Source organism: Agrobacterium tumefaciens (genome assembly GCA_025560025.1).
Lineage (GTDB): Bacteria > Pseudomonadota > Alphaproteobacteria > Rhizobiales > Rhizobiaceae > Agrobacterium.
Map to the genome: position 1 here is coordinate 519,044 of CP048486.1, position 115,343 is coordinate 634,386.

103 protein-coding genes and 1 riboswitch (2 of these 104 running past the window's edge) are annotated in these 115,343 nt (G+C 60.2%); of the genes, 39 read left to right on the plus strand and 64 right to left on the minus strand.

Features of this window, described 5'->3' with window-relative positions; translation table 11 throughout:
* The 3 genes in view from FY152_16255 to FY152_16265 are tightly spaced (at most 4 nt apart) and all read right to left on the minus strand, a layout consistent with a single transcriptional unit that may run on beyond the window.
* Positions 1-1,599: the 5' portion of an ABC transporter ATP-binding protein gene (locus tag FY152_16255; protein UXS33723.1), read on the minus strand. The gene continues 48 nt to the left of window position 1, outside the view; only the first 1,599 of its 1,647 coding nucleotides appear in the window; the start codon lies at positions 1,597-1,599; its stop codon lies off the left edge, out of view.
* A gap of 4 nt (positions 1,600-1,603) precedes the next feature.
* Positions 1,604-2,485, minus strand: coding sequence for an ABC transporter permease (locus FY152_16260; GenBank protein UXS33724.1), 882 nt, complete (start codon positions 2,483-2,485; stop codon positions 1,604-1,606).
* Complete coding sequence (locus FY152_16265) at positions 2,485-3,513, minus strand: ABC transporter permease (GenBank protein ID UXS33725.1); 1,029 nt, start codon at positions 3,511-3,513, stop codon at positions 2,485-2,487. Before FY152_16265 ends, FY152_16260 begins: the two co-directional genes overlap by 1 nt.
* Before the next feature lie 136 nt (positions 3,514-3,649).
* Between FY152_16265 and FY152_16270 the strand changes: the two genes are divergently transcribed.
* On the plus strand, positions 3,650-6,001 hold the full coding sequence (locus FY152_16270) for a helix-turn-helix transcriptional regulator (protein UXS33726.1): 2,352 nt from the start codon (positions 3,650-3,652) through the stop codon (positions 5,999-6,001).
* Positions 6,002-6,004: 3 nt separating this feature from the next.
* Here the strand turns inward: FY152_16270 and FY152_16275 are convergent, their stop codons facing one another.
* Genes FY152_16275 through FY152_16295 form a run of 5 tightly spaced genes read right to left on the minus strand, consistent with a single transcriptional unit; the run spans position 6,005 to position 11,616 of the window.
* The gene (locus FY152_16275) at positions 6,005-6,715 is read right to left on the minus strand and encodes a ribonuclease activity regulator RraA (protein UXS33727.1); all 711 of its coding nucleotides are present in this window, start codon (positions 6,713-6,715) and stop codon (positions 6,005-6,007) included.
* A 37-nt stretch (positions 6,716-6,752) separates the two neighbouring features.
* Positions 6,753-8,477, minus strand: coding sequence for a dihydroxy-acid dehydratase (locus FY152_16280; GenBank protein ID UXS33728.1), 1,725 nt, complete (start codon positions 8,475-8,477; stop codon positions 6,753-6,755).
* 1 nt (position 8,478) lies between these two features.
* Entirely contained in the window at positions 8,479-9,558 is a 1,080-nt protein-coding gene (locus FY152_16285; protein UXS33729.1) for a Gfo/Idh/MocA family oxidoreductase, read from the minus strand.
* Positions 9,555-10,571 carry a Gfo/Idh/MocA family oxidoreductase gene (locus FY152_16290; protein UXS33730.1) on the minus strand — a complete coding sequence of 339 codons (1,017 nt, stop codon included), beginning with the start codon at positions 10,569-10,571 and terminating at the stop codon, positions 9,555-9,557. Before FY152_16290 ends, FY152_16285 begins: the two co-directional genes overlap by 4 nt.
* Complete coding sequence (locus tag FY152_16295; protein ID UXS33731.1) at positions 10,564-11,616, minus strand: Gfo/Idh/MocA family oxidoreductase; 1,053 nt, start codon at positions 11,614-11,616, stop codon at positions 10,564-10,566. Before FY152_16295 ends, FY152_16290 begins: the two co-directional genes overlap by 8 nt.
* A gap of 117 nt (positions 11,617-11,733) precedes the next feature.
* On the opposite strand from FY152_16295, the gene FY152_16300 reads away from it, so the two are divergent.
* Both FY152_16300 and FY152_16305 read left to right on the plus strand, forming a co-directional pair.
* Complete coding sequence (locus FY152_16300) at positions 11,734-12,447, plus strand: GntR family transcriptional regulator (protein UXS33732.1); 714 nt, start codon at positions 11,734-11,736, stop codon at positions 12,445-12,447.
* 56 nt (positions 12,448-12,503) lie between these two features.
* Entirely contained in the window at positions 12,504-13,400 is an 897-nt protein-coding gene (locus FY152_16305; protein ID UXS33733.1) for an SMP-30/gluconolactonase/LRE family protein, read from the plus strand.
* An 11-nt stretch (positions 13,401-13,411) separates the two neighbouring features.
* Here the strand turns inward: FY152_16305 and FY152_16310 are convergent, their stop codons facing one another.
* From FY152_16310 to FY152_16355, 10 genes are all read right to left on the minus strand, one after another.
* On the minus strand, positions 13,412-14,725 hold the full coding sequence (locus FY152_16310) for an HlyD family type I secretion periplasmic adaptor subunit (GenBank protein ID UXS33734.1): 1,314 nt from the start codon (positions 14,723-14,725) through the stop codon (positions 13,412-13,414).
* Positions 14,712-16,547 (minus strand): type I secretion system permease/ATPase, encoded by a 1,836-nt coding sequence (locus FY152_16315; GenBank protein ID UXS33735.1) that lies wholly within the window; start codon positions 16,545-16,547, stop codon positions 14,712-14,714. Before FY152_16315 ends, FY152_16310 begins: the two co-directional genes overlap by 14 nt.
* 14 nt (positions 16,548-16,561) lie before the next feature.
* Positions 16,562-17,317, minus strand: coding sequence for a hypothetical protein (locus FY152_16320; protein UXS33736.1), 756 nt, complete (start codon positions 17,315-17,317; stop codon positions 16,562-16,564).
* A gap of 105 nt (positions 17,318-17,422) precedes the next feature.
* Positions 17,423-20,200: a TonB-dependent hemoglobin/transferrin/lactoferrin family receptor gene (locus tag FY152_16325; protein UXS33737.1), complete on the minus strand. Its 2,778-nt coding sequence runs from the start codon at positions 20,198-20,200 to the stop codon at positions 17,423-17,425.
* 149 nt (positions 20,201-20,349) lie between these two features.
* Positions 20,350-21,345: a FecR family protein gene (locus FY152_16330; GenBank protein ID UXS33738.1), complete on the minus strand. Its 996-nt coding sequence runs from the start codon at positions 21,343-21,345 to the stop codon at positions 20,350-20,352.
* Between the two features lie 111 nt (positions 21,346-21,456).
* Entirely contained in the window at positions 21,457-21,957 is a 501-nt protein-coding gene (locus FY152_16335; protein ID UXS33739.1) for an RNA polymerase sigma factor, read from the minus strand.
* Between the two features lie 226 nt (positions 21,958-22,183).
* Positions 22,184-22,936 (minus strand): ABC transporter ATP-binding protein, encoded by a 753-nt coding sequence (locus FY152_16340; GenBank protein UXS33740.1) that lies wholly within the window; start codon positions 22,934-22,936, stop codon positions 22,184-22,186.
* Positions 22,930-23,997, minus strand: coding sequence for an iron ABC transporter permease (locus FY152_16345; GenBank protein ID UXS33741.1), 1,068 nt, complete (start codon positions 23,995-23,997; stop codon positions 22,930-22,932). Before FY152_16345 ends, FY152_16340 begins: the two co-directional genes overlap by 7 nt.
* On the minus strand, positions 23,994-25,133 hold the full coding sequence (locus FY152_16350; protein ID UXS33742.1) for an ABC transporter substrate-binding protein: 1,140 nt from the start codon (positions 25,131-25,133) through the stop codon (positions 23,994-23,996). Before FY152_16350 ends, FY152_16345 begins: the two co-directional genes overlap by 4 nt.
* Positions 25,134-25,227: 94 nt before the next feature.
* Positions 25,228-26,361, minus strand: coding sequence for an ABC transporter substrate-binding protein (locus tag FY152_16355; GenBank protein ID UXS33743.1), 1,134 nt, complete (start codon positions 26,359-26,361; stop codon positions 25,228-25,230).
* A gap of 113 nt (positions 26,362-26,474) precedes the next feature.
* On the opposite strand from FY152_16355, the gene FY152_16360 reads away from it, so the two are divergent.
* Complete coding sequence (locus FY152_16360) at positions 26,475-27,299, plus strand: class I SAM-dependent methyltransferase (GenBank protein UXS33744.1); 825 nt, start codon at positions 26,475-26,477, stop codon at positions 27,297-27,299.
* Between the two features lie 198 nt (positions 27,300-27,497).
* Here the strand turns inward: FY152_16360 and FY152_16365 are convergent, their stop codons facing one another.
* From FY152_16365 to FY152_16385, 5 genes are all read right to left on the minus strand, one after another.
* Positions 27,498-27,992: a pseudoazurin gene (locus tag FY152_16365; GenBank protein UXS33745.1), complete on the minus strand. Its 495-nt coding sequence runs from the start codon at positions 27,990-27,992 to the stop codon at positions 27,498-27,500.
* Positions 27,989-28,789 carry an ABC transporter ATP-binding protein gene (locus FY152_16370; protein ID UXS33746.1) on the minus strand — a complete coding sequence of 267 codons (801 nt, stop codon included), beginning with the start codon at positions 28,787-28,789 and terminating at the stop codon, positions 27,989-27,991. Before FY152_16370 ends, FY152_16365 begins: the two co-directional genes overlap by 4 nt.
* Complete coding sequence (locus tag FY152_16375; GenBank protein ID UXS33747.1) at positions 28,786-29,814, minus strand: iron ABC transporter permease; 1,029 nt, start codon at positions 29,812-29,814, stop codon at positions 28,786-28,788. The genes FY152_16370 and FY152_16375 overlap by 4 nt, the downstream gene beginning before the upstream one ends.
* A complete protein-coding gene (locus FY152_16380; GenBank protein UXS33748.1) occupies positions 29,811-30,839 on the minus strand; it encodes an ABC transporter substrate-binding protein in 1,029 nt (342 codons plus the stop codon). The genes FY152_16375 and FY152_16380 overlap by 4 nt, the downstream gene beginning before the upstream one ends.
* Positions 30,840-30,998: 159 nt before the next feature.
* Positions 30,999-31,234: riboswitch (cobalamin riboswitch) on the minus strand.
* A 119-nt stretch (positions 31,235-31,353) separates the two neighbouring features.
* A complete protein-coding gene (locus tag FY152_16385) occupies positions 31,354-32,232 on the minus strand; it encodes a GNAT family N-acetyltransferase (protein UXS33749.1) in 879 nt (292 codons plus the stop codon).
* 226 nt (positions 32,233-32,458) lie between these two features.
* On the opposite strand from FY152_16385, the gene argE reads away from it, so the two are divergent.
* The 6 genes from argE (at position 32,459) to FY152_16415 (ending at position 39,161) form a co-directional block, all read left to right on the plus strand.
* Complete coding sequence (gene argE, locus FY152_16390; GenBank protein ID UXS33750.1) at positions 32,459-33,583, plus strand: acetylornithine deacetylase; 1,125 nt, start codon at positions 32,459-32,461, stop codon at positions 33,581-33,583.
* 24 nt (positions 33,584-33,607) lie between these two features.
* On the plus strand, positions 33,608-34,531 hold the full coding sequence (locus FY152_16395) for a glyoxylate/hydroxypyruvate reductase A (protein ID UXS33751.1): 924 nt from the start codon (positions 33,608-33,610) through the stop codon (positions 34,529-34,531).
* Between the two features lie 26 nt (positions 34,532-34,557).
* Positions 34,558-34,914 (plus strand): cupin domain-containing protein, encoded by a 357-nt coding sequence (locus tag FY152_16400; protein ID UXS33752.1) that lies wholly within the window; start codon positions 34,558-34,560, stop codon positions 34,912-34,914.
* A gap of 253 nt (positions 34,915-35,167) precedes the next feature.
* Positions 35,168-36,631, plus strand: a complete 1,464-nt coding sequence (locus tag FY152_16405) for an aldehyde dehydrogenase family protein (GenBank protein ID UXS33753.1) — start codon at positions 35,168-35,170, stop codon at positions 36,629-36,631.
* Between the two features lie 13 nt (positions 36,632-36,644).
* Positions 36,645-37,688 carry a tartrate dehydrogenase gene (locus FY152_16410; GenBank protein ID UXS33754.1) on the plus strand — a complete coding sequence of 348 codons (1,044 nt, stop codon included), beginning with the start codon at positions 36,645-36,647 and terminating at the stop codon, positions 37,686-37,688.
* A gap of 15 nt (positions 37,689-37,703) precedes the next feature.
* Positions 37,704-39,161 carry an NAD-dependent succinate-semialdehyde dehydrogenase gene (locus FY152_16415; protein ID UXS33755.1) on the plus strand — a complete coding sequence of 486 codons (1,458 nt, stop codon included), beginning with the start codon at positions 37,704-37,706 and terminating at the stop codon, positions 39,159-39,161.
* Between the two features lie 224 nt (positions 39,162-39,385).
* On the opposite strand, the gene FY152_16420 is transcribed toward FY152_16415, so the two are convergent.
* Both FY152_16420 and FY152_16425 read right to left on the minus strand, forming a co-directional pair.
* Positions 39,386-40,660 carry an FAD-binding oxidoreductase gene (locus FY152_16420; GenBank protein UXS33756.1) on the minus strand — a complete coding sequence of 425 codons (1,275 nt, stop codon included), beginning with the start codon at positions 40,658-40,660 and terminating at the stop codon, positions 39,386-39,388.
* A gap of 15 nt (positions 40,661-40,675) precedes the next feature.
* A complete protein-coding gene (locus FY152_16425; protein ID UXS33757.1) occupies positions 40,676-41,344 on the minus strand; it encodes a haloacid dehalogenase type II in 669 nt (222 codons plus the stop codon).
* Between the two features lie 322 nt (positions 41,345-41,666).
* Here FY152_16425 and FY152_16430 point away from each other — a divergent pair, with 322 nt between their 5' ends.
* The 7 genes from FY152_16430 (at position 41,667) to FY152_16460 (ending at position 50,126) form a co-directional block, all read left to right on the plus strand.
* On the plus strand, positions 41,667-42,503 hold the full coding sequence (locus FY152_16430; protein ID UXS33758.1) for a GNAT family N-acetyltransferase: 837 nt from the start codon (positions 41,667-41,669) through the stop codon (positions 42,501-42,503).
* A 26-nt stretch (positions 42,504-42,529) separates the two neighbouring features.
* Positions 42,530-43,903, plus strand: coding sequence for an aspartate aminotransferase family protein (locus FY152_16435; GenBank protein UXS33759.1), 1,374 nt, complete (start codon positions 42,530-42,532; stop codon positions 43,901-43,903).
* Between the two features lie 255 nt (positions 43,904-44,158).
* Positions 44,159-44,872 (plus strand): HAD-IA family hydrolase, encoded by a 714-nt coding sequence (locus FY152_16440; GenBank protein UXS33760.1) that lies wholly within the window; start codon positions 44,159-44,161, stop codon positions 44,870-44,872.
* A gap of 94 nt (positions 44,873-44,966) precedes the next feature.
* Positions 44,967-46,577 carry an ABC transporter substrate-binding protein gene (locus FY152_16445; protein UXS33761.1) on the plus strand — a complete coding sequence of 537 codons (1,611 nt, stop codon included), beginning with the start codon at positions 44,967-44,969 and terminating at the stop codon, positions 46,575-46,577.
* Between the two features lie 92 nt (positions 46,578-46,669).
* A complete protein-coding gene (locus tag FY152_16450) occupies positions 46,670-47,620 on the plus strand; it encodes an ABC transporter permease (GenBank protein ID UXS33762.1) in 951 nt (316 codons plus the stop codon).
* Positions 47,620-48,471, plus strand: a complete 852-nt coding sequence (locus tag FY152_16455) for an ABC transporter permease (protein ID UXS33763.1) — start codon at positions 47,620-47,622, stop codon at positions 48,469-48,471. The genes FY152_16450 and FY152_16455 overlap by 1 nt, the downstream gene beginning before the upstream one ends.
* Complete coding sequence (locus FY152_16460) at positions 48,471-50,126, plus strand: ABC transporter ATP-binding protein (GenBank protein ID UXS33764.1); 1,656 nt, start codon at positions 48,471-48,473, stop codon at positions 50,124-50,126. The genes FY152_16455 and FY152_16460 overlap by 1 nt, the downstream gene beginning before the upstream one ends.
* 170 nt (positions 50,127-50,296) lie before the next feature.
* On the opposite strand, the gene FY152_16465 is transcribed toward FY152_16460, so the two are convergent.
* Positions 50,297-50,773: an Lrp/AsnC family transcriptional regulator gene (locus FY152_16465; protein ID UXS35085.1), complete on the minus strand. Its 477-nt coding sequence runs from the start codon at positions 50,771-50,773 to the stop codon at positions 50,297-50,299.
* Positions 50,774-51,002: 229 nt separating this feature from the next.
* On the opposite strand from FY152_16465, the gene FY152_16470 reads away from it, so the two are divergent.
* Positions 51,003-52,328, plus strand: a complete 1,326-nt coding sequence (locus FY152_16470) for an FAD-binding oxidoreductase (GenBank protein ID UXS33765.1) — start codon at positions 51,003-51,005, stop codon at positions 52,326-52,328.
* A gap of 88 nt (positions 52,329-52,416) precedes the next feature.
* Here FY152_16470 and FY152_16475 read toward each other — a convergent pair whose 3' ends face one another.
* From FY152_16475 to FY152_16505, 7 genes are all read right to left on the minus strand, one after another.
* Complete coding sequence (locus tag FY152_16475; GenBank protein ID UXS33766.1) at positions 52,417-53,352, minus strand: ABC transporter substrate-binding protein; 936 nt, start codon at positions 53,350-53,352, stop codon at positions 52,417-52,419.
* A 143-nt stretch (positions 53,353-53,495) separates the two neighbouring features.
* Positions 53,496-54,434: an ABC transporter substrate-binding protein gene (locus FY152_16480; GenBank protein ID UXS33767.1), complete on the minus strand. Its 939-nt coding sequence runs from the start codon at positions 54,432-54,434 to the stop codon at positions 53,496-53,498.
* A 24-nt stretch (positions 54,435-54,458) separates the two neighbouring features.
* A complete protein-coding gene (locus tag FY152_16485) occupies positions 54,459-56,264 on the minus strand; it encodes an amino acid ABC transporter permease/ATP-binding protein (GenBank protein ID UXS33768.1) in 1,806 nt (601 codons plus the stop codon).
* Positions 56,265-56,277: 13 nt separating this feature from the next.
* Positions 56,278-56,835 carry a GNAT family N-acetyltransferase gene (locus tag FY152_16490; protein ID UXS33769.1) on the minus strand — a complete coding sequence of 186 codons (558 nt, stop codon included), beginning with the start codon at positions 56,833-56,835 and terminating at the stop codon, positions 56,278-56,280.
* 23 nt (positions 56,836-56,858) lie between these two features.
* The gene (locus FY152_16495) at positions 56,859-58,046 is read right to left on the minus strand and encodes an amidohydrolase (protein UXS33770.1); all 1,188 of its coding nucleotides are present in this window, start codon (positions 58,044-58,046) and stop codon (positions 56,859-56,861) included.
* An 84-nt stretch (positions 58,047-58,130) separates the two neighbouring features.
* Positions 58,131-59,471, minus strand: coding sequence for an LLM class flavin-dependent oxidoreductase (locus tag FY152_16500; protein UXS33771.1), 1,341 nt, complete (start codon positions 59,469-59,471; stop codon positions 58,131-58,133).
* 23 nt (positions 59,472-59,494) lie between these two features.
* Complete coding sequence (locus FY152_16505) at positions 59,495-60,496, minus strand: LLM class flavin-dependent oxidoreductase (protein ID UXS35086.1); 1,002 nt, start codon at positions 60,494-60,496, stop codon at positions 59,495-59,497.
* A 308-nt stretch (positions 60,497-60,804) separates the two neighbouring features.
* Here FY152_16505 and FY152_16510 point away from each other — a divergent pair, with 308 nt between their 5' ends.
* The gene (locus tag FY152_16510) at positions 60,805-61,254 is read left to right on the plus strand and encodes an Rrf2 family transcriptional regulator (protein UXS33772.1); all 450 of its coding nucleotides are present in this window, start codon (positions 60,805-60,807) and stop codon (positions 61,252-61,254) included.
* Between the two features lie 7 nt (positions 61,255-61,261).
* On the opposite strand, the gene FY152_16515 is transcribed toward FY152_16510, so the two are convergent.
* The 7 genes from FY152_16515 to FY152_16545 form a co-directional block, all read right to left on the minus strand.
* Complete coding sequence (locus tag FY152_16515) at positions 61,262-62,206, minus strand: acyl-CoA dehydrogenase (protein ID UXS33773.1); 945 nt, start codon at positions 62,204-62,206, stop codon at positions 61,262-61,264.
* A 51-nt stretch (positions 62,207-62,257) separates the two neighbouring features.
* Positions 62,258-62,803, minus strand: a complete 546-nt coding sequence (locus FY152_16520; GenBank protein UXS33774.1) for a flavin reductase — start codon at positions 62,801-62,803, stop codon at positions 62,258-62,260.
* A gap of 202 nt (positions 62,804-63,005) precedes the next feature.
* Positions 63,006-64,175, minus strand: coding sequence for an FMNH2-dependent alkanesulfonate monooxygenase (gene ssuD, locus FY152_16525; GenBank protein UXS33775.1), 1,170 nt, complete (start codon positions 64,173-64,175; stop codon positions 63,006-63,008).
* 169 nt (positions 64,176-64,344) lie between these two features.
* Positions 64,345-64,542 (minus strand): hypothetical protein, encoded by a 198-nt coding sequence (locus FY152_16530; protein ID UXS33776.1) that lies wholly within the window; start codon positions 64,540-64,542, stop codon positions 64,345-64,347.
* A gap of 210 nt (positions 64,543-64,752) precedes the next feature.
* Positions 64,753-65,934 (minus strand): YeeE/YedE family protein, encoded by a 1,182-nt coding sequence (locus FY152_16535; protein UXS33777.1) that lies wholly within the window; start codon positions 65,932-65,934, stop codon positions 64,753-64,755.
* 78 nt (positions 65,935-66,012) lie between these two features.
* Positions 66,013-66,942, minus strand: coding sequence for a sulfurtransferase (locus FY152_16540; GenBank protein UXS33778.1), 930 nt, complete (start codon positions 66,940-66,942; stop codon positions 66,013-66,015).
* 230 nt (positions 66,943-67,172) lie between these two features.
* Positions 67,173-67,790: a serine hydrolase family protein gene (locus FY152_16545; GenBank protein UXS33779.1), complete on the minus strand. Its 618-nt coding sequence runs from the start codon at positions 67,788-67,790 to the stop codon at positions 67,173-67,175.
* 398 nt (positions 67,791-68,188) lie between these two features.
* On the opposite strand from FY152_16545, the gene FY152_16550 reads away from it, so the two are divergent.
* Positions 68,189-69,259: an LLM class flavin-dependent oxidoreductase gene (locus FY152_16550; protein ID UXS33780.1), complete on the plus strand. Its 1,071-nt coding sequence runs from the start codon at positions 68,189-68,191 to the stop codon at positions 69,257-69,259.
* 55 nt (positions 69,260-69,314) lie between these two features.
* On the opposite strand, the gene FY152_16555 is transcribed toward FY152_16550, so the two are convergent.
* The 3 genes from FY152_16555 to FY152_16565 all read right to left on the minus strand — a co-directional run bounded on the left by FY152_16555 (position 69,315) and on the right by FY152_16565 (position 73,193).
* On the minus strand, positions 69,315-70,490 hold the full coding sequence (locus tag FY152_16555) for an acyl-CoA dehydrogenase family protein (GenBank protein UXS33781.1): 1,176 nt from the start codon (positions 70,488-70,490) through the stop codon (positions 69,315-69,317).
* Complete coding sequence (locus tag FY152_16560; GenBank protein ID UXS33782.1) at positions 70,487-71,518, minus strand: ABC transporter substrate-binding protein; 1,032 nt, start codon at positions 71,516-71,518, stop codon at positions 70,487-70,489. The genes FY152_16555 and FY152_16560 overlap by 4 nt, the downstream gene beginning before the upstream one ends.
* A 67-nt stretch (positions 71,519-71,585) precedes the next feature.
* Positions 71,586-73,193 carry an ABC transporter substrate-binding protein gene (locus tag FY152_16565; GenBank protein ID UXS33783.1) on the minus strand — a complete coding sequence of 536 codons (1,608 nt, stop codon included), beginning with the start codon at positions 73,191-73,193 and terminating at the stop codon, positions 71,586-71,588.
* Positions 73,194-73,462: 269 nt separating this feature from the next.
* Between FY152_16565 and FY152_16570 the strand changes: the two genes are divergently transcribed.
* The 7 genes from FY152_16570 to FY152_16600 all read left to right on the plus strand — a co-directional run bounded on the left by FY152_16570 (position 73,463) and on the right by FY152_16600 (position 80,743).
* The gene (locus FY152_16570; GenBank protein UXS33784.1) at positions 73,463-74,452 is read left to right on the plus strand and encodes an ABC transporter permease; all 990 of its coding nucleotides are present in this window, start codon (positions 73,463-73,465) and stop codon (positions 74,450-74,452) included.
* Positions 74,449-75,444 carry an ABC transporter permease gene (locus FY152_16575; GenBank protein ID UXS33785.1) on the plus strand — a complete coding sequence of 332 codons (996 nt, stop codon included), beginning with the start codon at positions 74,449-74,451 and terminating at the stop codon, positions 75,442-75,444. Before FY152_16570 ends, FY152_16575 begins: the two co-directional genes overlap by 4 nt.
* Complete coding sequence (locus FY152_16580; GenBank protein UXS33786.1) at positions 75,441-76,439, plus strand: ABC transporter ATP-binding protein; 999 nt, start codon at positions 75,441-75,443, stop codon at positions 76,437-76,439. Before FY152_16575 ends, FY152_16580 begins: the two co-directional genes overlap by 4 nt.
* The gene (locus tag FY152_16585) at positions 76,417-77,352 is read left to right on the plus strand and encodes an ATP-binding cassette domain-containing protein (protein UXS33787.1); all 936 of its coding nucleotides are present in this window, start codon (positions 76,417-76,419) and stop codon (positions 77,350-77,352) included. The genes FY152_16580 and FY152_16585 overlap by 23 nt, the downstream gene beginning before the upstream one ends.
* A gap of 18 nt (positions 77,353-77,370) precedes the next feature.
* Positions 77,371-78,426: an aldo/keto reductase gene (locus tag FY152_16590; protein ID UXS33788.1), complete on the plus strand. Its 1,056-nt coding sequence runs from the start codon at positions 77,371-77,373 to the stop codon at positions 78,424-78,426.
* Between the two features lie 69 nt (positions 78,427-78,495).
* Entirely contained in the window at positions 78,496-79,734 is a 1,239-nt protein-coding gene (locus FY152_16595; GenBank protein UXS33789.1) for an acyl-CoA dehydrogenase, read from the plus strand.
* A gap of 37 nt (positions 79,735-79,771) precedes the next feature.
* The gene (locus FY152_16600; protein ID UXS33790.1) at positions 79,772-80,743 is read left to right on the plus strand and encodes a LysR family transcriptional regulator; all 972 of its coding nucleotides are present in this window, start codon (positions 79,772-79,774) and stop codon (positions 80,741-80,743) included.
* Positions 80,744-80,759: 16 nt separating this feature from the next.
* Here the strand turns inward: FY152_16600 and FY152_16605 are convergent, their stop codons facing one another.
* The 9 genes from FY152_16605 to FY152_16645 form a co-directional block, all read right to left on the minus strand.
* Entirely contained in the window at positions 80,760-82,112 is a 1,353-nt protein-coding gene (locus FY152_16605) for an LLM class flavin-dependent oxidoreductase (protein UXS33791.1), read from the minus strand.
* A 43-nt stretch (positions 82,113-82,155) separates the two neighbouring features.
* Entirely contained in the window at positions 82,156-83,751 is a 1,596-nt protein-coding gene (locus FY152_16610; GenBank protein UXS33792.1) for an ABC transporter substrate-binding protein, read from the minus strand.
* 39 nt (positions 83,752-83,790) lie between these two features.
* Positions 83,791-84,141, minus strand: a complete 351-nt coding sequence (locus FY152_16615; protein UXS33793.1) for a DUF3088 domain-containing protein — start codon at positions 84,139-84,141, stop codon at positions 83,791-83,793.
* Between the two features lie 93 nt (positions 84,142-84,234).
* On the minus strand, positions 84,235-84,576 hold the full coding sequence (locus FY152_16620) for a hypothetical protein (GenBank protein ID UXS33794.1): 342 nt from the start codon (positions 84,574-84,576) through the stop codon (positions 84,235-84,237).
* Complete coding sequence (locus FY152_16625; protein UXS33795.1) at positions 84,573-86,162, minus strand: ABC transporter substrate-binding protein; 1,590 nt, start codon at positions 86,160-86,162, stop codon at positions 84,573-84,575. The genes FY152_16620 and FY152_16625 overlap by 4 nt, the downstream gene beginning before the upstream one ends.
* A gap of 34 nt (positions 86,163-86,196) precedes the next feature.
* A complete protein-coding gene (locus FY152_16630) occupies positions 86,197-87,396 on the minus strand; it encodes an amidohydrolase (GenBank protein UXS33796.1) in 1,200 nt (399 codons plus the stop codon).
* A gap of 90 nt (positions 87,397-87,486) precedes the next feature.
* A complete protein-coding gene (locus FY152_16635; protein UXS33797.1) occupies positions 87,487-88,671 on the minus strand; it encodes an LLM class flavin-dependent oxidoreductase in 1,185 nt (394 codons plus the stop codon).
* Positions 88,662-89,552 (minus strand): NmrA family NAD(P)-binding protein, encoded by an 891-nt coding sequence (locus tag FY152_16640; GenBank protein UXS33798.1) that lies wholly within the window; start codon positions 89,550-89,552, stop codon positions 88,662-88,664. Before FY152_16640 ends, FY152_16635 begins: the two co-directional genes overlap by 10 nt.
* A gap of 7 nt (positions 89,553-89,559) precedes the next feature.
* Positions 89,560-90,627, minus strand: a complete 1,068-nt coding sequence (locus tag FY152_16645; GenBank protein UXS33799.1) for an ABC transporter substrate-binding protein — start codon at positions 90,625-90,627, stop codon at positions 89,560-89,562.
* 358 nt (positions 90,628-90,985) lie between these two features.
* Between FY152_16645 and FY152_16650 the strand changes: the two genes are divergently transcribed.
* Positions 90,986-92,293: an NtaA/DmoA family FMN-dependent monooxygenase gene (locus tag FY152_16650; GenBank protein ID UXS33800.1), complete on the plus strand. Its 1,308-nt coding sequence runs from the start codon at positions 90,986-90,988 to the stop codon at positions 92,291-92,293.
* Between the two features lie 74 nt (positions 92,294-92,367).
* Here the strand turns inward: FY152_16650 and FY152_16655 are convergent, their stop codons facing one another.
* On the minus strand, positions 92,368-93,396 hold the full coding sequence (locus FY152_16655) for an LLM class flavin-dependent oxidoreductase (GenBank protein UXS33801.1): 1,029 nt from the start codon (positions 93,394-93,396) through the stop codon (positions 92,368-92,370).
* 438 nt (positions 93,397-93,834) lie between these two features.
* On the opposite strand from FY152_16655, the gene FY152_16660 reads away from it, so the two are divergent.
* The 3 genes from FY152_16660 (at position 93,835) to FY152_16670 (ending at position 97,299) form a co-directional block, all read left to right on the plus strand.
* Entirely contained in the window at positions 93,835-94,983 is a 1,149-nt protein-coding gene (locus tag FY152_16660; protein UXS33802.1) for an enolase, read from the plus strand.
* A 6-nt stretch (positions 94,984-94,989) separates the two neighbouring features.
* Positions 94,990-95,619 carry an SGNH/GDSL hydrolase family protein gene (locus FY152_16665; protein ID UXS33803.1) on the plus strand — a complete coding sequence of 210 codons (630 nt, stop codon included), beginning with the start codon at positions 94,990-94,992 and terminating at the stop codon, positions 95,617-95,619.
* A gap of 81 nt (positions 95,620-95,700) precedes the next feature.
* A complete protein-coding gene (locus FY152_16670; protein ID UXS33804.1) occupies positions 95,701-97,299 on the plus strand; it encodes an ABC transporter substrate-binding protein in 1,599 nt (532 codons plus the stop codon).
* A gap of 359 nt (positions 97,300-97,658) precedes the next feature.
* Here the strand turns inward: FY152_16670 and FY152_16675 are convergent, their stop codons facing one another.
* The 4 genes from FY152_16675 to FY152_16690 are packed head-to-tail and all read right to left on the minus strand — an operon-like array spanning position 97,659 to position 101,167.
* Entirely contained in the window at positions 97,659-98,417 is a 759-nt protein-coding gene (locus tag FY152_16675; GenBank protein UXS33805.1) for an ABC transporter ATP-binding protein, read from the minus strand.
* Positions 98,417-99,253: an ABC transporter ATP-binding protein gene (locus FY152_16680; GenBank protein UXS33806.1), complete on the minus strand. Its 837-nt coding sequence runs from the start codon at positions 99,251-99,253 to the stop codon at positions 98,417-98,419. The genes FY152_16675 and FY152_16680 overlap by 1 nt, the downstream gene beginning before the upstream one ends.
* Positions 99,254-99,257: 4 nt before the next feature.
* Positions 99,258-100,145, minus strand: coding sequence for an ABC transporter permease (locus FY152_16685; GenBank protein UXS33807.1), 888 nt, complete (start codon positions 100,143-100,145; stop codon positions 99,258-99,260).
* Positions 100,145-101,167: an ABC transporter permease gene (locus tag FY152_16690; GenBank protein UXS33808.1), complete on the minus strand. Its 1,023-nt coding sequence runs from the start codon at positions 101,165-101,167 to the stop codon at positions 100,145-100,147. Before FY152_16690 ends, FY152_16685 begins: the two co-directional genes overlap by 1 nt.
* Before the next feature lie 310 nt (positions 101,168-101,477).
* On the opposite strand from FY152_16690, the gene FY152_16695 reads away from it, so the two are divergent.
* Positions 101,478-102,110, plus strand: coding sequence for a LysE family translocator (locus FY152_16695; protein ID UXS33809.1), 633 nt, complete (start codon positions 101,478-101,480; stop codon positions 102,108-102,110).
* Positions 102,111-102,135: 25 nt separating this feature from the next.
* Here the strand turns inward: FY152_16695 and FY152_16700 are convergent, their stop codons facing one another.
* Entirely contained in the window at positions 102,136-102,867 is a 732-nt protein-coding gene (locus FY152_16700; protein ID UXS33810.1) for a FadR family transcriptional regulator, read from the minus strand.
* 116 nt (positions 102,868-102,983) lie between these two features.
* A complete protein-coding gene (locus FY152_16705; protein UXS33811.1) occupies positions 102,984-103,970 on the minus strand; it encodes a GlxA family transcriptional regulator in 987 nt (328 codons plus the stop codon).
* A gap of 130 nt (positions 103,971-104,100) precedes the next feature.
* Between FY152_16705 and FY152_16710 the strand changes: the two genes are divergently transcribed.
* From FY152_16710 to FY152_16740, 7 genes are all read left to right on the plus strand, one after another.
* Positions 104,101-104,928 carry an alpha/beta hydrolase gene (locus FY152_16710; GenBank protein UXS33812.1) on the plus strand — a complete coding sequence of 276 codons (828 nt, stop codon included), beginning with the start codon at positions 104,101-104,103 and terminating at the stop codon, positions 104,926-104,928.
* A gap of 26 nt (positions 104,929-104,954) precedes the next feature.
* Positions 104,955-105,746, plus strand: coding sequence for an SDR family oxidoreductase (locus FY152_16715; GenBank protein UXS33813.1), 792 nt, complete (start codon positions 104,955-104,957; stop codon positions 105,744-105,746).
* A gap of 13 nt (positions 105,747-105,759) precedes the next feature.
* Positions 105,760-106,245, plus strand: coding sequence for a hypothetical protein (locus FY152_16720; GenBank protein ID UXS33814.1), 486 nt, complete (start codon positions 105,760-105,762; stop codon positions 106,243-106,245).
* Between the two features lie 168 nt (positions 106,246-106,413).
* Positions 106,414-107,709: a TIGR01244 family phosphatase gene (locus FY152_16725; protein UXS33815.1), complete on the plus strand. Its 1,296-nt coding sequence runs from the start codon at positions 106,414-106,416 to the stop codon at positions 107,707-107,709.
* Positions 107,703-108,056, plus strand: a complete 354-nt coding sequence (locus tag FY152_16730) for a helix-turn-helix transcriptional regulator (protein ID UXS33816.1) — start codon at positions 107,703-107,705, stop codon at positions 108,054-108,056. The genes FY152_16725 and FY152_16730 overlap by 7 nt, the downstream gene beginning before the upstream one ends.
* Positions 108,053-108,460 (plus strand): YeeE/YedE family protein, encoded by a 408-nt coding sequence (locus tag FY152_16735; protein UXS33817.1) that lies wholly within the window; start codon positions 108,053-108,055, stop codon positions 108,458-108,460. Before FY152_16730 ends, FY152_16735 begins: the two co-directional genes overlap by 4 nt.
* A complete protein-coding gene (locus FY152_16740) occupies positions 108,457-108,894 on the plus strand; it encodes a YeeE/YedE family protein (GenBank protein UXS33818.1) in 438 nt (145 codons plus the stop codon). Before FY152_16735 ends, FY152_16740 begins: the two co-directional genes overlap by 4 nt.
* A 68-nt stretch (positions 108,895-108,962) precedes the next feature.
* Here the strand turns inward: FY152_16740 and FY152_16745 are convergent, their stop codons facing one another.
* From FY152_16745 to FY152_16765, 5 genes are all read right to left on the minus strand, one after another.
* A complete protein-coding gene (locus FY152_16745) occupies positions 108,963-110,480 on the minus strand; it encodes a 2,3-bisphosphoglycerate-independent phosphoglycerate mutase (GenBank protein ID UXS33819.1) in 1,518 nt (505 codons plus the stop codon).
* Between the two features lie 251 nt (positions 110,481-110,731).
* Positions 110,732-111,979, minus strand: a complete 1,248-nt coding sequence (locus FY152_16750; GenBank protein UXS33820.1) for a 2-oxo acid dehydrogenase subunit E2 — start codon at positions 111,977-111,979, stop codon at positions 110,732-110,734.
* A gap of 2 nt (positions 111,980-111,981) precedes the next feature.
* Positions 111,982-112,995 carry an alpha-ketoacid dehydrogenase subunit beta gene (locus FY152_16755; protein ID UXS33821.1) on the minus strand — a complete coding sequence of 338 codons (1,014 nt, stop codon included), beginning with the start codon at positions 112,993-112,995 and terminating at the stop codon, positions 111,982-111,984.
* A 1-nt stretch (position 112,996) separates the two neighbouring features.
* Entirely contained in the window at positions 112,997-114,235 is a 1,239-nt protein-coding gene (locus FY152_16760) for a 3-methyl-2-oxobutanoate dehydrogenase (2-methylpropanoyl-transferring) subunit alpha (protein ID UXS33822.1), read from the minus strand.
* A gap of 44 nt (positions 114,236-114,279) precedes the next feature.
* Positions 114,280-115,343 carry the 3' portion of an acyl-CoA dehydrogenase gene (locus FY152_16765; protein ID UXS33823.1) on the minus strand. It continues 64 nt past the right edge of the window, so the window shows 1,064 of its 1,128 coding nt (coding positions 65-1,128); its start codon lies off the right edge, out of view — the gene reads right to left on this strand; the stop codon is at positions 114,280-114,282.

Here is a 115,343-nt window from a genome sequence, read left to right on the forward strand (position 1 = left end):
GGTGGGTTTGAGACGTTCTTCCTCGTCGGTGACGACGGGGATGGCCGCGATCAGGGCGCGGGTATAGGGATGAGCCGGCTCGGCAAAGACCGCCGACGTCACGCCCTCCTCGACAATCTCGCCGCGCAGCATGATGGCGATGCGCGAGCAGAAATTGCGCATCAGCGACAGGTCGTGCGAGATCATCAAATATGTGAGGCCAAGTTCCTCGCGCAGTTGCAGCAGAAGGTCGATCACCGTCTTCTGCACGGAGACATCGAGTGCCGCCGTCGGTTCATCGAGGATGAGGATTTTCGGTTCTGCCGCCAGCGCCCGGGCAATCGCCACGCGCTGCTTCTGGCCACCGGAAAGCTCATGCGGATATTTGCCGAGATAGGATTGCGGCAGCCGCACCAGCCCCATCAGTTCCTGCATCCGGCTTTCCCGCTCCTGGCCATCCATACCGATGGATTTCAACGGCAGGGCAAGTGTCTGTTTGACCGTGCGCTTCGGATTGAGCGAGGTGCCCGGATTTTGATAGACGATCTGCGTCAGCCGCTTGCCGCGCTCAGGCGCCGGGGCGTCAATGACAAGATTGCCGGAGGTGGGACGCGACAGGCCCATGATCATGCGCGCAACCGAGGTCTTGCCGGAGCCAGACTCACCCGCCAGGCCGAAAACCTCGCCCTGCTTGAGCGTCAGGTTCACGTCGCGCACGGCATGGTAGCCATTGCGCCTGCCGTAAATCTTGTTCAGGCCTTCGATGGTGATGATCGGCTGCCGCGTGCTTTGCGTGAGGTCCGTGACGCGTGGGCCATAGAGCGGCGGCACCGCATCCAGCAGCGAACGCGTATAGTCCTTGGCAGGGGTGTGCAGGATCTGTGTGCAGGGACCGGTCTCGATGATATCGCCATGGTGCATGACCACGACCCTGTCCGCCACCTTGCGCACGACGCCGAGATTGTGGGTGATCATCAGCAGCGCCATGTTTTCTTCGGCAACCAGCTGGTTGATGAGGTTGAGGATTTCATCCTGCGTCGTCACGTCGAGCGCCGTACCCGGCTCATCCGCAATCAGGAGCTTCGGCTGGTGCAGCAGGGCAAGCCCGATCAGCACGCGCTGGCGCATACCGCCCGAAAGCTCGGACGGATAGGCATTCATCACCCGTTCGGTATCCGCGAGCTGTACCCGGCGCAGCACCGCAGCGATGCGGTTGCGGCGCTCCGCCTTCGACGAGTTGACGCCGTCGCGCTTGTCGGCAAAACGCATGACATCATCGAGATGCGTGCCGATCTTGAAGACCGGGTTAAACGAGGAGAGCGGGTCCTGCATGATCAGCGAAAACGCCGTTCCTTTCAGGGCCTCGCGCTCCCTGCGCGGCAGGGCAAGCACATTCCGGCCATCGATGACGATCGCACCTGATGTGATCGCGGCATTCTTCGGCAAAGTGCCTATGATCGCCTTGGCGGTGACGGATTTTCCCGATCCGGTTTCGCCGATCAGCGCCACGCGCTCGCCGGCGGCAACGGTGAAGGCGACATCGCGCAGCACCTGCCGGGTGCGACCGTAATTGGTGAAGGTGACGTTGAGGTTTTCGACCTTAAGAAGCGGTTCAGTCATGGCCTTAGCTTTCCACGTCGAACATGTCACGCAGGCCGTCGCCCAGCAGATTGAAACCCAGCGTCACGTAAAGCACGGCTGCACCGGGGCAGAGCACTTCCCACCAGAAATCCGGCATGAACTGGCGCCCGTCGGCAACCATCGATCCGAGGTCGGGGGTCGGCGGTTTGACGCCGAAACCGAGGAAGCTCAGCGTCGCGCCAAACAGGATGACAAAGGCGGCATCCAGCGTCGTCTTGACTGAAATGACCGAGACGCAATTCGGCAGGATTTCGCGAAAGAGAATGTGCAGCGGGCCGGCACCGGCAAGACGCGCCGCCTCGATATAGTCTTCCGAGGCGATGGACTTCGACACCGAATAGATCAGCCGCGCATGCCAGGTCCACCATAGCAGCGTGATCGCGATCATGGCGTTCATCAGCGTCGGTTCCAGCAGGTTGGAGACCGCCAGCGCCATGACGAGCGGCGGCATGGCCAGCATCACATTCGTCAGGCCGCTAATGAGCTTTTCAGTCCAGCCACCGAAATAACCGGCGATGAGGCCAAGCACGGTTCCGACCGGCACCGAAATGCCGAGCACGCCGATGACGAGAAGCAGCGAGACCCGCAGCCCGAAGATGGTACGCGAAAAGATATCGCGGCCGGCCTTGTCGGTGCCGAACCAGTGCTCCAGATCCGGCGGCATATGCCGGGCGCGGAAATCGACGACCGCGCCGATATGTTTGGGATAGGGCGTGAGCCATGGCGCGAAGACCGCCAGCACCAGCACCGATAGCAGGATCAGCGAGCCGATGACCGCCGCCGGATTGCGGCTGAAGCGATACCACATCATGTAACCGGCGCTTAGGCCGCGATCGGTGGGTTCGAGCATTTTCATATCAGCCATCAGCGAGCCTCCTTGCGGCGCAGGCGCGGGTCGATGATCGAGATCAGGACATCCACGATCAGGTTCGCAACGATGAAGAACAAGCCGGCCACCAGCACCACGGCGGTCACGGCATTGAGGTCTTTCTGCAGGATGGCGTTCAACCCGTAGGAGGCGAAACCGCCCCAGGCGAAGACCATCTCGATCACGAAGGCATTGCCGATCAGGGACGCGAATTCGAGGCCCATGATCGTCAGCGGTGCAATGGAAGAGAGCTTCAGCAGATAACGGAAGATGATGACCCTCTCCGGCACGCCGAAGCTCTGCAGGGTCAGCACATGGTCCTTGCGCTGGTTCTCGATCATCGAGGAGCGGGTGATGCGGGTGATCTGGCCGATGCCTGCCATGGAAAGCGCAAATGCCGGCAGTGCAAGGTGTTTCAGCGCATCGAGCACCACATCGAACCGTCCGGCCAGCGTGCCGTCGATCAGGATGAAGCCCGTCGGACCGCCCTGCCAGCCAAGCCCGTGGTCGAGCCTGCCGATGATCGGCCAGCCGGAGAGAAACCGGGCGGCCAGCAATTGCAGTGTGATGGCGAAAAGAAAGCTCGGGATCGTGACCCCGGTGAGCGACAGGATGCGGCCGATATGGTCCAGCGGGCGGTCGCGATAATGCGCCGTGATGACGCCGAGCGGGATGGCGACGGCAAACATGAAGATGACCGAGACAAGTACCAGTTCCACGGTCGCAGGAACGGTCTGCGCCAGATCGGTAGTCACCGGGCGTTGCGACACCAGCGAGAAACCGAGATCGCCGTGCAGGGCATTGCCGATATAGTCGAGATATTGGACGGCGAGCGGCTTATCGAGACCCATCTCGCCGCGCAGCGCATCCACCTGCTCCTGCGTTGCCGCAGGACCGAGCGCCATGCGGGCGGGATCGCCCGGCACCACGCGGGCAAGCACGAAAATCATGATGGACAGGGCGATCATGACCAGCACGAAGGTGCCGAGCCTGTTGAAAATCGCGACCAGCGGATGTTGCTGCATCGGTGGGACGTTCCTTGTGCATCGGTTGCGTGAGCACAAGTTTTCACCACATGTCCGTTTGAACAATTGCCGAAAGGTATAGTTTTTCGAAAGATGAGTATAGGTTTTCAGGCTTAAATCCCCTATGCCTTTGCGAATGACGCTCCTGCCCCGCTCCCGCCTCTGCCGCCGCATCGCCAGCGAAACCGCCGGCGTGGTCTTTCTGCGCGCACCTGCGGGTGCGGGAAAAAGCGTGCTGTTGGAAATGCTTGCAAAAGAGCTCGAAACGCCGGTGTGCCGCACGCACCAGCCGCGAAGCGACGAGATCGAAAATGGCTGTCTCCTTTGGGACGTGCCGGTTTTCGCACGGGCAGCGCGCATGCCGGCCGCCATTCTGGAGACGGTGCGCTTGGTGGTCATCGCCTGCCGGCCGGATCAGCGGATCAGCGGGCTGGCCCGGCAAATCCTGCATCGCGGCTCGCTTACCATCGGGCCGAATGAACTGCTTCTTGGCGAGGATGAGGTGGAGGACCTGCCATCTGAGCAGAAACGTCTCGCCCTTCACGACTATGCGGGTTGGCCGGCTTTTCTGTCACTGGCGCGTTTTCCGAATGAAACGCTGTGTGCCAACTATCTGCGGGAAAACTACCTGCCGCATCTTTCTCCCGCCCAGACGGTTGAACTTTCGTTCTGGCTGGAAAATCCCTCTGCGGAACCCGAGGCGGACTGGACCGAACTGCTGCCGCCTTTCCTAACCGGAAATCCCGAAAATCACCCGACTCTGATACGGCTTCTGAGCGTGGCTGCGCGGGAACGTCTTGCTACCCTGCAGGCCGGCAGCGCCGTGGTAGAGGTCGCATCGGCTTTCGAAAAGGAAGGGCGGGCGCTTGCGGCCATGGCGATGCTGCTCGACCGTGGTTATGAGACCCATGCCGCGCAAATCCTGGAACGCGCCCATGGCCGCGAACTCATCTACAGGAGCAGCGTCGACAGGTTTCGCGAGATCATCATGCGGTTTTCGCAGGATATGATTGCAACGAATGAAACCGTGCTCTTCGCCGTCACCCGCGCCCTGCTGAAACAGGGTGAGTTGCAGCGCGTGCGCCATCTGCTCGGCAAAAGCCTTGGGTCGGATTACCTCGATCCGCTGAAAGTGCTTGCCCGTGGCTCGCGCTTTTCCTTCGCCGCCCGCACGTTCCGATTGAACCTGATGATTGCCGAGGACCTGACCCCCAATGACGCGGTAATCACGCGTCTGGGGGAATTCATGGCCGACTATCCCATGAACGATCACGGCAAATGGGCGGCCTATTATAATGCACTGCTGGAATTCGAAATCCGCCGCCGCAATTTCCGCGAGGCGGAGGCGGCCGCCGCACGCGCTCTGATCTATCTGCGCAAGATGGGCGGTCAGCCGCTGCTCGAATTTTTCATCCATCTGCACCAGATCGTGCTGCGGCTGATGAGCGGCGATGTGCTTCTAGCCCGTCGAGCGGCGCAGGAGGCGCGCACACGGCTGGAACAGGTGCCGCATGATGCTGCGCAGGAGTTCCGGATGTTGCGGCTGGCGGAAGCCTGTCTTACCTATGAGGCGGGAAAGCCGCGCGACCTGCTGCATTTCGTCGAACATGAATTCGATCATTTCGCTGCGGCCGAGATATGGCCGAGCCTGATGCAGTTTGCCCTGTTTTACGCCTCGCAGGTGTTGATCGACCATTTTCCCATGACCGTTCGACCGGGCTTTCTCGACGGCCTGTGGATCCACCTTTCAGAAGGGCTGCAATTCCATGCGATGATGGAGATCAGGACGGCTCTTGCCTATCAGAACGCCAACCGCTGGGCGGATGCGGCCGCGACGCTTTCCGCGATCCGCATGCCCATGGGCCGCAACTGGGTGGAGAGCGCGCATGAGGATCTTTCCCGACTGATGCGCCGCGATGAGATCGCCTATGTCATGGCCTGGCTGCGCGATTCGGTGCATCTTTTCACGCCGCGCGCCTATCTCTCCCGCCAGATCGACGCGATGATCGCCAATCCCAAGGTCACCAACCGCGAAAAGGTCGCGCTGAGAATCTGGCAGAGCTATGCCGCGCATCAGCGCCGCGACAATGCCGCCGCCCGCGCCCACATCCTCACGGCCCTTGAATCGGCGACCCGCCTTGGCTGCAGCGGCGTTCTGTCGGAGGAGCGCATCTTCCTGTCGCCGCTTCTGAACAATCGCCGCATCCGCAGCTTCATCGAAACCTCGTCCGATGTCCGCACCGCGCTGTCGATTTTCGCCGCTTCCGTGAATTCACCGCAGGCGCGTGCCCTGCATGGCGGGCTTTCGCAGCGGGAAGCGCAGATGCTGCAACTGCTCGCCAGCGGTATGTCGAACAAGAAGATCGCCCAGACGCTTAATATCTCGGAGGTGACGGTGAAGTTTCATCTCGGCAACCTGTTCCGCAAGCTGGATTGCAAACGCCGCGCGGAGGCGATCCGCGCGGCGAAAGCACTGGGCTGGCTATAAGGTTCAGCGGTTGTTCTTCTTGCGCCATTCGGCAAAAGCCGTCTGGTGCTCCTCCTTGGTGCAGGGGTAAAGCCCGATGATCGACTGACCCGCCTTGACCTGCTCCACCACGAAATCCTCATAAGCCGTCATTTCCACCGCCTCGGTTGCGATCTCATCGGCAATACCGGCGGGAATGACGATGACGCAATCCGCATCACCGACGATGATGTCGCCGGGAAAGACCGGCGCGTCGCCGCAGCCGATCGGGCCGTTGATCTCGATCGCCTCGTGTTTGGTCAGATTGGTCGGGCTGGAAGGGCGTGTGTGGTAGGCCGGAATATCCAGCTCGGCAATCGTGGCGGCGTCACGAAAACCGCCATCGGTCACGATGCCCGCGCCGCCGCGAACCATCAGCCGCGTGACCAGAATATCACCGGCCGAGGCGGCGCTCGCATCCTTGCGGCTGTCGATCACCATCACATGGCCCGCCGGGCAGGTTTCAATGGCGACGCGCTGCGGATGGGCGGGATTGCGAAATTCGACGAGCTGGTTGCGGTCCTCGCGGGCGGGCATGTAACGCAACGTAAATGCCGGCCCGACCATATTCGTGCCCTTGTAACCGAGCGGATGTACGCCCTGAATGACCTGGTTTCGCAAGCCGCGCTTATAAAGCGCCGTTGCCAGTGTTGCGACGGAAATCGTCATCAGCTTTTCGCGCGTCTCGTTGTTCATTCAGTATCTCCTGTCATTCTGCTTGATGGCACCTAGCCTAAAAAATATCCGGCTCACCGGCCGAGCGGCCGAAATCGGTCTGCAGGAAGTCGAAATCGCATCCCTGATCGGCCTGGCTCACATGTTTCGAGAAAATGTAGCCATAGCCGCGCTCATAACGCGGCGGCGGTGCCTGCCAGGCGGCCCGGCGGCTGGCGATTTCCTCATCGCTGACCAACATGTCGAGGCGGCGCTGCGGCAGATCGAGCCGCACGATATCGCCTGACTTTAGCAAGGCGAGCGGCCCGCCGATAAAGCTCTCCGGCGCAACATGCAGCACGCAGGCGCCATAAGAAGTGCCGGACATGCGGGCATCGGAGATGCGCAGCATGTCGCGATGGCCTTGTTTGATCAGCGCCTTGGGGATCGGCAGCATGCCCCATTCGGGAAAACCGGGGCCGCCAAGCGGACCGGCATTGCGCAGCACCAGCACATGATCCGGCGTCACATCGAGATTTTCATCGTCGATCGCCGCCTTCATCTCGGGATAGCTGTCAAAAACCAGCGCCGGACCTTCATGGATGTGAAATTTCGGATCGCAGGCGGCGGGTTTGATGACCGCGCCATCGGGACAGAGATTGCCGCGCAAAACGGCGAGTGAACCTTCCGCATAAACCGGATTGTCGAGTGAACGGATCACATCGTCATTATAAACCTTTGCGCCCTCGAGATTTTCGCCCATGCTGCGGCCCGTTACCGTCAGGGCGGAACAATCGAGCCGGCTTTCAAGCTGCTTCATCAGAGCACGCAAACCGCCCGCATAATAGAAGTCCTCCATCAGATAGTCCTTGCCGGAGGGGCGGACATTGGCGATGAGCGGCGTGACACGGCCAAGCTCATCCAGATCGTCAAGCGTCAGCGGCACACCAGCGCGGCGCGCCATGGCGATCAAATGCACGACGGCATTGGTCGAACAGCCGGTCGCCATCGCGACGATGGCGGCATTGCGGAACGCAGCCGCCGTCAGAATGCCGTCCGGGGTCAGATCCTCACCCACCATTTCCACGATGCGACGGCCGCAGGCGGCAGACATGCGCTGGTGTTCGGCATCCACCGCCGGAATGGAGGATGCGCCCGGCAGGGTCAGCCCCAGGGCATCGGCAATAGCCGTCATGGTCGATGCGGTGCCCATGGTCATGCAGACGCCGGCGGAACGGGCGATGCCGCCCTGCAACCCACGCCACTCCTCATCGCTGACATTGCCTGCCCGGCGCTCGTCCCAATATTTCCAGGCGTCGGAGCCGGACCCCAGCACCTTGCCAGCATAATTGCCGCGCAGCATCGGCCCGGCCGGCAGATAGATCATCGGCACGCCGGCGGAGATTGCACCCATGACGAGGCCCGGCGTCGTCTTGTCACAACCGCCCATCAGCACCACGCCATCAAGCGGATGAGAGCGGATCATTTCTTCCGTCTCCATCGCCAGCATGTTGCGATAGAGCATCGATGTCGGCTTGGTAAAACTCTCATCGACCGAAAGCGACGGCATCTCGATAGGGAAGCCGCCCGCCTGCAAGACACCGCGCTTCACATCCTTCACGCGTTCGGGAAAATGCGCGTGACAGGTGTTCAACTCCGACCAGGTGTTGAGGATGCCGATAACCGGCTTGCCGACAAAATCCTCTTCCGCATAACCGAGCTGCATCATGCGCGAGCGATGACCGAAACTGCGCAGGTCGTCGGGGGCGAACCAGCGGTCGGATCTCAATTTCCTGTCGGTCATATCAGGCTTCCCGCAAAACCGGCGCCTGCGGCGCCCAGCCCTTGTAGAGATCGTCATCGGAAGTCAGCGGCAACCGCACCGGCTGTCCCTGACGCACGGATTTGTAGATGGCGGTGACGAGTTCAATGGACCGCAACCCGTCAGCCACGGTCACTTCATTGCCGCCACGGCCCTCCACCGCATCCGCGATGGCCTCGAGGAAGCCGGCAAAACCATCCAGCCCGGTGCCGACCTTCGCCAGAACCGCGTCGATCTCCTCCTGCGTCGTCGGCGCGCGTGCCGTGAAGCGCCAGGTGTCTTCGGCCGGCGCATAGGGCTTGGTGCCGCTTTCGGCAGTCAGCCCCTCGAAACAGAAACGCAGTCGCGACGTATCATTACCCGCGCCGAGCGTGACGGAGCTTGTGACCAATGCCCCACTCTTCATGCGCAGGCTGATCGCCGCGCAATCTTCGGTCTCGATGGTGTTCACCCTTGTATCGGCAAACGCGAATACTTCCTCGACGGGACCCAGCACATGGCAGATGAGATCATGGGCATGAATGGCATGGCCGAGGGTCGCGCCGCCGCATTCGCCTTTCCACGTGCCGCGCCAAGGAATGGAGTAATAGTCTGCGCCCCGGTTCCAGTGCACTTCGGAACTGGCGACAAAGGCTTTCCCCGCAAGACCGGCATCGATGAGCGCACGCAGCTGCCGCATGGCATGGCCGAAACGATACTGGAAAACCGGGAAGACCTGACGACCGGTATTCTTGACCGAAAGCAGCAGCGCATTCGCCTCTTCCAGCGAGCGCACCAGCGGCTTTTCGCAGATCACATCCTTGCCGGCGGCATGGGCCTGCAGGGCGACCGGAAAATGCAGGTGCGGCGGCAGGCAGATGTCGATCAGCGAGATGCTCTCATCCGCCAGTACCTCATCCAGGCTGGCGGTCACCCTTATCGAGGGATCATCCTCGACAAGCTTGCGCGCCCGCTCCAGGTCGAGATCGCAGATCGCCTTGACCGCGTAACGTTCGGGAAGTGCGCGATACCCCTTCAGATGCAATGCGCCGATGCCGGCGCCGATGATTGCAACGCCGATCATGCCGTTCTCCCTTCGGCCTTTGCCTGCGCCTGAAGCGCCAGTTCGCAAACCTTGAACACATGCGCTTGCGGCATGGCGGTTTCAGTGCGGTTGCGGATATCCGCCGACAGGCGGTCGAAATAGGGCAGGCCGGCATCGGAAGCGTCGATATATTCGCAGCGGTCGCCATTGACGAGAATGAGCCGGTCGGTGCCCGGCTTGTTGCCGAGATCGACATATTTCCGGAGCTCGATATAGCCTTCCGTTCCCAGAATGGTCAGACGGCCATCACCCCAGGTGGGCAGCGCATCGGGCGTATACCAGTCGACGCGGATGTAACCGTGGCCGCGGTCACCGCGCAGCAACACCTCGCCGAAGTCCTGCAAACCCGGATCACCGGGATTGGCGTAATTCGCCACCGTCGCCGAAACCACTTCCACCTGCGTCGAGCCGGTAAAGAACATGAACTGGTCGATCTGGTGGCTGGCAATATCGGTCAGGATGCCGCCATAGGAATCGCGGTCGAAAAACCAGTCCGCGCGCAGCGCGCGGTTGAGCCGGTGCGGCCCCATGCCGACGGTCTGCACGACCCGGCCAATGGCGCCGGCAGCCACCAGTTCCGTGGCCTTCGTGACGCTCGGCACTTCGAAACGTTCCGAAAAATTGACCGACCAGATGCGTTTGGTCCGGGCAACGGCGTCGCGCAAACGTTCCAGTTGCGCAAGCGTCGTGCATCCCGGCTTGTCCGACATCACATCCTTGCCCGCATCCATGGCACGGATAGCAAGATCGGCGCGGTTCTTCGGAATATCGGCGATCAGGACAAGGTCGATGGTCGGGTCGGCAAGCACGTCTTCAACGCTTTTCATGCGCGGAACATCGGGGAACCGTTTCAGGAAACCTTCCACGACCTCTGGTTCGCCCTCCGTCCACCAGCCGGCAAATTCCGCCCCGGCATTCAGCATGTTCTGTGACATGCCAAAAATATGCCGGTGCTCGATACCGAGAGCCGCAAATTTGATCGGTTTACTCATTGCGCAGTTCCACTTCCTTGCCGCCTTCGGCGGATTTGACAATTGCATCGATCAGTCGGTGAGAAAGGAGCGCGGCCTCGCCGGTTACCACCGGATCACGCTCCGAAACGAGGGCATCGACGAAATCCTCAAGGACAGCCTGATGCCATTCATGGGTGAAAGCCATGGGATCGGCGCCACCGCCGGTGCCGGACACAGCACCGCCAAAAGCCTCGCTGCGCCCGTCCCTCCAGTCCACATGCAGCACTCCGGAAGCGAGTCCCAGACTTGCGTTTTCGAAATGCAGCGTGATGGTTTCCGCCCCGCCGGGAAAACTGGCGGTACTTGCCACCAGTGAGCCTACGGCGCCGTTTTCGAAACGCAGCCCGGCAGAGACGAAATCCTCCGTCTCCATCCTGTGAAACCGCGTCGTTGCCGCCATGGCCTGCACCCGCGCGACCGGACCGGCAAGGCTGAGCGCCAGATCGATCGTATGGATCGCCTGCGATATCAGAACGCCGCCGCCATCCCGCTCCCGCGTTCCACGCCCCGGCTCGTCGTAATAGGCCTGGGTGCGCCACCAGGGCACGGAAATCTCGCAGACACCGAGTGCACCGAGGGTACCGCTGGCAACCAGCTCTTTCGCCTTTCGGGATGCCGCCCGCATACGGTGCTGGAAAACAATGCCGAGCGTGACACCGACCCTGCGGCAGAAAGCAACAAGTTCCTCGGCTTCCAATGTGCCGCGGGCAACCGGCTTTTCAAGAAGGATATGTTTGCCGGCGTGCGCGATCGGCTGGACCACGCTTGCGCGGACGTTCGGCGGTGCCGCAACAATGGCAAAATCCACCTCGGGATCGTCAGCGACCTCCTCAATGGATCGATAGACGGCGACATCATGTCCGACAAGTTTGGATGCCTCTTCTGCAAGGCGCGCCGCCCGCCCGGAGCCGCCATCGAGCAGTCCCTTGAGCGTCATTTTATCGGCACAGGCGGCCGCTGCCAGCACATGGGTTCTGGCCACCATTCCCGCACCAACAATGACAAAAGTTTTGCCTGTCCGCATGACCGCGAGCCTCCCAACCCACGCTTGGCGGTAAAAGTGCATACCGGTATGCCGGTTGTCAATAAATTTGCATTCCGGTAAACAGGATTATGAAAATTGCCGGACGCAGGGGGAAAAATGCGAAAAGGCCTGACGACAGAGCGCCCGGCCCCGGAGATGGAGCCGCTGGATTTAAACCGTCCCGCGGTGGACCAGATCTATGCCGCGCTGAAGGGCGCCATCCTCGCAAGACAGCTTGCACCGGGTCAGGCCGTGTCGGAAAACGATATCGGCCAGCTTTTCAATTCCAGCCGCACGCCTGTTCGCGAGGCATTGAGCCGTCTTCGCGATGACGGGCTGATCGTTACCCTGCCAAGCCGGGGAACCTATGTTTCAAAACTTTCGGAACAGCAGATCAGAAGCGCTCAATTCATCCGCGAGGCGCTTGAAGTGGCCGCCATTCGCAGGCTTTGCCAGATGGATTTGTCCACCCGAGCGATGCGCGACATCGAACAGGCTCTGGCCGCCCAGCGCCAGGCGATCGTGGACGGCGACAGAAAAGCGTTCCGCCTGCATGACGATCAGTTTCACAGCGCGCTGGCCGCCGCCACCGGCCTTGACCGTCTGGAAACACTGCTGATGCGGGAAAAGGCGGCACTGGACCGGTTGCGGGTGCTTGCCATAACCGATGAGGCCCATATGGCCCGCCTACTTTCCGAACATGAAGCCGTCTACGACGCGGTCAAAGCCAGGGATGAAGAGCGCGCTGTGGAATGGCTGCGCCAGCATCTGCGACGTGTCCTTGGCATTTTGTCGCAAATATACGAGGCTCACCGCGAATATTTCGACTAGGGCGGAAATCCTGCAAATATCGGATCGGACGAATTGAAATTACAATGGCAGAGATAATGCGGAATTTGGAACAGGCGGAACTGTTCTGCGACGTGATCGGCACGCTTGCGGAATCCCCCGTATGGGACGAACGGCGACAAGCCCTTTTCTGGTGCGATATCGTGGAGAAAAAGCTCCACTCTTTCGCCCCTTCCAGCCGGACATATTGGACATGCACCCTTGCGGATACCGTCTCCTGTCTTGGCCTTTGTGAAAGCGGCAGGCTGATCGTCGCATGTGGAATGCAGATCCTGCTGGTCGATCCTGAAAGCGACACGGTGCAAGCACTCGTCACCATACCCGCGCCCGATGCCCTGCCCTGCCGCCTGAATGACGGACGCGTCGGGCCGGATGGCGCATTCTGGGTTGGCACCATGGATGGTGGGCCGTTCAGCGAGATACGACCGAAAGGTCAATTATGGCGGATCACCGCAAACGACATACGTCTTATGGAGACGGGGATGACCTGTCCCAACGGCCTCGCCTTTTCCGCCGATGGCACGGTGATGTGGCATAGCGATTCCGTTCAGCAATGGATTCGCAGGCGACGTTTCGACAAGAGCAGCGGCACTTTCGACGAAGGCCGGATCATCGCCCGGCCGACCGAAGAAGAGGGCCGCCCGGACGGCGGTTGTGTGGATGGCGACGGCAGGTACTGGAGCGCCGGCGTTTCCGCTGGAATGCTGAATGTTTACGATGATGACGGCAAGCCATTCGATAAAATCCGGATGCCCGTACCGCATCCCACCATGTCCTGTTTTGGTGGCGAGGATTTCAGGACCCTGTTCGTCACCTCACACGGAAACAAGATGAGTGAGGAGGCCCGCACGCGCTTTCCGCATTCCGGCGGCGTCTGGGCCATTCCGGCCGATGTTCAGGGTTTTCCGGCCTTCCGTTTTGCGGACGGGGCATAATCCCCGAAAACTTAGTCCTCCCGGAAGGCGCGGCTGATCTGGTCCGTCAGCGGTTTGGCGATATAGGACAGCGCGGTCCTTTCGCTGGTCTGGATGAAGGCCTCGGCAGGCATGCCCGGCACCAGCGGCGCATTGTTCAGCTTTTCCCGCTCGGAGACCGGCACTGAAATTCTCGCCAGATAATAGGACAGACCGCTGCGCTGGTCGGTGGTGATATCCGCCGCGATACGGCTGACATGGCCTTCCAGTTCCGGCGTCACGCGCTGGTTGAAGGCGGTCATGCGCAGCATGGCCTTTTGACCGACCTGTAGCTGGTCGATATCCTTCGGTACGATCTGCACCTCCAGCGCCAGTTCATCCCCGTCAGGTACGATCAGCATGATTGGATCGGCCGGCGTTACCACGCCTCCCACCGTGTGAACCGCCATTTCATGCACCATGCCGGATTGCGGCGCTATGATATCGATACGTTTCAAATCATCCTCGGCGGCGACCTTCCGCTCGACATATTCGCCCATCTGGGCCTGTATCTCGCGAAGCTCCCGTCCGACCTCGGTGCGCAGTTCCTGATCGATCTGGAGAATTTGCAGTTTCGTCTCGGTGATCCGTCCGGCCGTCTGCGCCTGATAGGCGATTTTTTCGCCACGCTCGCCGCCGAAGGTCGCAGCTTGAGTCTGGAGGCTGTTCAGCCGCTGCACGGAGACGATCCCCTGTTCACGCAGGGATTTCTGTGAGGTGATTTCGGCGTCCAGCACGGCAAGGCCGTTATCATAGGCGACTTCCTGTGCCTTCAGCCCTTCAATTTCATGCTCGAACTGGGTGATACGCTCGGCAAGCTGCGCCTTGCGTCCCTCACGGTAAGATTTGCGGAATTCGAACAGCTTGGTTTCGCTGCGCATGGCGGAAGCCACGTCGGGATTGTCCTTGCGCGCCACAAGAGCCTGCGGGAAAGTTAGTTCCGCCAGATCGTCACGCTCGGCCTCCAGCCTTGACATGCGTGCACTGAGCTCATCCAGCCGCTTGGTGACGATGGCGAGATTGGCGCGAGTCTGCGTCGCGTCGAGACGCATGACGACATCGCCGGCCTTCACCCTGTCACCCTCGCTCACGAGAATTTCGCCAACCACGCCACCTTTGGGATGCTGCACTTTCTTGCTATAGGAATCCACAACCAGATGCCCGGACGCCACGACCGCACCGGCAAGATTGGTCGTCGCGGCCCACCCACCGACACCGGCCAGCAGCGCAACACTTGCGGCAAGGCCGGCAAGAAGATGTTTGCGAATGGAACGGGACACATGGGTGCGCTGATCAATTTTTGACATCCGCATCTCCTTCCTGATTACCCTCTTCCAGGACAACCGGCTGAACCTGGGTATTGGCAACGACACGCAGCGGTGAGACCGTCTGGGCGGATGCGGCAAATCCCTTGACCGCCTGTCCCTGCGGTACGCGCAGCACCTTCGACAGCACCTCGTCGCGCGGGCCGAAGGCTTTCATCCGCCCCTCTTCCATCATCAGAATGAAATCAACTGCACCGATGGCGCTCGGCCGGTGCGCGACAACGACGGCAACGCCTCCGCGCGCCTTGACCGAGGAAATCGCCCTGACCACGGCGGCTTCGCCTTCGGCGTCAAGATTGGCGTTGGGTTCGTCCAACACCACGATGAAGGGATCGCCATAAAGTGCGCGGGCAAGGCCGATGCGCTGGCGCTGCCCGGCGGAAAGGGCCGAGCCAGCCTCGCCAATATCGCTGTCATAACCCTTTTCGAAACGCAGGATCAGTTCGTGTGCGCCCGCGGCTTTGGCCGCCGCTATGATGGCTTCGGGATCGGGATTATCCTCGAAACGGGAGATATTTTCCCCGATCGTGCCATCAAACAGCTCCACGCCCTGCGGCAGATAGCCGATATGGCGGCCGAGCGCCTCACGGTCCCACTGATCGAAACTAGCACCGTCCAGCCGTACCTTGCCGGCCACCGGCATCCACGCGCCGGTGAGAATGCGCGACAGGGTGGATTTACCCGAGCCGGAGGGGCCGATGACGCCAAGCGCATCTCCGGCGGTCACGATGAAACCAAGTCCGGCAACTGTCGGCTTTCTCTCTCCCGGCGGGACGATGGTAACGTTTTCGACTCGTAGTTCTTTCTCAGGCTTCGGCAGGGCCATGGCGGCGGCATTGGCCGGCATCTGTGCAAAAAGCTCCTTCAGCCGCGCCCAGCTCTGCCGGGCGGCCACGAAAGACTTCCAGTTGGAAATGGCAAGATCGACGGGCGCCAGCGCCCGGCCCATCATGATCGAGCTAGCGATCATCACACCGCCCGAAGCTTCCTGGTTGATGACCAGCCACGCACCAACCGCCAGAATGGCCGATTGCAGCACGACCCGCAGGGATTTCGCAATATTGCCGAGGCCGCCGGCCACATCGCCGGCCTTGCGATTGGCGGCGAGATAGGCCTCGTTGGAGATCTGCCAGCGCTTTCCGAGCCGGCCGCCGAGCCCCATGGCCTGCACGACCTCGGCATTGCGGCGCGAGGCCTCCAATTGCCTGTTGCGGGCCATATTCTCGACCATGGTGTCGCGGATCGGCTTCTGCGAAAAGATGTTGGTGAGGATCGTGAGGGAAACGAGCAGCACCGCGCCGGCAAGCGCCGTCACGCCGATCCAGAAATGAAACAGAAAACATATGCCGAGATAAAGCGGCATCCACGGCAGATCGAAAAAGGCCGTCGGCCCCGTACCGGAGAGAAAACCGCGCACATTGTCGAGATCGCGCAGCGGCTGCAGACCGTCACCCGGCATGCGGTTGACGAGCGGAAGACGTACCACCGCATCATGCACCCTGACGGAATAACGCATGTCGAAGTCCTCGCCGATGCGGATCAGAACGCGGGCACGGATGATATCGAGCAGGCATTGGAAGCCGTAAAGGCCAAGCGCGAGAAGGGCGAGCCCGACCAGCGTCGGCAGGCTGCCGCTTGCCAGAACCCGGTCATAAACCTGCAGCATGAACAGGGGCGACGTGAGCGCGAGTATATTGACCACGCCACTGACGAGCGCAACGCCGAGAAACGTGCTTTTAAGGGGCGAAACAACCGCCGCAGTGAGGGACTGCGGCGGTGTCTGCTGGTGGTTTTGAAAGCCCACAGCCTATTTTTCCTTTACGCGGCAAGCGCCGTTGCGCTGGCGAAAATGAAGTCCGATGCGTCGAGTACATTTGCATCGACGCCTACGAGTGTGATCGAAACTGATGCGTTGGAGTCAGATTCCACTACCGCATTGCCGTTGAGGTTATACCAGAACAGGTCAGCGACCGAGGTCGAGCCCCAACCCGATACATCAAGCTTATCAGTACCATCCTGATAACCATAGGTGCCGGTTGGTCCTGCGGTTACGATATCGTTACCACCCGAGAACACAAATGTATCAGCGCCGGCAAAGCCGGTCAGCGTGTTCGAAGACGCGGTATCCTCGATCACAGTACCAGTGGCAGCGAAGTAGTCATAGAAACCGGCCAGCGAGCCGAAACGCGCAAGCTGGTAAACGGCGAGATCGAGCAGGTCGCGCGCACCAGCGAGCGAATAGGAGCTGTCAGGATCGATCAGCAGTTCCTGCTGGCTGACGGCGATGCCGCTGGTGGACTGGCTGTAGCCGGTACCCAGAACGATGCTGTCAACCGACCCCGTCAGGTTACCCTGGGAGTATTGCAGAGCGCCGCTCATGACGATGCCCTTGCCGCCGTTGCTGCCATCGCCCCAAGCCTCATAGGTCGTGTTCGGATCGATGGTGGTCGTGGCGAGAGAGCTGGTCTGAGCGTCGTAGAACGCACCATAGGTCGAACCAAAACCGCTCGTCCAACCGTTCAGATAACCGATCAGGTCGGAGGAAGACTGCGTCAGTTGAATTGTGGTAGCCATAGGTGTACTCCTTTGCTGGCCAATAGGGATACCTTTGTCATGTGACGAAGGCGTTTCATCTCCGGGACGGGCTGCAACCCCAGCCCGGAGAATTTCTTCCGCGTCTCAGAACTTCACGTTCATCGTTGCGATAAAAGTGCGGCCAGGCGCGGTGTAGGCGCTGGTGGCCGGAATATATTTGCGGTCCGTCAGATTGTTGACGGCGAAACGAAGTGTCGCCTTGTCGTTGAAGGCATAGGAACCGTAGAGGTCGACCGTCGTGTAGGGATCGGTCACCTCGCGCAGATTGCCCTCCGTATCGAGCGTGCGCGACTGCGTTGGCGTGACATGGTTGAGCCGCGCTCCCAGAGAGAGTTTTTCGTCTAGAAAACGCATGCCACCATCGAGCGTGAGCTTCACCTTGGGCGCGACATCGCCTGGCCACGCGACGATCTCACCGCTTGTCGTGGTCGTGCCGTTCGAAAATACCTGTGTTTTGTCCGGCCAGTCAGTCTTCAGCAGCGTTGCCGAGCCGCCGAGCCAAAAGCTCCGCGCATCATAATTGCCCTCGAATTCGAGCCCACGCATGTAAGTCGTTCCATCGAGATTGACGAAGCTGGTATAGGTGCGGTTCGCGACCTGATCCGTGACGAGATAACCAAGAGCGATATAATCCTTAACCTCGCGGCGGAAGGCGGCCATCTTGATGCGCACGGAATCGTGGTCCAGTAACACACCGTCAAAACTCATATTCGCGCCGATTTCATAGGTCGTTGCTTTTTCGGCCCTTAGAAATTGGTTCGGAGCATACTCGTAACCAACGGAATCCCCTGGGCGTGCACCGGCGAAAAAAGCCTCAAGAGTTGTTGGCGGACGCAGGCTCTGGGAATAGCTCACATAGGGGCGGAACCAATCGAACGGCTTTAGTTCTATCGTGGCGGAGGGCAGCCATGCACTGTAGGTACGGTCAATGTCCATCTCATAGGCGGGGTTTTCTACGACGGGATCGTATCGCGTAGCCGATGGCCCGGTTCCAGGCATGCATGTGGACGAAACAGTGCTCCAGACCCGGCTAAGGAATCTTGCCTCCGTAATATTTGTACCGGGATTCTGTGGTAGAAAAACAGCGTAGTAATATTGCGATGCTGTATAATTGTTTCCGATCGGGTCGCATGCAACAGTGATCGTGCGCAGGTACGAAATTTCATCGTAATATGTCGACTTGCCCTTCAGACGCGACCAGTCATATCGCACGCCGCCGCTTATCACTATCCAGTCCGCGGGCTCAAGTTCACCGTTTAAAAACAGGCTTGCGACATCACGCCGCCCGGGCGGGCTGAAAGCGGTATAGCTGCTGGCAAAGGCGGGGTTGTTCGTAATGGCAGAGCTAGTGGCAACCGACGAGGAAATGTCCCTGAAAGCTTCCGCGCCATAATTCAGGCTGAGCTCACCCGCTTTAGTATCGAAACGGCTGGTGTTTTCGACGCTACCCCCGAAACTCCGCAAGCCCATGTCAAGGTTCGTTTCAACAGCATATCCGGGACGCGCCGAACGCAATTCGTGCGTCATATTATCGTTCAGCCACAGCGAGGACTTGAAGTCTATGAGTTCGCTTTCGGGGTCCCAGTCCAGCTTGGCAACGATGCTGTCGTTACGCACGCTCTCCCGGTCTATCTGTTCGGCGGCGCCCTGAACGAAATCATTCTGCTGGTGCATCCACGACAGCGACGCCTTCACATCCCCGAAGTCACCTTCACCCTTGAAAAAACTAGACCAGCCATCCCGGCCAAGCAGGTCCTTCATGGTCAAGGCGGTGCTTCGGGCCTCGCCTCTGGTGCCGATCTTGTATTCATCCATGATTGTGCGGCTGTAACCGACAACGAAGGAGAGTGGGCCATCCGGCTCTCGGACAGCAGCCAAAACCGAACCCTGAAAATCGTAACCATTGGTGCCGCGGGAAATATTCACCTCGCCGCCTTTGTTCGCACCCTCAGGGATAATATCTGCAGCGCTGACGGTTCGGAACTCGACCTTTCCGCCCAGCGAACCGGCATTGCCGGATGTGGCGCTCGTCATTTTTTCGACCTCGACAGCGCGTATGAAGGCGGCGTCCACATAGGCCTGGCCGTTATTGGCAGAATAAATCGATGCGCCGCCGGTGCTGAACCCACGCTGCGCATTCTGCCGCGCGCCATCGATGGAGACGACCACGCGGCCGCTTTCCTGCAAACCGCGCACATTGGGCGAAACGGTCGGGAAGCTGCCATTACCCTCGCCGGCATAAACGCCGGAGACCCGGTTGAAAACATCGCGGGTGTTGCGCACGCCTGCCGACTGGATCGCCTCGCGGCCGACCACGCTGACGCTTGCGGGCGTTTCATAAACCCAGTCTGGCGTCCCCTGATAACCCGAGCCGGCAATGGAGTTGCGTCCGGTTTTACCGGTCAAGGTAATGGTTTCGAGAACCGTCGTGCCCTCCGCCCCGGAAAGATCGACGGTCGATTCCCCCGTGCCGATGATGACGGTTCTGCCATTTCCGGCGATGCGGAAATTGACGCCCGTACCCGCCAGCAACCGCGACAGAGCCTCCCGCACCGTGAAACTGCCGGTGACGGCGTTGGTGCGCACATTGCCCGCCGATGGCGTGGCCAGCGTGACCTGAAGGCCGGATTGCCGCCCGAAGGCGCCTACCACGGATGACAGCGACTGTGCAGGAATGTTGAACGGCCGCGTTGCGCCCTGCTCGCCATTCGGGCGCTGGCTATTGGCGGCATCAGGTCCAGTCTGCGCAAAAACCGGCATCGAGATTGAAACAACGACAGCCGTCGTCGCCAGCAGCATGGCTCTGCACGCCTGCTTTCCCGCTTTTCTGCCCGAACCGGTTACACATATATGGAGGCGCATATTGCTTTAGTCTTCCTGTCTTTCGTTCCGGAAATATCTTGACCGGATTACTCAACAAAAAGACGATTGCCTCGGCGATTTTTTTCAGGCTTTTTGAGGAAATTTTATAAATTACTGAAAATAAATATGATTTTTTGTTTTCAACTGTTTCAGAAGCGGGTGATGATGCGGGCGCTGCCGCCAATCGCATGCACCTTGCCCCGGTAAGGTTCCACCAATGCTTCCAACGCGCGGTCGGGGTCGCGAAGATCGTAAAAACCCGTTACCCGCTGCTCGGCCAGCCTTTTGTCCGCCATCGTCAGCCATGCCGGATGATAGCGCTGTATCTGCTCCACGACCGAGCCGATCGTCGCATCCACCACATAAAGCTCACCATTGCGCCAGCCGCCTATATCCTCCACGGACACGCTCTCCTTTCGGATTGCGCCGGAGGCGTCGACAATCAGCATCTCGCCGGGGATGAGCCGTGTAGGCGCCGCATTGCGGAAGGATGCTTCCACCGAGCCATGCGCAAGCGCGACCTGCGTTATGCCATCCGTGAGATCGACATCGAAAGCCGTGCCCAGCACCTGAACGGTGACGTTCTTCGTCTCCACCACGAAGGGTCGTGCGCTATCCGGCACGACATCAAAAAAGGCTTCGCCCTTCAGCACTTTCACATTACGGCGGCCATCGGTAAAATCGGTGGAAAGCGCACTCGCGGCGGCAAGTTGCACCCTGCTACCGTCTTCAAGGGTTATGGTGCGGCTTTCGGCTGTACTGGTCTGATAATCCGCCTCGATACGGACGAAAAAAGCAGGTACGAAAAACACGGCAAGACAGAGCGACGCCGCAGCCATGGCCATGCCGACATAATGGCGAACGGAGAAGCGCCGTCGCGGCAACTGTTTTTCAGCGTTAGCCGGCAGGTGGGGTGCATCTTCCCAGAGGTTCTTGAAAGCCGGTTCAACCAGACCGAGGTTGCGCCATGTCTTGCATGTCCGCTCCCAGGCAAGACGGTTTGCCGGCGAGGCAACCAGCCATCGATCAAACTCTGCCTTCAGCCGCGGCTCCACCGATCCCGCCTGCAGACGTATCAGCCAGTCAGCCGCCTCTTCCGCCTTCCCGTCAGGCAATTCTATTTTCCTATCTGGATCAATGGTCATTGAACCGGGCCAGTTCCTTTGCGAGGCAGAAAAGCCGCCTCGTCTTCCGCGTTGTTATATAGACGTTTAACGGAAAGTTTTTTTTCACATAATGGGACAATCAGGGCAATTTCACTTCATTTCTCTGGTAATCGCGGCAATGCTACCCTTGATCAGGCGGTGAGCGCTAGCCACGGACACGCCAAGGTGACGAGCGATCTCCTCCATATTGTAACCACCGAATCTGTGCATTTCCAATGCCACGCGCGCCTGAACCGGCAGGGTCTCCAGAATTGTCTGCATCTGCCGAACTTCATCGCAGAACAGCGCATGCTCTTCCGGCGTACCATGATCCTGCGGCACGCCCCAGAAGGGGGTGTCATCCGGTCGCTCCCGCAGGTCTTGCCGGTTGCGCCGGCGGTTGTCGAGCGCAAGATTGCGAACGATGCGAAAAAGATAGGATTTGAGGTTGGAGGGATTGCCGGAGGCTTCCGGCACGAATTTCAGGAATGCTTCCTGAACCACGTCCTCCGCATCCGCCCGCGACCCTAAAATCAGGGTGGCGTATTTGATCAGGTCGACCCTATGCGCGACGTAAGCGTTATAACGCTTGTCATCTTCCCGTATGCCCATGTCTCAACCGAGAGAAATCTGAAGGATCAACGACACTGCCGGCCCCAAAATGACAACGCAGTTTTCCGCCCAAACCTCTAGCATTCAAACTGCGGATCGAACAGATATTTCATGACTATAATTATCAAGAATTTGTGCGAGCTTAACTCGCGACTCGGCCAGCGCAGGACGTGTCTGCGGCGTCGGCAATCGGACCCAGCAGCGGATGCGGCCGGGTCCTCATCCGTCAGATCGCCCCGTCGACGATGACCATCGGCCTGCCCTGCGAACAGGGTTCGATACGCGCATCGATACGATAGATATCGCGCAGCATCGCCGAGGTTATCACCGCCTCGGTGCTACCGCTCACCACCATTTCGCCGCGGGCGATTACCATTGTATTCTCGCAATAACGAAGTGCGTGATTGAGATCGTGCAGGGCGATCAGCACGATCATGCCGGTCTTCTGGGCAAGCTCGGTGACGAAGCCCAGAACCTCGACCTGCCGGTGAAGATCAAGCGCAGAGGTCGGCTCGTCCATCAGCAGCACTTCCGGCTTGCGAGCCAGCGCCTGCGCCAGCGACACCAGCTGCCGCTGGCCACCCGACAGTTCACCCAGACCGCGAAAGGCGAGATCGTGGATTTTCAACGCCTTGAGAATGGCGTCGATCTCGAACAGTTCATCGTCATGCACACGCCAGCCGCCGCCCTGCTTGGCGGAAAGCAGCACGGATTCGTAAACCGTCAGCACGGCATTGGCACCGGTATCCTGCGGCATGTAGCAGATAGCGCGCTTACCGCGCGCCGTATCGGAAAGTTCGACCAGTCCGGGACCCGAAATCAGGCTGGCGATGCGCTTGAAAAGCGTCGACTTGCCGGCGGCGTTCGGGCCGATGACCGCTGTGACGCTGCCGCTTTCCAGCGTATCGATGCCGACCTTGGAGAGAACGGTGGTGCGCCCATAGGCGGCGCCGACATCCTTCAGTGCGAGCGCTACCATGCGCGTCTCCTGTTGCCGAAAATAAGCGCGAAAAAGAACGGTACACCGACAAGCGCCGTGATGACCCCGATCGGCAGAATTGCGCCGGGAATGAGGATTTTGCTGATGACCGAGGTGGCCGACAGAAGCAGCGCGCCACAGATCACCGAGCCGGGCAGGAAGAAGCGCTGATCCTCACCCACCACCATGCGGGCGATGTGCGGACCGACCAGCCCGACGAAACCGATTGTGCCGACAAAGGAGACCGGAATGGCCGCCAGAAGGCTGACCGTCAGCATGGTCGTCAACCGCAGCCGCCGGACATTGATGCCCATGCTCGCCGCCTTGTCGTCGCCCAGCCGGAGTGCGGTAAGCGCCCAGGCATTGCGCATGAACATCGGCACGGTGATGACGAGAATGGCAGCGGTAATGTAGACCTTTTCCCACGTCGCCTTCGTCAGGCTGCCCATGGTCCAGAACACGACGGCGGCCAGCGCCTGTTCGGAGGCCAGATACTCCAGCAGCGACAGGGCCGCGTTAAAGGTGAAAACCAGCGCGATGCCGAGGAGAACGATGGTCTCCACGGTCACGCCGCGCATCGTCGAGGCGAAATGGATGAAGAGAGCCGCGACCATGGCCATGATGAAGGCGTTGATCGGCACCATGTAATGCACGGCGCCTGGAAAGATCGCCACGCCGCCGACAAGGGCAAGTGCCGCACCGAAACTTGCCGCCGCCGAAATGCCAAGCGTGAAAGGGCTCGCAAGCGGGTTGGACAGGATGGTCTGCATCTGCGCGCCCGCAACCGACAGGGATGCACCGACGGTGACCGCCATCAGCGCGATGGGCATGCGAATATCCCAGATCACCACCCGCAGCTGGTTTGCGGCCGCAGCCGGATCGGCAATGGTCGCCAGAACCTCGGAAATCGTATAGCGCGCCGGGCCGAGCGCCATGTCGGCGGCCATGCTGAAACACAGGGCAATAAAAAGCCCGAACAGAATGACGATCCTGCGAGCGGCAAGGGCGCGATATTGATCGCGCCCACTCACGCCAACGGCGCTTTCATTCAACGAACTCATTGGTTCGAACCTTTTTCGAGAGAGGCGAAATAGCCCGGTCTGTAGGTGACGGGAAGGAATTTCCGGTAAAATTCCTCAAAGTTCTTTTCCGGGTCGAGATCGGCAAAAAGATCGGGATGGAACCACTTGGCGAATTGCTGGATCGGCAGGAACTCGTAGGGAGCGCCATAGAACTGGTGCCAGACGGCGTGGACATTGCCCTGCTTTACAGCCTTCAGTTCCGGAAACGGCGTGCGCGTCATCAGACCGGCCAGCCGCTCGCGCGAAAGCGCCATATCTGCGCCTAGCCCAAGGGGAACGAACTGGTTGATGTCGGATTCCGCCGCCCAGTTGGAACCGGTCACGATGACATGATCGGGATCGGCGACAACCAGCTGCTCGGGATTGAGATCGCCGAAGGTCGTCTTGATGATACCATCAGCAATATTGTGACCGCCGGCGAGATCGACCATTGCGCCGAAATTGGCCGGGCCGAAGGTGCGGCAGCAATTGTTCTCACCGGAAATGCCGGGCGAGCGCTCGATGAAGACGCTCGGACGCTTCAAATCCTTGACGCTCGTTATCCGATCGGTCACGCGGGCGATTTCCGCGCGGCGATAAGCGATGAATTCCTTGGCGCGCTCTTCAGCGCCGAACAGTTTTCCAAGGATTTCAATCGAAGCTTCACTGTTCTTGTCGGGATCGATGCGGAAATCGAGATAGACGATCTTGATGCCGGCGGCGGCGGCCTTTTCTTCGAAGCCGCTTTCCTTGGCGGTTTTTTCCGTTTCCAGATTGAGGGTAATGACATCAGGCGAGAGGGTGATCGCCGTTTCCAGGCTGAAGTCGCCCTGCGGCAGATAACCGAAACGCGGCAGTTTTTCGATCTGCGGAAAACGTTTCACATAGGCCGTGTAGCTGTCGGGGTCTTTCTTCAGAAGATCGTCACGCCAGCCGACGATATTGTCGAAAGTCTCGTCGCCCTTGAGGGCTGCGATGACATGAATCTGGCGTGCCTCGCCGACGAGGACGCGTTTAGCCGGCAGATCCAGCTCGATCTTGCGTCCGGTGACGTCAGTGATCTCCACTGCCAGGGCGGGCACGGCGAGAAGAGAGAAAACCAGCATCGCAAGATGCCTGAGAGCGTTGAGCCGCATGAGAAGTCCTCTTGGTTCCAAAATAAAATGATGAAGCCGCATGGCTGCGGCTTCATCCATGGATCAGACGGCGCTCCTCTTCACCGTCCCTGTCTTATTTCGCGTCTTTCAGCGAAACGAAGTAGCCGGGCTTGTAATCGAGCGGCAGGAAGCGGGCATGCAATTCCTTGAAAGTTGCCTCTGGATCGAGATCCTTAAACAGGTCCGGATGCAGCCACTTGGCAATTTCCTGAATGGCCACGAACTGGTAGGGATTGTTGTAGAACTGGTGCCAGATGGCATGGACATTGCCGTCCTTCACCGCCTGCACGCCGGTAAAGGCCGGGCGCTTGGTCAGGTTTTCCAGCTTCCCGTGTGCTTCCTTCACATCCGCGCCATAACCAACGCCGACCCAGTTGCCGCCCGGAACATAACCGTTCCAGTTACCGCCGGTGATGATGATCTGCTCCGGATTGGACGCGATGATCTGTTCCGGATTAACGGTGCCGAAGGTGCCGGGAATGATGCCCTTGGCCATGTTGATGCCGCCGGCAAGTTCCACCATCTTGCCGAAATTCTCATTGCCGAAGGACATGCAGCAATCGTCGGAATAACCGCCGGCGCGCTCGATGAACACGACAGGTTTCTTCGGATTGGCCTTTTCAAGCGTATCGGTGACCCTTGCGATGGAATCGGCGCGGAACTTGATGAAGTCCTCGGCAACCTTTTCCTTGCCGGTCAGCTTGCCCATCAGGCGCATGCTCGGCTCGGTATTTTCCATCGGCTTTTCACGGAAATCGACGTAGACCAACGGAATGCCGACCTTGGCGAGCTTTTCAATGTATCCCGCCTCTTCCGTCGCCGTCTTGGCGTCGATATTCATCAGGATTACGTCCGGCTTCAGCGAAACCGCCTGTTCGATGTCGAATGTGCCATCCTTCATGCCGCCGAAGGTCGGGAGCTTGGCGATATCAGGATATTTGGAGATATAGGCGTCATAGGTTTCCGGATCGGCTTTCGCCAGATCGTCCCGCCAGCCGACCACGTGCTGGAAAGGATTGTCCTTGTCGAGCGCCGCCAGGAAATAAATCTGCCGACCTTCGCCGAGGATAATATGCGAAACAGGGACGTTGACTTCGACATCCCGGCCCGTCACATCCTTGACGGTGACCTTTTCGGCAAATGCCGGCCAGGCGGCGGAGACGAGAAGGCCAAGGGCAAGTGCCGCAGATTTGGCTGAGATGCGCATCGGATATTGCTCTCCAGTGTTGACTGGCGCGGCTGTATTATTTTCTGACTATACTAGTCAAGTTTTATGTTTTAGAGCCGTTCTCAACTGACCGGCGCATGAGTTGAAGTCTAATGATCGACACTATCCAGTATGGCAAAAACGACAGCCTGAGAGACGAAATCAAGGCTTATTGGTCCGGCCGCGCCGCAACCTTCGACCTTTCGCCAGGGCATGAAATTTTCTCGGAAGAGGAGCGCGCCGCCTGGCATGCGCTGGTTTTGAAGCATCTGGGACAGGGTGAAGGCCGCAAGGCACTCGATCTCGCCAGCGGAACCGGCGTCATCTCGCATCTGATGGACGATCTCGGTTTTCAGGTCACCGGCATGGACTGGTCGGAAACCATGCTGGCGCTTGCAAGGGAAAAAGCGAAAAGCCGTGGACGCAACATTCGTTTTTTTGTCGGCGATGCCGAAAACACGATGGAGCCGGACGAAAGCGCCGACGTCATCATCACGCGCCATCTGGTGTGGACGCTGGTGGACCCGCAGGCGAGTTTTGCCGAATGGTTCCGCGTATTGAAACCGGGTGGGCGGCTTCTGATCGTCGACGGTGATTTCGTCAATACCGGCTGGCGCGAAAAACTGGTCAAGAAACTGGCTGCCGGTCTGGAAAATATCGGCCTTGTGAAACCCGACCAGCCGCACAGGCCGGCGGATCCGGAAAATACATTCAACAGCATTCTTTCGCGGGTCTATTTTTCAAAGGGCGCAAGAGCCGGCGATGTCGCAGCACTTCTGCGCAAAACGGGGTTCGAGCCCGTCGCAATCGATCAGGAGCTTCAGGCGATTCATCGCGCCCAGGCGAAGAATTTCAGCCTGCTGAAGGGCATCCTGCGCGGGCTGCAGCACCGTTATGCGGTCTGTGCGGTGAAGCCGGATGTTTCCGAAAAGATCTGAGGAACGCCGCAGCCACCTTCACTATCCGCGTGCACGACGTCATCCTCGGGCCTGTCCCGAGGATCCAACCACCTATCGCAAAATCAATGCGTTGCAGATGCTCGGGACAGGCCCGAGCATGACGGAGGAGAGGTTTTCGGACTTTGCCTGCACCCTCCCGGACGATCCAAACCGCCACTCAAGACTTCCGCCCGCGCCTCATTTTTCCGCCCGTTCGAAGAATTCCTCGAAGCGGGGCTTCGCGCGACCGGGCACATCCACCGTCTTGTAGCTCTGCGGCAAGGTGGCCTCGCCCACCTTGATCAGCATGACCATGCCCATGCCGTAATGCGGTGAGCATTTGATGCCATAAAAACCCGGCTGCTCGAAGCCGGTCTCGAATTCATCATTGATCCGGCTTTTGAACCCCTCGACACCTTCGGGAACCATGCCCTCGATGGTCGCGGCATTGTGGCTCTTGTGGGTCGGCACGAAGCGAACGCGATCACCGGGAGCGATCTCGAGGAAATCGGGTTCGAACACCATCGGGCCTTTTTCGCCCCGGTTCAGCATCTTCACCTCGAAAGTTTCCGCCATGGCGTGAAGGGGAAAACCAGTGATCGCCGCCAGGGCAATTCCAGCAACAACGCGAAGCGTTTTCATGTTTGGAATTACGCCAAAACCAATGTTTTCGAGCGTCATCAATTTCATCATCGTGCCAGTACTTTCCTTGGGTGATCGGCTGCCCCGTGGGCCGGCAGAAAACGAATGTGGGAAAAGCCACCCTCATCCGTGGTGACAACCGACTGCACCCCGAAAACGGAAGCGATCGTCGCTGAAGTCAGAACCTCATGCGGCGGACCGACCGCGATCAATTCGCCCCGGTGCAAGATGGCGACGCGGTCGCAGAACATGGCGGCGTGATTGAGATCGTGCAGCGCCGCGACGACGGTAAGGCCCTGCCGGCGCACCAGATCGAGCAGGCCGATCTGGTGGCCGATGTCGAGATGGTTGGTCGGCTCGTCCAGAAGCAGGATATGTGGCTCCTGCGCCAGCGCGCGGGCGATGTGCAGCCTCTGCCGTTCGCCTCCGGAAAGGTGATGCCAGCTTCGATCCGCCTTGTCCGCCATGTCGACATTTTCAAGCGCCGCATCGACGATGGCATCATCCTTTGACGACCATGCGGAAAGCGGGCCGAGATAGGGTGTGCGTCCAAGTTCGACAGCCTGTCGCGCGCTGATACGTTCGGTGGTTTCGGCCTGCTGCTCCACGAAGGCGAGCCTGCGGGCAAGCTCGCGCCGCCCGAATGAGGCAAGCGGCTCCTCGCCAAGCGTGACATGGCCCCCGCGCGGTTTGCGGATGCCGGCCAGCATGGAAAGAAGCGTGCTTTTACCCGAGCCGTTCGGCCCGATAATGCCGAGGAACTCGCCGGAACCAACATCCAGCGAAACGTCGCGGACGATTTCGATGTTACCGGCATGGAAATGCAGATCATGGGCGGACAATCTCATGACCGACCCCTTTTCTGCCCGAGGATGAAGGCAAAGGCGGGCGCACCGACGAGCGCGGTGATGACCCCGATGGGCAGGACCTGCCCGGGAATGACGATGCGGGAGAGAATATCGGCGACGATCATGAAAATCGCGCCGGTCAGCGCCGTCACTGGCAGCAACAGCCCATGGCGAACGCCGACGAAGATGCGTGCCGCATGGGGAATGACGAGGCCGACGAAGCCGATGGAGCCGACCAACGACACCATGACCGCCGTCATGATCGCCGAAACCGAGATCAGCACCGCATAGACCCAGCGCACGGGGATGCCGAGCGAGGCTGCGGCCTGGCCGCCGAAGGCGAAAGCATCCAGCGCGCGGGCGTACCAGAGGCATACCGCAAGACCCGCAAGGCAGACCGGCAGGGCCAGCCACACATCCGGCCAGCGCACGCCCGAAAGATTGCCCAGAAGCCAGAACATGATGCCGCGCGCCTGTTCGGCATTGGCGGATTTTGTGACAATGAACGAGGTCATGGCATTAAAGAGCTGCGAACCGGCGACACCCGCCAGAATGATGGCGCTGTTGCCGTGACCGGCCCTGACCGCCAGAAGGCTGACCAGCGAAAAAGCAACAAAAGCCCCGATCAGGGCGCCCGCCGGCATCGTCAGGAACCCGGCGCCGAAGCCCAGAAGCGCCACGGCGACTGCCCCCGTGGAGGCGCCTGCGGAAATGCCGAGAATATAGGGATCGGCAAGCGGGTTGCGCAAAAGCGATTGCAGCACCGCACCGGCGAGCGCCAGCGAAGCACCGCAACAGGCGGCGACGACGGCGCGGCTGAGCCGGTAGCTCCATACGATGCCCTCATCCAGCGGCTCCAGCGGATAACCCGCGTGGAAGACACGGTTGGCGATGGTTTTCGCCACCACATCGAAGGGAATGGCAGTCTCGCCGATGGCCGCTCCGGCCATCAGCGCGACGAGCAGCAGGGCCAGCGCGACAAAAGCCAGACCAGCCCTGCCGAGATGGACGGAAAAACCGTTCACTTGGCGAGGCCGGCGGCGGAAATCGCCTCGGCCAGCGTTTCGATGCCCTCAATCGTACGGATGGTCGGGTTCATCGCCTGTGCGTCCATGTCAAAGACGTGTTTGTCCTTGACGGCGGGCATGATGCTGGCAACCGGATCGGTCGCGAGGAACTTGTGTTTGACGGCAACGTCGTCAGCGGGGAAACGGCGGCGGTCCATCTTGCCGGCGACGATCACGGTCGGATTGGCCTTGGCGATGGTTTCCCAGCCGACGGTTGGCCATTCCTCATCGCTTTCAATGACATTTTTCAGGCCAAGCGCAGACATGATGTAACCCGGCGCCCCCTTGCGGCCGGCTACATAGGGATCGATATCGAGTTCGGCGCTGGAGAACCAGAAGACGGCGGAAAGCTTGCCATTCACCGAGGCAATCTTGGCGCGGGCCGCCTCTTCACGCTTCTTCAGGTCAGCAACGACGTCTTCGCCGCGCTCCTGCACGTTGAAGATCTTGGCGAGATCGCGGACCTCCTGATAGATCAGGTCCATGGTGAAAACGGTGTTGCGCACGCCATCGCCACCGCCGGAATTGTCCTTGCCCAGGCAATCGGCGGGCGAGGTATAAACGGGAATACCGAGCTCGGCGAATTGCGCCGGCGTTCCGACAACACCCTCAGGGCCGATCTGCCACTGAAACTGCGTCGTCACGAGGTCCGGCTTCTTGCCGACCACGGCCTCAAAACTCGGATCGTTGTCGGCCAGCCGCTCCACCTTGGCATTGGCCTCCTCGTAACCCTTCAGAACCGGACCGATCCACAGCGCCGTGCCCACCACCCTGTCGGCAACGCCGAGCAGATAAAGAACCTCGGTCGTGCTCTGCCCCACGGATACGGTGCGGGCAGGCGCCTGTTTGAAGGTGATCTCCTGACCGCAGCTGTTGATCGTCAGGGGATAGACCGTTTCGGCAGCCTTGGCGGAAACGGGCAAAGCCGCAAGGGCAGCGGCCAGAAAGCCGGCGTAGGCCGGCAGGCGTCTAGAATGCAACATATGTTCTCCAGTCGAAATTAAATCGCTTGTTCCAGAGCAGCAGGCGTTAGAACGCGCAGCAACAGCGGAACGTCTTGTACGGAGAACAACGACGGGACGCAAACCAAATGTTATGAAATAACATTACAATTTCCTCCTCCGGGCTTCCCCGCCCGTAACGATGGTTCATATTTTGACGGCAGGTCTCCTGGCTCACGAATTTGCGCCGTTCATCTGCCTTCCCGCATTCCGCAGAACACAGTGGCATGACGCGTCGAAGCGTCACGAGGATGAGCGGCAATCCGCTTACAGTTGCGGGGGCAGCCACGGCATTGGGTCATAATAATCACCCGCACCATGTTCCCTATTAATCCCTTCGCCTTTCGGCCTCAGGAACCGTCGCTTTCTCACATAAGGGGCAAGAGGCGGGGCGTCAATTGCCAAAGCATATCTCCCGAAAGTGTGAGGGCGGACCTGAGGCAAAGACATGGATTAAACAAATCCTGAAGCGCATCGCGTGCGTCGGCGCCGCAGTTCAGCACAATGAAGGGCCTGCCAGCGCGAAAACTCTGGCAGCACCGGTGCTCACCGGTTGCGGCGCGTTTTTCGACATGGTGGTGAGCGTCTCGATCACGACAAGCCCGGATTGCGTTAGAAAATCGGTGAAGGGGCCACCGCTACAACTATTATCGAGGCGCACCAGCTGATCCTCCAGATCGGCAAAATGCCGTCTGACGAGAGCTATGGCATCCGTCTCTTCACTCGCGACCACCGGGCCAACGATGTGACCCCGCCCCGCCGCACGGCGCAGCGCAAAAGCGATGAGACGGTCCGCCTCGAACAGACCATAGCCCGTATTCTCCCGCAGAAGCCGCTGCAAGACGCCATGGCGCGAAACACCGAAGGCCGCCCGGTCCATCGCCGCCACCTCCGGCAGATGTTCTTCCGACAGCGGCTCTATCCTTCGTTTTTTGCCAGATGGCGGCATCTCGGCAAGGCACCGTGCCTTTCCGCGAAAAAGATGCACTTTTTCCGTATCGCCGGCAAAACCCAGGCCGAAAAACAGCCGCCGCGACACATCCGTGGCGTTCAGCCGAAGGGAGACGGCGGGAAACTTTCCGATCAGTTGCCGCACCAGCCACGGCGCAACGCCCTGCCCCTGCAGGCGTGGAGACACAATGACCATGCCGAGCGTCGCAAAGCCCTGATCATAGGGAAACAGCATGGCGGTTGCGACGACGCGGTCGATCTCGTCCAGCGCCGCAAGGCCAACGCCGCACTGGCGCAGAAAACACCATTCATTGGCGTGATATCGCCACCCGACAGCCATGGAGAGCGCATGCAGATGATCGGCATCCACATCGGCAATATCTACCGTCCGCAACTCGAAACTATCGACTTTGAGCAGGTCCATGACAAGCGGCCCTCATCCCCTCCGATACGGAACCTCCGGCCCCACAGCCCGGTCCACGACATCCGAAGATAACCAGCCTCACCAGCAGGAATTTTCTGAAAGCACTGGAAGGACACAACAATCTACCGAAATCACCCGCATTTCGGCAGATAAACGCCGCAGACCATTTTAAGCTTTTGCGATGACAATCCGGTCAAGCGCAAGCGGCCGGCCAGCGGAGGCGGCCATGAACGCAATCGAAATCCTTGAGCGTCTTGTCAGCTTCCCGTCGGTGGTCGGAACCGCCAATGGCGACATTGCCGGATGGATCGCCGATTATCTGGAGAGCCATGGCGCGAAAGTATCGCTGCTTCCGGGACCGGAGGGTGACCGGGACAATCTGTTCGCCACCTTCGGCCCGGCCGATGTCGCCGGTTACATCCTGTCCGGCCATATGGACGTCGTCCCTGCGGCAGAACCTGAATGGTCTTCCGATCCCTTTACGCTGAGAACCGAAGGCGACCGTCTTTACGGACGCGGCAGCACCGATATGAAGGGCTTTCTGGCCACGGTTCTCGCCGCCGCACCGGCATTTTCGCGTCTGGCGTTGAAACGGCCCATACACATCGCCTTTTCCTATGACGAGGAAGCGGGCTGCCGTGGCGTTCCCCACCTCATTGCCAGATTGCCGGCGCTGTGCGCACCACCGGCGGGCGCCATCATCGGTGAGCCAAGCAATATGCGGGCGGTTCGCGCTCATAAGGGCAAGGCTGCGGCACGCATCACCATCCACGGACGGTCCGGCCATTCGTCGCGTCCCGATCAGGGCGTAAACGCCATCCACCTGATGACCGGCATCATGGCGAGAGCGGTTGAAACAGCGGATGCGCTGATGCAGGGGCCATTCGAAGCGACATTTGAACCACCCTACTCCTCGTTGCAGGTAGGCACCGTCAAAGGCGGACAGGCGATCAACATCATTCCCGACCTCTGCGCAGTCGAACTGGAAGCGCGGGCGATTTCAGGCGTCTCGCCGCTCGAACTTTTAGAACCGGTGCGCAGGAGCGTCGAAGCGCTTGCCACAAGGGGCGTCGATATAGAATGGACGCCGATGAGCGATTATCCAGCGCTTTCACTGGAAGCCGACGCGCCGCTCGTTCTGCTTCTGGAGGAACTGACCGGTACTCCCTGCCTCGCAGCCGTCAGCTACGGTACGGAGGCAGGCTTGTTCCAGGCGGCGGGCATTGACGCCATCATCTGTGGCCCGGGCGATATCGGCCGCGCCCACAAGCCGGACGAGTTCATCACCACGGGCGAGCTTTCCACCTGCCAGTCGATGCTGGAAACGCTTGGCCGCTGCTGCGCGGAATAAACCTTCGGGAAGTATGGATTTCAGATGACGTTTCTCTTCAATTCCGACGCAAAACGCGGCGAGATTTTCCGGCAGGCCCTGGCAGCAGAGCTGCCTGATCTGCCCTTTTCGATGGATGCGTCCAGTGTCGACCCAGACGCGGTCCGCTATCTGATTACCTGGACGGTCCCGCAGGATATCGCCCGATATCGCAATCTCGAAGTGCTGTTTTCGATCGGCGCGGGCGTCGACCAGTTTCACATCGAAGCCATCCCTCAAACGGTGAAGGTCGTGCGCATGGTGGATGAGGGCATCACTCGCATGATGCAGGAGTATGTCTGCCTTGGCGTGCTTGCCCTTCACCGCAACCTGCCGGTCTATCTGAAGCAGCAGCGCCAGCAATTGTGGAAAGCCCTGCCCCAGCGGCAGGCGGAAGAGTGCCGGGTGGGCGTTCTCGGCCTCGGCATGCTGGGCATCGCGGCGCTGGAGCGGCTGAAACCCTTCGGTTTTCCGTTGTCCGGCTGGAGCCGCTCGCCACGCGAGATCGAAGGCGTCACCTGCCACCATGGTGACGACGGGCTGACCACGATCCTCTCCACCAGCGATATTCTCGTCTGCCTGCTGCCGCTGACCGCCGAGACCACGGGCCTTCTGAATGCCGAGCGTCTGGCGATGCTTCCCGAAGGCGCCGCTCTGGTTCACGCCGGGCGCGGCAGGCAGCTCGACCATGACGCCCTCATCGATGCGCTGGATGGCGGCAGGCTTTCAGGCGCTGTCGTCGATGTCACCGATCCGGAACCCCTGCCGGAAAACCATCGTTTCTGGACACACCCGAAAATTCTCCTGACGCCGCATATCGCCAGCGTCACCCAGCCCCATTCCGCCGCCCGCACCGTTGTCGAAAACATCAAACGATACGAATCCGGCCTCGACCCGCTCGGCCTCGTCGACCGCAGCCGTGGATATTGATCACAACGTTCCAAGAAAGGACACCCATGCCGCTCCTCAAGACAATCGACACTCACCCCGCCTTCGAACCGAAGACCGCCAAGGTCGCACCTGAACGCCTTGTCTCCGGCGATCCGACAACCAGGGTCTGGGCGCTGGACGAAGCCCGCGACGGCACCGTGCGCACCGGCATCTTCGAAGCAACCCCCGGTGAAAACCGCTCGATCAAAGGCGAGACCTTCGAGTTTTGCCATATCGTTGAAGGCGTTATCGAAATCACCCCGGAAGGTGGCGAACCGCAGCGTTATACCGCAGGCGACAGCTTTGTCATGAAGCCCGGTTTCGTCGGCGTCTGGAAGACCATCGAAACCGTTCGCAAGATCTACGTTACGGTTACGGGGTGATTTGTCAGACGGAATTGTTGGCGTTCCGGCTGGCGGACAGGAAAACCGCCGGCCGGTCATGGGATGTTCGGTCAACGCCAGCAGGGCTGCACGCCCCGGCCAAGGTAGTTCTTGGCAAGGGACTGACGCCCGCCGAAGATTGCGCTGTGGGCCGCCTGTAAAACAGGATTTTCGTTCACCACCCCCACCGCAGTCGGTCGATGCTGCTTGCCTTCAGGGGGTAGCGTTAAGGCATATCCAAAGAGGATTCCCCATGACGCTCAGCTTCGATCCAGACAGCCTGTCCCTGCCGATCGGCCACTTCATCGGCGACCGGCTGATCCCGGCTAAAAACGGCATCGACATGCACCGCCCTTCGGACGGCATCGAATATGCCGGTTGCCCCAAGGCGGATGCGGCGTTGGTCGATGAAGCGGTGCAAACCGCCAAGGCCGCATTGAAGAGCAGCAACTGGGGCGGCGTGCGGCCGCGCGAGCGCACAAAGGTCTTGCAACGCTGGGCCGACCTGATCGAGCAGGAAGCCGAGACGCTGGCGAAGATCGAGGCGCTGTCCTCGACGCGGCCGGTGGGCCAGCTGATTTCAGGCGATATCGCCGTTACCGCCGAACAGATCCGTTTCTTTGCCGAGTTTGCCGACAAGGAAGGCGGCGATCTGGTGCCGACCGACGATGCGAGCCTCGGCATGATCATGACCGAGCCCTATGGCGTCGTCGGCGCCATCACACCGTGGAATTTCCCCGTCTCCATGGCCGGCTGGAAGCTCGGCCCGGCGCTCGCGGCAGGCAATGCCGTCGTGCTGAAACCATCGGAAATGACGCCTTTCTCCAGCATCTTCATGGCGCAGCTGGCGATCAAGGCAGGACTGCCCGCCGGCCTCATCAACATCGTACTGGGCGACGGGCCCGTGACCGGTAATGCCATCACCGGACACCCTGACATCTCCAAGGTCAGCTTCACCGGCTCCACCGCCGCGGGCGCCGCCATCATGGCCAATATCGCCCGCACCGGCATCAAGCCCATGACGCTGGAACTCGGCGGCAAGAGCCCGCAACTGGTCTTTGCCGATGCCGATATAGAGAAGGCGGCAGCGGCCATCGCCGGCAATATCCTCTCCAATGCCGGGCAGGCCTGCGTTGCGGGCTCGCGCATCATCGTCGAGGAAAGTGCGGCGGATGCCCTTTCCACGGCCATCATCGCCCGCATGAAGGCAGTGAAACCCGGCCCGACCTGGGACGAGACGACGCAATATTCGCCGATCATCTCCGAGGTGCAGCGCAAGCGCATCGACGGCATCGTGCAGGCAGCGGTCGCCCATGGCGGCGAATGCCTGACGGGCGGCGCAGTGATGGATGGTCCCGGCTATTTCTATCAGCCGACGCTGATCGCCAATGTCGACCAGACCTCCCCTGCCGTCACCGAGGAAATCTTTGGCCCGGTGCTGACGCTGCAGACCTTCCGCACGGAAGAAGAGGCTCTGGCGCTTTCCGACCATCCGACCTACGGTTTGGCGGCCGGGCTTTTCAGCCGGGATATCTCGCGTGTCATGCGCCTGTCGCGCGCCATTCAGGCAGGCACGATCTGGGTCAACCGTTATGGCCGTTCGCGCGACCATATATTGCCGACCGGCGGTTACAAACGTTCCGGTATCGGCAAGGATCTCGGACGGGAGGCCTATCTCGCCAACCGCAAGAGCAAAAGCGTCCTTATCGGACTGTAACAGGGGTAATGTCTTGAAAACGCATCGCATCGCACTCATTCCCGGAGACGGCATCGGCAAAAGCGTGACGGACGCCGCATGGCAGGTGCTCAACGCCGCTGCCGAAGGCTCCGGTTTTGCGCTCGAAGGAACGGAATTCCCCTGGTCCTGCGCCTTCTACAAGGAAACCGGCGCGATGATGCCGAAGGACGGCATCGAAACCCTGCGCGGCTTCGACGCCATTCTGCTAGGCGCAGTCGGCTGGCCAGCGGAAGTGCCGGACTCGGTCTCGCTGCACGGCCTGCTGCTGCCGATCCGCAAGGCCTTCGTGCAATATGCCAACATCCGCCCGCACCGGCTTCTGCCCGGTGTGCAGGGACCTTTGAAGGCCGATGGCTTCGACATTCTCTGCATCCGTGAAAATACCGAGGGCGAATATTCCGGCGCCGGCGGCCGCGTGCATCAGGGCACCGATGATGAAGTTGCCGTCGAAACCTCGATCTTCACCCGCAAGGGTGTGGAACGCATCCTGCGCTTCGGCTTCGAACAGGCGCAGAAGCGTCGCGGCAAGCTTGCCTCCATCACCAAGTCCAATGCCCAGAAATATTCGATGGTGTTCTGGGACGAGGTGACCCACAAGCTCGCCACTGAATATCCCGACGTCGAGGTTTCCAGCTATCACATCGACGCCATGGCGGCCCGCATGGTTATGGCCCCGGAAAGCCTCGATGTCGTGGTCGCCTCCAACCTCTTCGGCGATATTCTGACCGACCTCGGCGCAGCCATTCAGGGCGGCCTCGGTTTTGCCGCCTCCGCCAATATCAATCCCGACCGCAGCGCGCCTTCCATGTTCGAGCCGGTGCACGGTTCGGCCCCGGATATCGCCCATCTCGGCATCGCCAATCCCATCGCCGCCATCTGGTCCGGCGCGATGATGTTAGAGCATCTTGGCGAAAAGGACGCGGCCGTCAGGATCATGACGGCGCTGGAAACGGCGACCGGCCGGGGTATCGGCACGGTGCCGGGCAAGGACAAGACGGACGCTATCACCACCGCAGTTCTTGCGGCGCTCGACTGATTTCGGAGACAGATGATGCAAGGTTTGAAGGATAAGGACCTCTTTCGCCAGACGGGCTTGATCGGCGGCGCGTGGAAGGCCGCGGCATCGGGCAAGGCGGTCGACGTGATCGACCCGGCGACGCAGGCGGTAATCGGCACCGTGCCGGATATGGACGGCGGGGAAACCCGCGCGGCAATCGAAGCCGCCAATGCCGCCTTCGGGCCGTGGAAAAAGAAAACCCACGCAGAGCGTGCAGCGCTTCTCGAAAAATGGTTCGCGCTGATGATCGACAATGTCGACGATCTCGGCCTGATCCTGACCACCGAACAGGGCAAGCCGCTCGATGAGGCAAAGGGCGAAATCCGCTATGGCGCGTCCTTCGTCAAATGGTTTGCTGAAGAGGCCCGGCGTATCAGCGGCGGCACCATCCCCTCACCCACGCCGGATCGCCGTATCGTGGTGCTGAAAGAAGCAGTCGGCGTCTGCGGCATCATCACGCCGTGGAACTTTCCGAACGCCATGATCACCCGCAAGGTCGCGCCAGCACTTGCGGCCGGCTGCACCGTGGTCATCAAACCTTCGGAATTCACGCCCTATTCGGCCCTGGCGCTCGGCGTGCTCGCCGAACGGGCCGGCATTCCCGCGGGCGTCATCAACATCGTCACCGGTATGCCAACGGAAATCGGCAATGAAATCATGGCCAACGAGACGGTTCGGAAAATTTCCTTCACCGGCTCCACCCGTGTCGGCTCGCTTTTGATGCGGGGGGCTGCCGACAGCGTCAAGCGCCTGTCGCTGGAACTGGGCGGCAATGCGCCCTTCATCGTGTTCGACGATGCCGATCTCGATCTCGCCATCGAAGGCGCGCTGGTTTCGAAATTCCGCAACGGCGGCCAGACCTGCGTCTGCGCCAACCGTATTCTCGTGCAGTCGAGCGTTTATGACGCCTTTGCGAAAAAACTGGCGGATCGCGTTGACACCATGCGGGTCGGACCCGGAACCGAAGCAGGCGTTTCCATCGGCCCGATGATCAACGAGCCGGCCATCGCCAAGATCCGCGCCCATATCGATGACGCCGTTTCCAAGGGCGCAAAGATCATCACCAAACCACATGACCTGCCGGAAGGTCCGCAATATACCGCCCCCGTGGTGCTGACCGGCGCCACGACCGGGATGCGGCTGGCAAGCGAAGAAACCTTCGGACCGGTGGCACCGCTCTTCCGTTTCGAGACGGAAGAAGAAGCCATCGCCATCGCCAACGGCACGCCCTTCGGCCTTGCCGCTTATTTCTATACCGAAAGCCTGAAACGCGCCTGGCGTGTGGGCGAGGCGCTGGAATTCGGCATGGTCGGCCTCAACACCGGCGCGATCTCCACCGAAGTCGCCCCCTTTGGCGGCGTCAAGCAATCCGGCCTCGGCCGTGAGGGCGCACAGGTCGGCATCGAGGAATATCTGGAGATCAAGACGTTTCATATTGGCGGGCTTGCCTGACGCCTGTTTTTCTCCCCGCCTAAAGGGCCGCTCCGCGGCCCTTCTTTTTGTGTGGAGGCAACAAAAAAGCGGCCTGAAGGCCGCTGGAATATGGAGATGCCCCTCTCCTCCGTCATCCTCGGGCTTGACCCGAGGATCCATTCTTCCGCGGCCGTGGATCCTCGGGTCAAGCCCGAGGATGACGTCGAGTGTGGAAGCGGCCTCTCAGCGTCGACCCCCGACTTCTACTGAATCTTATCCAGCATCTTGTAATAGAGGCCCACGATCGGCAGGAACCACGGCTTGCCGAAATGACCCGGCACCGCCGGCCATTCCAGCCCCTTCAGCGGGTTGTTATCCGGCCGCCCCAGAATGGCGTCGGCCATGATCATGCCGAGATGGGTGGAAAACTGCGCGCCGTGGCCGGAATAGCCCATGGCGTACCAGACGCCGTCATGGAAACCGGCGCGCGGATAACGGTCCTTGGTCATGTCCACCAGACCGCCCCAGCAATAATCGATCGGCACATGCGAGAGCTGCGGGAAAATGCGATGCAGGCTTTCCGTCAGGATAGCACCGCTTTTGGCGTCCGAACGCTGGTCCGACGTGGCGGAAAAGCGCGCACGGCCGCCGAAGATCAGCCGCTTATCCGGCGCGAGCCGGAAATAATTGCCGATATTCATCGAGTTGACATAGGTGCGGTTGCCCGGAACCGAAGCCCGAACCTCCGCATCCGTCAGCGGTCGCGTCGCGATGATGAAGCTACCGACGGCGATGATGCGGCGACGGAAATAGCTAAAACCAGAGGGCGTGTAAGCGCCGGTCGCCACCAGAACATTGTTGGCCGTCACCTTGCCGCGCGGGGTTTCCAGTTCATAGGTTCTGCCGTTCTGGGTATGCTTCGTCACCGCCGCATTTTCGAAGATCACCGCGCCATGACGGCTGGCGGCTTCGGCGAGGCCGGCCACATAGCGGCCCATATGCATCATCGCGCTCTTCTTCGAGAGCATCGCGCCATAAAAGGGCGAGCCTATCTCCGCCTTGAGATCGGCGGCGGAAAGAAGCGCCGTATCGGGATCGACCTCGGCATGCAGCGCCTCGAAATTCTTCGCCAGACCTTCGAAATGCTGCGGCTTGGAGGCAAGCTTCAGCTTGCCCGAGCGGCGGAAGTTGCAATCGATGCCTTCCTCCGCGATCAGGCCCTCCAGCGTATCGATGGAGGAATCGAGCGTCCGGTAAAGGGCGATCGCACGTTCCTTGCCAAGCTCGGCCTTGGCGGAGAGATAGGAATGGGCGAGACCATTGTTGAGATGCCCGCCATTGCGGCCGGAGGCGCCCCAGCCGACCCGTTCCCCTTCAAGAACGACCACCCGCGCGCCGGCCTTGGCCAGCTGGCGCGCGGCCCCGAGACCGGTGAAACCTCCACCGATGACGGCGACATCGTAATGACCTTCAACGGGACCTTGCGCGGCACCTGAAAATTGCGGCGCGGTATCGTGCCAATAGGAGACGAACTTCATGGTCCCGACCTTTCCTTACAATCCAACCACGCCTGCCAGGCCGGAAATATCGGCGATTTCGACATAACCGTAATAGGGATTGGCGGGCTCGTGGCCACGATTGACCCAGACCTTGTTCTTGATGCCGAGATCATGGGCCGACATCAGATCGTAACGGAACGAGGAGGAAACATGCAGCATGTCTTCCGGACCGCAGCCCAGCATGTCGAACATATATTCGAAAGCCTTGAAGCGCGGCTTGTAGGCCTGTGCCTGCTCGGCGGTGTAAACCGCGTGGAAGGGCGCGCCAAGCTTTTCGACATTCGACATGATCTGCGAATTCATGGCGTTGGACAGGATGACGAGGGGAATTTCCTTCGCAACCTTGGCGAGCCCGGCCGGAACATCAGCATGCGGGCCCCAGGTCGGAACGCGCTCGTAAACGAAGGTGGCATCCTCATCCTTGAAGGCCACGCCATTGCGCTTGCAGCTGCGCGAAAGCGAATTGTGAACCACCTGGGCATAGGGCTTCCAGTCGCCCATGATCTCATCCAGACGATAGGCAGCAAAATTCTTGATGAACTGCTGCATCTGCGCTTCGTCGAGACGATCGCCATAGAGATCGCGGGCGGCCTCTGCCATCTGGAAATTGATCAGCGTGCCGTAGCAATCGAAGGAGATGTATTTCGGGCGGAAGATGGTCATGTCGTCGTCATCCTTGCTTGGGGATCGGCCGTGCCGGAATGAATTGATCATAGAAAGCCTTTGCCCGGTCGGCGCACCGCAATTGCCATCAGCGGAAGCAGATTGTTGCGTATGCAGCCGCCAGTTTGGCAGAGAGTTGCGTTGAGGCATACCGGAAGTAATCGTCGGTCCCCGGTTTAAGCCCGGATGCGGATAAGATGCGGCATAAGATGCGGCGGCGGATAAAAGCAACAGCGAAACATATCGAACCTTCCCATTTGTCGGGACAATCTTCTTCCCGCCTCGGTCTATCAATGAATAAGCAGAAAAATGGAGTTCCGGCATGCAAGCGAGCCTGATCGATATCCAAACGTTTCAACCGGACCACCTCGACGCGGCCGTTGAACTTTCCCGTCAGGCCGGCTGGCCGCACCGGAAGGAAGACTGGGCGCTGGTTCTTTCCCTGAGCAAGGGTTTCGTCGCCGTGGAAAATGGACGCGTCGTCGGAACCGCCATGGCGACGATGCTCGGGGATACCTGCGCCACCGTCAATATGGTGATCGTGGACGAGAGCATGCGCGGCCGCGGTCTCGGGCGTCAGCTGATGAAAGCAGCGATGGATGCAGCAGAAAATCGCGAGTGCCGTCTGGTGGCCACGGCTGATGGCCTGCCTCTCTACGAAAAAATGGGCTTCGCCGCCTGCGGTGAAGTACTTCAGCATCAGGGCACTCCCGTACAGACAAACAGGCCGCAGGGTGTGGCCTGGGCGGAAACCATTGATCCGGTCGAACTTGCCGCACTCGATGCGCAGGCTTTTGGCGCGGACCGCACCGCGCTCTTTGCGGTGCTTGCCGAAAGGGCGCGTTTCGCACTTGTGCAGGAACAGGGCGTCATCAGAGGCTTTGCCGCACTTCGCGCTTTCGGACGCGGCGAAGTCATCGGCCCGGTGGTGGCAGAAAATGCTGAAATCGCGAAAGATCTGATCGCATTCGTGTTTTCGCAACGTCCCGGCGCTTTTCTTCGTGTGGACACCACGGCCGACACGGGCCTTGCCCCCTGGCTTACCGAACACGGTCTTGGCCATGTCGGTGGCGGCATCGCCATGCGCCGGCCGAAGGCCGAAATCTCCGCCGACAAAAAACTGAAAACATTCGCATTGACCAGCCAGGCGCTGGGCTGACCTGCAGGCTGAATCTGGAGAGACCCATGTTAAGCAATTCACTGATCGAACTGGACCGCGCCCATCTGGTGCACCCCGTCTCCTCCTTCCGCGGCCATGAAAAGCTGGGCGTGCGGGTGCTGCAATCGGCAAAGGGCGCCACGGTCACCGACATGACTGGCCACCAGCTCATCGACGGTTTTGCCGGCCTGTGGTGCGTCAATGCCGGTTATGGCCATGACAGTATCGTCGAAGCGGCGGCAAAGCAGATGCGGGAACTGCCCTATGCGACTGCCTATTTCGACATTGGCAGCGAACCGGCGATCCGGCTGGCCTCGGAACTTGCGGACCGCGCGCCAGGCGATCTCAACCACGTTTATTTCACCCTTGGCGGTTCCGATGCGGTCGATAGCACCATTCGCTTCATCCGCTATTACTGGCACGCCAAGGGCCAGCCGCAGCGCGACCAGTTCATTTCCATCGAACAGGGTTATCACGGCTCCACCACCGCCGGCTCGGGCCTCACCGCCCTGCCCGCCTTCCATGCCGGTTTCGGCGTGCCGTACGACTGGCAGCATAAAATCCCGTCGCATTACGCCTATCGCAATCCGGTCGGCAACGATCCGGCCGCCATCATTGCCTCCTCCCTGCAAATTCTGAAAGACAAGATCGAAGCCATCGGCCCTGATCGGGTCGCCGCTTTTTATGCCGAGCCCATTCAGGGTTCAGGCGGTGTTCTCGTCCCGCCGCCGGGCTGGATCAAGGCGATGCGTGAGCTCTGCCGTTCCTATGGCATCCTCTTCGTCGCCGATGAAGTCATCACCGGCTTTGGCCGCACGGGACCACTGTTTGCCTGTGCCGACGAGGATATCGTTCCGGACTTCATCACCGCCGCCAAGGGCCTCACCTCCGGCTATGTGCCGATGGGCGCCGTCTTCATGGCCGACCATGTTTATGATACAATAGCCGACTTTGCCGGCGATGCGGCCGTCGGGCATGGTTATACCTATTCCGCCCACCCCGTCAGCGCCGCCGTTGGTCTGGAAGTGCTGAAACTTTATGAGGGCGGGCTGCTGGAAAACGGCCGCCGGGCCGGTCAGCGGCTGATGGCCGGACTGGAAAGCCTCAGAAGCCACCCGCTGGTTGGTGACGTCCGTGGTCGCGGCATGCTCGCCGCCATCGAGCTTGTAACCGACAAGGAAAGGAAAACCCCGCTGCCGGCAGCGGCGGCCCCTGCACGCAAGGTTTTCGATCGCGCCTGGGAAAACGGTTTGATCGTGCGCGCCTTCGCAAATGGCATCCTCGGTTATGCGCCGCCGCTCTGCTGCACCGATAGCGAGATCGACGCCATTGTAGAGCGCACCCTGAAGACGCTCGACCAGACGCTCGAGGACCCGGCCGTGCGGGCAGCGGTCGCCTGAGGCGAAAGACGGAAATCGTTGCGACACCTTCTCGAAATGTCGCAACGCCGCACATATTCGCAATATTCTGCTAAAGAGCCGATCCTTTTCGGCGAATCCGGCGTGCTGGAAGTGCCAAACTAACCTTAGAAAAAGCACTAAACACCACGAAAACAGGTGTTTTGAAGAATGGGAACGGGGCAAGGATCCCGTCCGGGAACAGAATAAAATGCCGCAACCTCCCCAAGAGACGAGGCGGCACAGCGGAGACCGACATTGTCCAAAAAACTGAGCGACTTCAAATATATGAGCTTCGACGTGGTGGGAACCCTCATCGATTTCGAAGGCGGCCTGAAATCGACCCTGACACAGATTGGCGCCGAACACGGCGTTGAGGTCGATGGTGAAAAAGCGCTGGGTCTTTACCGCGCGGCGCGTTACTCCGATGCGACCGACCTGTTTCCGGACGATCTCGTCCGTGTCTACCTGATCATCGCTCCAGAACTGGGCTTGCCGGCGGAGCGCGCCCTTGGCGAGCGCCTGCGCGATGCTGCAAAGACCTGGAAAGGTTTCGAAGACAGCCGTGCCGCCATGGCAGAGCTTGCAAAGACGCATCGTCTGATCGCCATGACCAATGCCCAGCGCTGGGCTTTCGAATATTTCTCAAAGGAACTCGGCAATCCCTTTTATGCGGCGTTCACGGCGGATGATACCGGCACTGAAAAACCGGACCCCGCCTTCTTCGAAAAGGTTTTTGCCTTTGTTGAGAGCGAAGGCGCGTCGAAGGACGACATCCTGCATGTGGCACAAAGCCAGTACCACGATATCGGCATTTCCCGGAAGCTCGGCATGACCAATTGCTGGATCGAGCGTCGTCACGCCCAGAAGGGATATGGCGGCACGATCGAGCCGGAAAACTTTACCGAGCCGGACTATCACTTCACATCCATGGCCGGCCTGGCCGAGGCCGCGAAACAGACAGGCGGCTGAACCGCCTTTGCCTATCGCATGGCGCGAACTGGGACGCGACGTGCCGGAAATTTCTCAAGACGCATTTTAACAAATCATACAAAAGGGGAAGACCATGAGTGACAGGATTACAAACTGGACCCGCTCCGACGATGCCGCCGTTGAACAGGCGATCCGACGCGGTGCAACGCGGCGCGAACTGCTTCACATGATGCTGGCGGGCGGCGTGGCGCTTTCCGCCGGTTCGGCCATTCTGGGCCGCGCCTCGCAGGCCGTGGCGGCCACGCCCGTTTCCGGCGGTTCGCTGAAGGCGGCGGGCTGGTCTTCGTCGACGGCCGATACGCTCGACCCGGCGAAAGCCTCGCTATCCACGGACTATGTCCGCTGCTGCGCGCTCTACAACCGGCTGAGCTTCCTCGATGTTTCCGGCACGCCGCAAATGGAACTGGCCGAATCCATCGAATCGAAAGATGCCAAGACCTGGACGGTAAAACTGCGTTCCGGCGTTACCTTCCATGACGGCAAGGCGCTGACCGCCGACGACGTGGTCTACTCGCTGAAACGCCATCTCGATCCGGCCGTCGGCTCCAAGGTCGCCAAGATCGCCGCCCAGATGACCGGCTTCAAGGCTGTCGACAAGAGCACCCTGGAAATCACGCTTGCAAATGCGAATGCCGACCTGCCATCGATTCTGGCCCTGCACCATTTCATGATCGTCGCCGATGGCACCACGGACTTCTCCAAGGGCAACGGCACCGGCGCCTTCAAACTCGAGAAATTCGAGCCGGGTGTGCGTTCGATCATGGCCAAGAATACCAATTACTGGAAGTCCGGCGGCCCGCACATCGACAGTTTCGAATTCATGGCGATTTCCGACGACAATGCCCGCGTCAACGCCCTTCTTTCCGGCGATATCCAGCTTGCTGCCGCCATCAATCCGCGTGCGCTTCGCCTGCTGGACAAGCAGGAAGGCGTCGTTCTGTCAAAGACGACATCCGGCAATTATACCAACCTCAACATGAGGCTGGACCAGGCGCCCGGCAACAATGCCGATTTCGTTGCCGGCATGAAGTCGATCGTCAATCGCGAACAGATCGTCAAGGCGGCCCTGCGCGGCCTCGGCGAAGTCGGCAACGACCAGCCGGTACCGCCGATGAACCCCTATCACAATCCGGATCTGAAGCCGAAAGCCTTCGACCCGGACAAGGCGAAGTTCCACTTCGAAAAGGCAGGTCTTATCGGCCAGTCCATTCCGGTGATCGCGTCGGATGCGGCAGCCTCTTCCGTCGACATGGCGATGATCATCCAGGCCTCCGCCGCCGAAATCGGCGTCAAGCTCGACGTACAGCGTGTTCCCTCCGATGGCTACTGGAGCAATTACTGGCTGAAGGCGCCGGTTCACTTCGGCAACATCAATCCGCGCCCCACGCCGGATATCCTCTTCTCGCTGCTCTACGCCTCCGACGCGCCGTGGAACGAAAGCCAGTACAAGTCGCCAAAGTTCGACAAGATGATGCTCGAAGCACGCGGCATGCTGGACCTTGAAAAGCGCAAGCAGATCTACTTCGAACTGGAAACGATGATCGCCGACGAAGCCGGCACCATCATTCCCGCCTATATTTCGAATGTCGACGCCATCAGCTCCAAGCTGAAGGGGCTGGAAGCCAATCCGCTTGGCGGCATGATGGGTTACGCCTTTGCGGAATACGTCTGGCTCGAAGCCTGATAGACCATGGGGCCGGGCGTGAAAGCGCCCGGCAACCTTTCCGCTGGTGCGGAAAGCCTATTTGTCAGGCGGGTCGCAGCAGGAGCATGTGAATGAACAGCCGGATATTATCCCTTATCGCCAGGCGGCTGGTCGTCATGCTGACGACCCTGCTTATCGTGTCATTTATCGTCTTTTCCGCCACCAGCCTGCTGCCCGGCGATACGGCGACGATCCTTCTCGGCCAGGCGGCAACGCCGGAGGCCGTGGCCGGCCTGCGCACCGCCATGCATCTTGATGACCCGGCGCTGTTGCGTTTCGTCCGTTGGCTCTTCGGCCTGCTGCAGGGCGAACTTGGCACGTCCTACGCCAACAACATGGCGATCGCCGACCTTATCGGTCCGCGTTTCGTCAACTCCATGAAACTTGCGGGCATAACCACGGTCATTGCCGTGCCGCTGGCGCTGACGCTCGGCATCAGCGCGGCCATGCTACGTGGAACGCTTTATGACCAGGCGGTCACCGTGCTGACCATCGGCGTCATTTCCGTGCCCGAATTCATGATTGCGACGCTCGCCGTTCTGCTTTTCGCCGTTTATCTGAAATGGCTGCCAGCCCTGTCGCTGGTCACAGAGGTCAATACCCTGTTCGATGTGCTGCGTGTTTACGCCATGCCGGTCATCACTCTTACCTTTGTCGTATCGGCACAGATGATCCGCATGAGCCGCGCCGCCGTCATCGAGACACTCGATACGCCCTATGTGGAAATGGCGCTTTTGAAGGGCGCGCCGCGTATGCGCATCGTGCTTCGCCATGCGCTGCCCAATGCCCTTGGCCCCATCGTCAACGCGGTCGCGCTGTCGCTTTCCTATCTCGTCGGCGGCGTCATCATCGTCGAGACGATCTTCAATTATCCCGGCATCGCCAAGCTGATGGTCGATGGCGTCGCAACCCGCGACCTGCCGTTGATCCAGAGCTGCGCGATGATCTTTTGCGTCGGTTATCTTCTCCTCATCACCACCGCGGATATCATCGCCATCATGTCCAATCCGAGGCTGCGCTGATGGCCGACAATATCAAAACAACTTCGGGGACCTCGCGTTTGGGTTACAAGATCAACGCAGTCGGCGTTTTCGGCTTTCTCGTCATCTTCCTCTGGGCGATGGTCGCGATCTTCGCGCCCTATCTCATTCCGCATCCGGTCGGTGAAATCATCGATCTCGATTATTTCGGGCCCATGACCTCCGATCTCTGGCTCGGCTCCGACTATCTTGGTCGCGACGTCTTTTCCCGCATTCTCATGGGCGCGCGTTTCACGGTCGGCATCTCGCTTGCGGCCGTCACCATCGCCTGCACCTCCGGCGTCGTGCTCGGCATGTGCGCCGCCGTGGTTGGCGGCTGGTTCGATGCGGTGCTCAGCCGGTTTCTCGATGCCGTGAATTCCATTCCGAGCAAGCTTTTCGGCCTTGTTGTCGTCGCCGCCGTCGGCTCCTCCATACCCGTGCTGATCATCACGCTCTCTGTCATCTATACGCCGGGCGCCTATCGTTTCGCCCGGGCACTCGCCGTCAATGTCAACACCATGGATTTCGTCACCGTCGCGCGCGTGCGCGGCGAGAGCCTGCTTTACCTTATCGGCTCGGAAATCCTGCCGAACATCATCCGCCCCGTGCTTGCCGATCTCGGCGTGCGCTTCGTCTTCATCGTGCTGCTTCTATCGGGCCTCTCCTTCCTCGGCCTTGGCCTGCAGCCGCCCAATGCAGACTGGGGCGCGCTGGTGCGCGAAAATATCGGCGGCCTGCCCTTTGCCGCACCGGCCGTGATCTTCCCGTCTCTGGCGATCGCCAGCCTGACGATCAGCGTCAACCTGCTGATCGACAATCTGCCGCAGAAAATCCGCGACAGGAGCGAATAATGACCAATCTCGTTGAAATCCGTGGACTGAAAGTCGAGGCCACCACCGATTCCGGCCGCCGTGTCCAGATCATCAAGGGCGTCGACATCGATATCGCCGAAGGCGAGATCGTTGCGCTGATCGGTGAAAGCGGCTCCGGCAAGACCACCATCGCACTGACGCTGATGGGCTATGCCCGCCCCGGCTGCCGCATTTCCGGCGGCAGCGTCACGGTGGCGGGCCGGGACATGGTGCAACTGTCCGAAGCCGAGCGTGCCAGGATTCGCGGCACGAAAATCTCCTATGTCCCGCAGAGCGCCGCCGCCGCCTTCAACCCGGCGCAGAAGATCATCGATCAGGTCATCGAAGTCACACGCATCCATCATCTGATGCCGCCGCAGGAGGCACGCGTCAAAGCGGTGGAACTGTTCAAGGCATTGTCGCTACCCAATCCGGAAACCATCGGCGAGCGTTACCCCCACCAGGTCTCCGGCGGCCAGCTGCAGCGTCTTTCCGCCGCCATGGCGCTGATCGGCAACCCGGAATTGGTCATCTTCGATGAACCGACCACGGCGCTCGACGTGACGACACAGATCGAGGTCCTGCGCGCCTTCAAGTCGGCGATGCGCAAGGGCGGCATCGGCGGCGTCTATGTTTCCCACGATCTTGCGGTCGTCGCCCAGATCGCCGACCGGATTGTCGTTCTGAAAGGCGGCGAGGTTCAGGAAACCGGTACGACCACCCAGATTCTGGAGAATGCGCAGCATCCCTATACGCGCGAATTGCTGACCGCCTTTAACGACAAGGTGCGTGCAGTCACCCCGCTCAAACGAAATGACGCGACACCGCTCCTCGATATCGAGAAACTGATCGCGGGCTACGGTACCAAGGGTGAAGACCGGATGCCGCTGGTGCGCGCGGTGGATTCCGTCAGCCTCTCTGTCTATCCCGGCCGCAATCTCGGCATTATCGGCGAGTCCGGCTGCGGAAAATCGACGCTGGCGCGTGCCATTGCCGGCATTCTGCCCGCCGCAAGCGGTCATGTCATCTTCGAAGGCCGCGAACTGGATACCGACGCACGACGACGCACGAGCGATCAACTGCGCCGTATGCAGATCGTTTTCCAATATGCCGATACCGCGCTCAACCCGTCGAAGCCCATTGAGGATATTCTCGGCCGGCCTCTGACCTTCTATCATGGCATGAAAGGCAAGGCGCGCGATGCGCGGATCGACCAGCTTCTCGATATGGTGAAGTTGCCGCGCTCCGTCCGCCACCGCCATCCCTCCGGCCTGTCAGGCGGACAGAAACAGCGCGTCAATTTCGCCCGTGCACTCGCGGCCGAACCGTCGCTCATCATCTGCGATGAAATCACCTCGGCGCTGGATACGGTTGTCGCAGCCGCGATCATCGACCTGCTCGGCGAATTGCAACGCGAACTCGGCCTCTCCTACATCTTCATCAGCCACGATCTTTCAGTGGTGGAAACCATCTGCGACGAGATCGTCGTGATGTATGGCGGGAAGCAGGTGGAACATCTGGAGACCGAGGCGATCAAGGCGCCGACGCATCCCTATTCGAAGCTGCTCTTCTCCTCGGTGCCGAAACTGGACCCGAAATGGCTTGATAATCTTCAGCAGGATGCGGAGCTGGTGCGGGCGTTTTCGAAAAGATGAGAGGCTTGAAGATAGCCGGACTGACGAGATAGACACACTGCATTCACCTCGACGTCGTCCTCGCCCTTGAGGCGAGGATCCATCCATTTCGACGGCCTATGGATCCTCGGGACAGGCCCGAGGATGACGTCGAGATTGGGGATATCCTACTGAGGAAACGCCCTTTTATTTCAAAGCGGAAACAGGCTGGTCAGCGGCATATGGGATTTGACGATCGGTGATTTCAGCACCACGAAGCTGAAATATTTGTCGATACCGACATCCATATCGATCAGGCGCTCCATGATCGACTGATATTCGACAATGCCGGAAGTCATGAATTTCAGCAGATAATCGTAACCGCCTGAAACGAGGTGACATTCCACCACCTGGTCGATCTTTTCGATGACGCCCAGGAAGCGGGCGAAATCGATCTGGCGGTGGTTCTTCAGCGTGATCTCCGTAAACACCGTGAGCGTCTGGCCGAGCTTGTTGATGTTGATCTGCGCCGAATACCCTTCGATATAACCTTCGGCCTGAAGCTTCTTGACCCGCATCAGGCAGGGGCTTGGCGAAAGATTGACAAGCTCCGCCAGCTCCACATTGGTGATGCGTCCATTTTTCTGGAGTTCGTAGAGGATCTTGATATCGATCCGATCAAGTTTCATCACGTGAGGAACCCCTTTTTTGTTTTTCTACTCGCGGCATAAAATTCTGACGCGGCATTGGAAATCTTATCACATGCGCCAGCCCTGTCGACGCGGGGATATTTTTTTTCATGCAGCATAAAGAGTTGCAGACATGGCCCTGAACAGCAGGAGATTCCGACAATCGGCCCAGTCTGGCAGCGTTTACCCGGTGACCAAGGTAAATTAGTAGGAAGATAAGGAGTCCGACATGCCTGCGCCGCTGCAACAGATCACGACCTCGCCGGAATTGCCGAAATCCGCGGACGCCGTCATTATTGGCGGCGGCATCGTCGGCGTTTTCGCTGCCTATTATCTCGCCCGGCGCGGCCTGAAAGTGGCTCTTGTCGAAAAGGGCCTGATCGGCGCGGAGCAATCCAGCCGCAACTGGGGCTGGTGCCGGCAGCAGAACCGCGACGCCCGCGAATTGCCGATCTCGACACAGAGCCTGACGCTCTGGGATCAATTTGCTGCCGAAAGCGGTGAGGACACCGGGTTTCGCCGCTGCGGATTGTTTTACCTGAGCGACAATGAGGCCGAACTTGCGGGCTGGGCGCGCTGGCGCGATTTTGCCATCACCGCAGGCGTGACAACCCATATGCTGAGCGCGGACGAGGCGAGCGAACGTGGACGCAGCACCGGAAAACGCTGGAAGGGCGGCGTCTTTTCGCCGACGGATGGCACGGCCGATCCTTCGATGGCGGCCCCGGCCGTTGCACGCGCCATCATGAAGCTGGGCGGCACGGTGCATCAGAACTGCGCGGCGCGGGGTCTGGAAACGGAAAGCGGCCGCGTCAGCGCCGTCGTCACTGAAAAAGGCACGATCCGTACCAAGACGGCCATCATGTCCGGTGGTGCCTGGGCTTCGTCCTTCTGCCGCCAGCTCGGCATCCGGTTTCCGCAGGCCTCCGTCCGCTCTTCCATCCTGTCCGTCACACCAGGCGCGGAAGGTCTGCCGGATGCGCTGCACACCGCTGCCGTTTCCGCCACGCGGCGCAAAAACGGCGGTTATACCCTCGCCATCAGCGGCCTTGGACGCATCGATCCGACAGCACAGCAGATGCGGTTTGCGCGCGAATTCATTCCGATGTTCCTCAAGCGCTGGCGCAGCCTGCGGCCGGGTGGGCTTGAAGGTATTCGTGGCGGCCATGAAACGCTGAAACGCTGGCGGCTCGATGCGCCAACACCGATGGAGCGGGTTCGCATTCTCGATCCGAAACCCAATGCCGCCGCTATCCGCGAGACCCATAGAAGAGCACAGGAACTTCTGCCAGCGCTCCGCAGAATCCAGATTTCCGCTGCCTGGGCCGGTTTCATCGACAGCACGCCGGATGGCGTGCCCGCGATTGGCGAGACAAGTGAATTGCCCGGTTTCATCCTCGCCGCCGGTTTCAGCGGCCATGGTTTCGGCATCGGCCCGGGCGCCGGCCATCTGATCGCCGATATCGTGACGGGTTCAAACCCGATCGTCGATCCTGCTCCCTATCACCCCAGCCGTTTCCTTGGCTCGTCATGGGGCAAGGTCGCTGATTTCTGATTCTTCTGTTTGAAGCGGCTGGCGGACAGAACAATACCCGCAAAGCATAACCTGCGGGTATTGCCGTCCGTCGCATTTTTTCGACCGGTCAGCTCTTCGGCAGGCCGGGTGGGTTGGTTCGCGATTCAGGTAAGGCCTCTTCCGCAAGCTGCCAGCGCTCCAGTATCTTCGCGTAAGCGCCGCTCTTGATCAGATCATTGGTCGCGAGCGTCAAAGCATCGGCCAGTCCCGAACCCTTGCGGGTGGTGATGGCGACGTCAGAGCGTTCCGGCCAGCCGGCGGACAGGGTTCCGACACGCTTGATGGTCTTGTCGCGCGCGGCGATGAAGACCAGCTGCGCATGCGGCTGGACGATCACGTCCGCCCGCCCGGCAGAAAGCGCGACAAGCCGGGTGGCTTCGTCGTCGTAATATTGCAGCTCGAGCGGCTTTAGCCCCGCGGCGACATTCTCGTCGTTCCATTTCAGCAGGATACGCTCCTGATTGGTGCCGGCGCCAACGATGATCCTCAGACCGGCCGCATCCTTCGGTTCCCGGATGGCGGTAATGCCGCTGTCGGACTTGACGAAGAAACCATGCAGGCCCTGACGATAGGTGGAGAAATCGAACTTCTCCTTGCGCTGCTCTGTCACCCCGACATTGGAGATGACGGCATCATATTTGCCGGAAGCAAGCCCCAGCGGCCAGTCGGCCCAGGCGACAGCCACCAGCTCCAGCTCGAGCCCGAGACTGTCGGCTACAGCCAGGGCATAATCCGGATCGGCACCCACCACCGTCTTCGCATCCGTCGCATAGGTCGCGAGCGGCGGTCCTCCGGGGGCAACCGCGACGGTGAATTTGCCCGGTGTGATGAATTTGAAATCTTTCGGAATGGCAGCAATCGCGCCAGGGTCTTTTTCAACCCTGATCCGGCCGGGCTGGTCCGGCGACAGATCGAAAACATCCGTTGCAAAAGCCGATCCAAAACCGGCGACGGAAAGAAAAGCACCGAGCGTGGCCGAAGCGAGACGAGAGGTGAAGGTCATTCTGGTTTCCCGATAAAATCACTGCGGGACGGAGGTAGCGCGGGCGGGAGGAGCCCGCGCTACCGGCTGAGTGATGTCCCACCTTCAACTCAGCGTGTTGGCAACCCAGCTCAGGGCGATTGAGCCCGCTGGAAAGTCGACCATCAGCTCTTGGGCAGGCCGGGCGGATTGGTGCGGGATTCGGTGACGGCCTCAGAGCCAAGGTTCCAGCGGGCAAGAACCTTGCCGTAATTGCCGTTCTTGATCTGGGCATTCAGCGCCGCCGTGATGGCTTCGGCAATGCCGGCATCCTTTTTGGAGGCGACGGCGATTTCGGCCGCTTCCGGCCAGCCGCCGGAAAAGGTGCCAACGAGCCTCGTCTTCTTCTGGCTTGCCGCCTGGAAGGCCGATGTTGCGTTGGGGCCGAGATAGGCGTCCGCGCGACCGGATTGCAGGGCGACATCAAGCACGGCCTGATCGTCGTAATATTGCACCTCGGTGTCGGCCAAGCCCTTGGCCTTGTTATCCTTGATCCATTTCAGCAGGATCTGTTCCTGATTGGTGGCTGCACCGACAATGACCTTCAGCCCGGCCACGTCCTCGGGCTTGCTGACGGTCGTCACCTTGCTGTTATTGCCCACGTAAAAGCCGAGCAGGTCGTTGCGGTAGCTGGAGAAATCGAACTTTTCCTTGCGCGCTTCCGTCACCGTGATGTTGGAAGTGACGGCATCATATTTACCGGATGTCAGACCCAGCGGCCAATCGGCCCAGGCAATCGGAACGAGCTGAAGTTCAAGGCCGAGGCTGTCGGCAACCAGCTGGGCGATATCCGGCTCCACGCCAATCGGCGTTTTCGTGTCGCTCGCATAATCGACCAGCGGCAAGCGGAACGGTACGGTCGCGACCGTCAGCTTTCCATCGGCGATGAACTTGTGGCTGGTCGGAAGAAGCTTGATCGCCTCTTCCACTTTCTCGGCGCGCACTCGCCCCTTCTGTTCCGGAGAAAGATCGACCTCCTGTGCGTGTGCGGCCGGGATGAGCGCGGTGGTGGCGGAGAAAAGACCGCCGGCAAGCAATGATAATAGTTTCGATGAAAATGCCATGTGAGTGTTTCCCTTGTTTTTTGGTTAGAGAACTTTTGCGAGGAATTCGGCGGTGCGGGGATGATCCGGGCTGCTGAACACCTTTTCCGGCGTACCCGTTTCGATGATGCGGCCCTGCTCCATGAAGACGACCCTGTCGGAGACTTCGCGGGCAAAACCGATTTCATGGGTAACGATGATGAGCGTGACCCCGGAGCGGGAAAGCTCCTTGATGACATCAAGCACCTCGTTGACGAGTTCAGGATCGAGCGCGGATGTCGGCTCGTCGAACAGCAGCACCTTCGGCCGCAATGCCAGCGCCCGGGCAATCGCCACGCGCTGTTGCTGCCCGCCGGAAAGCTGGCGGGGATAGGCGCCGGCTTTTTCGGCAAGGCCGACACGCGCCAGAAGATCGCGCGCCTCGGCCTCGGCCTGCTCTTTCGAAATGCCTCGAACGGCGATGGGCGCTTCGATGATGTTTTCAAGCGCAGTCAGATGCGGGAACAGGTTGAAGCTCTGGAACACCATGCCCACTTCGGCGCGGCGCTTGAGGATTTCCCGTTCCTTCAGTTCGTAAAGCGTGTCGCCCTTTTGACGATAGCCGACCAGTTCGCCGTCTATGGCGATGAAACCGTCATCGACGCGCTCCAGATGGTTGATGGAGCGCAGCAAGGTGGACTTGCCGGAGCCGGACTGACCGAGAATGGTGGTGACGCTGCCCGCCGGAATGGAAAGGCTGATATCATCCAGCACCTTGAGCGACCCGAAGGATTTCGAAACACCGTGAATATTGACCGACCCGCCGCGATTTCCGAGCTGGAAGCTGGCGGCAGGCGTGGACACCGCGCGCTCTGCCCTTGTCGCAACCGACACCGCCGTTTCCACGGCTTCAGGCAAAGGCTTGCGTGGCAGAAAAGTGCGGTAGATCGTGGCGAACAGGGACGGCGGCGGGTTGCGCAGCGCACCGCGTGAAAAATGCCGCTCGATATGGTGCTGAACGATCGAAAGCGCGGTCAGGATCACCAGATACCAGACGGTCGCGACCATCAGCAGCGGGATCACTTCCAGATTGCGGCGATAGATGATCTGGATGGTATAGAATAGCTCCGGCAGGGCTAGGATATAGACCTGCGACGTGCCCTTGGCGAGGCCGATGATATCATTGAAGGCGGTGGGCAGGATGGAGCGCATCGCCTGCGGCAGAACGATGCGGGACGCCTGCCGCCGCCGGGGAAGACCAAGTGCTGCGGCAGCTTCCAGCTGGCCCTGATCGACCGAAAGGATGCCGCCACGCACGATTTCGGATGCGAAGGCGGCCTGATTGAGCGTCAGCCCCAGAACGGCCGCCGCAAAAGGCGTCATCAGCTGCGTCGTATTCCAGCTGACGAAATTGATGCCGGTATAGGGAACGCCGATCGTCACCGTTTCATAGAGATAACCGAGATTGTTGAGGATCAGCAGCAGCACGATCAAAGGGATCGACCGGAAAATCCAGATATAGGTCCAGGAGACGGCAACCAGCAGCGGCGAGCGCGAAACGCGGGCAAGCGCCAGCAGCGTTCCGAGCACAAAACCGAACAGCGCACCGAGCGCAGTGAGCAGCAGCGTCCTGCCAAGACCGACCAGCACCGGTTCGGCGAAAAACCACTCTGCAAAGACATCCCAGCCCCAGCGCGGGTTGCCGAAGATGGAATGCAGAACGGCCGCTATGATAAGAACAGAGAAGACCGTGCCCACCGTTCGCAAGGGATAACGGGCCGGAACGATGCGAAAATGGGCATAACCGCCCTTTATCGGTTCACCCTTCTGCTCGCTCACCGCCACATGCGGAAAATCAGAGGCTATCGTCATCGGGAAAAACCTTTCACGGGTGGGCCGGGGAAGATTGCGGCCGGGCGGCCGGTATCGGCGTACCCTCCGCGCCAGAGGCGGAGGCGGCATCGGAAAGCCATTTTTCGAAAGGCAGCGTCTTGATCGTCTCGGGATCGGCAGTTGTGTCGAACAAAGCGCGATAGCCGTTGGTCAGATAAAGGCCCACCGCTTCCGGCTGACGGAAGCCCGTTGTCAGATAGGCGCGGGCATAACCCTGCCGGATCGCCTGCTGCTCCAACTCCTGAAGCACTATCTTCGCAAGCCCTTGCCGGCGGTAGGCCGAGTGGGTCCAGACCCGCTTGAACTCGGCGCTCTCTTCGTCGTAGCGCATGAAGGCACCGCCGGCGATCGCCTTGCCGCCGCGCAGCAACAACAGGAAGTTGCCCGACGGTGGGCTGAAGGCCTCCGGCGGATATTTGTTCATTTCCGCCCTGGCGCCTTCCGCACTGAAATATGTGCCGTAGCGGCTGTCATATTCGAACAGCAGCTCCTCCAGAAGCGGGGCTGCGAGCGGATCCTTGACCGATGTGTAGAGAAAACTGTCGCTCATCTCGTTGTCCTAAATTCGTTGCATCAGGAGAGATACGCTTCCGCCAGACGCACCCAGAAGCGCGCCGCAGGCGCGATGATGGCATCGTTGAAATCGTAGTGGGGGCTGTGCAGCGGCGCGCTTTCGCCATTGCCGACGAAGAGATAGGAACCTGGCCGCTCAAGCAGCATAAAGGCGAAATCTTCGCTCGCCGTTCGCGGCTGAAAGCCTTCGGCAACCTGTTCGGCGGGGAAATGCCGCTTGGCGACATCGCGGGCGAAAACCGTCTGCCTGACATGGTTGATGACGGGCGGGAAGCCACGGGAATAGGCGACATCGGCGGTTGCGCCGAAACTTTCGGCCTGCGCTTTCGCAAGGGCGGGAAGCCGCTCCTCCAGCCGGTCGCGAACGGCCGGCGAAAAGGCCCGGGCGGTGATCTGGAGTTCCACACTCTCGGGAATGACATTGGAGGCCGTGCCGCCATGAATGGAGCCCACCGTCAGTACTGCCATTTCACGCGGATCGACATTGCGCGAGACGATGCTCTGCAAGGCAGTGACAAAACTTGCCGAGGCGAGGACCGGATCGACCGTTTCATGCGGCGCCGCCCCGTGCCCGCCCTTGCCGATGATGCGCACCTTTGCCTTGTCCACGGAGGCCATGGCGGGCCCTTCGACGAAGCCGAATTGTCCGGTTTCGACACCCGGCCAATTGTGCAACCCGAACACAGCATCGACGGGAAACCGCTCGAACAGCCGGTCCTTTATCATCGCCCTCGCGCCTGCACCGATTTCCTCGGCGGGCTGGAAAATCAGCGTCAGCGTACCGGAAAAACTCGATGTTTCGGCAAGGTAACGGGCGGCGGCGAGCAGGATCGTCGTGTGGCCGTCATGACCGCAGGCATGCATCACACCCTGCGTCTGGCTGGCATAGGCAAGGCCGGTCTCCTCGACGATGGGCAGGGCGTCGATATCGGCGCGAATGCCCAGACGTTTGTCACCGTGACCGCGTTTCAGGGTGGCGACGACGCCATGGCCGCCAACGCACTCCGTCACCTCATATCCGAAAGACAGGAGATACCGGGCAACAAGCGCCGCCGTGCGTTTTTCCCCCAGCGAAAGCTCCGGATGCCGGTGGAGATCATGCCGGATGGCGATGCTCTCCTCGATAAAGGCAAGGATTCCCCGTTCGGCGTCGTCCTGGGGACGCGCGCCGTCAATGCGGATATTCATGGTTCTGGTCTCCTGCGCCGCGCTTCACCCGCACAGCACGTTTAAATTTTCTTCGGGCGACAACAGCTGCCGCCCGGCCCTACCTCATGCGATAGCCTTGTCGGGGCCGCTTTCGGCGCGGGAATAGATGCTTTCCTTGAAAGGCAGGCCTAGGTGCTCACGCAGCGTTGCGCCTTCCAGATGCGGTTCGAAATAACCACGACGCTGAAGCACCGGAATGACGAGGCGGATGAAATCGTCCAGCCCTTCGGCAATGACCGGGAAGCCCAGAATGAAACCATCGGCCGCATCGTGCTCCACCCAGCGGATGATCTCGTCCGCCACCTTGTCCGGGGTTCCGATGAAGCCTTCACGCGGGGTTGCGGCTTCCAGTGCCGCCTCGCGCAGCGTCTGGTTCTTTTCCTTCGCACGGCGCTTGATGCGGTCGGTCGTCGAACGGAAGCTGTTCTTGCCGATATCTCCGAGTTCGGGGAAAGGCTCATCCAGCGGATAGACGCTGAAATCGTGATGGTCGAAGAAGCGGCCGAGATAGGCAAGCGCATCCTCGATGGTGATGAGGTTGCGGATGATGTCGTATTTCGCTTCCGCTTCCTCCTGCGTTTCACCGACAATGGGTCCGATGCCGGGGAAAATCTTCACGTCGGAAGCGGACCGGCCCTGCGCGACAGCGCTCTGCTTCACACGTTTCAGGAATGTCTGGTTTTCCTCGAGCGAGGCGGAATTGGTGAAGACGGCATCGGCATGTTTGCCCGCAAGGCCGATACCGGCATCGGAAGAACCGGCCTGGAATACCACCGGTTGGCCCTGCGGCGAACGCTGGATGTTCAGCGGGCCTTCCACCTGGAAGAAACGGCCCTTGTGGCCGAGCGTGTGGAGTTTTTGCCGGTCGAAAAATTGCCCCGTATCACGGTTGCGCACGAAGGCATCGTCGTCCCAGCTGTCCCACAGCCCCTTGATCACCTCCAGATATTCATCGGCGATCTCGTAGCGCAGGGCATGTTCGGGATGGTTGCGGCTGTAGTTTTTCGCCGTGCCTTCGAGCGGCGTCGTCACGGCATTCCAGCCGGCCCTGCCGCCGCTCAGAAGATCGAGCGAGGCAAACTGGCGCGCGATGGTGAAAGGGTCGCTGTAGGAGGTTGAAACCGTGCCAGCGAGGCCGATCTTCGACGTGACGGAAGCCAGCGCCGAAAGGACGGTCAAAGGCTCGAACCGATTGAGGAAATGCGGGATGGACTTGTCATTGATATAAAGCCCGTCGGCCACGAAGGCGAAGGCAATACCGGCTGCTTCCGCCTTCAGCGCTGTTTTCCTGAAAAAATCGAAGTTGACGCTGGCATTGACCGGGCTTTTCGGGTGCCGCCAGGCGTTCATATGCCCGCCCGGGCCCTGGAGCATGATGCCGAAACGGACTGTCTTTTTCGTCATGTCATTTCCTCCTGAGGACAAGTTCACGCCGCCCTGGAAAGGCGGTGTGTGGCCAGCAATTCGATCGAGGCAAGCCGCTGATCGGCTCCGACATGCGGCGGTTCAATGATGAATTCCTCGATACCGTGCTCATCGGAAAGCGCGCGCAGCGCCTTGTGAATATCCTCCGGCCCGCCATGCAGGACGTTGGGCTTGCGCTCCTCGATGCGATAATCGGTATCGCCGGACTGGCGGGCAAATTCTTCGGCCTGCTCACGGCGGCCAAGATTGAACGCCTTGCCGTCACTGAGGAACACACGGTAGATGCGCTGCCCCTCAACCTGTTTTGCCGCATGGTCCGGATCGCTGGCGGTAAAGACCGAGAGGGCAAGGATCGGCGCTTTCCCGCCGCTTTCCTCGCGGAAAGCCGAGAGGCTGCTGCGAAGAACCTCCGGATCACCATTGAGATGACCGGCAAAGACAAAATTCCATCCTCTGGACGCCGCAAGCCTTGCGCTTTCAGGGCTGGCGCCGAGCAGAAATCTGTCCACCGCAACCGGCGGCACCGGTGTCGCCTGCAACCCGGCCTGCGTATGACCCTGCGGTGCAGCGCCCGAGAGGAACGTGGTGAGTTCACTGAGTGCCGTTTCGAAATCCGGCTTGCGGGCGGGGTCATAGGCTTGCTGCAAGGCGGACGTCGCAAGCGGCAGTCCGCCCGGCGTCTTGCCGATACCGAGATCGACCCGGCCGGGCGCCAGAGAAGACAGCACGTTGAAAACTTCAGCGACCTTGTATGGGCTGTAATGCTGCAGCATCACGCCTCCCGAGCCGACGCGGATACGGGAGGTCTTCGCCAGAATCCACGCAACCAGCGCCTCAGGCGCCGAACCGGCAAGCTCCGGCGAATTGTGATGTTCGGCGACCCAGAAACGGCGGTAACCCAGTTCTTCGGCGCGTCTGGCGAGATTGATCGTGTCGCGGAACGCGCTTGCCGCGTTCTCACCCGTCGGAACCGGGCTCTTGTCCAGCAAACTGAGCGTATACATCATCACCTCGCACGTCTTTTGATGCATACTTTGTCTACTGATTTTATATGCTAATAAAGGACGTTCGTTCCACGTTGCGATGCGATCAGAGAAAATATTATTTCCCGCGATGTTTTCAGCAGTTGTCTTTGGCAAAGCAATCCACAACCATCAATACACTGGCGCAAAAAGGCAGGCAAAGAGGCGTTTCCGGTACCGAGCCCGGACGAAACGGGCTTGCGCCGGAATTCGGTAAAAACTACTTAGTAAGTTGAGAACAACATGATCCGGCATTCCAGACTATGCCGGCTCTCTTTTCGGATCATGCAATGCTGACCAAAAAAGGCAAATATGGGTTGAAGGCTCTTGTCGATCTGGCGCGGTTGCCCCAGGGCGAGACCGCCTTCGTGACCGAGATTGCGACCCGTAACAATATTCCGAAAAAATTTCTGGATACGATCCTTCTCGAGCTGCGCAACAGCGGCATCCTGCGCTCCAAGAAGGGACCGAATGGCGGCTATTCGCTCTCGAAAATGCCATCGGAAATCATGATCGGCCAGGTCATCCGCACGCTCGATGGGCCGCTGGCCCCCATTCGCTGTGCCAGCCGCACCGCATTTGAAGCCTGCGACGACTGTGACGATCCCGAGACCTGTCAGGTCAGGGTTTCGATGACGGACGTGCGCGACGCCATCGCAACAATCCTGGACAATATGACGCTCGCACAATTCGTCGCCAAGGACGGCCAGGACGCGCGGTCCATTCCTGCGGGCGAATAGGCGCTGCCTATTGCCGGCGCAGATCGTCCCCCAAAGACGCAATCAGCCCGGATTCGCTTACGCCATCGATAAGGCCGAGGCGCGCCATCAGGATTTCCAGCGTGATGGCATTGTTCCTGACCGAGCGAAAGGTGACATTTTCCGCACCCACCTGCGCCGCATCGATATTGGCCGCCAGCCGAGAGATTTGCGCTTTCAGCAGTTCAATGGCGAGAAAGACTTCGCCAATGACTGGCCGTGTTTCGCCTTCGTCGGCCAGCCTGTCGATCAGGAGTGCGGAAAGCTCGCGCTGCTTTTCACCCAGTGCCACGGCCGCCTTCAAGAGAGTGGAAACGGAGGCGGCCAGATTTCCAGCCCCCTGGGCAAGGAACGCCACCTGATCGGCGCGCAGCAGGCCGTCCCATGATGTATTGGGCCGATTGCGCAAAACGACGAGCAGCGTCTGCCCGGCTGCATTGACGGCCGGAACGACGATCCAGTCCGCATCGGCAGTGACCGATCGCATGGCATCATCAGGAAGCCGCAAGGCATAGTCATCACCAGTCACCAGCACTGCCTGATCCACACCGGCGTCGGACGATGCAAGCGCAAATGTCTCACCAAGATCGAGGCGGGCAAAAAGAGCCTTGCGCTGCTCTTCGCTTCCCGCATTCCGGATGAATTCAAGCGCGGTGAAATGTTCGACGAGATCATGCGCCGCTGCCGCATCGGCCGCCGAAATAATCGAAAGCGCCTGCGAAAGAACGTCATTGGTTATATCCGCCCCACCCAACTCATTCGGAACGGAGAGGGCGAGGAGACCGGAACGGGCGATCCGCGCATGGATTTGCCCTGGACTTTCCACGGCGCATTTTTCAGCGATCATACGGGCGACGGTCAGGACATCGCCATCCGCGCCGAGACGCGGGGGCACGAAACGAATTCTTTCGCCGAGTGGCGTGACGGATCCCATGCTCAACTCCCTCAAAGAATGACCGCGTGAAAGCGCCGGAAAGGACGGCGCTCAGTCCAGCGAATGATACCTGCCGTTTTGATAGACCAGCGAGTGCCCAGAGCCGAGGCGGATTGCCTCGACCTTGCCGATGACGATGACGTGGCTGTGCCGCTCGATTGCCTCCTCGATGGTGCAGTCGATTGCGGCAACGGCATCCTCGAGAATGGGCGCGCCACTCGCCAGACGGGTCCATTCCGCGCCGCGATAACGCTCTTCCCCTTTCAGGCCGCCGATGCCCGCAAACTGATTGGCGACGAACTGATGGTTCGGGCCGATAATATTCACCGCGAAATGACCGAAACGCTCCACCACGGGCCATGTGGACGAGGAGCGGTTGAGCGCAACCAGAATTCTCGGCGGATCGACCGACAGGGCGGTGGCGGATGTCACCGTGGCGCCTGTGCGCGCATCACCCTCGCCTGCCGTGATGACGCTGACGCCGCCGCCCAGCGTTCTGAGCGCCGCCTTCAGGCTGTCGGCATCCGGCGCCTTGCCGGAAACGGGATCGCGGAGATTGATGAATTGTTGATCCTTGGCCGCATATTGCAATGTCATCGGTGGCTCCTGAAAACAGCTGATTTGTTCAATAGCTAACAGCGGCGGCGGGGTGTGAAATAGACATCGTTTTCCATAATCGTAATATTCTATAGAAATAATGTTTTATGTAGCCTTTCCCTTTGCCTTCGGGCATCCCGCCGCGTGGGTGTTGCCGGAAACCGCAAAGGAAAGACGGCAGAAACCGCCGTCCCGTGATTGATCAGGACCCGGACACCAGCTTGACGTTGCCGCCGTGGCCACCACCACCGAAAACCTGTTTCGAACCGAAGGAGGAGCGGATCTGGTTGCGCGGACCATCAAGCCCGATTTCCGGGAACAGCAGTTCGGATATGCGATAGGCTTCCTCCAGATGCGGATAGCCCGAGGCGATGACGGTATCGATGCCCAGAGCCTGATATTCCCGCAGCCGTGCCGCGACGGTCTTCGGCGAACCGACCAACGCCGTGCCCGCACCCGAACGGACGAGACCGATGCCCGCCCACAAATTTGGGGAGACTTCCAGCCTGTCACGACGGCCATTGTGCAGCGCCTGCATTCTGGCCTGCCCAACGGAATCCGACGCCTTGGAAAAGGCCTCCTGCGCCGAAGCGATTGTTTCGTCGGAAAGCTTTGAAATCAGCTTTTCGGCATCGGCCCAGGCTTCCTCGTCGGTTTCGCGCACGATGAAATGCAGGCGAATGCCGAAGGTTACCTCCCGCCCCTTTTTCGCAGCGGCGGCGCGAACCTTGGCGATTTTTTCCGCCACCTGTGCGGGCGGCTCGCCCCAGGTCAGATATTTGTCGGTGATACCCGCCGAGAAATCGATACCGGCATCGGAAGAGCCGCCGAAGTAAAGCGGCGGACGCGGTTCCTGCACCGGCGGCAGGCCTAGCTTCGCGCCCTGCGCCTTGATGTATTTGCCGTCGAGATCCCCCTTGCCGGTTTCGATCAGCGAATTGAAGACCTGGAAGAATTCGTCGGCGTGATCGTAACGCTCGTCATGCGGCAGGAAGATGCCGTCACCGGCCAGTTCCTGCGCGCTGCCGCCAACCACGATGTTGAGAAGCAGCCGCCCATGGGAAACACGGTCGAGCGTGGAGGCCAAGCGCGCATAATAAGCCGGCGAGGCGACGCCCGGACGGATGGCGACGAGGAATTTCAGCCTCTCGGTATAGGCTGCGAGATTGGCAGCAAGGATGAAGGATTCTTCGCAGGCGACGCCGGTCGGAATAAGCACGCCGGAGTAACCCAGACGATCCGCAGCCTGCGCTATCTCGCGAAAATAGCCGGGATCTGCCGGACGTGACAGATCGTCGGATCCCAGATAACTGCCATCGCCTGAGGTCGGTATGAACCACAGGAAATCGAGTGGTTTTTCAGCTTTGCTCATCGACAGGTCCTTTGCAATCCGCCCATCGGGCAATGCGGCTTGATTATAAAAGGGTAGCCAATTCCCCGGCGCGTTTAAGAAATTTTGTTCCAATTTCTCGACGGAGAGGAGAGTTTATCTCCACGGAAACAGGGCGGTTCGATTGGAAGGCGAACAATCTTCCCTGATGTCACAGGACCGGATAGACGCCGAGCATCGCGAAATTCATTTCGCAGATCTCTTCCCGTTCGAGTTCGAGATCACTTTTTTCCTGCCGGAAGCGTCCGGAATGATCTAGCGGATGAAGGTTGCCCTGTTCATCCTGGCGCGGTCGCCGCCACGTCAAACCAAACAGATTAAAAGTAAACGCATGAAATCCCTGCGGCATGTGCGCCTCCTTTGGTCAGCCCCCTCTATCCTCCGGCGAGCGCCGAAAATGGTCAATATTTTCCATAAAATTACTATTCTATAATTGGCGGATCGCCGACAAATGTGGACTAAGGCTGTGGCGGCGGGAAAAATTCCGTTCCTAACCATCAGAAAGAGGGTGATCGCGCCGGCATCCGGCACGCTGGCTGCAAATTTCGAAGAATGACCGTTACGGCCAGGCAAAACGGCGCTTGAAAAGGAGCCCGGCAAAGGCGCCGAAACCGCAAAAAAACAGGAACACCCAGCCCGACAGCGCACCCGCATGGATGCCCGACAACAGGACACCGATGGTGCAGCCAAGTGCTGTCATGCCACCCCATCCCATCAATACGCCACCGGCAAAACGTGTCGCCAAACCACCGGCTGAAGGCCAGGATGGCTGGAATTTTCCGGCAGAAAGGGCGGATGCAAAACTCGCAATAATCAATCCGCCGACGAAGACACCGTTTGGCGACAGGATCGTCGTTTTGACGGCGCTGATGCATCCCCTGACCGTATCAAGACCTGCAAGCGTTTCCGGCACCCAGCCTGCCGAAGCCCCGGCCGTTCTGACAAGACTGCCAAGTTCGGCCGTCACGCCAAGAGGTGCCACGCGGAAATAGGAAAAGGCGCTGATGGCCGCGACAAGCACCCCGGTTACGACGGGTGGCCAGCGTTCGACGAAAACGCTTCGAAGCGCCTGATGCAGCCGGCTTGCCGGGATCGTGGCTGAAGGAGCGGGAGGTGTCTTATCGAAAAAAAGAACGATGAAGATCAGGACAGCCAACAGAACACAGGCGATCAGCAGCGCCGGGCCATATCCCAGATGGTGCGGTAACCAGACGGGAAGATCGTCGAAAATGCTCAGCGTGTAGAGGAAATTCCAGCTGAGAAATGCCAGCAGAAAACCGAAGCCGGCGCCGACTATGACAAGCACCGACCCGAAAGCCCCCTCGCCCAGCCGGTAAAAATGTCCAGACAGACAGGAACCGGACAGTGCCGCGCCCACGCCAAAGACAGTCGACGCAGCTGCCAAAATCCAGCCAACCGGACCAATATGTGCATTTGGCGGCAGGCGTCCGGGTTGCGGAACCGGCATCCAGGCCATGGTGACGATCTGGTAGAACACCACGCCGGCCAGAAGCGCGACAAGGATTGAAACAACACCGTCCGAGCGCTTGTTGTCGATGAAATCGCGAAAATTGCAGAGAAAGCAGAAGCGCCCGCGCTGCATCACAATGCCGAAAGCGGCACCGGCCAGAAGCGAGAACGCAAGCTGCCTGCCATTTTCAAACGCCCCGAGCCGATAGGCCGCGACGGCCAGTGCGGACAAAATGGCAAGTGCCGCGAGGCGGAGTATGATCGAACGCATGAAATACCGGAGGTGTCGGAAGAACAAATGCCGGCGCGCTTTGTCAGCGCACCGGCCTGAAGGTGAAGCGTCTTCGGCTTATTTCCCTGTCCACACCGTGCCGGTGGGATTGCTGATCGGAACGCCGACCGCATTTCCGTATTCGGTCCAGGAGCCGTCATAGTTGCGGACGTCGTAGCCAAGTATCTTCTTCAGCGCGAACCAGGTGTGGCTGGAGCGTTCGCCGATACGGCAATAGGTGATAACGGGCGCCGAACCGTCGATACCCTTTTCGGCGTAAATCGCCTTGATCTCGTCTGCCGATTTGAAGGTTCCGTCCTTGTTGACGATGGTACCCCATGGAACATTGACAGCACCGGGAATATGGCCAGCGCGGACGGACAGCTCCTTGACGCCATCGGGGGCGAAAATCTTGCCCGAATATTCATCCGCCGAGCGAATATCCACCAGCTTGATATTGTGCTTGCCCTCGGCCACCGCCACCACATCGATGAACCGCGCCCGGACCGATGTGTCCGGTTCGCCCAGCTTCAGCTTCGTTTCAGCCGTTGCCGGCGCGGATGTGTCCAAAGGCAGGCCCTGGGCTTCCCAGAGTTTGCGGCCACCATCGAGAAGCTTCACCCGGTCGCCCAGGCCATAAGTCTCGAAAATCCACGCGCCCCAGGCGGCAAACCAGTTGTTGTTGTCGCCATAAAGAACAATGGTGGTATCGTCACCCACACCGGCCTTCTGCAACAGGGACTGGAAATTTTCCCGCGCGGCGATATCGCGCCGCTCCCTGTCGACGAGATCCGTGTGCCAGTTGAGGTTCACCGCACCGGGAATATGCCCGCGCTCGTAGACGCCGGTGTCGACGCTTACCTCAAAGACCCGCACCTTCGGATTATCGAGATTTTCCTTCAGCCAGTCCGCCGTAACCAGCGCGTCCGAAGCCCCGGCCGTGGCCAACGATACCGTCGACAACAACAATCCGCCGAGTGCCGACATTGCAAGCTTGATCCTGGACATTTCCTTACCCCTTCCTGATTTGATGACCGATGAAAGGTGACAACAAAACCCGATGGAGCGAAGAAACGCTTTTTCATATTTTCTGTAGAAAATAAATGCAGTCACTCAAAAACAATCAAAAGGTGAGATTCAAAATTTTTTACGGAAATTTTGAATTAAAAACTCCCAAAGGTTGTAGTTAGGAGCGAATGGAGCCGACGCCTGAAGCGCATGCATGGCGAATGGAAAAACTATAGAGCTCCGGCATCTCCCTGCAGCAGCGCACCGTGCAGGGCAGGCAATCCGCGCTTCCTCGATCTTGTTGTCGAGATGTCGGACGCCGTTTTCAGGCGTTCGAAAAGAGCATAGCCCTCAGGCCACCGGCCGAAACCGGCAGCAATATTGATGTGTCCAACGGCGCCGAGGTTGACGAGATCGCTTCCCCAGTCGGCAGCGGTGCTGGCCAGCTCTTCCGGGCTCATATAGGGGTCGTTCATGCTGCCCACGACAAGGCTCGGAAAGGCGAGCGGCGCTTGAGGAAATGCGCCGAAGCGGACGATGCAGGGATGCATTGCCTCCACCCGGTCGAGATGGGCGGGTGCCACCAGAAGCGCACCCTTGATCCTGCTGGCTATGGGTCGCGACGCCATGTTCGCGACCAGCAGGCAACCGAGACTGTGAGCGACAATATAGGCGCTTTCGGTTGTGGCGAGCGCCGCTTCGAGGCGACCGAGCCAATCTGCAAGAACCGGGCACTCCCAATTCTCCTGATCGACCAGCCGCGCCTCAGGATCATCCAGCAGCCAATGTCTCTGCCAATGTCCCTCGTCCGAACCATTGAGACCAGGGACAATCAAGGTGGTACACATGCCTACTCCGTTGTTTGCGGGCGGTGTGCGCCAAGAATGGTGACTTTCCCCATTTTAGTCGACTATTGCCTTGCTCAGCTTTTCCGGCGTTAGGAAAAATCGAACCAGACATTGTCTCGTGAAAAGAAAATGCTTTCTCTGTTGCCGGTTCAACGCCACTTAACGGGAATCATTTCCTCAAATATTTTCTATGGAAAATATATGCATATTAAAGCTTGGACGCGGAAAGCTTTTCCTCTGCCTCACCCCAAAAGAAACGCCGCTGCTTGGCCCACCGGGCGTCGGTTTGCCATTCTCACGCGATCGGAGGCTCTCGCCTGCCGAACCTGAAATGGCAAAGGCCCGAAGCCCGGCATCGTCATTTCACCGCGACATAAAACGAAATACAGGCGGATAATGTGAGCAGCACGAGCGAATTTCTCTGGTACATCCCCAATGATGTCAAACCCGGCCATCGCGGCGATGCCGTCAGCGAAAACCATAACAGCCTCGATACATTGACCAGCCACGCGACGGCGCTGGAGAATCATGGCTGGAAAGGCGCATTGCTTGGCACCGGCTGGGGCCGGCCAGATACGTTCACGGTGGCGGCAGCGCTTGCGGCGCGTACCACCACATTCGAGCCGCTGATCGCCATTCGCCCCGGATACTGGAAGCCGGCAAATCTCGCATCCGCCGCCGCCACGCTCGACCAGCTTTCGGGTGGCCGGGTGCGGATCAATGTCGTCTCGGGTCGGGACGAGCTTGCAGCCTATGGCGATGAAGAAGGCGATCAGGCGCAGCGTTATGCGCGCACCAAAGAGTTCATGCGGCTGGTGCGACGGCTCTGGACCGAGGAAGACGTGACATTCGAGGGTGACCACTTCAGGGTCAGGAACTCCACCGTGTCACCGCGCATCAAAGAGCGCGCCGGCCGGCCGCATCCGAAGCTGTATTTCGGCGGCGCTTCCGAGGCCGCCGAGCAGGTCGCGGCAACCGAGGCCGATGTGCAGCTCTTCTGGGGCGAACCACTTGCCGGCGTGGGCGAACGGATCGAGCGGCTCAAACATTTCAGCGAGACGCTCGGCCGCGACCTGCCGCCGCTGCAGTTCGGCCTGCGGATCACCACGCTGGTGCGCGAAACGACAGCCGAGGCGTGGCGCGATGCGGAGGCGAAGGTTGCCGAAATGGCAGCAAACAACGGCGTACGCTGGAATGACCATCTTCAGGGCGTGGCCGTCGGCCAGCGCCGGTTGCTGGACTTGCACAGGCAGAGCGATGTGCTGGACGACAATCTTTACACCGCGCCCGGCAAATTCGGTGGCGGCGGTGCCGCAACGACATGGCTGGTGGGTTCAGCGGAAGATGTTGCCGCATCGCTACGCAAATACCGTGCGCTTGGCATTACCCATTTCGTGCTTTCCGACACACCCTATCTTCAGGAGATTGAACGGCAGGGCGACAAGCTTTTGCCGCTGCTCCAGAACTGATGCGCGCGGCTTGGTCATGGGCGGCCTGCAACAAAGCCGCCCATATGGTCGCCGGTCAGCCGCCGGCCGCCTTGATGCTCTGACGGCCGAGGATGGTTCGGATCATATGGCTCTGCGGCGCATGCGCCCTCGCCGTTATGGCGTCGCGATGATGGCGCTCAAGGTTGTAATCCCGGCGAAGGCCGCGATTACCGCCAAGCTCCAGCGCCAGATCGGTCACCGCCACCGCATTGTCGATCACCACATGACGGACAGCGAGCGCATCCGTTCCCACCCTTTCTCCCGCATCGATATCGCGGGCGACGGAGAGAAGCAGACGCCGGTTCGCCGCAAGCAGAACCTCGATCTGGCCGAGGCCTTCCTGAATGCGCGGAATGGAGGATAGCGGCGCACCGAGACTGGCCGGGACATGGCCCGTGAGGTGCCGCAACAGGGCGTCACGCGCCGAAAGCGCAACACCGTGATAGACGGAGGCCAAAAGCACGAAGAAATTATAACCGTCGGCCTCGTCGCGTCGCAGCGGCTCGTCCGCCGGCTGTTCGGCAACGAGATCGGCCAGCGGCACCCTTACCTCCTCAAGCACCAGATCGTCGCTTGCGGTCGCATACATGCCGGTCGCTTCCCACGCCTTTTCCTGCGTGATACCAGGTGCATCGAGCGGGACCAGAAGCTGGATGAGGCGCGGCTTCTCTTCTGTCGTCAGAGCAAGCACGATCGCCCATTTCAACCCCGGCAGGCCAGTGACGAAGCTCTTGCGGCCATTGACCACCCAGACATCACCCTCTATCCGCGCCGTCGTTTCCGGCAGGCCGCCATGGGCCGGCGAACCGATCCCCGGCTCCGCCTGTGCATTGTTCAGAAGCGCCGGCTCGCTATTATTGGCGGCCAGCACCTTTGCCGCGAGAGCTGCTGGCCACTTGCCGCGCCGGATCGCTGCATGGACGCTGTAATGCATGGCAAGGATGAGGGCGGTCGATGGGTCGCCCTTGGCGATGGCCGCAATGACCGCGTGGGCCGTTTCCATACCCTCTCCCCAGCCGCCATCCTTTTCAGCCGACACCAGTCCGAGCAGTCCCGACTTGAAAAGCGCCTCGAAATTGGCGGCGGCGAATTCGCCGCTTTTGTCATGCTCCGCCGCGGTCAGGCTGAAATCTTCGGCAAGGGCGGCTGCGATGGCGACGGGGTTTGAGGCCTGCTCCGGGCGGGGAATGGCCGATAATGCGCCACTCATGCAACCGCCCTTTCATTTGCCGTGACAAAACGGTCATCGATCCACGCATCGAGATCGAAGTCATTTTCAAGGAAGCCCCATTGATGCAGGAAATCCTTGTAATGGCCGACAGCGGCGACGAGCTCCGCATCGAGGCCGAGGCCAAGATGGCGGTGAACATCCGGCCCGTTGGCGGCCAGAACCTGCTCTTCAGTCGCACCCGCCTCGCGCGCGATGAAACGGCGGGTTTCTTCCGGGTGCTGTTCGGCCCAGAGCGAGGCCCTGGCGATTGAACCAACCAGCCGCTCCACCAGGTCGGGGCGCTCATCGGCAAGCCGTCCGTCAACCGTCAGCACGCGCGGAGAACCGGAATTGATGCGGATTTTCGGGTCGGGGTGAAAACCGAACTCGGCCACCTGCACCGCTCCGATCAGGTTCGCGGCGGCGATACCAGCCGTTCCCTTCACGAAAACCGCATCGACGTCACCCCGCAACAGTGCGATGATTTCCTCGCCGAAGGATTGCCGGCGCTTCAGGCCGAACAGCGACGGCCCTTCCTGCGAGGCCAGCACCGAATCCTTGATGACGATGTCCTTGAGTTCGACATCCTCTATCTTCAGCCCTTCCAGCGAAAGCGCCGAAACGATGCCTTTCAGCGCCGTCGCGCGCATGAAATCGACAATGCCTTCCGGCCGGCGCGGCACGCCGAAACGGCGGCCGACGAGATCGGAAAGCGAGCGGATACCGGTCTCCGGCAGGGTGATGATTGCCTGAAACTCATCCGTCCAGGTCACCCCGATAAGGCGCGTATTGCGCCCCTCCGAACGGGCTCGAATGGGAGGCACATTGCCGCCATGGCGGAAGGACCATTCCAGCGTGTGGTTGAAATGGCTCTGTCGGACGGAACGGTCAGGCGAATCGATGATGGATTTCAACGCTATGCCGACCTCCTCAAAGGTCTGCTCGAGATAACCGAGCTGTGCCGCCAGCCCCACCGGCGTGGGCACCGGGCAGCGTGTGTACCAGATTTCAGAAAGTGACGTGCTCATGGCTTTGGCCTCGATGAAAGGGAAAGGTCCCGGCCCGCCGCAAAGGGGGCCGGGTCTGGCGAGACGATCAGGATGCGGCGATATGCGCGAAGGCGAGGCTTCCCGCCACACCTTCGGCGCCGACGGTGTGATCGGCGATACGCTTGTTGAAGATGGTAATTTCTGGTGCTGCGACGATATCAATTGCCGGCACATCATCGACGAGAATCTGCTGGATTTCCTTCCATTGCGCGACGCGCTTGTCCGGATCGATCTCGATGGCGGCGGCTTCGAGAAGCGCATCCACCTTCGGATTGCTGTAGGCCGCACCATTGGAGAAGGGCACGCCCTTCTTGAAGTTCTTCGACCAGTAAAGCCGCTGCACGCCGACGGTCGGATCGAAGAGATTGCTCATGCCCTCATAGGCAAAATCGAAATCGCGATCCGTGTAGATGCGTTTGGTATAGGTGGCGAAATCCTGCGTCCGCACCGTCACATCCACGCCGACCTTGGCCAGCGCCTGACGAATATAGTCCGCACCACGCGGATAGGCCTCGGTGCTCGGCACATAGTCCAGATTGAGCTTGAAACGGATGCCATCCGCACCGCGCTTGTATCCGGCCTCATCGAGAAGCGCTTCGGCGGCCTTCAGATCGATCGGGTAGGTCTTCAGATCATCCACGAACCATTTCGTCAGCTTCGGATTGATCGGCCCGGTGATGGTTGCGCCGTAACCGTAATTAACGGTGTTGAAGATGACGTTGCGGTCGATCACATGCGCGAAGGCGCGACGGACGCGCACATCCTTGAACACATCCTTTTCGAGATTGAACTCCACGCGGCTGACGGAATTCGAATATTGATAGCCGTTTGTCTCAAAACCGAGGCTGGGAAGCTCTTTCAGGCGGTCGAGATCGCTATAGGCGACCGGCGTGCTGGGCGCGAGATCGATCTCACCGGTTTCGATGGCAATCGCCCGGGCGGAAGCGTCCGGAATGAAGCGGACGATGAGCTTGTCGAGATAGGGACGCGGCGCATCCCAATAATCGGCATTACGCTCGAAAACGATATGGCTGCCGCGCACCCACTCCTTGAACTTGAACGGGCCGGTGCCGATGGGGGCGAGATTGACCGGGTTTTCGGTGACTTTCGTGCCTTCATAGAGATGTTTCGGCACGATGGGTGTTTCGGCGGCGGCGAGCGCCGTTATCAGGTACGGCGCGGGTTTGGAAAGAACCAGAACCGCCGTCAGCTCGTCCGGCGTCTCGACAGCAGTGAGGTTCAGGAATGTATTGCGGCCGCGCGGATGCACTTCCTTGATGGTATTGATGGAGAACGCCACGTCAGCGGATGTGAAGGGCTTGCCGTCATGCCACTTCACGCCGGGCCTCAGATTGAAGGTGTAATGCAGACCATCCGCGCTCACTTCCCATGATTTGGCCAGCAGCGGCTTGGGATTGAGATCAAAATCATAGGTCAACAGCCCTTCGGTGACCTTGGGCGATATATAGACGGAATTATAGGCTGTGTGTGCGATCGTCGTCAGCACCGGCGGCTCCGATGAGATGAGCAGGGTAGCCGTGCCACCGCTTGCCGGCTCCGCCGCGTTGAGCTTCAGCCCCGGCAGCGACACCACGCCAAGCGCCACGGACGCCAGCAGAAATCCACGCCGCGTCGTCTGGTTGAAAATAGTCATGCGATACCCTCTCCTTGATTGAACCGGCGAAAAACCGGCAAACTGAACGGCCGCGTTTAGGAAGAAGTTTGTTCCGCAGACGAGAGCGAGCTTGGCATGAAGAACCAATCATTCTCATTAACAGGAATTATCTTTTCTTTATGGCGCATATTTCCGTAAATTTCAGAAAATAATTCTATTACTCTTTGACAAATTCCATAAAATTAGTCAACTAATACCAGCGCCTTCAGGGGCCGATGTCATATTTCCACGCTTACGGACTGGAGCCGATGTCGAATTCGAAACGGATTTTATCGCAGGCAAGGCGGGTTGCCATTCAGGCCATTCCGACGGTTCTCGGTATCGTCATCCTGAACTTCTTCCTGCTGCAACTGGCGCCCGGCGATGCGGCTGATGTGCTGGCCGCGGAAGCGGGTTCAGCGACCGTCGAGACCATGGCCGAAATCCGCAACCGCTTCGGGCTGGATCTGCCTGTCGTGCATCAGCTGATGAACTATCTCGGCAATCTCGCGCAGTTCAGCCTCGGCTTTTCGCCGCGTTACGGCATGCCGGTGGCAGACCTCATCGGCCAGCGTCTGCCCGGCACACTCGCCCTGATGGGCGCAGCGCTCGGCATTGCGATTTTCGTCGGTGTGTTTCTCGGCTCGATCATGGCGCTTTTCTCCGGCAAGCTGCCGGACCGGATCATTTCCATCGGCTCGCTGATCTTTTATTCCGTGCCGGGTTTCTGGATCGGACTGATGTTGATCCTGACCTTCTCAGTGAAGCTCGGCTGGCTTCCCTCGGGCGGCGACAGCACCATCGGCAGCAGCCTCACCGGTCTCGACGCCCTGCTGGACAGGCTGCGTTATATCGTTCTCCCCGCCCTTTCGCTGGCGCTTTATTTTCTGGCCATCTATGCCCGCCTTACCCGTGCGGCGATGCTGGAAGTGAAATCTCAGGACTATGTGCGCACGGCGCGCGCCAAGGGCGTTTCTCCGCTCCGGCTCACCACGCGCCATATCCTGCGCAATGCGCTCATCCCCATCACCACCATGGCCGGCATGCATATCGGCGGCCTGCTCGGCGGCGCTGTCGTGGTCGAAACGGTCTTCAGTTGGCCGGGCCTTGGCCGTCTTGCTTTCGAAGCCGTCATGGCGCGTGATTTCAGCGTGTTGCTCGGCATTCTGCTTCTCTCCTCCCTCGTCGTCATCATCGTCAATGCAGCCGTGGACCTATTGCAGGCCTGGCTTGACCCCCGCATCGGAGAAAGCCGATGAATTCCTCCCAGACCACCGCTGTCCTCGACACGGCCGAACTCGGCGTCGAAGACAACAATCCCAAACCGAAGAAACCGGAAGAAAAAGCCTGGCCCTATATCCATGCGCCGGATGCGCTTTCAGCCCGCTCCGTCTCCGTGCCCCGGCGCGGCCTGCGGCGGGAACTGAAAATCTTCCTCACCAATCCCAACGCCATCGTCGGGTTGCTGTTTCTCGCAACCGTCATCGTCACCGCGCTGATTGCCCCCTTGATCTATCCCGGGGATCCCCTGGAAATGGTGGCCCGCCCGTTCCTCTGGCCCGGCCAGAATGCCGCCTATCCGCTCGGCACCGATTCCATGGGCCGGGACGTTCTGGCCGGCATCGTGCATGGCGCGCGCATCTCGCTCACCGTCGGGGTCGTGGCGACGCTGATCGGCCTGACGATCGGCATCGCTGTTGGCGCCTTCGCCGGTTATTTCGGCGGCGTCATTGACGATATTCTCGTCAAGCTGATCGAAATCTTCCAGACCCTGCCGAATTTCGTGCTGCTGGTGGTGCTCGTCGCCATCGCCCAGCCGTCGGTCACCACAGTCACATCGGCCATCGGCATCATCACCTGGCCGCTGGTGGCGCGCCTCACCCGTGCGGAATTCCGCGCCATCCGCGAGAAAGACTATGTGCTCGCCGCCCGCAGCCTCGGTTACGGCCATGCGCGCATCGTCTTTCAGGAAATCCTGCCCAATGCGCTGCCGCCGATCATCGTCACCTCCTCCGTCATGGTGGCGGGCGCGATCCTCATGGAGGCGGCACTCTCCTTCATGGGGCTTGGCGATCCCAACCGTGTCTCCTGGGGATCGATGATCGGTTCCGGCCGTGATGTCATCCGTACCGCCTGGTATCTGACCGCCCTTCCCGGCCTTGCCATCGTCTTCACCGTCATTTCGCTGAACCTCATTAGCGATGGCCTCAACGATGCGCTCAACCCCCGTTTTTCGGAGGAACGCCGATGAGCAAACTGATCGAAGTCCAGGATCTCTCCGTCAGCTTCGGCTCAACCCAGCCGGTCAAAGGCGTCAGTTTCGATGTCAGCCCCGGCGAAATGCTGGCCATCGTCGGCGAAAGCGGCTCCGGCAAATCCCTGACGGCGCTTGGCCTGATCGGCCTCCTGCCCTCCCACGCCAAGACCGGCGGGCGGGTTCTGCTCGAGGGTCGCGACCTGCTGCCGCTTTCCGAGCGTCAGTGGCGCGGCATTCGCGGCCGCGATATCGGCATGATCTTTCAGGAGCCGATGACCTCGCTCAACCCCGTGCTGACGGTCGGCGAACAGATCATCGAGGTGCTGCGCATCCACGAGAAGATCGACCGGCATCAGGCCCGCAAACGCGCCATCGAGCTTCTGGAACTGGTCAATATTCCAGACGCCCGCCGCCGGGTAGACGATTATCCGCACCAGCTTTCCGGCGGCATGCGCCAGCGCGTGATGATCGCCATCGGCGTCGCCTGCAACCCGAAACTCTTGATCGCCGACGAAGCGACGACCGCGCTTGACGTGACGATACAGGCGCAGATCCTGCAGCTGCTCGATAATCTACGCCGCGATCTCAACATGGCCGTCATCCTCATCACCCACGATCTTGGTATCGTGGCGCAATGGGCGGACCGGGTGATGGTCATGTATGCCGGCCGCAAGGTGGAAGAGGGATTGCCGGAGCCGGTTTTCTCCAACCCCTATCATCCCTATACGCGCGGCCTGCTCGCCGCCTCACCGCGCGCGGAAGACGGCCAGCACTATCGCGACGGGCCGCTCATCGAAATTCCGGGCTCCATCGTTTCCGCCACGGGGGAACACGGCTGCGCCTTCCGGCCGCGCTGTCCGAGCGCCCGCGGTTTCTGCGGGCAGTTCGTACCGCCGCTCCGGCAAATCTCGCAAGGCCGTTACGCCGCCTGCCCCTTCGTTGCTCCCACATCCCACGAGGTACCCGATGGCGCTCTTGTCAGTGCATAGTCTTTCCACCCATTATACGGGCGGACGCGGCACCGTGCGCGCCGTCGACGATGTCTCCCTCGATATCGAGGCGGGCGAGACCGTGGCGCTGGTGGGCGAATCCGGTTGCGGCAAATCCTCGCTCGGCAAATCGCTGATGCGGCTGGTCGAGCCATCTTCCGGCCGGATCACCTTCAAGGGCGCTGATGTGACGGCAATGACGTCATCCGAACTACGTGGCATCCGCCGCCGCATCCAGATGATCTTTCAGGACCCCTTCGCCTCGCTCAACCCGCGCCAGACGGTGCGCACCATTCTCACCGGACCACTGAAGGTGCATGGCATCGGCGACCGGGCGCGCCAGCGAGAGATCGTCGAGGCCATCGTGGCACAGGTGGGCCTGCCGGCGGATTCGCTCGACCGTTATCCGCATGAATTTTCCGGCGGCCAGCGCCAGCGCATCGGCATTGCCCGCGCGCTGGTTCTGGAACCGGAACTGGTGGTCTGCGACGAGCCGGTTTCGGCGCTCGATCTTTCGATACAGGCGCAAATCCTCAACCTTCTGGTGGAGATGAAGAAGCGGCTTTCGCTCTCCTATCTCTTCGTTTCCCACGACCTTTCCGTGGTGCGTTATTTCTCCGACCGCGTGCTGGTCATGTATCTCGGCAAGATCGTGGAAAGCGCGCCGACATCGGAACTCTGGGCGTCGCCAAAGCACCCCTATACGCGCGCGCTTCTCGCCGCCGTTCCCGATCCCGCTCGCCGCAAGCAGGCCGCGCCGATTTCCGGCGACCTGCCGAGCCCGCATAACCCGCCATCCGGCTGCCGGTTTCACACCCGCTGCCCACTCGCCACCGATCTCTGTCGCGAAAAAGCGCCGGATTACACCCTTTTCGGCAAGAACCACGCCGTGGCCTGCCACCATGCCCAATAAACTGAAGGAGCAACCATAATGGTCGACTATCGCTATCTCGGACGCAGCGCGCTGAAAGTTTCACCGCTGAGCCTCGGCACGATGATGTTCGGAGGCCCGACGCCGGATGACGTGGCCTTCCGCATCATCGACAAGGCGCGCGAGCAGGGCATCAACTTCATCGACACCGCCGATGTCTATCACGACGGCAAGTCGGAAGAAGTTGTCGGCCGCGGCATCAAGTCCACGCGCGATCACTGGGTTCTGGCGACGAAATTCGTCAATTCCCACACCAAGGGCCCAAACCTCGGCGGCCATTCGCGCAAATGGGTGATCGAGACCGTCGAGAATTCGCTGCGCCGTCTCAACACCGATTATATCGACATCCTCTATTTCCACCGCGCCGTCTTCGATGCGCCGCTGGAAGAGCCGGTGCGCGCTATCGCCGATCTCATCCGTGCGGGCAAGCTTCGTTATTTCGGCGTGTCGAACTTCCGTGGCTGGCGCATCGCCGAAATTTCGCATCTGGCCGACCAGCTCGGCATCGACCGACCGGTTGCCAGCCAGCCGCTCTACAATATCGTCAACCGCACCGCCGAAGCCGAGCAGCTGCCGGCGGCCAATCATTATGGCCTTGGTGTGGTGTCCTATTCGCCGCTCGCACGCGGTGTACTCACCGGTAAATACCAGCCGGGCGAACAGCCGGGCGCCGATACCCGTGTCGGCCGTGGCGACAAGCGTGTTCTGGAAACGGAATGGCGTCCGGAATCTGTCGAAATCGCCCAGAAAGTTGCAGCCCATGCCGCTTCGAAGGGCGTTTCGGCGGCGGATTTCGCACTCGCCTGGGTGCTGAACAACAAGTTCGTCACCGCCGCCATCACCGGCCCGCGCACCGAAGAGCACTGGGACGGATATATTCGCGCGCTCGATGTGAAGATCGATGCGGAAGATGAAGCGCTGGTCGATAGCCTCGTCACGACCGGCCACCCCTCCACACCCGGTTTCAACGATCCGAGCCATCCCGTCGAAGGCCGCGTGCCGCGCAATCTCGAGCCCGCACACCGCCCGGCGCTCAAGCCGCGGGCGGTCGCCTGATCGTCCAGAAGACCATGCCTGCGGCGCGCCCGTGCCGCAGGCCCTCACATCCGCTCAGGGAAAACCGCAATGTCCACTCCGAAACTGCAAACAACCACCACCGACAATTCCGGCGTACCGAGCCGTGACGAGATTCTGGCCCGGGCAAAGGACATTGCGGCCATCGCGGCCAAGGATGCCGCCCGTCGCGAACGCCAGCGAGAACTTCCCTTCGACATCTTCGCCCTTATCAAGGAAGCGAAGATCGGCACGCTGCGCGTTCCCGAAGCCAAGGGCGGACCGGGCGGCTCGATTGCCGACTATATCGAAGTGCTGATGATCCTCGGCGAAGCCGACAGCAATATTCCACACGCGCTTCGCAGCCATTTCAATTTCACCGAAAACCTCGCTCTCGCACCCATCGAGCTGGAGGACCGGCGGCATCTCGAACATGTGCTTGCCGGCAAGCTCTTCGCAGGCGCCAGTACCGAACAGGGCACCAAGCGCCCCGGCGAAATCACCACCCGGCTGAGTGCGGATGGTGACCGTTACCGGCTGAACGGCCGCAAATGGTATGCGACCGGCACGGCCTTTGCCGATTTCGGCACCTTCAGCGCCATTGGCGATGACGAACAACCGATTGGCGTGCTCATTCCGCTCGATCGCGCCGGCATCACCATCCTCGACGACTGGGACAGCATGGGCCAGCGCATGACGGCGAGCGGCGGCGTCCTGCTGGAAAATGTCGAGGTGCTGCCGCATGAATTGACGACCCGCAAGCTCGGCAGCCAGATCGGCCGCCACAGCTCGGCCATGCGGCAGCTGCATCTCGCCGCCTCGGCCGCCGGCGCCGTTCAGGGCGCGTTGAAGGACGGCTTGGAGTATGTGTTGCGCCAGGCGCGCACCACGCTTCACAGCAGCGCCGAAACCGCCAATCAGGACCCCTTCGTGCAGAAGATGCTCGGCGAAATCAGCGCCGGCGCTTTCGCCGTGAAGACGCTGATCCGCGAGGCGGCGAGAACGCTCGACCGCACCGCCGCCGCCTTCGCCACCGGGGACGAAGAGGCGATCGAGGCAGCCTTGCTGGAAGGCTCGCTCGCCACAGCCCGCACCCAGATCATCGCCTCGCAGCTGTCGCTGACGGTCGCCACCAATCTCTATGAACTCGGCGGCGGTTCGGCGACATCGAGCGAGCGGAATTTCGACCGCCACTGGCGCAATATCCGCACGGTCTACAATCACAATCCGCTTGCCCACAAGGCGCGGGTGATCGGGGACTATTATCTCAACGGCACCACGACGCATCTCCGGGAAGGCCGGGTGTTCTGACCATGCGGAAGATGCAGGCGGCAAAGGAGAAACAGCAATGAGAACGGAGTTTATCGCTCCCGCCGCGAGCCGGGCGGCTTTTCGCCTGCCCACACTTTCCCGGCTGCCACCGCTGACCGCCTTGCGCGCCTTTGTCGTCGCCGCCCGCCATGCGAGCTTTTCGCGGGCGGCGGAGGAACTGCACGTCTCGACCGCTGCCATCGGCCAGCAGGTGCGAATTCTCGAAACCCATCTCGGCCAGCCACTTTTTAGCCGCCAGCGCGGCGAATTGCTGCTGACCGATGCCGGCAGCGCGCTTTATCCCGGCCTTGCCGACGCTTTCGAAACCATGATCGGCAGTCTTTCCGACCTGATGGTTTCGAACGCCCGGCCGCAGCTGAAGGTTCTGGCGGAGGGTTGCTTTGCCGCCCGCTGGCTGGCGCCGCGGCTTGGCAGTATCGTTCCGGCGCTCGGAGACGTGGAGCTTTCCATCGAATCCCTTGAAAGCGAAACCATCGACCTCACCCATTTCGATGCCGATTGCGCCATCGTCGCCACCCATGCGCAGATTCCGGGCTTCATTCATGAGCCGCTTTTCGCCGATACCGTCAGCGCCGTCTGCACCCCGGAATTCGCGGCCCGCCATGGGCTTGCAGACGAACCGGAGCGCTTGCGGGATCTCGGCTTTGCGATGTTGCGTGGCAATGGCCTGGACCCGGCCTTCGAATGGGCGAACTGGCTTCGCGCCTGCCGCATTCCGCTCAGGCTTTCAGCGACCGGCCCGCGTTTTTCACGCCAGACGGCGCTGATAGAGGCAATCTCATCCGGCCACGGCATCGGCCTCGTGCGCCATTCCCTGATTTCGGAAGAGCTGAAAAACGGCCGGCTGATCGCTCCTTTTGGCGCACCGCAGCCGACCGCCAGCCGTTATCACCTGCTGACCAGTCCTGACAGGCGGCGGCTGCCGGAGGTCGCATCTCTACTCGCCCTGTTGCGCGAGGATATGCGTTCTCTCGAGGCCGCCGCCTGAACACGCCCGTCCCACCTCAGGCGCGTTCCCTTTGCAACTCTCTGGCCGCATAGATATTTTCCGGCCGAGGCAGGCCATAATGGTCACGCAGCGTGTCGCCCTCGTAATCCTCGCGGAACAGCCCCCGCTGTTTAAGGATCGGCACGACCCCGTCAACGAAGTTGTCGAACCCGCCATTCAACCATGGCGGCATGATATTGAAGCCGTCGGCCGCGCCCTCGCGGAACCAGGTCTCTATCCAGTCCGCCACCTGCTCAGGTGTTCCGGAAATCACCTTGTGGCCGCGCCCGCCGGCAAGCCGGTGCAGCAATTGCCGGATCGTCGGATTTTCCCGGTCTATGACATCGAGAACCAGCTGATGCCGGCTGCTATCCGCCTGCGCCCGCGTCGCCTCCACGGCTTCCTTCGGCAGCGGCTGGTCGAGATCGGCCGATGAGAGATCGATGCCGGTGATGCGCTGCAATTGCCCGAGCGAAAAGGCTGGCTGGATGAGATCGTTGAAGGAAGCCTCGAGCCTGCGCGCCTCCTCTTCGGTTGACGCGATGAAGGGGCTGATGCCCGGCAGGATTTTCACATGGGCGGGATTGCGCCCCGTGGCCGCGACGCGCCGCTTGATGTCGGAATAAAAAGACCGCGCACTCTCCAGAGTCTGATGCGCGGTAAAGATTGCCTCGGCATAATGGGCGGCGAAACCGCGCCCTTCCTCCGAGGAGCCGGCCTGCACATAGACCGGCCGGCCCTGCGGTGAACGCGGCACGTTCAGCGCGCCCCGCACCCGATAAAATTCGCCGTCGTGATTGGCAGGATGGATGCGGTCGGTATCGGCGAAAAGGCCGCTTTCTCTATCCGCAACAATGGCGTCATCTTCCCAGCTGTCCCAGAGCTTCGTCACCACATCCACGAACTCGATCGCCTGACGGTAACGATCCGCATGCGGCGGATGCTTCTGGAGATTGAAGTTGCCGGCGGCCGCATCCGCCGAAGTCGTCACGATGTTCCAGCCCACCCGGCCGCCGCTGATATGATCGACGGACGCGAATAGCCGCGCAAGATTATACGGCTCGTAATAGGTGGTGGAGGCCGTGGCGATGAAGCCGATCTTTTCGGTGACGGCGGCGAGAGCCGCCAGCATGGTGATCGGCTCCAGCCGGTGGCGAGCGGCATAGCGAATATTGGCGTCCAGCACCGGCGCATCGGCGAAGAAGATGGCATCGAGCTTCGCCGCCTCGGCCTTGCGGGCGATATCCTGATAGAGCTTTATATCGGTGACGCGATGTGGCTCGGAGTCCGGATGCCGCCAGGCCGCCTCGTGATGTCCGCCCGGATAGATGAAGGCGTTAAGAACCAGCTTCTCGGATTTTCTGCTCATGGGAATGACCTCTTATTCGCTCTGAACCGAAGGGGGGAGGCGTTCACGCCTCCTTCGTCACCCAGGCCTTTGCGAGATTGCCGCTGAGCCCTTCCGCCCCGGTCGCATAATCCTTGATGCGCACGCTGCCGACGACCGGCTGGATGGGGGAAACAAGATTGATGACGGGAAGATCCCTGGCGATAACGGCCTGAAACTCCTTGAAGAAGGCGGCGCGTTTTTCGATATCCGGCTCCACCGCCGCTGCTTCCAGCAGCTGGTCCACTTCGGGATTGGCGTAGTGGCTGGCATTGGAAAATGGCAGGCCGATCTTGAAATTCTTGCTCCAGTAGACGCGCTGCACGCCCGCTGTCGGATCGAAGGTGTTGGAGAGAGATTCCACCGAAAGGTCCCAGGCGCGGTCGGTATAGACCACCTTCACATAGGTGCCGAAATCGAATTTCTGGATATCCGCCTCGATGCCGATTTTCGACAGCGCCTGCGCGATGAAATCCGAATAGGTCTGCGGATTGAAGGGGTTGGTGGTAACCCGAAGCTTGAAGCGCTTGCCGCCATCCTTGCGCGGAAAACCGGCTTCATCCAGCAGCTTTTCAGCCTGTGCGACATCGAACTTGGCAAACCCGATATCCGGATTGTGAAACTTCGCAAGGCCGGGGCTGATCGGCGTCGGCGATGGCACGGCATAACCATAAAGCACGGTATCGATGAGCGCCGGAACATCGATGGCATGGGCGATGGCCTGCCTGACCTTCAATTCCTTGAGATATTCATTCTCAAGGTTGATCACCAGCTGGTTCTGCTGGCCGGCATAGGCATAGATGCGGTCATCCACCTTCAGTGTCGGAATGGATTTCAACCGCTCCAGATCGGCAAGCGCCACCGGGTTGGGGCCGATGTCCCCTTCCCCGGTTTCCAGCGCCGCCGCGCGGGCGCCCGCATCGTTGATGAGGCGGATGATGACGCGGTCGAGATAAGGGCGCGGCGCATCCCAGTAATCGGCATTCTTCTCCAGAAGAATATGGCTGCCCGGCACCCATTCCTTGAGCACAAAGGGGCCGCTGCCGATGATCTGGGCCGGTTTCGGATTATCCGTCGGCTTGAAGGTCTCGAAGATGTGCTTCGGCACGATTGGCGATTCCGACGAGGCGAGCGCGGTGATCAGGCCCGGCGCCGGCTTGGAAAGCTTCACTTTCGCGACCAGCGGATCGGAGGCATCGACACTTTCAACATGCGAGAAAGTGGCGCGACCACGCGGATGGGCCTCCTTCAGCCGCAGGATGGAAAACTCCACATCTGCCGATGTCACCGGTTTGCCGTCGTGAAACTTCGCCTTCGGCTGCAGATGGAAGACATATTCCAGTCCATCGGCCGAAACGCTCCATTCCCTGGCGAGGCTCGGCTTGGGCGAAAGCTCGTAATCGTAAGTCAAAAGCCCATCGTAAATCTTCGAGCCGATAAACTGCGGACCGCCCGCACTGGTATTGATCGCCACGAGCTGGGTCGGCTCGGGAAAATAAACAATCTTCAGCGTCCCGCCCGAAACCGGCTCTTCGGCGGCGGCGAAAGAACCGCCCGGAAGCGCGACGAAAGCGCCGGCGGCAAGTGCAATTTTGTGAAACTGGCGTCTGGAAATGGTCATGTCTGTCTCCGAAAAAATCCGATATGCGGGCGCGGCAACTCAGTGCAGCTGCGGGAACCCATGGCGCTCGGCGAGGATTTGCAAAATGCGTTTGGTGTCCTGAATGAAGTGCGTGTCGCCCTTGGCCGTCGCGTCGCTGGGCGCATCTCCTACGAAGATGAACAGCGGCAGCGACTGGTTTTCCTCGCCCACGGCTGCGATGACAGCCTCACGCGGGCGCTGGAAACCGACACGGCGGATATCGATCCCGGCGGCAAGGTCAGGAAAGGCGGCAAGCAGGCCTTCGATCTGGTTGCAATGCGGGCAGACGAAGCGGACACCGGGGTGTTTTGGGTCTTCAAAACCGGGGGCGATCAAAAAAAGCGTATCCTTGGCCATGGCATCCATCATGAGGGTGAGATTTCCAGCTCACAGTGCAGACGGCCAGAGCGCGGGTCCAGAAAGCAATTCTTGCTTTGAAACGAAGAATTCCTTTGCGCTAAATTATTGATGAAACTTATTTTTTCGAAATTTTTCACGGCTGGCATCGCTGTTTCGCCCGACCTGTTTCATGCGCAAAGTTTTTCCCTGAAACGGGCGTGCCGCGCGAAGGTGCAAAAAAGGATGGAAGGCGGATTTCGGCAATAAAAAACCCGGCAAAATTGCCGGGTTAATGTTGATGATCGCAGACCCCTCCTCCGTCATGCCGGGCTTGACCCGGCATCCAGCCACGGCGCGTCTGCGCCGTGAGAAGAGTCTCTTGCGATCAAGGACTTGATCGCGCTGGACCCCGGATCCAGTCCGGGGTGACGGAGTTTGGATGAACCCGCTTTGCCAAACGCTCACTCGCCTTTCCAGGCCGTCGCCAGATCGCCATAAGCAATGTCGATAGTCGTCACGAGCGATTTCAGGCTGGTATTGCGCAGAATGACGGTCGGCAAGGCGACGATGGAGAAATTCGGCAGATCGTCGCCGGTGATTTTCTGGATATCGTGGAACTGCTCCGCCCGTTTCGTCTCATCCACTTCAATCGCGGCGGCACGGAAAAGATCATCCACCTTTGGATTATTGTAGTGAGCGGCGTTGACATAGGGCGCAGGTTTCTTGATCCCGTCGGACCAATAGAGGCGCTGCACGCCCGCTGTCGGATCGAACAGCCGACTGATGCCGTTCACCGTCAGGTCAAAACCGCGCTCCGTATAGACCCGCTTGATGAAGGTGGCGAGATCGCCCTCGACAATATCCACCTTCACGCCGAGTTTGCCGAAGGATGAGCGGAGATATTCGGAGGTTTTACGGAAGACGTCGGAAGGCAGGAAGGCCAGCCGCAGCGAAAAACGGGTGCCATCCGCGCCCTTCGGGTAGCCGGCCTTGTCCAGCAATTCGTTCGCTTTGGCGAGATCGAAGGGATAGGTGAAAGGCTTCTCGTCATTATAGGCGGTGAAGACAGCCGGAATGTTCGAACCGGCGGGTTTCGCCGTCCCGAAGAAAATGGCGTCGTTGATGAAATTGCGGTCAATGGCATGCGCCAAGGCGTGCCGGACCTCCTTTTTGGCAAGGATCGGATTTTCGAGATTGAATTCGAAGACGGCAGCATTGTTGAGATAGGAGTCGGTATAGACCTCAACGGCAAGCTTCGGATTTTGCCGCAGACGCTCCAGATCGCTGTAGGACACATCGGCAGTATAATCCGCCTCGCCGGTTTCCACGGAAATGGTGGTGGAGGCCGAATCCGCGACGAAACGGGCCACGAAACCGTCAAGATAGGGAAGATCGGCCTGCCAGTAGTTCGGATTCTTCTTCAGCTTCACATAGCTGCCGCGCTTCCATTCCTCGAAGACGAAGGGGCCGGTGCCGACTGGCGCGTTCCCATTCGGGCTTTCATTGTAATTTTCCGAAGCATAGGCATGGGCCGGCAGAATGGGCGTTTCGCCACCGGTCAGCGCCCGCAGGAGATAGGGCGCGGGCTTGGAAAGCACCACCACGGCCGTCAGCGGATCGGGCGTTTCGATATCGGCAACATTGGCGAAGGTGATGCGTCCGCGTGGACCGACCTTCTTGAAGGCCAGCAGCGAAAATTTGACGTCCTGCGACGTGAAATCCTTGCCGTCATGCCATTTGACGCCCTTGCGCAGCCTGAAAGTGTGGCGCAGCCCGTCGGCCGATGTTTCCCAGCTTTCCGCCAGAACCGGGTGCGGTTTGAACTCACTGTCGAACCGTACCAGCCCTTCGAGGATTTTCGTGGAAATGGCACGGGTGCGCGTATTGGAATCGGAAAGCGGCACCAGCGTCGTCGGCTCGCCGAGACCCGCAAGAGTGACGATCCCGCCCTTTTTCGGCGTTTCCGCCGCCAGAGCCGGCAGGGAGGGCAATAGCATGGCCCCGGTTAGCGCTGCGCTCAAAAGCAATGTTTTACGTCTTGTAATATCCATGGATGTTTCCTCTTGCAGGCTTGTTTTTAAATGTTCAAACGGGCTTCAGCCGGGTTTCCACCAGCCGGGCAAACAGAGTGGCACCGACGGGCAGAATGGCGTCGTCGACGATGAAACCGGGATTATGGGCGGGCACCGTGCCGGAATGACCGAGGGTGAAAAACGCGCCGGGCGCGTGTTTCAGGAGATCGGCAAAATCCTCGCTGCCCATGAAGCGGCCGGGCTCGGTGGAAACGCGCTCGTCCCCCAGAACCTCACGCGCCACACCGGCGACGATCTCCACAGACGCATCGTCATTGGTGAGAACCGAGAATATGTCGCGAATATCCACCTCGGCGGTGAGGCCGTGCGCCGCGGCAATGTGATCGGAAATCGTGCGGATGCGCTCTCTTATGAGTTCGCGCACGCTGTCGGAGAAGGCCCGAACCGTGCCGGCAATCGCGGCCGTTTCGGGAATGATGTTATAGGCCGATCCCGCCTCGATGCGGGTGATCGACAGCACGGCAGGATCGGTCGGCGGCACGTTACGGCTGACGATGGTTTGCAATGCCTGGATCAGTTCACCCGTCGCCGGCACCGGGTCACGCGAAACATCGGGGTGAGCAGCGTGTGCCCCCCTGCCCTTCAGCCGGATATCGAAGAAATCCGCACCCGCCAGAATGGTACCGGGCGAAACCTTGAGATGATTGGGCGCGGCATGGGAGGAATTGTGCAGCCCGTAAATCTCGTCAACGGGGAAATCCTTGAACAGCCCATCGGCGATCATGGCGCGCGCGCCGCCAAGACCTTCCTCGGCCGGCTGGAAAATGAACACCACCGTGCCGGCAAAATCGCGGGTTTCCGCCAGATAGCGGGCGGTGCCGAGCAGGATGGTGGTGTGCACATCATGCCCGCAGCCATGAAACTTGCCGGGATAGACAGACGCATAGGGCAGACCGGTTTCCTCCGGCATCGGCAGGGCATCCATATCCGCCCTCAGCCCGATGGAGCGATTGCCCGCATGGCGGCCGCGTAGCACGCCGACCACACCGGTCTTGCCATAACCACGATGCACCTCGATGCCCCAGGAGGCGAGCTTTTCGGAAACAATGCCGGAGGTGCGGACCTCCTCGAAACCGATTTCCGGATGCTGATGCAGATCGTGGCGGATGGAGACGAGTTCGGGAACATAGGTCCCGATCCGATCTATGATTTTGGGTGCAGGCGTTTTGACGGGATCGACGGCGATATTCACGGTATCTCCTCAGGGCAAAAAATATCGTTTTCGCAATCGGGCGATTGCGAAGTGTGGGTTTCGGGGCTGGAAAATGCAGCGGGAGAGGCGTCAGAACCTCAGGCCCGCCTCCTTCATCAGGGGCAGAATGCGCTCGGCGAAATAATCGAGGTCCTCGCGGAAATCGTAGAAATTCAGCTGAACCCCATCGATCCCGGCCTTTTTCAGACCGACAAGCTGCTCGACCACCTGCTCCGGCGAACCGATGATCTCGATATTGCCGCCAAGATTGCGCCCCTGCTTGTGGCGCGCATCGCCACGGCCGCGCCAGGCATGGGCATCGCTGTCGTAATTATTGGTGGCGAAGGCGCGGGTGCCGGGCTGCGGTTTTCCAGCCTCGATGGCATCCGCATAAGCGATCGCCTCCTTCTCCGTATCGCGGCTAACGATGATCGGATTGATGATCGTCTTTACCTGCCGGCCATAGGCCTTGGCGCGGTTTTTAATGTTTGCGACATGATCGGGAAGCGTTTCCAACGCGCTGTCTATATGCGCGCCGCCGGGCGAGGTGACGAAAACCAGATCGGAATGCCGGGCGGCGAAATCGATACCCGCAGGTGATCCAGTCGCCGTCACCAGCGGTGGGCGTCCGAAAGCAGGCTTCGGCGTGATCCAGCCATTGTTGATCGCCCAGGGATTGAGTTTTCCCTCGTAGGAAAAATTCTCGGTCTCCCCCCACAGGCGATGCAGCACATCGAACAATTCGCCAGCCATGTCGTAACGCTTGTCGTGGTCGATACGCTGCCAGCCAAACATTTCATGCTCGATGGCGCGGTGGCCGGTGACAATATTGATGCCCCAGCGTCCCTTGGCGATATGATCCAGCGTCGCGCCATATTTGGCGAGATGCAGCGGATGCAGCGGCCCATAAAGCACATGGATGGTGGAGATCAGCAGAATGTTCTTCGTGACCGCCGCCATGGCGCCAAGCGCGATGAAGCTGTCGAGCGAGGATTCGCCATCATAACCGCCCTTGGGCAGCCATTGCGTGCGACTGAAGGCGATTTCGAAACCAAGCTCTTCCGCGCGCTTCACCAGTTCGACATTATAATCGAAGGTCCAGCTGTTGCTGGTCGGCAGGCTGGAGAAATTGATGTCCTGCAGATTGAGGAACAGGCCCAGCATCAGCGGCTGCTTCACCGCCCGGCTGAGCGGGCTGTCTTCGAAATCGGCCGGGCTTTTCAGGTCGAGACCTTTCAGCTCGGAACCTTCAGGCAGCGGAGTAGTCAACGCCATGTCTTTTCTCCCTCGGAATGATCCTGCGGGGTGGTTGCCAGCCGGACACGCAGATAGTCCTCCACGCTGCGGGGCAACCGGCCGGTAATCTGCTGGACGGTATTGTTGACGGACGCCGCAAGGCCTTTGCGGATAAGTTGGCCGAATTCGCCGATCGCCTTCTGTTCAAACGCGCCGATATGTGGCAGCAAGGCCGGGGCGGCATTGTCCGAAATTCCCACGGGCCGATGCTGGATGCGCGCCGCGATGCGGGCGATTTCCAGTGCCGACAGGGCTTCGGCACCGGTCAACACCAGGGTGCCGGAAACAGGTGCGCTTGTGGTGAGAGCATGAACCGCGACATCGGCAATATCGTCCGCATCGATGAAGGAGACAGCCGCGTCGCCAAAGCGGGCGGGCACATCCTCTCCCTTGCGCAACGCGGCGACAACGGGTTCCAGCGCAACCTGCATCCAGGCATTCGGCCGCAGCACGGTATACGCGATACCGCTTGCGGCCAGATGCGCTTCCACCTGGGCATGCGCCGCCCCCGAAATGGAATATCCGGCGTTCTCAATGGTCCAGTCGGAGCCGGATATTTTCACGATCCGCGACGCACCGGCTGAGAGGGCGGCATCGATGACCGCATTCTGGTCCGCCGCCAGCGTTTCACCGATGGGGGAAAGCAGAAAGACGGTCCCGATACCGCGCGAGGCCTCCTTCAGGCTGGCCGGGTCGGAGAAATTTCCCTCCGAGATATCGACCCTGTCGCCCCAGAGCTTGAGCGCATCCTCGCGCCTGCGGGTCAGCACCCGAACCTTCGCCTCTTTCTGCAAGAGACGGCTGACGACACGTCGGCCGAGCTTGCCGGTTGCGCCCGTTACAAGAATGGTGGCTGTCATGACGCCCTCACTTTCCCGCACTGCGTTGCGCAGCATCTTGCTCGAAAGAAAGGGCGCGTGGATCGGCCCAGTCCTGCACATCGAAATCCGCCGGAATGAATTTCCATTCCAGCAGGAAATCCTTGAAGTGGCTCAGTGCATCCAGCTCGGCCGGATCGAGATCGAGCCTCAGATTGCGGTATACATCCGGGCCATTCGCAGCCAGAACCGCCTCCTCGCTGACGCCGATCTCACGAGCAATGAAACGCACGGCTTCCGCCGGATTGTCATTTGCCCATTGGGCAACCCGCTGTACCGTGGCGACGAGTTCCGCCACCAGATCGGGCCGCTCATCGGCAAAGGTGGCGTCCACCGTCAAGGGGCGCGGCGTGCCATTGTTGATGCGGATTTTCGGATCGGGGTGGAAACCTGTCGACACCACGACCTGCGCACCGATGAGATTGGCGACGGTGACGCCTTCCGCGCCCTTGACGAAAAACGCATCGATCTGGCCCCGATGCAGCGCTGCAATCTCCTCGCCATAAGGAAACCGCCGGCGCAGACCATGGAACCTGTCGTCAGAAGGATCGAGCAACACCGGCTCTTTCGCCGTGAGATCGACAAGCTCGATATCCGCAACGGCGAGGCCCGAGACCGTCAGCGCCGAAACGATGCCTTTGAGCGATGTGGCGCGCTGGAAATCGATGGTTTCATTCGGGCGCTTCGGCAGGCCGATGCGCCGACCCTTCAGGTCACTGCCCCTGTTTATTCCGCTTGCTGGCAAAGCGATGACGGCCTGAAACTCGTCGGTCCTCGTCAGCCCCACCAGCCGTGTTTTCCGGCCGCCTGATTTCGCCCAGATCGGCGGAATATTGCCGCCCTGACGGAAGGACCAGTCCAGACGGTGATCGAAATGGCTCTGGCGAATGGCCGGATCGACCGCGTCGCGAATGGAGGAAACAGAGATTCCATGGGTGGAGAAACGTTTCTCGATCCAGCCCAGTTGCGCCGCGATGGAAAGCGGCGTGGGCGCCGGGCAGCGTGTGTACCATACGGTTACGGGTTGGGTTATCTGGCGAAGGGCGGCATCAGCCATGGCGTTCGTCCTCGAAATTGCGATCTGGACGGCACGCTACGCGCCATAAGATATTTTCTATAGATAAAGTGTACTATTTCAGGCGCGATTGGGGAAATTCGTTTCCATCTTGTGAGTGCTTCGCCAAGAAGACGGAATATCCTTTCGAGAATAGCAAGATTTCGGGTTGGTTTCCCCAGCCTGCCTCACCCATCTCTCACATTCGACCGCCGCTTGGGTGCTGCCACGGATGAAAGTTTTTCTTCTCCGCGCAGCAAGGATTTTTAACTCGCGACCGGACCCCCGGCTGTTACGCTTCCCGCAATTGCGCCGGTCATACGGGCCGGCAATCCAACAGACCTGAAAGAAACGTGGCAGCATGAGCAAGACCAAACGCCGGCTTAATCTCAATGTCGGCATCAACACCACCGGATACCTCGCCAATGCCTGGAAATACCGGAGCGGAGACCGGCACGACATCAACGACATAGGCTATTACCGGCGGCTGACGGAACTGGCCCACAAAGGCCGGTTCGACGCCGTTTTCCTCTCCGACCACCCGGCACTGCTGACCGACCCGGCAAGCCGCCCGTTTCACACCATCGATCCGCTCATTCTCTCGACATCGCTTGCCGCACAGGTGCCTGATATCGGCTTTGTGGCAACGGTGTCCTCCACCTATAATTCGCCCTATAACTTCGCCCGACGGACCCAATCCATCGACCTCGTTACCGGCGGCCGGCTGATCGTCAATATCGTTTCTTCCTTCAATCCCAATGTCGCCGCCAATTTCGGCAACGATCCGCTGCCACCGCGCAGCGAGAGATATGCCAAGGCCACCGAATTTCTCGATGTGGCGAAAAAACTCTGGTCGAGCTGGGATCCACGCCGCGAAGGCGAGGTGCCGGAAGAGCGTTTCTGGGATGCGGCAACAGCCGGAAGCATCGATCATGAGGGGCAATATTTCCATGTCAAAGGCCCGCTCAACGTTCCGCGTGGGCCGCAGGGGCATCCCGTCATCGCGCAGGCCGGTGCCTCCGAAGGCGGCATCGATCTGGCGGCACGCCATGGCGAGATCATCTATTGCAACATCCTCTCCCGACCGGCAGGTCAGGCCTTCGGCAAAAAGGTGCGTGACCGCGCTGTCTCTTTCGGCCGCGATCCCGCCGGCATCCGTATCGTTCCCGGCCTTGTCGTCATTCTCGGCGAGACCCGTGAGGAAGCGCTGCGCAAGCATGAACTCTTCAGCGGGACAGGCTCTGAAGACGGGCTTCTGGTACGTTTCGCCAAAGAAAACGGCATTGATCCGCGCGACTTCAACCCGGATATAAAACTCGATGGCGAGCGCTTCATTCCCGACCAGAACCGGCAATGGGCCGTTGGCATGGGACTTGGCCTTTCCGAACTGCTGACCCACGAAAAGCTCACCGCCCGTGAGGCCGTGCGCCGCTCCGAGGGGCACCACCGGCTGCTGCTTGGCACGCCGGAAGAGGTGGCGGATGGCATTATCGATCTCTGGCAGGACGGCACGGTGGACGGCTACACCCTGCAGCCGCCGCGCGCGCCGGACGATATTGCCGAATTCGTCGAAAAGGTCGTTCCGGTGCTGCAGGATCGCGGTGTTTACCCGCGCGAATATGAAGGCTCGACAATACGTGACCGCTATGGCCTGCCTTATCCAGATTGAACGGCAGATACGGCACTGTTGAAGGTGTCCTCCCGCTAGTCCCGCTGGGGCGAGAATAGCGGGAGCGGGACATATTATTGGCCCGTCGCCACTTTCAAAACCGGCCGCCCGCCCGAAAGCTGCGGCAGGACGGCGGCGAAATCCGTGACGATCTGGCGATAATCTTCCGGCTGGAACTCATAGGGCAGTTCTAGACGGAATTCCGAGACGTGCGGCAGAACGGGATCGCGCGACAGCTTCTCCAGAATCTCGTCCGTCGTCCCAACGATATCGGGCAGGAAAAGCGTGCGGCGCGCGCCATGCGGCGTGGTCGTGCGCTTGTCACGCTCGGCGGCGAATTCCTGATAACGGCGGCGGGTCGCAGGGCTGGCGCTATCTGTCGGCAGGATCACGCGGCCAAGAGCGACACGCGGCTGGCGCTCATGCGCCCATTCCTGCCGGAAGCGGCTGACCAGTGCCGCCTGCGCGGTCAGAAAATCATCGGTATTTTCGCCGCTGACGATATTCCCTGTCAGAAGATTGAAGCCAGCCTTGCCGGCCCAGCGCGCGGAATTCTGCGATCCGCCGCCATACCACAGCCTGTCCGTCAGCCCCTTCGCGACGGGCCGAAGGCGTGGCACCTGTGCGCCGGCTGCATTGCCCGCTTCCGTCTCACTGGAGAGCGGTTCCGATCTCAAAGCCCTCGCCAGCCTTTCGGCGCGGGCGTGGCTGTAGTCCGCATCGGGAACCGTATCGACATAATCCGAAATAAGATGGGCGAAGGGCGGTGCGCCAACGGAAACCCCGACATTCAATCGCCGACGCGACAGGACATCCACGGTGGCCAGATCTTCCGCCAGCCTGAAAGGATTTTCGTAACCAAGCTGAATGACAGCGGTGCCGAGGCCGATCCGTTTCGTGCGCTGCGATGCCGCCGCGAGGAAAGTAGCTGCCGATGACACGCCCCGTTCCAGATGGCGCTGGCGAACCCAGGCACTGTGATAACCCAGCGCCTCTCCGGCTTCGAAAAGCTGCAGGGTTTCTTCCAGCCCCTCAGCAGGATCATCATCGTGATAATTGCCGGGAACCAGAAAGGCGAAGTGGGAGATATGGGAAAGGGGCATGGCTGTAAGGTCCGGAAATGAGTGTTGAAGCTCAGCAGCGCAGATGCAGCCATCCCCGTTCCGGACAGCCGTTCAATGCGGCGCATACCCATGCAGAATGCATGATGACAGGCACGGCTGGCACGGCATGTTCGTTTATAGTCCCGGCCATTGTTGAAAGATCATTGCGCGATTCAATAGTCTACTAAAATTATGGATTACTACCCCTCCTTTGGAATAGGCCGCGCTCACGCCTCCCGTCGGACCTTCTTCTCCGAATGGCAAGATATCCCTCAGTCGCCCTCTCAGATTGAAGAGCTGCGCAACACGGTGCGCAAATGGCCTTGATTTTCCGCACCAACATGTAATACAGATCATCATACATGTTGACAAATAACGCAGACATGTATGACATTGCGGCAATCATAAACGCTGCGATACCTGCATGAGGGAGGAATTATGATCATCACCGACGTCGAGGTCCGTGTTTTCCGCACGACGACCCGTCGCCACTCGGACAGCGCCGGTCACGCGCATCCGGGGCCGGCGCATCAGGTGGAACAGGCCATGCTGACCATCCGCACCGAGGACGGTCAGGAAGGCCATTCCTTTACCGCGCCGGAGATCGTTCGCCCGCATGTTATCGAAAAATTCGTCAAGAAAGTTTTGATCGGTGAGGACCATCGCGACCGCGAACGGCTATGGCAGGACCTTGCCCACTGGCAGCGTGGTTCGGCCGCGCAGCTGACCGACCGCACATTGGCGGTGGTGGACTGCGCGTTGTGGGACCTTGCCGGCCGCTCGCTCAACCAACCTGTATACAAGTTGATCGGCAGCTATCGCGATAAGGTGCTCGCCTATGGCTCCATCATGTGCGGCGACGAGCTTGAGGGCGGGCTGGCGACGCCGGAAGATTACGGCCGCTTTGCCGAAACGCTGGTGAAGCGCGGTTACAAGGGCATCAAGCTGCACACCTGGATGCCGCCCGTCAGCTGGGCGCCGGATGTGAAGATGGACCTCAAGGCCTGCGCGGCCGTGCGCGAGGCGGTCGGCCCCGATATTCGCCTGATGATCGACGCCTTCCACTGGTATTCCCGCACCGATGCGCTGGCGCTTGGGCGTGGCCTCGAAAAACTCGGCTTCGACTGGATCGAGGAGCCGATGGATGAACAGTCGCTGTCTTCCTACAAGTGGCTTTCCGACAATCTCGATATTCCGGTCGTCGGCCCGGAAAGTGCGGCCGGCAAGCACTGGCACCGCGCCGAATGGATCAAGGCCGGCGCCTGCGATATTCTGCGCACCGGCGTCAACGATGTCGGTGGCATCACCCCGGCGTTGAAGACCATGCATCTGGCAGAAGCCTTCGGCATGGAATGCGAGGTGCATGGCAATACGGCCATGAACCTGCATGTTGTCGCCGCCACCAAGAATTGCCGCTGGTATGAGCGCGGCCTGTTGCACCCCTTCCTCGAATATGATGACGGCCACGATTATCTGAAATCGCTGTCCGACCCGATGGATCGCGACGGCTTCGTGCATGTCCCTGATCGGCCGGGCCTTGGCGAGGACATCGATTTTACCTTCATCGACAACAACCGGGTGAGGTAACGGGCGATGAAAACGGTGCTCGCCTTCGGAGACAGCCTCACCTGGGGCGCAGACCCGGCAACGGGTCTGCGGCACCCCGCCGAACACCGCTGGCCGGAAGTGCTGGAGGCCGCGCTTTCCGGGAAGGCGAAGGTTCACCCGGAAGGGCTTGGCGGGCGCACCACCTGTTACGACGACCACGCCGGCCCGGCCTGCCGCAATGGCGCGCGGGCGCTGGAAGTTGCGCTTTCATGCCACATGCCGCTTGATCTCGTCATCATCATGCTCGGCACCAATGACATCAAGCCGGTGCATGGCGGGCGGGCGGAAGCCGCCGTTTCCGGCATGCGGCGGCTGGCGCAGATCGTCGAGACTTTCATTTACAAACCGCGCGAGGCCGTGCCGAAACTGCTGATCGTCTCCCCGCCGCCCTGCGTCGCAGGCCCGGGCGGAGAACCGACGGGCGGGCGGGATATCGGGCAATCGCTTAGGCTTGCGCCGCTTTACCGCAAACTCACCGCCGAACTCGGACATGCCTTCTTCGATGCCGGGTCGGTGGCCAGCGCCTCACCGGTCGATGGCGTGCATCTGGATGCGCCGGCAACGGCGGCAATCGGCCGGGCGCTCGCAGCTCCGGTCAGAGAAATTCTTGGCTGATCCTGCGACGCCCGAGGAGGAACCGGGCGTGTGGATCAAAACGTGGAAAGGCCGTATGAACCGGCCGTATTGGGAGGAAAGATGAAACATTTTCTTGCAACCGCAGCACTTGGCGCGCTGCTGATAGGCGCCATGCCGCTCAGCGCCCTTGCCGAAACACCGAAGGACCAGCTCATCGTCGCCACGACCATGAGCAATATCCTCACCCTCGATCCCGCCGCCATTACCGGCCGCGAGACCGTGCAGGTTCTGAACAATGTCTATGACACGCTCGTCGTGCTTTCCCCGAAAGACCGCAGCGTTCAGCCACGCCTTGCCGAACGCTGGGAGATTGCCGAAGACCGGAAATCGATCCGTTTCCATCTGCGCGGCGATGCCAAATTCGCTTCCGGCAATGCCGTGACGGCCAAGGACGTGGCGTGGAGCCTGAAGCGGCTGCTCGCCCGCAACCTGGCTCAATCGTCCTTCCTGAAAACCCGCGGCTTCAAGCTCGAGGAAGCCGACAAGCTCTTCGTCGCCGAAAACGACCAGACCTTCGTGCTGAATATCCCGAAGCCCGACGATCCCAACCTTCTCCTGATGATCCTTGCGCAGAACGGCCCCGGCTCGATCATCGACAGCAAGACGGCGCTTGAGAACGAGAAGGACGGCGATCTGGGCGGCGCTTGGCTGACGCTGAATTCCGCCGGCTCCGGCCCCTTCAAGCTGACGCAGTGGAAATCCAACGAATATATCATCCTCACCCGCAACGACGATTATTGGGGTGAGAAGGCAAAGATGAAGCGCATCCTGATGCGCCATCTGCCAGAATCGCAGTCGCAGCGGCTGATGCTGGAAAAAGGAGATATCGACGTTGCCTATTCCCTTCAGGCGCCGGACCTGAAATCGCTTGAGGCCGACAAGGCCGTCACCATCGAATCCACACCCGGCTCCGGTTTTTATTACCTCAGCGTTTCGATGAAGGATGAGAAATTCGCAAACAAAAAGGTGCGCGAGGCCCTGCGTTACCTGATCGATTACGACGGTCTCGACAAGGCGGTCATGCCCTATTACGGCAAGCTGCATCAGCGCTCGCTCAGCACCGGCGTGATGGGCGCGCTGCCGGATCAGGGCTATAAGCTCGACGTCGAAAAAGCCAAGGCGCTTCTGGCAGAAGCCGGTTATCCCAACGGTTTCAAGACGACGCTGCGCGTACTCTCGGAAGACCCCTTCATGAAGGCGGCAACGGCGATCCAGAACACGCTGGCGCAGGCGGGCATTCAGGCCGAGCTGATCAGCGGCTCCGGCGACCAGATCTATGGCGCCATGCGCGAGCGGAATTTCGAACTGCTGCTCGGCCGCGGCGGCGGCGGCCAACAGCCGCACCCGGACAATAATCTGCGCTCCATCGCCTATAACCCCAACAATGCCGATGACGCCAAGCTCACCAATTACCAGAGCTGGCGCACCAGTTTCTTCGATGAGAAGCTGAACAAGATGATCGAGGCGGCGCTGGTCGAGCGCGACGTGGCGAAACAGACGAAGCTTTATGAGGAGCTGCAGGGCTATATGGACGAGATCGTCATGTCCATTCAGCCCTTCTCCGAAGTCATCGACACCGCAGCCTTCCGCAGTGACGTCAAGGGCATGATCGTCAGCCCCTGGCTTTCGCGGTTTGAAGAGGTGAGCAAGGAGCGGTAAGCTTGCTGCGTATTCTCGAATAAGAAAAGGCGCGGCTACCCCGCGCCTTTTTGCTATAACAAAGCCCCACTCACCCAAAATGTTAGGCGCAAGCGAAGCCTCCGCACTACGTCACCCCGGACTAGATCCGGGGTCTAGTGCGATCAAGTCCTTGATCGCGAGAGAGTCCATTCACGGCGCAGACGCGCCGTGGCTGGATGCCGGATCTAGTCCGGCATGACGGCTCGCACTATGTCAGCAGCCGAGGCGCAGTTGGCGGCCCGCCATCACAAAAAAATGCCCGGCAGGGAGGCCGGGCAAGGAAGGAGGATGTTATTATCGTGATGCCCCGGAGGAGGACGGTCACGTTCTTGGAGCCGTCACGCGCCTTCATATTCCAGCGAGGCGCCGATCAGTTCGCGCGCATAGGGATGCGTCGCGCCATTGCCGGCGATGGCGTCGCGCGGCAGGATTTCGGTGATTTCGCCACGCAGCATCACCGCGAAGCGGTCGCACATGTGATCGACCACGGCGAGATCGTGGGTCACCATGATATAGGTGAAGCCACGCTCTTCCCGCAGGCGCTGCAGCAGGTTGAGGATTTCCGCCTGCACCGAGACGTCGAGCGCAGACGTCGGCTCATCGAGCAGCAACAGTGACGGTTCGAGGATCAGCGCTCGGGCAATCGCCACGCGCTGCCGCTGGCCGCCGGAAAGCTGGTGCGGGAAGCGATCCAGAAAGGCGACGGGCAGGCCGACATCCGTGATGACCTTGCGCATGCGCTCTTCCCGGTCGCCGAGCTTATGGATCGCAAGCGATTCCGAAAGCACAGTGCGCACCGACTGGCGCGGATGCAGCGACCCGTAGGGATCCTGAAACACCATCTGCAGCATGCGGCACCGCTCGATCAGCGGCATGTCACGCACCGACCTGCCATCGATGAGAATATCCCCGGTCCAGAAATCGTTGAGCATGGAGATGCAGCGAAGCACGGTGGATTTGCCCGAGCCGCTTTCGCCGACCAGCCCGAAACATTCGCCCGGCTCGACGCGGAAGGATACGGAAGGCAGCACTTTCAGCGCGGTATGGCCGCTGCCGAAGGTGATGGAGAGATCGCGGGTTTCAACGGAAACGGCCATTATACGTTCTCCTCCAGCCATTCGGGGCGGCGGTCCAGCACCGCAAGCGGCGCGCGCGTGCCGCCGATGCGCGGCTGTGCAGCCAGAAGGCCGCGCGTATAGGGGTGCTGCGCCTGATCGAGATCGCGTGCGGCGAGCGTTTCCACCACCCGGCCGGAATACATGATGAGCACCCGGTCGCAGAAATTGCGCACGAGATTGAGGTCATGGCTGATCATGATCAGGCCGATGCCGCGATCCCGCACCAGACCGTCGAGAATATTCAGCACCTGCAGCCGCACCGTCACATCGAGCGCCGAGGTCGGCTCATCGGCAATGACGAGATCGGGGTCGGCAAGCAGCATCATGGCGATCATGACACGCTGACCCATGCCACCCGAAATTTCATGCGGATATTGCTCGTAAACACGGGCGGAATCGCGGATTTTCACCGCATCGAGCATGGCCAGCGCCTTTTCCCGGGCCTCGGCTTTCGAGACCTTGAAGTGGCGCAGATAGGTTTCCGTCACCTGATCGCCGACCCGGCGGATGGGGTTGAGGGAGAATTTCGGATCCTGAAGGATCATCGACATGCGCCGGCCTCGAACCTTCAGCATCTCCTTCTCATCGAGCGAGAGAAGATCGAGACCATCGAAATCCAGCCTGTCGGCGGTAATCGTCGCCGACGGCAAAAGGCGCAGCAGAGCCCGGCCGACGGTGGATTTGCCCGAGCCGCTTTCGCCGACGATGCCGAGCCGTTCCCGGCCAAGGGTGAAGGAGATGCCGCGCACCGCTTCAGTCGGCGAGCCGCCATAGCGGATGCGGAGATTTTCGACGTCGAGGATTGATTTTTCCATGGCCCTATCTCCGGTTCATCTGCTTCGGATCGAGCGCATCCCGCAGGCCATCACCCAAAAGATTGAAGGCGAGGCTGACGGAGAGGATCGCAATGCCGGGGAAGGTCACCAGCCACCAGCTATCCAGCATGTAACGTCGTCCCGTAGCGATCATCGCCCCCCATTCCGGCAACGGCGGTTGCGCGCCGAGGCCGAGGAAGCCGAGGCCGGCGGCGGTGAGAATGACGGTCGCCATGTTCAGCGTCAGGCGGATGAGGACCGAGGGCAGACACATGGGCATGATCGACTTGACGATGATGCGCAGCGGCGATGCACCCTGAAGCCGCGCGGCGGCAATGTAATCCGCCTTGCGAAAGGTCATGGCTTCGGCACGGGCAAGGCGCGCGATCGGCGGCCAGGAGGTGAGCGCAATCGCGATGATCGCATTGTTGAGGCTGGGCCCGAGTGCTGCGACAAAGGCGAGCGACAGGATGAGGCTCGGGAAGGACAGGAAGATATCCGTGATGCGCATCATCACCGTATCGAACTTGCCGCCGAGATAACCGGAAGCCGTGCCGACCAGAAGGCCGACGGGGCCGACGATGATCGAGACCAGCGAGATGATGGTGAGCGTGATGCGCGCGCCCCAGAGAAGGCGGCTATAGATATCGCGTCCCAACTCGTCCGTGCCGAAGACGTGGCCATTACCCGGCGCCTGCAGCGTATTGGCGAGATCCTGCGCATAGGGGTCATGCGTCGCAAGCCAGGGCGCGAAAATCGCGGCGATGACGAGCAGCAGCAGCACAGCCAGACCGAAGGCCGATGTCGGGCTTTTCAGGAGGAAAACGACGATGTTCTTCAGCGCGTTCAAGGGCACCGGAAGGCGGAAGGAGGTTTCTGTACGAGCCGTCATCAGCGGGTCCTCGGATCGAAAAAGCGGTAGAGAATGTCGGACAGGAGATTGAGCCCGATGAAGATGACGCCGACGATCAAAACGCAGGTCATCACCGCATTCATGTCGCCGATGATAAGATTGCTGGTGAGATATTGCCCGAAACCCGGCCAGGCGAAGACGGTTTCAATGAGAACCGCCCCTTCCAGAAGCGAGCCGTAAGCAAGCGCAATGATGGTGACGAGCTGCACGCGAATATTGCCGAAGGCATGCAGCCAAACCGTCTGCCGCTGCGACAGGCCTTTAACGCGGGCGGTCGTCACATATTCCTGGCCCAGCTGGTCCAGCATGAAGCTGCGCGTCATGCGGGTGATGTAGGCCGAGGAGGAATAACCCAGCAGAGCGGCGGGAAGGATGAGGTGGTTGATGGCTGACCAGAAGACCTCCATATCGCCCGCCAGAAGACTGTCGATAAGCAGAAAGCCCGTCCGCTCCTCGACCAGACCGATATAGAACTGGTCCATGCGTCCACCGCCCCCGACAAGGCCGAGATGGGCGTAAAAAACAATCAGCGCAATCATGCCGGTCCAGAAGATCGGCATGGAATGGCCGAACAGGCTGAGCACCCGCACCAGATGGTCCTGCCAGCGATCCTTGTTGACGGCGGCATAAACACCCATGGGAATGCCGAGGCCGGCGCCGATCAGGATCGCGAAGGTCGCAAGTTCCATCGTCGCCGGCATGACCCTTATGATGTCTTCTATGACCGGGCGGCCGGTGCGGATCGAGGTTCCGAAGTCGCCGGTAAACACGTCTCCCAGATAATAGAAGAACTGTTGCCACAGCGGACGATCGAAACCGAGCGCGTGATAGACCTGTTCATAGGTTTCGCGGGTCGCATCCTCACCCACGATCGCCCGCACCGGATCGGCGGGCATCAGGCGACCGATAAAAAAGGTCAACAGCAGCAATCCAAGCAGCGTAACCGCAATACTTCCGATCTGGCCGGACAGACCATACAGCGAAAGGCGTCTTTTTGGCATGATTCCTCCCTTGCCAGAGATCGACTGCGCGAATGACAAAGGCACAATCATGTCTGACAACTATGCGAAAGTTGTCACAGGTGTTGGGGGCTGTCAAGCGCATCCCGGTCAAATCCGCATTGGCCAAGTTCCGAAACATGTGCACGGGACGGAAATTTCGCACCGGGATCACGATGCTTTCGCTTCTGTCCTAGGGGAAATGACCTGTGTTGCCGCGACCGCCAAGGCCTGTATTCTCCCGCCTTGCGGAATGCACGGATGCCTGGCAGCTATGATGCCAATGACATCCATGCCTTCAGAGGAGGAAAATATGGCTGACATGACGCTTCTGGCATTTGCCCTCGTCGCTTTCATCGGCATCGCGACGCCAGGTCCGACCGTTTTGCTGGCGCTCTCGAATGGCTCGAGATTCGGAATTCGCCGCGCTTTGACCGGTATGGCCGGCGCGGTTCTCTCCGATTTCGTCCTGATCGGTGCGGTTGCGCTGGGATTGGGGGCTTTGCTTGCCGCTTCGGAATTCTGGTTCGGCGTCGTCAAATGGGTCGGCGTCTGTTATCTGGCCTTCCTCGGCATCATGCTTTTACGCTCAAGAGGCACGCTTGATGGGCTTCAATCGGCAGGAGCAGACGGAGCCGTCTCCACGCGCGCGATTTTCTTCAAAAGCTTCCTTGTGGCGGTGACCAACCCCAAGGGATACCTGTTCTTTTCGGCTTTCCTGCCGCAATTCATCGATCCCGCCGCCCCGCAAATCCAGCAATATGCGGTGCTGGCGCTGATCTTCGCCGGGATCGATTTCATCGTGATGTGCGGATATGCCCTGCTCGGCACGCAGGCCGTCAGGCTATTGCGAAAATCCGGAGCCCTGTGGCTCGACCGGGTTTGCGGCGGGGCGATTTTGACACTTGCCGCCTCCCTGGCTTTCTATCGACGGGCAAGCGCTTAATCCGCGGAGAAAACTCGTCTTTCTGTCAATCAGCGGCAGCGGTGCGGGAGCGCAGAAGCACCTTGTAGCGCTCAAGACTACCGCGCAGATGCGCTGCCATATATTGGCGCGCGGCATCGGCATCGCCTTCGATGATGGCGTCGACGATCCTTGCATGCTCCTCCTGGAGATGCAGGTTGTAGTCCTTCGGACGCGACCCTGGCGCAGCACCCTGCAATTCACCGCGGGGAATGATGCCGGAGCGAATAAGCTGAAGAAATTCCGGAAAACGCCTGTTCTGCGTCGCCTGTGCAATGGCCAGATGAAACTCGAAATCGGCATCCCGTGTCGGCAATCCGGCCGCGAGACAGTCGCTGACACGCCCATGCGCATCGACAATCGCCTCCACCTGCACGGCGGAACGGCGCGATGCCGCAAGCCCGGCGGATTCAACCTCGAAAACGGTGCGCAATTCCAGCAATTCAATCACGGAGGAGATCCGCCCCACGGCGAGATCATTAAAAGGCACCTCCTTGGTTGGTTTCGCCTCCACGGCAAACACACCTGCCCCCTTGCGGGCCTCAACCAGACCATCCGCGCGCAGAATGGCGATGGCCTCCCGCACCACCGTGCGGCTGACCGAATATTCCCGCGTCAGCGCGCTCTCGCTCGGAAGACGATCGCCGGGGCGGAACACCCCCTCCGACAAATCCCGCCGCAATGCCGAACTGATCTTCGCCGCAAGCGAAATTTGCTTGGTGCTGCTTTCAACGTCCATTTCGGCCCACCTGTTTCAAACTTGTCTGGCATGTTAACAAACACCCGCCACATTGCAAGAGCCGGACGTCTCGACAGTTTTGCCGGCCAACAGGGTTATCGGTGCTGCAGGATATCTCAGGCAGCCGCCATGGCCGCGCTGCTGGAGAAGCGGCTTCTATATTCACCCGGCGAGAGGCCGAGAATACGGTGGAAGACACGGCGAAAGGCGGCTGAATCCTCATACCCCACCGACCATGCGATCTGATCGACCGAACGGCGGGTGAATTCCAGCAATTCCCGCGCCTTGCCAACGCGCAGGTGCTGAACATATTCGATGGGCTTCATGCCGGTCGCCGCCTTGAAGCGGCGCAGAAAGGTCCGCTCCTCCAGCCCCGCATGGCCCGCCATATCGGTAACGCTCGTCGCCCGCCCGGCGCGGGCCTGCAACCAGTGCTGCACCTTCAGGATCGGCTCGTCGCCATGCGTCAGCCGCGGGGCGAAGCTGCTATAATGGCGCTGTTCACGCCCCGAGGGGTCGATCAGCAGGAATTTGCCAGTCTCGATCATCACCGAAGGCCCGAGCAGCCGGTCGACGATGCGCAGGCCAAGATCGGTCCAAGCCATCAGCCCGCCAGCCGTGATGATATCGCCATCCTCGATGACGATCTTGTCTATCTCCAGCCGGATATCGGGAAAGCGGTCACGGAAACGTTCGGCAAACAGCCAGTGGGTCGTGGCCGGGCGGCCGGACAGGAGGCCGGTCGCGGCGATGATGAAGGAGCCGCCGCAACTGGCGGCCAGCGTCGCGCCCTGCGCATGCCGGTCCAGCAGCCAGCGGGCATAGGGCTCGGCCTCATCGATTTCGGCAGGCCCGGTCAGTCGGCCGGGCACGACGAAGATATCGGGATGTCCCGGCCTGTCGGGCTCGGTGTCGTGACAGCGCGAAAACTCACCGCCCTCGCCCATGCTCCAGTGGCTAACGCGCAGTTTCGGTCCGCCGCGATCCTGTGAAAACACCGACGCGATGGCGAAAAGATCGGTGATGCCGTGCACCATGGCGATCTGACAGTCCCGGTAGAGAACCAGACCGACTTCAATCGCGCTTCCCGCTACACCCGCCATGCCCCGCATCCCCCGTTTTGTCAGTTTCGGCTCGTTTTCTGTCAGAAGCGCCAATCCAGCCCCGGCTGCGTCAAGAGTATCTCTATTCCCACGGGACGCAAGCAAGCTCCCTGCAACAGGAGAGAGAGCCATGACAACGATCACCACCAGAGACGGAACGCATATTTTCTACAAGGACTGGGGCCCGAAAGACGGCCAGCCCATCATCTTCTCCCATGGCTGGCCGCTCAGCGCCGATGCCTGGGATGCGCAGATGGTGTTCTTCGCTAACAACGGTTTCCGCACCATCGCCCATGATCGCCGCAGCCACGGCCGCTCCGATCAGGTCTGGCACAACAATACCATGGATCAATATGCCGACGACCTGGCCGAGCTGATCGAACAGCTCGATCTTCACGACATCATTCTGGTCGGCCATTCCACCGGCGGCGGCGAGGTCACCCGCTATATCGGCCGCCACGGCACGGCCCGCGTCGCGAAAATCGCCCTCATCGGCGCGGTTCCGCCGCTGATGCTGAAGACGGAAAGCAATGCCATCGGCCTGCCGATCGATGTTTTCGACGGTATCCGCAAGGGCACCTATGACAATCGCAGCCAGTTCTTCAAAGACCTGACCATTCCCTTCTACGGCTACAACCGCGAAGGCGTCGTGATATCCGAAGGCATCCGTGAGGAATTCTGGCGGCAGGGCATGATGGGCGGCCTGAAAGGCCAGCTCGACAGCATTCGCGCCTTTTCGGAAAGCGATTTCCATCAGGACCTGAAGGCCTTCGACAAACCGACGCTGGTTCTGCACGGCGATGACGACCAGATCGTCCCGGTGGGCGCTTCCGCGCTTTCCACGGTCAGAATCGTCAAACATGCGGTTCTCAAAATCTATGAGGGCGCCGACCATGGCCTGACGCAGACCCATCAGGACCGGTTCAACGCCGACCTTCTCGCCTTCATCAACGCCTGAAACCACCAGATACAGGAGATACGGACATGACACGGAATACATTCCTCATCACCGGCGCATCCGACGGCATCGGCGCGGTCTATGCCGAACGTCTGGCAAAACGCGGCCATGATCTCATTCTCGTGGCACGGCGTGCCGAAAAGCTGAAGGCTCTGGCAGCACAGCTGGAAAAAGATCATCACATCGCAGTCGAGGTTCTCTCCGCCGATCTTTCCAGGGCGGAAGACCTCGAAAAGGTAGAGGCACGGCTGCGCGACGACCAGCAGATTACCGGTCTCGTTAACAATGCCGGCATTGCCGGGGAAGGCGCGATCACGGCGCTGGACCCGGCCTATGTGACGACGATGATCAACCTCAACATACTTGCCGTCACCCGGCTTGCGGCCGCCATCGCACCGCGCCTTGCCGCCGATGGCAAGGGCACGATCATCAACATCACTTCGGTCACGGCGCTGATGCCGGCGGCGTTCACCGCCGTCTACCCGGCCACCAAGGCCTTCGTGCTCGCCTTCACCGAGGCGCTGCAGGCGCAGCTTTCGCCCTCCGGCGTGCGGGTTCAGGGCGTCCTGCCGGGCATCACCCGCACGGCGATCTGGGAAGAGGAACGGCTCGACGCCATTCCGGCCGCCATGGTCATGGATGTTTACGAGATGGTAGATGCGGCCCTTGCCGGTCTCGATCTCGGCGAGGTTCTGACCATTCCTTCCCTGCCTGATACGGCCGATCTTGAAAATTTCCTTGCCGCCCGTGCGGCGTTGAGGCCCAATCTGTCGCATGCACTTGCCGCCAGCCGGTATCGTGCAACTCAAACCGAATAGAGGGAGACGCATCATGATCCTCGGACTGACCATTCCCCAATTCACTGCATTGCACGTTGCCCTGAGTTTCATCGGCATCGCAACCGGATTGATCGCCCTGCCCGCTTATGCGGTAGGGCGGTGGATGCCGCGCATGATGGCGCTTTTTCTCATCACGACGCTCGCCACCACGCTCACCGGCTTTCTGTTTCCAATCGGCAACTTCACGCCTGCACTCGGCGTCGGCATCATTTCGACCGCCATTCTGGCGATCGCGCTGGTGGCGCTCTATGGATACGGTCTCAATGGCAGGGCGCGCATCATTTATACGATCACCGCCACGATGGGCCTCTATCTGAACATGTTCGTGCTGATCGTTCAGGCCTTTCTCAAGGTCGAAACGCTGAACGCCCTGGCGCCGAACGGCAACGAGCCACCGTTTCTCGTCGCCCAGACAGTTCTGCTCATCGCGGCGATCTGTCTTGGCTGGAAGGCGACACGCCGCAGGCTCGTCGCCTGAGACCAGCCTCCACGCAAACCCGCTTCAGGCAAACACACCCCATGCCCGCACAGCGCCGGGCATGGGGTGTGTTTTCCGATAGGCATTTCCGATGAAATGCGCCTCTTGCGGCCAGTCAATATACATTATACAATAACGTATATTAATTTAGAACAACAGGAGATGCCGATGAACGCCGTCAGGATCAACGAACGTCTGACAGTCGCAGGCCAGCCGGAGATCACCGACTTTCCATCGCTCTCCGCTCAAGGATATAAAACCATCATCAATGCCCGGCCGGATGGCGAAGAGCCCGGCCAGCCGGGCAATGCGCATGAACGAAGCGCCGCCGGCGCGGCGGGTCTGGCCTATAGTTTCATTCCGGTCAGCGGCCCGACAATGACAGAGGCCGATATTCGTGCCTTCCAACAGACGATGGCCGAGGCCAAGGGCCCGATATTCGCCCATTGCAAGGGCGGCACCCGTGCTCTCACGCTCTACGTTCTCGGCGAAACGCTGGACGGGCGCATGGAGCCATCCGAGATCGGCGCTTTCGGCAAGGAGCATGGCTTCGACCTTTCCGGCGCCGTTCGCTGGCTGGAGCGGCGGGCTCTGGCAAAGCCGCATGTGAAGGCTTTCTTCGATCCGCGTACATCGAGCGTGCAATATATCGTTTCGGATCCTTCGACCGGGCGCTGCGCCATCATCGATCCCGTCTATGATTTCGACGAGAAATCCGGCGCGACCGGAACGATGAATGCCGACGCCATTCTGGACTATGTGAAAGAACAGAACCTGACGGTGGAGTGGATTCTCGATACGCATCCCCATGCCGACCATTTTTCCGCCGCCCACTATCTCAGCCAAAAAACCGGCGCGAAAACGGCGATCGGCGCCAGGATCACCGGCGTACAGAAACTCTGGCAGGAGAAATACAACTGGCCCGGCCTTGAGACCGACGGCTCGCAATGGGACCGGCTGTTTGAAGCGGAAGACCGTTTCAGCATCGGTTCGCTTGAAGCCCGCGTGCTGTTTTCACCCGGGCACACGCTGGCCTCCGTGACCTATGTGGTGGGGGACGCCGCCTTCATACACGATACTCTGTTCATGCCCGATTCCGGTACGGCGCGGGCCGATTTTCCGGGTGGCAGCGCAAGAGAACTCTGGGCCTCCATCCAGGACATTCTCGCCCTTCCAGATGAAACACGGCTTTTCACCGGCCATGATTACCAGCCCGGTGGCCGCGCCCCGAAATGGGAAAGCACGGTCGGCGAACAGAAGCGCAGCAATCCCCATCTGGCCGGCATGACGGAAGAAGGCTTCATTCAGCTTCGTGAGGCCCGTGATCGCACCTTGCCGATGCCGAAGCTCATCCTGCACGCCCTGCAGGTCAATATTCGCGGCGGGCGTCTGCCGGAGCCCGAGGCAAACGGCAAACGTTATCTGAAATTCCCTCTCGACGTGCTGGAGGGTAGCGCATGGTGAAGCAAAACACGCTGAAACTGCCCCTGCACATCACTGAAATCCCCCTTCCAGAGATGGAGGAACGTGCCGTCGAGGTTGCGATACTTTTGAAGACACTCGCCCATCCGGCACGGCTGATGCTCGCCTGCACGCTGGCGCAGGGGGAGTTTTCTGTCGGAGAACTCGAGACCAAGCTGGATATCCGCCAGCCCACGCTCTCCCAGCAGCTCGGGGTGTTGCGGGAGGCCGGCATCGTCGAGACCCGACGTGACGCCAAACAAATCTTCTACCGGCTGACGGAGGAAAAAGCGGCGCAGTTGATCGAGGCCCTTTATTCGATTTTCTGCGCGCCGGAGGAAAACCCGTGACGCCCTATTTGCCCTCGCTTTTCGGCGGCATGCTGCTTGGTCTCGCAAGCATCCTCCTGTTTTTCTTTAACGGCCGCATCGCCGGTATCAGCGGCATCCTGGGCAATGTGCTTGGAAGAGAGCGGCGTTTTACTGATCTGGCATTCGTGGCCGGTCTGTTGGCCGGGCCTTATCTTTATGCCATCACATTCAGCCAGTTTCCTGCCCTCACCATAACAACACCGTGGCCGCTGATCCTCATTGCCGGTCTGCTGGTCGGTTTCGGCACACGCATGGGCTCCGGCTGTACTTCCGGTCACGGCATCATGGGGCTGGCGCGATTTTCCCGGCGCTCCATCGTCGCGACCGTAACGTTCCTGATCACCGGCATGCTCGCCGCGACGATAACGGGAGCCCTCTCATGAAAAATCCGGTCATTGCGCGTGTCGCGCTGGCACTCGCGGCAGGAGCGCTGTTCGGCTTCGGCCTCTCCCTTTCCGGTATGATCGATCCAACCCGCGTTTCAGGTTTTCTCGACGTGGCGAGCGGCCATTGGGATCCGAGCCTGATGTTCGTTCTCGGCGGCGCGCTCCTGGTCGCGGTACCGGGCGTTCAGCTACGCCGTTTCCTTGCCAAACCCGTCTTCGGTGAAGATTTCAGCCTTCCCTCGAAAACGAGCATCGACCGGCCGCTGGTCGTGGGCTCGGCTATTTTTGGCACAGGCTGGGGGCTTGCGGGCTTTTGCCCCGGCCCTGCAATCTCGGCCTTTGCTCTGGGATTGTTGCCGGTCATGCTCTTCGTGGCGGCGATGATTACCGGCATGCTCATCCACGACCGCATCTACGCCAAACAGCGATAGACTTCTTAATTCGATGCGCATGAAACGGCCTGCGCGGAAGCGGAAAACTCCCGCGCAGGCGCGCCCTATTACAGGTCGATCAGGCTCTTGCCCGTCATTTCCGCCGGCAGCGGCACGTTCATCAGTTGCAGCAGCGTCGGAGCGACATCGGCGAGAATACCGCTATGCAGCTTTGCACCTTCGGGTCCGCCATACAGGATCACCGGCACCGGATTGGTTGTGTGCGCTGTGTGCGGGCCACCCGTCACCGGATCCACCATGGTTTCGCAATTGCCATGGTCGGCAATCACCAGCATGGCGCCACCCACCTTGTCCAGTGCCGCAACGACGGCGGCAAGCCCCCGGTCCACGGCTTCGCATGCCTTGATCGCGGCCTGCAGGTCGCCGGTATGGCCGACCATGTCCGGATTGGCATAATTGGTGACGATGAGATCGTAACCTTTGCCGATCGCCTCGACGAATTTCTCCGTCACTTCCGGCGCGCTCATTTCCGGCTGCAGATCATAGGTCGCAACCTTCGGAGACTTGGGCATGAAGCGGTCTTCGCCCACTTCCGGCTCTTCCTTGCCGCCATTGAGGAAGAAGGTGACATGCGGATATTTTTCCGTCTCGGCAAGGCGGAACTGCCGCAGACCCTGCTTGGCCACCCAGGCGCCCAGCGTATTGACGATATCGCGCTTGGGGTAAGCCGTCGTCATGAAGGTGCTGTGGCGGGTGGAATATTCCACCATGCCAAGCAAGGCCGAAAGCACGGGCTTTTCGCGCGCGAACCCGTCGAAATCATCCGCGCCGATGGCGAGCAGGATTTCGCGGGCACGGTCGGCGCGGAAATTCAGGCAGAAGAGACCGTCGCCGGCCTTGAACCCCTGATAGTCGCCGATCACCGTCGGCAGGATGAATTCATCGGTGACGTTGTTTTTGTAGCTTCCGGCCACAGCGCTCACCGCGTCCGGCGCATGCTCACCCTTGCCGAGAACCATGGCGTCATAGGCTTTTTCAACGCGTTCCCAGCGATTGTCGCGATCCATTGCATAATAACGGCCGATCACCGTGCCGATGCTGGCGCCCTCAGGCAGGCTGGCTGCAAAAGCAGTGACGAAACCCTCTGCCGACTGCGGCGCGACATCGCGGCCATCGGTGATGGCGTGCACAACGACCTTCAGCCCCAGATCGGTCATCAGCTTCACCGCCGCCTGACCGTGGACGATGTGGCCGTGAACGCCGCCATCCGAAACAACACACATCAGATGCGCCACACCGCCAGCCGCTTTTACCTTGGCGGCGAAATCGAGAAGCGCGGCATTCTGGAAAAAGCTGCCATCCTCTATCGCCAGATCGATCTGGCCGAGGTCCATGGCGACGATACGGCCTGCGCCAATATTGGTGTGTCCGACTTCGGAATTGCCCATCTGCCCGCTGGGCAGGCCCACATTCGGGCCGAAAGTGGTGAGCGTTGCATTCGGGCAGGTGGCAAAAAGCCGGTCCATGGTGGGCGTGTTCGCCAGCACCGGCGCATTGCTGGATTTGTCCTCGCTCAGCCCCCAGCCATCGAGAATAGTCAGGACAACGGGTTTGGGAGTGCTCATGAAAGGACCTTCTTCTTCATTCGGTTGCCGGCGGACAGCGAAGCGCTGGGCACCGGAGCGCCCCCGTCCGCCACTATGATCATGATGAGAAAACACGGCTTCTCGTTCTTTCTCTTCTATACCCGAAGATCGCGAACGCAAGCCTATACTGACACCGAAACAGTTCCGTGAATGTCGAAAACGACCCGTTAAAAAGTTATGCAGGCGCGCCCATTCCTGGGCTTGTCACAGGAATGAGCGCGCCGGGTGCTTTACTCTATGAAGATCAGAGCCGGCTTTTCCAGCAGCGCCTTGACGGCCTGGATGAAGACGGCGGCATCCCAGCCGTCGATAACCCGATGATCGAAGCTGGAAGAAAGGTTCATCATCTTGCGCGGCACGAAACGGCTGCCATCCCAGACCGGCCGCGTCATGATCTTGTTGACACCGATGATCGCCACCTCGGGGTAATTGATGATCGGTGTCGAAACCACACCACCCAGGGCGCCGAGCGAGCTGATGGTGATAGTTGAGCCCGTCAGCTCGTCGCGCTGGGCGGTGCCGGTACGGGCCGCCTCGGCAACGCGCGAGACTTCCTCTGCGCATTGCCAAAGGCCAAGTGTTTCCGTGTGCCGAACCACCGGCACCGTCAATCCCGACGGCGTCTGCGTGGCGATGCCTATGTGAACCGCTTCGTAATGGCTGACGACCCCTTTCTCGTCATCGAAGGTGGCATTCATGCCGGGATGATCCGCGACCGTTTTGACAAGCGCCCGCATCAGGAACGGCAGGATCGTCAGTTTCGGCTGTCCGGAACGGCGGTTGGCGTTCATGGTGGTTCGCAAATCCTCCAGATCCGTCACGTCGATTTCCTCGACATAGGTGATGTGGGGAATGCGGGAGACGGAAAGCGCCATCTTCTCGGCGATCCTGCGCCTCAGCCCCGTCACCTTCACTTCCTCGACGGCGCTGTCGCGGGGCGCTATCGGCACCGCAGGCCGTTCAGCTTGCGACCGCGTGGTGAGATAGGCATCGAGATCGGCATGGGTGATATGCCCCTCCGGCCCTGTTCCCCGCAACTGTGCGAGATCGATATCGAGATCATCGGCGCGCTGGCGAACCGCGGGGGACGCCAGAGGCTTATGGTGTTCGACCTCGGGAGACGGCGGCGCATCATTGATTTCACGGGCCGGCTGGATTTCAGCCGCTGGCGGCTCTTCCGTCATGTCGGATGGCGCTTCCGGTTCCGGCGCGTCGCCGACCGGAGCGGCGGCAGCCGCTTCGGTTTCGATGCGCACAAGCGGCGCCTTTACCGCCACGGTATCACCCACTTCCGCCGCCAGCCATGTGACGATGCCTGCAACCGGCGAGGGGATTTCGACGGTCGCCTTGTCGGTCATCACCGCGGCCAGCACCATGTCCTCATGCACGGGATCGCCGGGCTTGATGTTCCATTCCACCAGTTCGGCTTCCGCCACGCCTTCGCCGACATCGGGCATAGTGAGAACAAATTCCGCCATTTTCAGGCCTCCATGACTTCGATGAGGGCGCGCCCGACGCGGGCAGGACCCGGAAAATAGTCCCATTCCTGCGCATGGGGATAAGGCGTGTCCCAGCCGGCGACGCGGACGACCGGGGCCTCCAGGTGATAAAAGCAATGTTCCTGCACCAGTGAGACGACTTCCGCGCCGAAGCCGGAAGTGAGCGTTGCCTCATGCACCATGACGCAGCGGCCGGTCTTGGAAACGGACTTCACGATAGTGTCGAGGTCGAGCGGCAGCAGGCTGCGAAGATCGATGATCTCGGCATCCACACCGGTCTCTTCCGTCGCCGCCAGCGCCACATGCACCATGGTGCCATAGGTGATGACGGTGACAGCGTTTCCGGGCCGGCGGATTTCCGCCTTGCCGATAGGAATCGTGTAATGCCCTTCCGGCACCTCGCCCATGTCGTGTTTGGACCAGGGCGTGACGGGCCGGTCGTGATGGCCGTCGAAGGGGCCGTTATAAAGCCGCTTCGGCTCCAGAAACATCACGGGATCAGGGTCTTCGATCGACGCGATCAACAGCCCCTTGGCGTCATAAGGGTTGGAGGGAACCACCACCTTCAGCCCGCAGACATGGGTAAAAAGCGCCTCCGGGCTCTGGCTATGGGTCTGCCCGCCGAAAATGCCGCCGCCCGTTGGCATTCTGAGAACGATGGGGCAGGTAAAATCACCATTGGAGCGATAGCGAATGCGCGCCGCTTCCTGGGTAATCTGGTCATAGGCGGGATACATGTAGTCGGCGAACTGGATTTCGACACAGGGACGCAAGCCATAAGCGGCCATGCCGATGGCGGTGCCGACAATGCCGGATTCACTGATGGGCGCGTCGAAACAGCGGGTCTTGCCGTATTTTCCCTGCAGCCCCTGCGTGGCGCGGAAAACCCCGCCGAAATAACCCACGTCCTCACCGAACACCACCACATCGTCGTTGCGCTCCATGGATACATCCATGGCGCTGCGGACGGCTTCGATCATCGTCATTCTCGTCATGTCAGTACCCGGCTTTCTGGCGTTGACGGACGAGATGCGGCGGCATCTCGGCATATACGCCCTCGAAAATATCCTTGGTCGGCGGCTTGCCGCCCGCATGCAGCGTGCCGTGGCTTTCCGCCTCGCGCTGCGCCTCGATCACCTCATCGGCGATTTCCGCTTCCGCCTGCCGGTGCCGCTCCTCCGACCAGAAACCGCGCAGGATGAGATGTTTCTTCAGCCTGAGAACGGGGTCGCCCAGCGGCCAGGCCTCGGACTCGGTCTTGGGACGATAGGCGCTCGGATCGTCGGAAGTGGAATGTGCGCCGACACGATAGGTCACATATTCAATCAGCGTCGGGCCGAGATTGCGGCGCGCGCGCTCCACCGCCCATCGCGCCACGGCATAGACGGCGAGATAATCATTGCCGTCGACCCGGAGCGCCGGAATGCCGAAACCCAGCCCCCGCGCTGCAAAGGTGCCGGAACCGCCGCGCGCAATGCCCTGAAAAGTGGAAATGGCCCATTGGTTGTTGACGATGTTGAGGATCACCGGCGCCTTGTAGGTGGAGGCAAAGACGAGCGCGGAATGAAAATCCGATTCCGCCGTCGAGCCGTCGCCGATCCACGCGGCTGCGATTTTCGTATCGCCCTTGATGGCCGAGGCCATCGCCCAGCCAACCGCCTGCACATATTGCGTGGCAAGGTTGCCGGACACGGTGAAGAAGCCGTGCTCCTTCGAGGAATGGAGAACAGGCATTTGCCGCCCATGCAGCGGGTCCAGCTCGTTGGAATAGATCTGGTTCATCATGGTGACGAGCGGATAGTCGTCGGCGATCAAAAGACCCGCCTGCCGGTAAGTCGGGAAATTCATGTCGCCTTTGGAAAGCGCCTTGCGGAAGGCGCAGCTGACCGCCTCCTCGCCCAGATGCTGCATGTAAAAGGAGGTTTTGCCCTGCCGTTGCGCCATCAGCATGCGGGCATCGAAAGCGCGAAGCCGCATCATGTTTCTAAGGCCCACCAGCAATTCCTCGTCCGAGAGCAGCCCTGCCCATGGCCCGACGGCCTCGCCCTGGTGGTTGAGGACGCGAATGATGGAATAGGCGAGATCGCGCATGCTTTCCGGCGCTGCATCCACCTCCGGGCGCGGTACGGAGCCGGCCTTGGGTATTTTCACATTGGAGAAATCCGGCTGGTCGCCGGGCCGCACCGCGGGCTCCGGCACATGCAGGCTGAGATGCGTGGTTTCGGTAATATCCATTCTACTCCTCCCATCGCCATCTCCTCCAGACGACGAAACAATGTTCAGAGGTTTCGCGCGATGACCATGCGCTGGACATCGCTGGTTCCCTCGTAAATCTGGCAGATGCGCACATCGCGATAGATCCGCTCCACCGGATAATCCGCCATGTAACCGTAACCGCCGTGAATCTGGATGGCGTCCGAGCAGACACGCTCGGCCATTTCGGACGCGAAGAGTTTTGCCATCGAGGCCTCCGAAAGGCAGGGCTCACCCGCTTCCTTCAGCGCCGCCGCATGCAGCACCAGCTGCCGCGCCGCCTCAATGCGCGTCGCCATGTCCGCGAGGCGAAACGCCACCGCCTGATGTTCGATGATTGCCTGTCCGAAGGCCTTGCGCTCGCGGGCATAATCCCGCGCCGCCTCGAAGGCGGCCTGCGCCATGCCGACTGCCTGCGCGGCGATGCCGATGCGGCCGCCTTCCAGATTGGCGAGCGCGATGCGATAACCCTGCCCCTCTTCGCCCAACCGCAATTCGGCAGGAACCACCATGTCGGTAAAGGCAATCTGGCAGGTATCGGACGAATGCAGGCCGAGCTTCTCCTCGACCCTGATCACCTCGTAACCCGGCGTATCGGTCGGCACGATGAAGGCAGTGATGCCTTTCTTGCCCGCCGTCGCATCGGTGACGGCAAAAACGATGACGACATCGCCATTTTTGCCCGAGGTGATGAACTGTTTCGCGCCATCCAGAATATAGCGGTCGCCATCGCGCCGGGCGCGGGTCTTGAGGTTGGACGCATCGGAACCGGCCTGCGGTTCGGTCAAAGCAAAGCCGCCGATCCACTCACCGGAAGACAATTTCGGCAGGAAGCGCTGTTTCTGGTCTTCGGTCCCGAATTTCAGGATCGGCACGCAGCCCACCGAATTATGCACGCTCATGATGGTGGAACAGGCCCCGTCACCGGCAGCGATCTCCTCCAGCGCCAGAGCATAGGCGACGGCACCGGTTTCCGACCCGCCATAGTCCTCGGAGACAAGCATACCGAGGAAGCCGAGCGCGCCCATTTCTTTCAGCTCGTCTTTCGGGAACCGGCTTTCCCGGTCACGCGCGCTGGCACCAGGGGCAA

Bases quoted from the DNA above. Each gene is read 5' to 3' on its own strand.
- FY152_16670 (UXS33804.1), top strand. From the start codon at position 95,701: ATGAAACATTTTCTTGCAACCGCAGCACTTGGCGCGCTGCTGATAGGC.
- FY152_16540 (UXS33778.1), bottom strand. From the start codon at position 66,942: ATGTCCAGGATCAAGCTTGCAATGTCGGCACTCGGCGGATTGTTGTTG.
- FY152_16580 (UXS33786.1), top strand. From the start codon at position 75,441: ATGAGCAAACTGATCGAAGTCCAGGATCTCTCCGTCAGCTTCGGCTCA.
- FY152_16355 (UXS33743.1), bottom strand. From the start codon at position 26,361: ATGCGCATCTCAGCCAAATCTGCGGCACTTGCCCTTGGCCTTCTCGTC.
- FY152_16275 (UXS33727.1), bottom strand. From the start codon at position 6,715: ATGAACAACGAGACGCGCGAAAAGCTGATGACGATTTCCGTCGCAACA.
- FY152_16700 (UXS33810.1), bottom strand. From the start codon at position 102,867: ATGGACGTTGAAAGCAGCACCAAGCAAATTTCGCTTGCGGCGAAGATC.
- FY152_16475 (UXS33766.1), bottom strand. From the start codon at position 53,352: ATGACCTTCACCTCTCGTCTCGCTTCGGCCACGCTCGGTGCTTTTCTT.
- FY152_16650 (UXS33800.1), top strand. From the start codon at position 90,986: ATGAGCAAGACCAAACGCCGGCTTAATCTCAATGTCGGCATCAACACC.
- FY152_16425 (UXS33757.1), bottom strand. From the start codon at position 41,344: ATGACCATCTTCCGCCCGAAATACATCTCCTTCGATTGCTACGGCACG.
- FY152_16680 (UXS33806.1), bottom strand. From the start codon at position 99,253: ATGGAAAAATCAATCCTCGACGTCGAAAATCTCCGCATCCGCTATGGC.
- argE (UXS33750.1), top strand. From the start codon at position 32,459: ATGAACGCAATCGAAATCCTTGAGCGTCTTGTCAGCTTCCCGTCGGTG.
- FY152_16590 (UXS33788.1), top strand. From the start codon at position 77,371: ATGGTCGACTATCGCTATCTCGGACGCAGCGCGCTGAAAGTTTCACCG.
- FY152_16625 (UXS33795.1), bottom strand. From the start codon at position 86,162: ATGGATATTACAAGACGTAAAACATTGCTTTTGAGCGCAGCGCTAACC.
- FY152_16505 (UXS35086.1), bottom strand. From the start codon at position 60,496: ATGTATACGCTCAGTTTGCTGGACAAGAGCCCGGTTCCGACGGGTGAG.
- FY152_16530 (UXS33776.1), bottom strand. From the start codon at position 64,542: ATGCCGCAGGGATTTCATGCGTTTACTTTTAATCTGTTTGGTTTGACG.
- FY152_16395 (UXS33751.1), top strand. From the start codon at position 33,608: ATGACGTTTCTCTTCAATTCCGACGCAAAACGCGGCGAGATTTTCCGG.
- FY152_16645 (UXS33799.1), bottom strand. From the start codon at position 90,627: ATGGCTGATGCCGCCCTTCGCCAGATAACCCAACCCGTAACCGTATGG.
- FY152_16755 (UXS33821.1), bottom strand. From the start codon at position 112,995: ATGACGAGAATGACGATGATCGAAGCCGTCCGCAGCGCCATGGATGTA.
- FY152_16640 (UXS33798.1), bottom strand. From the start codon at position 89,552: ATGACAGCCACCATTCTTGTAACGGGCGCAACCGGCAAGCTCGGCCGA.
- FY152_16570 (UXS33784.1), top strand. From the start codon at position 73,463: ATGTCGAATTCGAAACGGATTTTATCGCAGGCAAGGCGGGTTGCCATT.
- FY152_16740 (UXS33818.1), top strand. From the start codon at position 108,457: ATGAAAAATCCGGTCATTGCGCGTGTCGCGCTGGCACTCGCGGCAGGA.
- FY152_16600 (UXS33790.1), top strand. From the start codon at position 79,772: ATGAGAACGGAGTTTATCGCTCCCGCCGCGAGCCGGGCGGCTTTTCGC.
- FY152_16545 (UXS33779.1), bottom strand. From the start codon at position 67,790: ATGTGTACCACCTTGATTGTCCCTGGTCTCAATGGTTCGGACGAGGGA.
- FY152_16685 (UXS33807.1), bottom strand. From the start codon at position 100,145: ATGACGGCTCGTACAGAAACCTCCTTCCGCCTTCCGGTGCCCTTGAAC.
- FY152_16585 (UXS33787.1), top strand. From the start codon at position 76,417: ATGGCGCTCTTGTCAGTGCATAGTCTTTCCACCCATTATACGGGCGGA.
- FY152_16380 (UXS33748.1), bottom strand. From the start codon at position 30,839: ATGTTGCATTCTAGACGCCTGCCGGCCTACGCCGGCTTTCTGGCCGCT.
- FY152_16510 (UXS33772.1), top strand. From the start codon at position 60,805: ATGCTGACCAAAAAAGGCAAATATGGGTTGAAGGCTCTTGTCGATCTG.
- FY152_16455 (UXS33763.1), top strand. From the start codon at position 47,620: ATGGCCGACAATATCAAAACAACTTCGGGGACCTCGCGTTTGGGTTAC.
- FY152_16490 (UXS33769.1), bottom strand. From the start codon at position 56,835: ATGAGCGACAGTTTTCTCTACACATCGGTCAAGGATCCGCTCGCAGCC.
- FY152_16495 (UXS33770.1), bottom strand. From the start codon at position 58,046: ATGAATATCCGCATTGACGGCGCGCGTCCCCAGGACGACGCCGAACGG.
- FY152_16635 (UXS33797.1), bottom strand. From the start codon at position 88,671: ATGGCGTTGACTACTCCGCTGCCTGAAGGTTCCGAGCTGAAAGGTCTC.
- FY152_16350 (UXS33742.1), bottom strand. From the start codon at position 25,133: ATGCGGCTCAACGCTCTCAGGCATCTTGCGATGCTGGTTTTCTCTCTT.
- FY152_16745 (UXS33819.1), bottom strand. From the start codon at position 110,480: ATGAGCACTCCCAAACCCGTTGTCCTGACTATTCTCGATGGCTGGGGG.
- FY152_16660 (UXS33802.1), top strand. From the start codon at position 93,835: ATGATCATCACCGACGTCGAGGTCCGTGTTTTCCGCACGACGACCCGT.
- FY152_16265 (UXS33725.1), bottom strand. From the start codon at position 3,513: ATGCAGCAACATCCGCTGGTCGCGATTTTCAACAGGCTCGGCACCTTC.
- FY152_16655 (UXS33801.1), bottom strand. From the start codon at position 93,396: ATGCCCCTTTCCCATATCTCCCACTTCGCCTTTCTGGTTCCCGGCAAT.
- FY152_16385 (UXS33749.1), bottom strand. From the start codon at position 32,232: ATGGACCTGCTCAAAGTCGATAGTTTCGAGTTGCGGACGGTAGATATT.
- FY152_16290 (UXS33730.1), bottom strand. From the start codon at position 10,571: ATGAGTAAACCGATCAAATTTGCGGCTCTCGGTATCGAGCACCGGCAT.
- FY152_16405 (UXS33753.1), top strand. From the start codon at position 35,168: ATGACGCTCAGCTTCGATCCAGACAGCCTGTCCCTGCCGATCGGCCAC.
- FY152_16695 (UXS33809.1), top strand. From the start codon at position 101,478: ATGGCTGACATGACGCTTCTGGCATTTGCCCTCGTCGCTTTCATCGGC.
- FY152_16555 (UXS33781.1), bottom strand. From the start codon at position 70,490: ATGAGTGGCGCATTATCGGCCATTCCCCGCCCGGAGCAGGCCTCAAAC.
- FY152_16340 (UXS33740.1), bottom strand. From the start codon at position 22,936: ATGGTAGCGCTCGCACTGAAGGATGTCGGCGCCGCCTATGGGCGCACC.
- FY152_16325 (UXS33737.1), bottom strand. From the start codon at position 20,200: ATGCGCCTCCATATATGTGTAACCGGTTCGGGCAGAAAAGCGGGAAAG.
- FY152_16365 (UXS33745.1), bottom strand. From the start codon at position 27,992: ATGATGAAATTGATGACGCTCGAAAACATTGGTTTTGGCGTAATTCCA.
- FY152_16345 (UXS33741.1), bottom strand. From the start codon at position 23,997: ATGAGTTCGTTGAATGAAAGCGCCGTTGGCGTGAGTGGGCGCGATCAA.
- FY152_16725 (UXS33815.1), top strand. From the start codon at position 106,414: ATGAACGCCGTCAGGATCAACGAACGTCTGACAGTCGCAGGCCAGCCG.
- FY152_16615 (UXS33793.1), bottom strand. From the start codon at position 84,141: ATGATGGATGCCATGGCCAAGGATACGCTTTTTTTGATCGCCCCCGGT.
- FY152_16500 (UXS33771.1), bottom strand. From the start codon at position 59,471: ATGACGAAAAAGACAGTCCGTTTCGGCATCATGCTCCAGGGCCCGGGC.
- FY152_16465 (UXS35085.1), bottom strand. From the start codon at position 50,773: ATGAAACTTGATCGGATCGATATCAAGATCCTCTACGAACTCCAGAAA.
- FY152_16705 (UXS33811.1), bottom strand. From the start codon at position 103,970: ATGGCGGGTGTAGCGGGAAGCGCGATTGAAGTCGGTCTGGTTCTCTAC.
- FY152_16270 (UXS33726.1), top strand. From the start codon at position 3,650: ATGACGCTCCTGCCCCGCTCCCGCCTCTGCCGCCGCATCGCCAGCGAA.
- FY152_16665 (UXS33803.1), top strand. From the start codon at position 94,990: ATGAAAACGGTGCTCGCCTTCGGAGACAGCCTCACCTGGGGCGCAGAC.
- FY152_16295 (UXS33731.1), bottom strand. From the start codon at position 11,616: ATGCGGACAGGCAAAACTTTTGTCATTGTTGGTGCGGGAATGGTGGCC.
- FY152_16450 (UXS33762.1), top strand. From the start codon at position 46,670: ATGAACAGCCGGATATTATCCCTTATCGCCAGGCGGCTGGTCGTCATG.
- FY152_16370 (UXS33746.1), bottom strand. From the start codon at position 28,789: ATGAGATTGTCCGCCCATGATCTGCATTTCCATGCCGGTAACATCGAA.
- FY152_16435 (UXS33759.1), top strand. From the start codon at position 42,530: ATGTTAAGCAATTCACTGATCGAACTGGACCGCGCCCATCTGGTGCAC.
- FY152_16710 (UXS33812.1), top strand. From the start codon at position 104,101: ATGACAACGATCACCACCAGAGACGGAACGCATATTTTCTACAAGGAC.
- FY152_16535 (UXS33777.1), bottom strand. From the start codon at position 65,934: ATGCGTTCGATCATACTCCGCCTCGCGGCACTTGCCATTTTGTCCGCA.
- FY152_16420 (UXS33756.1), bottom strand. From the start codon at position 40,660: ATGAAGTTCGTCTCCTATTGGCACGATACCGCGCCGCAATTTTCAGGT.
- FY152_16445 (UXS33761.1), top strand. From the start codon at position 44,967: ATGAGTGACAGGATTACAAACTGGACCCGCTCCGACGATGCCGCCGTT.
- FY152_16595 (UXS33789.1), top strand. From the start codon at position 78,496: ATGTCCACTCCGAAACTGCAAACAACCACCACCGACAATTCCGGCGTA.
- FY152_16460 (UXS33764.1), top strand. From the start codon at position 48,471: ATGACCAATCTCGTTGAAATCCGTGGACTGAAAGTCGAGGCCACCACC.
- FY152_16335 (UXS33739.1), bottom strand. From the start codon at position 21,957: ATGGGCATACGGGAAGATGACAAGCGTTATAACGCTTACGTCGCGCAT.
- FY152_16260 (UXS33724.1), bottom strand. From the start codon at position 2,485: ATGGCTGATATGAAAATGCTCGAACCCACCGATCGCGGCCTAAGCGCC.
- FY152_16485 (UXS33768.1), bottom strand. From the start codon at position 56,264: ATGACGATAGCCTCTGATTTTCCGCATGTGGCGGTGAGCGAGCAGAAG.
- ssuD (UXS33775.1), bottom strand. From the start codon at position 64,175: ATGAGCAAAGCTGAAAAACCACTCGATTTCCTGTGGTTCATACCGACC.
- FY152_16720 (UXS33814.1), top strand. From the start codon at position 105,760: ATGATCCTCGGACTGACCATTCCCCAATTCACTGCATTGCACGTTGCC.
- FY152_16515 (UXS33773.1), bottom strand. From the start codon at position 62,206: ATGGGATCCGTCACGCCACTCGGCGAAAGAATTCGTTTCGTGCCCCCG.
- FY152_16610 (UXS33792.1), bottom strand. From the start codon at position 83,751: ATGACCATTTCCAGACGCCAGTTTCACAAAATTGCACTTGCCGCCGGC.
- FY152_16430 (UXS33758.1), top strand. From the start codon at position 41,667: ATGCAAGCGAGCCTGATCGATATCCAAACGTTTCAACCGGACCACCTC.
- FY152_16330 (UXS33738.1), bottom strand. From the start codon at position 21,345: ATGACCATTGATCCAGATAGGAAAATAGAATTGCCTGACGGGAAGGCG.
- FY152_16320 (UXS33736.1), bottom strand. From the start codon at position 17,317: ATGGCTACCACAATTCAACTGACGCAGTCTTCCTCCGACCTGATCGGT.
- FY152_16715 (UXS33813.1), top strand. From the start codon at position 104,955: ATGACACGGAATACATTCCTCATCACCGGCGCATCCGACGGCATCGGC.
- FY152_16730 (UXS33816.1), top strand. From the start codon at position 107,703: ATGGTGAAGCAAAACACGCTGAAACTGCCCCTGCACATCACTGAAATC.
- FY152_16280 (UXS33728.1), bottom strand. From the start codon at position 8,477: ATGACCGACAGGAAATTGAGATCCGACCGCTGGTTCGCCCCCGACGAC.
- FY152_16690 (UXS33808.1), bottom strand. From the start codon at position 101,167: ATGCCAAAAAGACGCCTTTCGCTGTATGGTCTGTCCGGCCAGATCGGA.
- FY152_16360 (UXS33744.1), top strand. From the start codon at position 26,475: ATGATCGACACTATCCAGTATGGCAAAAACGACAGCCTGAGAGACGAA.
- FY152_16760 (UXS33822.1), bottom strand. From the start codon at position 114,235: ATGGATATTACCGAAACCACGCATCTCAGCCTGCATGTGCCGGAGCCC.
- FY152_16470 (UXS33765.1), top strand. From the start codon at position 51,003: ATGCCTGCGCCGCTGCAACAGATCACGACCTCGCCGGAATTGCCGAAA.
- FY152_16560 (UXS33782.1), bottom strand. From the start codon at position 71,518: ATGAGCACGTCACTTTCTGAAATCTGGTACACACGCTGCCCGGTGCCC.
- FY152_16415 (UXS33755.1), top strand. From the start codon at position 37,704: ATGCAAGGTTTGAAGGATAAGGACCTCTTTCGCCAGACGGGCTTGATC.
- FY152_16750 (UXS33820.1), bottom strand. From the start codon at position 111,979: ATGGCGGAATTTGTTCTCACTATGCCCGATGTCGGCGAAGGCGTGGCG.
- FY152_16605 (UXS33791.1), bottom strand. From the start codon at position 82,112: ATGAGCAGAAAATCCGAGAAGCTGGTTCTTAACGCCTTCATCTATCCG.
- FY152_16400 (UXS33752.1), top strand. From the start codon at position 34,558: ATGCCGCTCCTCAAGACAATCGACACTCACCCCGCCTTCGAACCGAAG.
- FY152_16575 (UXS33785.1), top strand. From the start codon at position 74,449: ATGAATTCCTCCCAGACCACCGCTGTCCTCGACACGGCCGAACTCGGC.
- FY152_16305 (UXS33733.1), top strand. From the start codon at position 12,504: ATGCGGAATTTGGAACAGGCGGAACTGTTCTGCGACGTGATCGGCACG.
- FY152_16520 (UXS33774.1), bottom strand. From the start codon at position 62,803: ATGACATTGCAATATGCGGCCAAGGATCAACAATTCATCAATCTCCGC.
- FY152_16675 (UXS33805.1), bottom strand. From the start codon at position 98,417: ATGGCCGTTTCCGTTGAAACCCGCGATCTCTCCATCACCTTCGGCAGC.
- FY152_16300 (UXS33732.1), top strand. From the start codon at position 11,734: ATGCGAAAAGGCCTGACGACAGAGCGCCCGGCCCCGGAGATGGAGCCG.
- FY152_16480 (UXS33767.1), bottom strand. From the start codon at position 54,434: ATGGCATTTTCATCGAAACTATTATCATTGCTTGCCGGCGGTCTTTTC.
- FY152_16565 (UXS33783.1), bottom strand. From the start codon at position 73,193: ATGACTATTTTCAACCAGACGACGCGGCGTGGATTTCTGCTGGCGTCC.
- FY152_16285 (UXS33729.1), bottom strand. From the start codon at position 9,558: ATGATCGGCGTTGCAATCATCGGCGCCGGCATCGGCGCATTGCATCTG.
- FY152_16310 (UXS33734.1), bottom strand. From the start codon at position 14,725: ATGTCAAAAATTGATCAGCGCACCCATGTGTCCCGTTCCATTCGCAAA.